The sequence below is a fragment of the Mesorhizobium sp. BR1-1-4 genome (assembly GCF_020165375.1).
GTDB lineage: Bacteria > Pseudomonadota > Alphaproteobacteria > Rhizobiales > Rhizobiaceae > Mesorhizobium > Mesorhizobium australicum.
Map to the genome: position 1 here is coordinate 1 of NZ_JAIUIB010000016.1, position 115,343 is coordinate 115,343.

Annotated in this window: 104 protein-coding genes and 1 tRNA gene (1 of these 105 running past the window's edge); 66 read left to right on the forward strand and 39 right to left on the reverse strand. The window is 64.8% G+C overall.

The features are described 5' to 3' along the window. Positions 1-317: TadE/TadG family type IV pilus assembly protein (locus LB571_RS27270; protein ID WP_224599496.1), on the reverse strand; the 317-nt coding region annotated here is incomplete at its 3' end. A gap of 207 nt (positions 318-524) precedes the next feature. Between LB571_RS27270 and lepA the strand changes: the two genes are divergently transcribed. The 4 genes from lepA (at position 525) to LB571_RS27290 (ending at position 3,531) form a co-directional block, all read left to right on the forward strand. Further along, complete coding sequence (gene lepA / locus LB571_RS27275) at positions 525-2,330, forward strand: translation elongation factor 4 (RefSeq protein ID WP_140712023.1); 1,806 nt, start codon at positions 525-527, stop codon at positions 2,328-2,330. A 128-nt stretch (positions 2,331-2,458) separates the two neighbouring features. Next, complete coding sequence (locus LB571_RS27280) at positions 2,459-2,806, forward strand: hypothetical protein (protein ID WP_224599498.1); 348 nt, start codon at positions 2,459-2,461, stop codon at positions 2,804-2,806. Positions 2,807-3,019: 213 nt separating this feature from the next. Next, positions 3,020-3,220: a hypothetical protein gene (locus LB571_RS27285; RefSeq protein ID WP_140719501.1), complete on the forward strand. Its 201-nt coding sequence runs from the start codon at positions 3,020-3,022 to the stop codon at positions 3,218-3,220. Further along, positions 3,202-3,531, forward strand: a complete 330-nt coding sequence (locus LB571_RS27290) for a hypothetical protein (protein WP_224599500.1) — start codon at positions 3,202-3,204, stop codon at positions 3,529-3,531. Before LB571_RS27285 ends, LB571_RS27290 begins: the two co-directional genes overlap by 19 nt. Positions 3,532-3,899: 368 nt before the next feature. Here the strand turns inward: LB571_RS27290 and LB571_RS27295 are convergent, their stop codons facing one another. The 3 genes from LB571_RS27295 to LB571_RS27305 form a co-directional block, all read right to left on the reverse strand. Continuing rightward, positions 3,900-5,540 carry an ABC transporter substrate-binding protein gene (locus LB571_RS27295; RefSeq protein WP_224599503.1) on the reverse strand — a complete coding sequence of 547 codons (1,641 nt, stop codon included), beginning with the start codon at positions 5,538-5,540 and terminating at the stop codon, positions 3,900-3,902. Between the two features lie 554 nt (positions 5,541-6,094). Next, on the reverse strand, positions 6,095-6,595 hold the full coding sequence (gene secB, locus LB571_RS27300; RefSeq protein ID WP_015314738.1) for a protein-export chaperone SecB: 501 nt from the start codon (positions 6,593-6,595) through the stop codon (positions 6,095-6,097). 277 nt (positions 6,596-6,872) lie between these two features. Then, positions 6,873-7,370, reverse strand: a complete 498-nt coding sequence (locus LB571_RS27305) for an FxsA family protein (protein WP_083883153.1) — start codon at positions 7,368-7,370, stop codon at positions 6,873-6,875. Positions 7,371-7,570: 200 nt separating this feature from the next. Between LB571_RS27305 and LB571_RS27310 the strand changes: the two genes are divergently transcribed. The 4 genes from LB571_RS27310 to LB571_RS27325 are packed head-to-tail and all read left to right on the forward strand — an operon-like array spanning position 7,571 to position 10,292. After that, the gene (locus LB571_RS27310; protein ID WP_015314736.1) at positions 7,571-8,278 is read left to right on the forward strand and encodes a Tim44/TimA family putative adaptor protein; all 708 of its coding nucleotides are present in this window, start codon (positions 7,571-7,573) and stop codon (positions 8,276-8,278) included. Between the two features lie 21 nt (positions 8,279-8,299). Further along, entirely contained in the window at positions 8,300-9,400 is a 1,101-nt protein-coding gene (locus tag LB571_RS27315) for a murein transglycosylase A (protein WP_224524780.1), read from the forward strand. Further along, positions 9,397-9,927, forward strand: coding sequence for a Smr/MutS family protein (locus LB571_RS27320; protein WP_224599505.1), 531 nt, complete (start codon positions 9,397-9,399; stop codon positions 9,925-9,927). Before LB571_RS27315 ends, LB571_RS27320 begins: the two co-directional genes overlap by 4 nt. Then, positions 9,924-10,292: a helix-turn-helix domain-containing protein gene (locus tag LB571_RS27325; RefSeq protein WP_015314733.1), complete on the forward strand. Its 369-nt coding sequence runs from the start codon at positions 9,924-9,926 to the stop codon at positions 10,290-10,292. The genes LB571_RS27320 and LB571_RS27325 overlap by 4 nt, the downstream gene beginning before the upstream one ends. Before the next feature lie 46 nt (positions 10,293-10,338). Here the strand turns inward: LB571_RS27325 and LB571_RS27330 are convergent, their stop codons facing one another. The 4 genes from LB571_RS27330 to LB571_RS27345 all read right to left on the reverse strand — a co-directional run bounded on the left by LB571_RS27330 (position 10,339) and on the right by LB571_RS27345 (position 13,602). Continuing rightward, on the reverse strand, positions 10,339-10,578 hold the full coding sequence (locus LB571_RS27330) for a hypothetical protein (RefSeq protein WP_140619862.1): 240 nt from the start codon (positions 10,576-10,578) through the stop codon (positions 10,339-10,341). 315 nt (positions 10,579-10,893) lie between these two features. Next, the gene (locus LB571_RS27335; protein WP_140619860.1) at positions 10,894-11,508 is read right to left on the reverse strand and encodes a transglutaminase-like cysteine peptidase; all 615 of its coding nucleotides are present in this window, start codon (positions 11,506-11,508) and stop codon (positions 10,894-10,896) included. A gap of 159 nt (positions 11,509-11,667) precedes the next feature. Further along, positions 11,668-12,945, reverse strand: a complete 1,278-nt coding sequence (locus tag LB571_RS27340) for a polyhydroxyalkanoate depolymerase (RefSeq protein ID WP_140619858.1) — start codon at positions 12,943-12,945, stop codon at positions 11,668-11,670. Between the two features lie 288 nt (positions 12,946-13,233). Beyond that, positions 13,234-13,602: a septal ring lytic transglycosylase RlpA family protein gene (locus LB571_RS27345; protein WP_015314729.1), complete on the reverse strand. Its 369-nt coding sequence runs from the start codon at positions 13,600-13,602 to the stop codon at positions 13,234-13,236. Positions 13,603-13,911: 309 nt separating this feature from the next. Between LB571_RS27345 and LB571_RS27350 the strand changes: the two genes are divergently transcribed. After that, positions 13,912-14,097, forward strand: a complete 186-nt coding sequence (locus LB571_RS27350) for a hypothetical protein (RefSeq protein ID WP_015314728.1) — start codon at positions 13,912-13,914, stop codon at positions 14,095-14,097. 51 nt (positions 14,098-14,148) lie between these two features. Here the strand turns inward: LB571_RS27350 and LB571_RS27355 are convergent, their stop codons facing one another. The 4 genes from LB571_RS27355 to tauA all read right to left on the reverse strand — a co-directional run bounded on the left by LB571_RS27355 (position 14,149) and on the right by tauA (position 17,112). Then, the gene (locus tag LB571_RS27355; RefSeq protein ID WP_224599507.1) at positions 14,149-14,337 is read right to left on the reverse strand and encodes a hypothetical protein; all 189 of its coding nucleotides are present in this window, start codon (positions 14,335-14,337) and stop codon (positions 14,149-14,151) included. A 19-nt stretch (positions 14,338-14,356) separates the two neighbouring features. After that, on the reverse strand, positions 14,357-15,217 hold the full coding sequence (locus LB571_RS27360; protein ID WP_224599517.1) for an ABC transporter permease subunit: 861 nt from the start codon (positions 15,215-15,217) through the stop codon (positions 14,357-14,359). Further along, complete coding sequence (locus LB571_RS27365; protein WP_224599518.1) at positions 15,214-15,987, reverse strand: taurine ABC transporter ATP-binding protein; 774 nt, start codon at positions 15,985-15,987, stop codon at positions 15,214-15,216. Before LB571_RS27365 ends, LB571_RS27360 begins: the two co-directional genes overlap by 4 nt. A gap of 111 nt (positions 15,988-16,098) precedes the next feature. Continuing rightward, positions 16,099-17,112 (reverse strand): taurine ABC transporter substrate-binding protein, encoded by a 1,014-nt coding sequence (tauA, locus tag LB571_RS27370; RefSeq protein ID WP_015314724.1) that lies wholly within the window; start codon positions 17,110-17,112, stop codon positions 16,099-16,101. Between the two features lie 624 nt (positions 17,113-17,736). Between tauA and LB571_RS27375 the strand changes: the two genes are divergently transcribed. The 4 genes from LB571_RS27375 to LB571_RS27390 all read left to right on the forward strand — a co-directional run bounded on the left by LB571_RS27375 (position 17,737) and on the right by LB571_RS27390 (position 23,032). Beyond that, positions 17,737-18,225 carry an RrF2 family transcriptional regulator gene (locus tag LB571_RS27375; RefSeq protein ID WP_015314723.1) on the forward strand — a complete coding sequence of 163 codons (489 nt, stop codon included), beginning with the start codon at positions 17,737-17,739 and terminating at the stop codon, positions 18,223-18,225. A 31-nt stretch (positions 18,226-18,256) separates the two neighbouring features. Next, positions 18,257-19,600, forward strand: coding sequence for an FAD/NAD(P)-binding protein (locus LB571_RS27380; RefSeq protein ID WP_015314722.1), 1,344 nt, complete (start codon positions 18,257-18,259; stop codon positions 19,598-19,600). An 826-nt stretch (positions 19,601-20,426) separates the two neighbouring features. Then, positions 20,427-21,866, forward strand: coding sequence for a pyridoxal-phosphate dependent enzyme (locus LB571_RS27385; RefSeq protein WP_224599520.1), 1,440 nt, complete (start codon positions 20,427-20,429; stop codon positions 21,864-21,866). Beyond that, positions 21,863-23,032, forward strand: coding sequence for a trans-sulfuration enzyme family protein (locus LB571_RS27390; RefSeq protein ID WP_224524798.1), 1,170 nt, complete (start codon positions 21,863-21,865; stop codon positions 23,030-23,032). Before LB571_RS27385 ends, LB571_RS27390 begins: the two co-directional genes overlap by 4 nt. Positions 23,033-23,129: 97 nt before the next feature. On the opposite strand, the gene LB571_RS27395 is transcribed toward LB571_RS27390, so the two are convergent. After that, positions 23,130-23,318, reverse strand: coding sequence for a hypothetical protein (locus tag LB571_RS27395; RefSeq protein WP_140823044.1), 189 nt, complete (start codon positions 23,316-23,318; stop codon positions 23,130-23,132). A 7-nt stretch (positions 23,319-23,325) separates the two neighbouring features. Further along, the gene (locus LB571_RS27400; protein WP_224524800.1) at positions 23,326-23,511 is read right to left on the reverse strand and encodes a hypothetical protein; all 186 of its coding nucleotides are present in this window, start codon (positions 23,509-23,511) and stop codon (positions 23,326-23,328) included. A 167-nt stretch (positions 23,512-23,678) separates the two neighbouring features. On the opposite strand from LB571_RS27400, the gene rsmI reads away from it, so the two are divergent. Then, on the forward strand, positions 23,679-24,575 hold the full coding sequence (gene rsmI, locus LB571_RS27405; protein WP_015314717.1) for a 16S rRNA (cytidine(1402)-2'-O)-methyltransferase: 897 nt from the start codon (positions 23,679-23,681) through the stop codon (positions 24,573-24,575). An 81-nt stretch (positions 24,576-24,656) separates the two neighbouring features. Further along, positions 24,657-25,034 (forward strand): YraN family protein, encoded by a 378-nt coding sequence (locus tag LB571_RS27410; protein ID WP_015314716.1) that lies wholly within the window; start codon positions 24,657-24,659, stop codon positions 25,032-25,034. Positions 25,035-25,151: 117 nt separating this feature from the next. Here LB571_RS27410 and LB571_RS27415 read toward each other — a convergent pair whose 3' ends face one another. After that, positions 25,152-25,958, reverse strand: a complete 807-nt coding sequence (locus LB571_RS27415) for an undecaprenyl-diphosphate phosphatase (RefSeq protein WP_015314715.1) — start codon at positions 25,956-25,958, stop codon at positions 25,152-25,154. 232 nt (positions 25,959-26,190) lie between these two features. On the opposite strand from LB571_RS27415, the gene LB571_RS27420 reads away from it, so the two are divergent. From LB571_RS27420 to LB571_RS27470, 11 genes are all read left to right on the forward strand, one after another. After that, positions 26,191-26,883, forward strand: a complete 693-nt coding sequence (locus LB571_RS27420; RefSeq protein ID WP_015314714.1) for a glutathione S-transferase family protein — start codon at positions 26,191-26,193, stop codon at positions 26,881-26,883. Then, complete coding sequence (gene queG / locus LB571_RS27425) at positions 26,864-28,018, forward strand: tRNA epoxyqueuosine(34) reductase QueG (protein WP_224599522.1); 1,155 nt, start codon at positions 26,864-26,866, stop codon at positions 28,016-28,018. The genes LB571_RS27420 and queG overlap by 20 nt, the downstream gene beginning before the upstream one ends. Continuing rightward, on the forward strand, positions 28,015-28,923 hold the full coding sequence (locus LB571_RS27430; RefSeq protein WP_140788852.1) for an SDR family oxidoreductase: 909 nt from the start codon (positions 28,015-28,017) through the stop codon (positions 28,921-28,923). Before queG ends, LB571_RS27430 begins: the two co-directional genes overlap by 4 nt. Before the next feature lie 64 nt (positions 28,924-28,987). After that, positions 28,988-30,073 carry a penicillin-insensitive murein endopeptidase gene (gene mepA, locus LB571_RS27435; RefSeq protein ID WP_224599524.1) on the forward strand — a complete coding sequence of 362 codons (1,086 nt, stop codon included), beginning with the start codon at positions 28,988-28,990 and terminating at the stop codon, positions 30,071-30,073. A 182-nt stretch (positions 30,074-30,255) separates the two neighbouring features. Beyond that, complete coding sequence (locus LB571_RS27440; protein ID WP_224599526.1) at positions 30,256-31,302, forward strand: glucokinase; 1,047 nt, start codon at positions 30,256-30,258, stop codon at positions 31,300-31,302. A gap of 77 nt (positions 31,303-31,379) precedes the next feature. Continuing rightward, the gene (locus tag LB571_RS27445; RefSeq protein ID WP_224599528.1) at positions 31,380-33,239 is read left to right on the forward strand and encodes an ABC transporter ATP-binding protein; all 1,860 of its coding nucleotides are present in this window, start codon (positions 31,380-31,382) and stop codon (positions 33,237-33,239) included. Beyond that, positions 33,236-34,075: a 4-hydroxy-tetrahydrodipicolinate reductase gene (gene dapB / locus LB571_RS27450; RefSeq protein ID WP_224599530.1), complete on the forward strand. Its 840-nt coding sequence runs from the start codon at positions 33,236-33,238 to the stop codon at positions 34,073-34,075. The genes LB571_RS27445 and dapB overlap by 4 nt, the downstream gene beginning before the upstream one ends. 87 nt (positions 34,076-34,162) lie before the next feature. After that, the gene (locus LB571_RS27455; protein ID WP_140619831.1) at positions 34,163-34,783 is read left to right on the forward strand and encodes a 2,3-bisphosphoglycerate-dependent phosphoglycerate mutase; all 621 of its coding nucleotides are present in this window, start codon (positions 34,163-34,165) and stop codon (positions 34,781-34,783) included. 73 nt (positions 34,784-34,856) lie between these two features. After that, a tRNA-Leu gene (locus tag LB571_RS27460) sits at positions 34,857-34,941 on the forward strand. Between the two features lie 151 nt (positions 34,942-35,092). Then, complete coding sequence (locus tag LB571_RS27465; protein WP_224599531.1) at positions 35,093-36,772, forward strand: FAD-dependent oxidoreductase; 1,680 nt, start codon at positions 35,093-35,095, stop codon at positions 36,770-36,772. Between the two features lie 70 nt (positions 36,773-36,842). Next, a complete protein-coding gene (locus LB571_RS27470) occupies positions 36,843-37,151 on the forward strand; it encodes a UBP-type zinc finger domain-containing protein (RefSeq protein WP_095773379.1) in 309 nt (102 codons plus the stop codon). Positions 37,152-37,190: 39 nt separating this feature from the next. On the opposite strand, the gene LB571_RS27475 is transcribed toward LB571_RS27470, so the two are convergent. Together LB571_RS27475 and LB571_RS27480 are read right to left on the reverse strand one after the other, a co-directional pair. After that, positions 37,191-37,367 (reverse strand): hypothetical protein, encoded by a 177-nt coding sequence (locus LB571_RS27475; protein ID WP_224599533.1) that lies wholly within the window; start codon positions 37,365-37,367, stop codon positions 37,191-37,193. A gap of 97 nt (positions 37,368-37,464) precedes the next feature. Beyond that, a complete protein-coding gene (locus LB571_RS27480; protein ID WP_224599536.1) occupies positions 37,465-39,465 on the reverse strand; it encodes a BTAD domain-containing putative transcriptional regulator in 2,001 nt (666 codons plus the stop codon). Positions 39,466-39,650: 185 nt separating this feature from the next. Between LB571_RS27480 and cysK the strand changes: the two genes are divergently transcribed. Genes cysK through LB571_RS27495 form a run of 3 tightly spaced genes read left to right on the forward strand, consistent with a single transcriptional unit; the run spans position 39,651 to position 42,645 of the window. Next, entirely contained in the window at positions 39,651-40,739 is a 1,089-nt protein-coding gene (cysK, locus tag LB571_RS27485) for a cysteine synthase A (RefSeq protein ID WP_224599538.1), read from the forward strand. Positions 40,740-40,751: 12 nt separating this feature from the next. Next, positions 40,752-42,239 carry a pyridoxal phosphate-dependent decarboxylase family protein gene (locus LB571_RS27490; protein WP_224599539.1) on the forward strand — a complete coding sequence of 496 codons (1,488 nt, stop codon included), beginning with the start codon at positions 40,752-40,754 and terminating at the stop codon, positions 42,237-42,239. 49 nt (positions 42,240-42,288) lie between these two features. Continuing rightward, entirely contained in the window at positions 42,289-42,645 is a 357-nt protein-coding gene (locus LB571_RS27495) for a hypothetical protein (protein WP_015314700.1), read from the forward strand. A gap of 32 nt (positions 42,646-42,677) precedes the next feature. Here LB571_RS27495 and LB571_RS27500 read toward each other — a convergent pair whose 3' ends face one another. Continuing rightward, a complete protein-coding gene (locus tag LB571_RS27500) occupies positions 42,678-44,198 on the reverse strand; it encodes a winged helix-turn-helix domain-containing tetratricopeptide repeat protein (RefSeq protein WP_224599541.1) in 1,521 nt (506 codons plus the stop codon). Between the two features lie 235 nt (positions 44,199-44,433). Between LB571_RS27500 and LB571_RS27505 the strand changes: the two genes are divergently transcribed. The 6 genes from LB571_RS27505 to LB571_RS27530 all read left to right on the forward strand — a co-directional run bounded on the left by LB571_RS27505 (position 44,434) and on the right by LB571_RS27530 (position 51,242). Continuing rightward, complete coding sequence (locus LB571_RS27505) at positions 44,434-44,670, forward strand: DUF1127 domain-containing protein (RefSeq protein WP_015314698.1); 237 nt, start codon at positions 44,434-44,436, stop codon at positions 44,668-44,670. 117 nt (positions 44,671-44,787) lie between these two features. Then, on the forward strand, positions 44,788-45,159 hold the full coding sequence (locus LB571_RS27510; protein WP_140824613.1) for a hypothetical protein: 372 nt from the start codon (positions 44,788-44,790) through the stop codon (positions 45,157-45,159). A 171-nt stretch (positions 45,160-45,330) separates the two neighbouring features. Beyond that, positions 45,331-45,957, forward strand: coding sequence for a CDGSH iron-sulfur domain-containing protein (locus LB571_RS27515; protein ID WP_015314696.1), 627 nt, complete (start codon positions 45,331-45,333; stop codon positions 45,955-45,957). A 124-nt stretch (positions 45,958-46,081) separates the two neighbouring features. Then, positions 46,082-48,124, forward strand: a complete 2,043-nt coding sequence (locus tag LB571_RS27520) for a hydantoinase/oxoprolinase family protein (protein WP_224599543.1) — start codon at positions 46,082-46,084, stop codon at positions 48,122-48,124. A gap of 136 nt (positions 48,125-48,260) precedes the next feature. Beyond that, positions 48,261-50,444, forward strand: a complete 2,184-nt coding sequence (locus tag LB571_RS27525) for a malate synthase G (RefSeq protein WP_224599545.1) — start codon at positions 48,261-48,263, stop codon at positions 50,442-50,444. 177 nt (positions 50,445-50,621) lie between these two features. Then, on the forward strand, positions 50,622-51,242 hold the full coding sequence (locus LB571_RS27530) for a class I SAM-dependent methyltransferase (RefSeq protein WP_140619811.1): 621 nt from the start codon (positions 50,622-50,624) through the stop codon (positions 51,240-51,242). A gap of 25 nt (positions 51,243-51,267) precedes the next feature. Here the strand turns inward: LB571_RS27530 and LB571_RS27535 are convergent, their stop codons facing one another. Together LB571_RS27535 and gshB are read right to left on the reverse strand one after the other, a co-directional pair. Further along, positions 51,268-52,800, reverse strand: coding sequence for a YifB family Mg chelatase-like AAA ATPase (locus tag LB571_RS27535; protein ID WP_224599546.1), 1,533 nt, complete (start codon positions 52,798-52,800; stop codon positions 51,268-51,270). A gap of 355 nt (positions 52,801-53,155) precedes the next feature. Then, positions 53,156-54,097: a glutathione synthase gene (gene gshB, locus LB571_RS27540; protein ID WP_015314678.1), complete on the reverse strand. Its 942-nt coding sequence runs from the start codon at positions 54,095-54,097 to the stop codon at positions 53,156-53,158. A 219-nt stretch (positions 54,098-54,316) separates the two neighbouring features. On the opposite strand from gshB, the gene LB571_RS27545 reads away from it, so the two are divergent. The 8 genes from LB571_RS27545 to LB571_RS27580 all read left to right on the forward strand — a co-directional run bounded on the left by LB571_RS27545 (position 54,317) and on the right by LB571_RS27580 (position 63,952). Continuing rightward, a complete protein-coding gene (locus LB571_RS27545) occupies positions 54,317-55,552 on the forward strand; it encodes a glycosyltransferase family 2 protein (RefSeq protein ID WP_224599548.1) in 1,236 nt (411 codons plus the stop codon). After that, complete coding sequence (locus LB571_RS27550; RefSeq protein ID WP_224599550.1) at positions 55,549-57,780, forward strand: GtrA family protein; 2,232 nt, start codon at positions 55,549-55,551, stop codon at positions 57,778-57,780. The genes LB571_RS27545 and LB571_RS27550 overlap by 4 nt, the downstream gene beginning before the upstream one ends. Positions 57,781-57,988: 208 nt before the next feature. Beyond that, positions 57,989-59,338, forward strand: coding sequence for a putative bifunctional diguanylate cyclase/phosphodiesterase (locus LB571_RS27555; protein WP_015314675.1), 1,350 nt, complete (start codon positions 57,989-57,991; stop codon positions 59,336-59,338). 169 nt (positions 59,339-59,507) lie between these two features. Continuing rightward, entirely contained in the window at positions 59,508-60,275 is a 768-nt protein-coding gene (locus tag LB571_RS27560) for an SDR family NAD(P)-dependent oxidoreductase (RefSeq protein ID WP_015314674.1), read from the forward strand. Then, positions 60,272-61,231: a 2-dehydro-3-deoxygalactonokinase gene (locus LB571_RS27565; RefSeq protein ID WP_140824622.1), complete on the forward strand. Its 960-nt coding sequence runs from the start codon at positions 60,272-60,274 to the stop codon at positions 61,229-61,231. The genes LB571_RS27560 and LB571_RS27565 overlap by 4 nt, the downstream gene beginning before the upstream one ends. Next, the gene (locus tag LB571_RS27570) at positions 61,228-61,866 is read left to right on the forward strand and encodes a 2-dehydro-3-deoxy-6-phosphogalactonate aldolase (RefSeq protein ID WP_224599552.1); all 639 of its coding nucleotides are present in this window, start codon (positions 61,228-61,230) and stop codon (positions 61,864-61,866) included. The genes LB571_RS27565 and LB571_RS27570 overlap by 4 nt, the downstream gene beginning before the upstream one ends. Continuing rightward, positions 61,866-62,747 (forward strand): SMP-30/gluconolactonase/LRE family protein, encoded by an 882-nt coding sequence (locus tag LB571_RS27575; RefSeq protein ID WP_224599554.1) that lies wholly within the window; start codon positions 61,866-61,868, stop codon positions 62,745-62,747. Before LB571_RS27570 ends, LB571_RS27575 begins: the two co-directional genes overlap by 1 nt. Positions 62,748-62,887: 140 nt before the next feature. Further along, the gene (locus LB571_RS27580) at positions 62,888-63,952 is read left to right on the forward strand and encodes a D-alanine:D-lactate ligase-like protein (RefSeq protein WP_140711949.1); all 1,065 of its coding nucleotides are present in this window, start codon (positions 62,888-62,890) and stop codon (positions 63,950-63,952) included. On the opposite strand, the gene LB571_RS27585 is transcribed toward LB571_RS27580, so the two are convergent. The 6 genes from LB571_RS27585 to dnaK all read right to left on the reverse strand — a co-directional run bounded on the left by LB571_RS27585 (position 63,949) and on the right by dnaK (position 69,743). Beyond that, complete coding sequence (locus LB571_RS27585; RefSeq protein ID WP_140824626.1) at positions 63,949-64,236, reverse strand: DUF1330 domain-containing protein; 288 nt, start codon at positions 64,234-64,236, stop codon at positions 63,949-63,951. The genes LB571_RS27580 and LB571_RS27585 overlap by 4 nt on opposite strands. A 28-nt stretch (positions 64,237-64,264) precedes the next feature. Beyond that, entirely contained in the window at positions 64,265-64,948 is a 684-nt protein-coding gene (gene pyrF, locus LB571_RS27590; RefSeq protein ID WP_263484978.1) for an orotidine-5'-phosphate decarboxylase, read from the reverse strand. A gap of 26 nt (positions 64,949-64,974) precedes the next feature. Next, positions 64,975-65,571: an NADPH-dependent FMN reductase gene (locus tag LB571_RS27595; RefSeq protein WP_140719438.1), complete on the reverse strand. Its 597-nt coding sequence runs from the start codon at positions 65,569-65,571 to the stop codon at positions 64,975-64,977. Positions 65,572-65,769: 198 nt separating this feature from the next. Further along, entirely contained in the window at positions 65,770-66,375 is a 606-nt protein-coding gene (gene pmtA / locus LB571_RS27600; protein ID WP_140619794.1) for a phospholipid N-methyltransferase PmtA, read from the reverse strand. A 104-nt stretch (positions 66,376-66,479) separates the two neighbouring features. Next, positions 66,480-67,607 (reverse strand): molecular chaperone DnaJ, encoded by a 1,128-nt coding sequence (gene dnaJ, locus LB571_RS27605; protein ID WP_015314665.1) that lies wholly within the window; start codon positions 67,605-67,607, stop codon positions 66,480-66,482. A 222-nt stretch (positions 67,608-67,829) separates the two neighbouring features. Beyond that, on the reverse strand, positions 67,830-69,743 hold the full coding sequence (gene dnaK, locus LB571_RS27610; RefSeq protein WP_224599558.1) for a molecular chaperone DnaK: 1,914 nt from the start codon (positions 69,741-69,743) through the stop codon (positions 67,830-67,832). 241 nt (positions 69,744-69,984) lie between these two features. Between dnaK and LB571_RS27615 the strand changes: the two genes are divergently transcribed. From LB571_RS27615 to LB571_RS27635, 5 genes are all read left to right on the forward strand, one after another. After that, entirely contained in the window at positions 69,985-72,198 is a 2,214-nt protein-coding gene (locus LB571_RS27615; RefSeq protein ID WP_224599560.1) for a hypothetical protein, read from the forward strand. 10 nt (positions 72,199-72,208) lie between these two features. Then, positions 72,209-76,069, forward strand: a complete 3,861-nt coding sequence (locus LB571_RS27620) for a DUF11 domain-containing protein (RefSeq protein ID WP_224599562.1) — start codon at positions 72,209-72,211, stop codon at positions 76,067-76,069. Between the two features lie 220 nt (positions 76,070-76,289). Further along, complete coding sequence (gene rpe, locus LB571_RS27625; RefSeq protein ID WP_140660281.1) at positions 76,290-76,967, forward strand: ribulose-phosphate 3-epimerase; 678 nt, start codon at positions 76,290-76,292, stop codon at positions 76,965-76,967. A gap of 369 nt (positions 76,968-77,336) precedes the next feature. Then, complete coding sequence (locus LB571_RS27630) at positions 77,337-78,074, forward strand: GntR family transcriptional regulator (RefSeq protein WP_015314660.1); 738 nt, start codon at positions 77,337-77,339, stop codon at positions 78,072-78,074. Between the two features lie 154 nt (positions 78,075-78,228). Next, positions 78,229-79,755, forward strand: coding sequence for a malonate--CoA ligase (locus LB571_RS27635; RefSeq protein WP_224599564.1), 1,527 nt, complete (start codon positions 78,229-78,231; stop codon positions 79,753-79,755). A 35-nt stretch (positions 79,756-79,790) separates the two neighbouring features. Here the strand turns inward: LB571_RS27635 and LB571_RS27640 are convergent, their stop codons facing one another. The 5 genes from LB571_RS27640 to LB571_RS27660 are packed head-to-tail and all read right to left on the reverse strand — an operon-like array spanning position 79,791 to position 84,774. Further along, positions 79,791-80,903 carry an NAD(P)/FAD-dependent oxidoreductase gene (locus LB571_RS27640; RefSeq protein ID WP_224599566.1) on the reverse strand — a complete coding sequence of 371 codons (1,113 nt, stop codon included), beginning with the start codon at positions 80,901-80,903 and terminating at the stop codon, positions 79,791-79,793. 10 nt (positions 80,904-80,913) lie between these two features. Beyond that, positions 80,914-82,086: an N-acetylglucosamine-6-phosphate deacetylase gene (gene nagA, locus LB571_RS27645; protein ID WP_224599569.1), complete on the reverse strand. Its 1,173-nt coding sequence runs from the start codon at positions 82,084-82,086 to the stop codon at positions 80,914-80,916. Next, complete coding sequence (locus tag LB571_RS27650; protein ID WP_140660278.1) at positions 82,083-83,117, reverse strand: SIS domain-containing protein; 1,035 nt, start codon at positions 83,115-83,117, stop codon at positions 82,083-82,085. Before LB571_RS27650 ends, nagA begins: the two co-directional genes overlap by 4 nt. Then, positions 83,114-83,896 (reverse strand): GntR family transcriptional regulator, encoded by a 783-nt coding sequence (locus LB571_RS27655; RefSeq protein ID WP_140619779.1) that lies wholly within the window; start codon positions 83,894-83,896, stop codon positions 83,114-83,116. The genes LB571_RS27650 and LB571_RS27655 overlap by 4 nt, the downstream gene beginning before the upstream one ends. Further along, complete coding sequence (locus tag LB571_RS27660; protein WP_140711933.1) at positions 83,893-84,774, reverse strand: N-acetylglucosamine kinase; 882 nt, start codon at positions 84,772-84,774, stop codon at positions 83,893-83,895. Before LB571_RS27660 ends, LB571_RS27655 begins: the two co-directional genes overlap by 4 nt. Before the next feature lie 199 nt (positions 84,775-84,973). On the opposite strand from LB571_RS27660, the gene LB571_RS27665 reads away from it, so the two are divergent. The 6 genes from LB571_RS27665 to LB571_RS27690 all read left to right on the forward strand — a co-directional run bounded on the left by LB571_RS27665 (position 84,974) and on the right by LB571_RS27690 (position 91,437). Further along, a complete protein-coding gene (locus LB571_RS27665; protein WP_140792345.1) occupies positions 84,974-85,882 on the forward strand; it encodes an N-acetylmuramic acid 6-phosphate etherase in 909 nt (302 codons plus the stop codon). 159 nt (positions 85,883-86,041) lie between these two features. After that, positions 86,042-87,301: an ABC transporter substrate-binding protein gene (locus LB571_RS27670; RefSeq protein WP_224586845.1), complete on the forward strand. Its 1,260-nt coding sequence runs from the start codon at positions 86,042-86,044 to the stop codon at positions 87,299-87,301. Between the two features lie 232 nt (positions 87,302-87,533). Beyond that, entirely contained in the window at positions 87,534-88,463 is a 930-nt protein-coding gene (locus LB571_RS27675) for a carbohydrate ABC transporter permease (RefSeq protein ID WP_015314651.1), read from the forward strand. Between the two features lie 10 nt (positions 88,464-88,473). Beyond that, positions 88,474-89,313, forward strand: coding sequence for a carbohydrate ABC transporter permease (locus tag LB571_RS27680; protein WP_140660275.1), 840 nt, complete (start codon positions 88,474-88,476; stop codon positions 89,311-89,313). Then, positions 89,310-90,371, forward strand: coding sequence for a Gfo/Idh/MocA family protein (locus LB571_RS27685; protein WP_224599571.1), 1,062 nt, complete (start codon positions 89,310-89,312; stop codon positions 90,369-90,371). Before LB571_RS27680 ends, LB571_RS27685 begins: the two co-directional genes overlap by 4 nt. A gap of 67 nt (positions 90,372-90,438) precedes the next feature. Continuing rightward, complete coding sequence (locus tag LB571_RS27690; protein ID WP_140719415.1) at positions 90,439-91,437, forward strand: ABC transporter ATP-binding protein; 999 nt, start codon at positions 90,439-90,441, stop codon at positions 91,435-91,437. Positions 91,438-91,709: 272 nt separating this feature from the next. Here the strand turns inward: LB571_RS27690 and LB571_RS27695 are convergent, their stop codons facing one another. The 5 genes from LB571_RS27695 to LB571_RS27715 all read right to left on the reverse strand — a co-directional run bounded on the left by LB571_RS27695 (position 91,710) and on the right by LB571_RS27715 (position 98,263). Next, positions 91,710-92,555 (reverse strand): fumarylacetoacetate hydrolase family protein, encoded by an 846-nt coding sequence (locus LB571_RS27695; protein ID WP_140719413.1) that lies wholly within the window; start codon positions 92,553-92,555, stop codon positions 91,710-91,712. Between the two features lie 164 nt (positions 92,556-92,719). Next, on the reverse strand, positions 92,720-93,451 hold the full coding sequence (locus LB571_RS27700; protein ID WP_140875984.1) for an SDR family oxidoreductase: 732 nt from the start codon (positions 93,449-93,451) through the stop codon (positions 92,720-92,722). 288 nt (positions 93,452-93,739) lie between these two features. Next, on the reverse strand, positions 93,740-96,112 hold the full coding sequence (locus LB571_RS27705; RefSeq protein ID WP_224599573.1) for an aldehyde dehydrogenase family protein: 2,373 nt from the start codon (positions 96,110-96,112) through the stop codon (positions 93,740-93,742). A gap of 68 nt (positions 96,113-96,180) precedes the next feature. Continuing rightward, the gene (deoC, locus tag LB571_RS27710; RefSeq protein WP_127871140.1) at positions 96,181-97,227 is read right to left on the reverse strand and encodes a deoxyribose-phosphate aldolase; all 1,047 of its coding nucleotides are present in this window, start codon (positions 97,225-97,227) and stop codon (positions 96,181-96,183) included. Between the two features lie 208 nt (positions 97,228-97,435). After that, on the reverse strand, positions 97,436-98,263 hold the full coding sequence (locus LB571_RS27715) for a ferredoxin--NADP reductase (protein ID WP_224599575.1): 828 nt from the start codon (positions 98,261-98,263) through the stop codon (positions 97,436-97,438). A gap of 219 nt (positions 98,264-98,482) precedes the next feature. Between LB571_RS27715 and LB571_RS27720 the strand changes: the two genes are divergently transcribed. The 4 genes from LB571_RS27720 to LB571_RS27735 all read left to right on the forward strand — a co-directional run bounded on the left by LB571_RS27720 (position 98,483) and on the right by LB571_RS27735 (position 104,347). Next, on the forward strand, positions 98,483-100,567 hold the full coding sequence (locus tag LB571_RS27720) for a hydantoinase/oxoprolinase family protein (protein WP_224599577.1): 2,085 nt from the start codon (positions 98,483-98,485) through the stop codon (positions 100,565-100,567). 1 nt (position 100,568) lies between these two features. Continuing rightward, entirely contained in the window at positions 100,569-102,278 is a 1,710-nt protein-coding gene (locus LB571_RS27725; RefSeq protein WP_224599579.1) for a hydantoinase B/oxoprolinase family protein, read from the forward strand. Positions 102,279-102,385: 107 nt separating this feature from the next. Continuing rightward, positions 102,386-103,162 carry an ABC transporter substrate-binding protein gene (locus LB571_RS27730; protein ID WP_224599581.1) on the forward strand — a complete coding sequence of 259 codons (777 nt, stop codon included), beginning with the start codon at positions 102,386-102,388 and terminating at the stop codon, positions 103,160-103,162. Between the two features lie 54 nt (positions 103,163-103,216). Beyond that, positions 103,217-104,347, forward strand: coding sequence for an aminomethyltransferase family protein (locus LB571_RS27735; protein WP_318011713.1), 1,131 nt, complete (start codon positions 103,217-103,219; stop codon positions 104,345-104,347). 103 nt (positions 104,348-104,450) lie between these two features. On the opposite strand, the gene LB571_RS27740 is transcribed toward LB571_RS27735, so the two are convergent. From LB571_RS27740 to LB571_RS27750, 3 genes are all read right to left on the reverse strand, one after another. Next, positions 104,451-105,107 (reverse strand): methionine ABC transporter permease, encoded by a 657-nt coding sequence (locus LB571_RS27740; RefSeq protein ID WP_140660263.1) that lies wholly within the window; start codon positions 105,105-105,107, stop codon positions 104,451-104,453. Continuing rightward, entirely contained in the window at positions 105,088-106,170 is a 1,083-nt protein-coding gene (locus tag LB571_RS27745; RefSeq protein WP_224599585.1) for a methionine ABC transporter ATP-binding protein, read from the reverse strand. Before LB571_RS27745 ends, LB571_RS27740 begins: the two co-directional genes overlap by 20 nt. Positions 106,171-106,252: 82 nt before the next feature. Beyond that, complete coding sequence (locus tag LB571_RS27750) at positions 106,253-107,107, reverse strand: MetQ/NlpA family lipoprotein (protein ID WP_224599587.1); 855 nt, start codon at positions 107,105-107,107, stop codon at positions 106,253-106,255. A gap of 464 nt (positions 107,108-107,571) precedes the next feature. Between LB571_RS27750 and LB571_RS27755 the strand changes: the two genes are divergently transcribed. The 8 genes from LB571_RS27755 to LB571_RS27790 form a co-directional block, all read left to right on the forward strand. Continuing rightward, complete coding sequence (locus LB571_RS27755) at positions 107,572-108,054, forward strand: hypothetical protein (protein ID WP_224599588.1); 483 nt, start codon at positions 107,572-107,574, stop codon at positions 108,052-108,054. A 195-nt stretch (positions 108,055-108,249) separates the two neighbouring features. After that, entirely contained in the window at positions 108,250-109,344 is a 1,095-nt protein-coding gene (locus LB571_RS27760) for a transporter substrate-binding protein (RefSeq protein ID WP_015314631.1), read from the forward strand. After that, entirely contained in the window at positions 109,341-109,988 is a 648-nt protein-coding gene (locus tag LB571_RS27765) for an ANTAR domain-containing response regulator (protein WP_224599589.1), read from the forward strand. The genes LB571_RS27760 and LB571_RS27765 overlap by 4 nt, the downstream gene beginning before the upstream one ends. Further along, positions 109,966-110,871 (forward strand): ABC transporter permease, encoded by a 906-nt coding sequence (locus LB571_RS27770; protein ID WP_224599590.1) that lies wholly within the window; start codon positions 109,966-109,968, stop codon positions 110,869-110,871. The genes LB571_RS27765 and LB571_RS27770 overlap by 23 nt, the downstream gene beginning before the upstream one ends. After that, complete coding sequence (locus LB571_RS27775) at positions 110,868-111,788, forward strand: ABC transporter permease (RefSeq protein ID WP_224599591.1); 921 nt, start codon at positions 110,868-110,870, stop codon at positions 111,786-111,788. The genes LB571_RS27770 and LB571_RS27775 overlap by 4 nt, the downstream gene beginning before the upstream one ends. 51 nt (positions 111,789-111,839) lie before the next feature. Beyond that, a complete protein-coding gene (locus LB571_RS27780; protein ID WP_224599592.1) occupies positions 111,840-113,483 on the forward strand; it encodes an ABC transporter substrate-binding protein in 1,644 nt (547 codons plus the stop codon). Continuing rightward, the gene (locus tag LB571_RS27785; protein ID WP_224599593.1) at positions 113,473-114,417 is read left to right on the forward strand and encodes an acetamidase/formamidase family protein; all 945 of its coding nucleotides are present in this window, start codon (positions 113,473-113,475) and stop codon (positions 114,415-114,417) included. Before LB571_RS27780 ends, LB571_RS27785 begins: the two co-directional genes overlap by 11 nt. 208 nt (positions 114,418-114,625) lie before the next feature. Further along, positions 114,626-115,343, forward strand: partial view of an ABC transporter ATP-binding protein gene (locus tag LB571_RS27790; protein ID WP_224599594.1) — the beginning only. It continues 1,046 nt past the right edge of the window; 718 of the gene's 1,764 nt are visible here — the first part of the coding sequence; the start codon lies at positions 114,626-114,628; its stop codon lies beyond the right edge, outside the window.

Here is a 115,343-nt window from a genome sequence, read left to right on the forward strand (position 1 = left end):
GTGGCCTGCGCCGTGGTGGCGGTGGTGGTGTTGCCGGCCACGAAGTTGGTCAGCGTCGCGGTGCCTTGTCCACCGTTTGCGGCGAAGGAATCCTGCAGCAGCGTCTGGCGCTGCGCCAGCGTCGACGTGATGTCCATGGTCGTGATCGTCAGGATCGCGGCATCCAGCGCCTGCTGCTGGTTGGATTTGGTCTGGACCGCGCTTGTATAGTCGACCGAGAAGCCGATGACCGCGATCAGGGGCATCAGGCTCATCAGGAAGAGCGGCATCATCGACCCGCTGCGGGAGCGGGCAAAGCCGCGCAAAATCCTGAACATTTCAAACCCCCGACAGACATTAGCGAGCGTGCAATTACCACGAGCCGGCGAACCAAGCTCTAATGTGACCCATCAAAGTTTATGCATTCTTTGCCCGTAGGCCGGTTTTTTCGATTTTTTCGCTGATCTCACCGCTTTGTGAGCGGCAAGGCAGCCCTTGGGCGCCAAGCCTTGCCGCCGCTTGCCGCCCCTGCTAAAGCGCGCGGCATGAGCACGCCCCTCGACCACATCCGGAATTTTTCCATCGTCGCCCACATCGACCATGGCAAATCCACGCTTGCCGACCGCCTGATCCAGTCCACCGGCGGGCTGGAGCTGCGCGACATGAAGGAGCAGGTGCTGGACTCGATGGACATCGAGCGCGAGCGCGGCATCACCATCAAGGCGCAGACGGTGCGGCTGAAATACCGCGCCAACAATGGCGAGGACTATATCCTCAACCTCATCGACACGCCCGGCCATGTCGACTTCGCCTATGAAGTGTCGCGCTCGCTCGCCGCCTGCGAGGGTTCGCTGCTGGTGGTCGACGCTTCGCAAGGCGTCGAGGCGCAGACGCTGGCCAATGTCTACCAGGCCATCGACAACAACCACGAGATCGTCGTGGTGCTGAACAAGGTCGACCTGCCGGCCGCCGAGCCCGAGCGCATCCGCGAGCAGGTCGAGGAGGTGATCGGCATCGACGCCTCCAACGCCGTGCTGATCTCGGCCAAGACGGGGCTTGGCATTCCCGACGTGCTGGAAGCCATCGTCCACCAATTGCCGCCGCCGCGCGAGGGCGATGCCACGGCGCCGCTCAAAGCCATGCTGGTCGACAGCTGGTACGACGCCTATCTCGGCGTCATCGTGCTGGTGCGCGTCATCGACGGCGTGCTGAAGAAGGGCCAGACCATCCGCATGATGGGCACCGGCGCCAAGTACCTGGTCGAGCGCACCGGTGTGTTCACGCCCGCCCGCATCAATGTCGACGAGCTCGGCCCCGGCGAGTTCGGTTTCTTCACCGGCTCGATCAAGGAAGTGGCCGACACGCGCGTCGGCGACACCATCACCGAGGACAAGCGCCAGACCGCGCATGCGCTGCCCGGCTTCAAGCCGGCGCAGCCGGTGGTGTTCTGCGGCCTGTTCCCGGTCGACGCCGCCGATTTCGAGGATTTGCGCGCCGCCGTCGGCAAACTGCGCCTCAACGACGCCTCCTTCTCCTATGAAATGGAAACCAGTGCAGCGCTCGGCTTCGGCTACCGCTGCGGCTTCCTGGGCCTGCTGCATCTGGAAATCATCCAGGAGCGGCTGGAGCGCGAGTTCAACCTCGACCTGATCGCCACCGCGCCCAGCGTCGTCTACCGGCTGCTCCTCAATGACGGCTCGATGAAGGAACTGCACAACCCGGCCGACATGCCCGACGTCGTGAAGATCTCTGCCATCGAGGAGCCGTGGATCCGCGCCACCATATTGACGCCCGACGACTATCTCGGCGGAATTCTAAAGCTCTGCCAGGACCGGCGCGGCATCCAGGCCGACCTCTCCTATGTCGGCAAACGCGCCATGCTGACCTACGACCTGCCGCTCAACGAAGTCGTCTTCGACTTCTACGACCGGCTGAAGTCGATCTCGAAAGGCTACGCCTCGTTCGACTATCACCTGACCGACTACCGCGAGGGCGACCTGGTGAAGATGTCGATTCTGGTCAACGAGGAGCCGGTCGACGCGCTGTCGATGCTGGTGCACCGCACGGCGGCCGAAAAGCGCGGCCGCCAGATGGTCGAGAAGCTCAAGGAGCTGATCCCGCACCACCTGTTCAAGATCCCGATCCAGGCCGCCATCGGCGGCAAGGTCATCGCCCGCGAAACCATCTCGGCGCTCCGCAAGGACGTCACCGCCAAGTGCTATGGCGGCGACGTCTCGCGCAAACGCAAGCTCTTGGACAAACAGAAAGAGGGCAAGAAGCGGATGAGGCAGTTTGGCAAGGTGGATATCCCGCAGGAGGCGTTTATCCAGGCGCTGAAGATGGGGGATTGAGGAACTTCCCGATCTTAGTGAGGCGTACAGACGAATATGTGCCTATACCTGTCATTGGATTTCGTTGGACACCGGCGCGAATTCGGCCGACCATTTTATTCCCCGGAAGATTAGCCCGAATCTGGCGTATGAGTGGAGCAATTTGCGATTCGTTTGCTCCCTTGCTAAACGCAAGGAAAGGAACAAAGACCGTTGTTGATCCTTTCGACGTGCAGCCAGAGATGTTTCGGCTCGATTTTTCAAGCTTGTTTGTATTCGTTGGTGAGGGATTTCTTGATGATCGGCTCCTGAGCGACACGATCGAAATTCTGAAATTGAACGATGATATCGTTGTCGATTCGAGAGAGGAGTACGTCTCCCTTTACGCGAGCGGGATTGTCGATTTGGAATATCTCTCTCGTAGAGCTCCATTTATTTACCTTGAGTTGCGCCGCCAGGAAATCAGCAGAGCTGATTTGCTTGGTATGAACTATTGAGCGCGGCATGACGAAAAAGTCACTTACATTCCGCTTCCCATCAAGGTCCGCGACAACACCGCCGAAGAACTCTTTCCAGTGACCGGGCGGTTCCTGATGAGGACGATCTCAGGCTTCCAAAGGGGGCTGCTGACGGCCCGCCTGTTCGTCGCGCGCCGCTTGGAGAACACCTCATCCCTGCCGTATTCTTAGGCTGCTAGCGGGAGACATCACATGCGCTCCACTCTAGACACCATCGCCGCGCTCGGCCTCGCCATCGGCGGCATCTTCGGCCTTGCCGGCACCTTCGTGGCGAGCGATGCGCTGCGCGAAACGCTGTGGGCGATCGACGGCGTGGCGCTGGTGGTGGCGGCCGCGCTGCTCACGATGAAGTATCAGCGGCTGGGCATGATTGCGTGGCGGCCGGGTTCCTGACCTTCCTCGCAGGCGAGAGCCTGCTTTTATCAGGTAATGCGGCTGGCCTGCAGGCCAGCGTGCCTTCCTATGTCGGCGGCATCTCGCTTTGGGCGGCGGCACTGATCATGGTCAGCGCGCCGGACACTTTCGCGCTGTGGATGCGGGTGACCGGGCTCGTTGCCGCCGTGCTGTTCCTGGTGTCGGTGGGCATGGTGCTGGGGGGCGCGTCCTTGCTGCCGACCTCGGCGCCGCTGCCCGCCGCCGGCTATCCCTTGCTGGTGCTGGCCTTCGCCGGCTGCATCTGGGCCCTGCTGAGGCTGGGACGGTAGACGCTGTCTGCCGTCGTCGGAATCCGCGACAGGAAGACGGACGTCGGCGCCGCCCCTCACCTGCCTGCCGGCATCCTCTCCCCGTATAGTGACGGGGAGAGGGGCGCTGTGATCGGCGGCTTCGCCAATCGCCAACGTTTGCAGAAAAGGCGCCGGCGTTGCGGCCAGCGTCTTTCTCCCCGTCTCTATACGGGGAGAAATGCCCGGCAGGGCAATGAGGGGCGGCGCCGACCTCCGAGATATGCATGCAACAGCCGGGCGCTTCTCGTTAGCCGGCTTTGACTTCGCGGAGGGCGTCCCCCGCTCCGTCCCGGCTGCGCCGAACCCCTTGCTTTCGCGGGGGCGAGGAACTCAACGCCGCGCCCGCGTCAACTCTCAATCCAAACCTTCTCAAAATGCTGTTCCAGCGCCTGATGCTGCTCGCAGCCTTCGATGCCCTTGCGGTAGGTCCGGTAGACCGAACGCCAGTAGGGCTGGATGATGATGCCTGAATCGCGCAAATTCTGCTCGATCTTGGCCATGACCTCCTTGCGGGCCTTGGGGTCGGGCATGGCGAGCGCCTTGTCGAGCAGCGCGTCGAACTCCTTCGAGGCATAGGCGCTCTCGTTCCAGGCGGCGCCCGATTTATACGCCAGCGCCAGCACCTGGACGCCGAGCGGGCGGCCGAGCCATTCGGTGCAGGAATAGGGGAACTTGCTCCAGTCGTTCCAGAAGGTGGCGGCGGGCAGCACGGTGCGCTTGATCTTGAGGCCCGCCTCGCGCATCTGCGCGGCGATGGCGTCGCCGGTGCTCTTCTGCCATTCGATGTCGACCGAGATCAGGTCGTATTCGTGGTCCGCCTTGCCGCTCTCGGCGAGCAGCGTCTTCGCTGCCTCGACATCGCGCTTGGCCGGACCGATATCGGCATATTCGGGGTGCATCGGGCCGACATGGTGGTTGTCGGCGGGCTTGCCGCGGCCATCGAGGCCGAGCTTCAGCACGGCGGAATTGTCCACGGCAAGCTGGGCGGCGCGGCGTACCTTGACGTCGTCATAGGGCGCGTTGGCGACGTTGAAGCGGGCGACGATGGTCGAGCCGGTGGCGATCTCGGAGTTCTTCAGCCCCATCTTGTCGGTCTGCGAGACGGCGTCGGAAGCGGTCTCGTGATCGGTGTCGATCTCGCCGGATTCGAAGGCCGACAGCATGGCGTTGGGGTCGGAGCCGTAGTCGATCCACTGGATGCCATCGAGGTAGAACTCGCCCTTCCACCAGGGCTTGTCCCGGCGCTTGACCTCCGCGGCCGTCTCGGCGTCCCATTTCACCAGCTCGCACGGGCCGGTGGTGATGGCGAGCGCCTTCATCGGGTCGCCGTCGCCCTCATAGGAGCGGTGCATGATCAACGCGGGATAGTCGGCCATGCCGGCGATCAGCGAAATGTCCGGCTTCGGCATGTTGAGCTTGATGGTGTAGTCGTCGACCTTCTCGATGCCGCCATCGACCACCTTCTTGGTGTCGGCATTGACCAGCGCGCCCATGCGCGCGGCGACCGAATTGCCGGCAACGCCGGCTTCGCACCAGCGGGTGAGATTGTGGACGACGTCGTCGGCGTTGAAGGCGTCGCCGTTCGACCAGGTGATGCCCTTGCGCACATGCAAGGTCAGCGTTTTGGCGTCGTCGCTCATCTCCCATTTTTCGAGCAGCCAGGGCTCGAAGGTGAAGTCGGTATTCCAGCGCACCAGATATTCGTTGCAGTGACGCGCGACGTTGGACATTTCGACACCGTCGAAGGTGCGCGGATCCTTGAAGCCCTTGACGTTCATGGCGACGCGCAGCACGCCGCCCTTCTTCGGCTCGGCGGCGCGGGCGGGCGTCGGGGCGATGCCGCCCAGCGCAAAAGCGCCGGCGGCGCTGACGCCGAGGCCGGCCATCAGCGCCAGATATTCGCGGCGGCTGATGCCGCCCGTCCTGAAATCGTCGGCGACAGGTTTGGCGCGCGGGTGAAGTTTGCGGTCGGTCAGCATGAATTTCATCGTCGTTCCCTCTTTTGTTGGTGCATGCCCAAAATTGCCCAGCGGTTTTGGGACGACGGCCTGCACGGAAACAGGCTCGCCCCGGCGGACAAGCCGACGCGGCGCGGCTGCGACCGCCGGGGCGCCATTGCCTGAGAGGGAATGATAGGGCTGGGTGACGTGGCGGAATGTTCTGGAATCCGCAGGACTTGTGCGATGCTCCGCAGGGGGTGGACGGACCTGGTCGCACCACCTCTTGTCTGCTAGCCATCTCCCCCGCAGGGGATCGGTCGGATTGCGAGCAAGAGCGATGCGTTTGCCTGCGGCTTCGCGTTTCACCAGCGGCTTCCCCCACTCCGTCTCGGCTTCGCCGAGCCACCTCTCCCCCCTCCGGAGGGAGAGGAAGGAACGCGCTTGGCGAGGTCGCGCCTTTCCTCTACCCCGTCGATCGGGGGAGAGGTGTCGAGCGAAGCTCGACGGAGTGGGGGTCGACCCATGGCGCGATCGGTCAATCCACCAGAACAAAAAACCCGGCGCGAGGCCGGGTTTTTCAAGCGATCCCTGTCAGCCGAGGATCAGCTCACCTGGGTCTTGGAGGACGCGGCCTGGTCTTCGGCCAGCTTCTGCTGGAACATCTGCGCGAAGTCGATCGGGTCCAGCATCAACGGCGGGAAGCCGCCATTGCGCGTCGCCTCGGCGATGATCTGGCGGGCGAAGGGGAACAGCAGGCGCGGACATTCGATGAACAGGATCGGCAGCATGTGCTCCTGCGGGAAGCCCGAAATGGCGAAGACGCCGCCATAGACCAGCTCGACGTTGAACAGCACTTCCTGGTCGAAGGAGGCCTTGGCGTTCAGCGTCAGATTGACGTCGAACTGCTTGTCGGAGAGCGGGTTGGCGTTGACGTTGACGTTGATGGCGATGCCGGGCGCCTTGTCGCGGCCGCGCAACGAGTTCGGCGCGCCGGGGCTTTCGAAGGACAGGTCCTTCACATACTGGGCCAGCACGTTGAGCGACGGCTGTGCCGCGTTGCCGTTGCCATTGGCGCCGACCGGCGCGTCATCATTGCTGGCCATGAGCCACTATCCTTTTCCCCTGGGCAGTCTCGCTCACCGAATTGAATCGGGGCTGACCGAATTGAAATCGGGCGTTCGCTACCATGGCCGGCATGACAAGACAAGGTTTGCCGCCGTGTGACCGGAGCGGACCCAGACTGCATCGAGATTCAGGTCAGGCCGAGGCGAAAAGGGTGGTTTCCGAGAACCGGAGCGGAGCGTACTTGAAGTACGTGAGCACCGGAAGCGCAGGAAGCCGCCCTTTGCAGACCGGCATCACCTGAATATCGATGCAGTCTCAATCGTCCTTCAGCCGCCGCCACGGCGAATTGTGGTCCGGGCCGCGCTTGAGGTCGTCCTCGCGCGAATAGTCGCCGTCGCCGAGGTCGATGACCTTGTCGCGCTGACGGCGGAAGCCGCCGGTGGAGAAATTGCTGGCCACGACGATGCGGCCCTTCAGCCTGCTCCAGGCAAGGTCGCGCACCGGCGGCAGGAACAGGAGCAGGCCGACAATGTCCGTGATGAAACCGGGAATGATCAGCAGCACCGCCGCGACCACGATCATGGCGCCATGGGCGAGCTGGCCGCTGGGGTCGCGGCCGGCGGCCATCTCGGCGCGGATGCGGGTCATGACGCCGAAACCCTGTTGACGCAGCAAGAGCACGCCGGCGAAGCTCGAGGCCAGCACCAGGCCGACCGTCGCCAGCGCGCCGACCTCACGGCCGACGACGACGAAACCGGCGATTTCCAGCAGCGGAAGCGCGAGGAGAAAGAGGGGAAGCAGCGAAATGCGCAAGTCTTTACCGATCATTCAATTGTTTTGTCCCGCTGGCGGCCAATCGCCGCTGGCACGGAGGCTGTTAGATAGGTATGCCTGCCTTTGATTTGAATGATTGCGCCTTGCGTTCTATATGCTTTGAATGGTGAACGCTATGCGACCGCGGCCTGCTGGGCTGGACGGTCCGGCCTAGAGGCAGGGATTGATTGGCGGAAAATATGGGCTTCTTCGACTTCGGCACGATTTTCTTCCTGATCGCGGCGGTGGTGATCTTCTTCCAGCTGCGCAACGTGCTGGGCCGCCGGACCGGTAGCGAGCGGCCGCCCTTTGACCCCTACACGGCGGCGCGCACCGACAAGGACGCCACGCAGAAGCCCGAGAATGTCGTTTCGCTGCCGCGCAAGCGGGCGCCCGGCGAGCCGGCGCCGGCCGACGCCTACACGGCCATCGACGCCTTCGCCAAGCCCGACACCGATCTCAACAAGGGCCTGCGCGCGATCAAGGACAACGACCCCTCCTTCGATCCCAAGGGGTTCGTCGACGGCGCCAAGATGGCTTACGAAATGATCGTCATGGCCTATGCCGACGGCGACCGCAAAACGCTGAAGAACCTTCTGTCGCGCGAGGTCTATGACGGCTTCGTCGCCGCGATCGGCGAGCGCGAGGCCAAGTCGGAAAAGATCCAGTCCTCCTTCGTCGGCATCGACAAGGCCGACATCGTCTCGGCCGAGATGAAGGGCGGCGAGGCGCATGTGACGCTGCGCATCATCAGCGAGCTGATCTCGGCGACGCGCGACCAGGCCGGTACGGTGATCGACGGCGATCCCGAGACGGTGGCCGAGGTCAAGGATGTCTGGACCTTCGCCCGCGACACACGCTCGCGCGATCCGAACTGGAAGCTCGTCGCCACCGAAGAAGAAGACTGAGTCCGGCAAAGGCAGGCTCCGGTGTCGCTGTCGCCTCTCCTTGTTGAAAGGTCTTTCGGCGACCTGCCCGGCTGGGGCGACGACGACCATCTGCCGGCCTTCGCCGCCTTTGCCCGGTCCGCCTTCCATGTGCCGGTAAAACCCTATCGCAGCGGCGCGCTGGGCGTCGACTTCGGCGCCTTCGCCGAGGCTTATGCGCAAGCGCGTGAAGCCCCCGCCGCCAGTTCGTCCGAAGCGCGCGCCTTCTTCGAGCGCCATTTTGTCCCCATGCTGGTGCGGCCCGAAACTGGCGCCGGCCTCGTCACCGGTTTCTACGAACCGCAAGTCGAGGCCTCGCCGGTGCGGACGGAGCATTTTGCCGTGCCGCTGCTGTCGCGTCCGGCCGATCTCGTCGATGTCGACGACACCAACCGGCCCGCCGGGATGGATCCTTACCTCGCCTTCGCGCGCCGGACCGTCGATGGGCTGGCCGAATATCCCGACCGTGGCGCGATCGAGCGCGGCGCGCTCGCGGGCCAGGGGCTGGAGATCGCCTGGCTGGCAGACAAGGTCGATGCCTTCTTCATCCATGTCCAAGGCGCGGCCCGGCTTGTCATGACCGACGGGCGGCTTTGCCGCGTCACCTACGCCGCCAAGTCAGGCCAGCGCTTTACGGGTCCCGGCAAAATCCTGAGCGGGCTCGGCGAAATCCCGCTGGCCGACGTGACCATGCAGTCGATCCGCGCCTGGTTCAAGGCGCATCCTGGGCGGGTCGACGAAATCCTGTGGCAAAACCGCTCCTACATCTTCTTCCGCGAGGCTGCAGTGGATGATGCCGCGCTCGGTCCGATCGCGGCCGCCAAGGTGCCGCTGACGCCGGGCCGCTCGATGGCCGTCGACCGGCTGCTGCACACATTCGGCACGCCTTTTTACATCGACGCGCCGACGCTCACCGCCTTCGACAAAAACCCGTTTCGGCGGCTGATGATCGCGCAGGACACCGGCTCGGCCATAACAGGGCCGGCGCGTGGCGACCTGTTCGCCGGCTCGGGCGATGCCGCCGGCGAGATCGCCGGCGTGGTGCGCAACGCCGCCGATTTTTATGCGCTGGTGCCGCGAGCGCTGGCCGGGGGCGCGAGATGAGCAAGCGAGGCGATAAACTCAGCGATGACGACCGGGTGCTGTGGAACCTGGTGGCGCGCACCGCCAAGCCGCTCAAGGGCCGCGCTGCGGTCGACATTCCGGACATGGCCGTCGATGCCAGGCCGGCGCCGGCGCAGCCGGTCCAGCCCGCCGCCAACGCGACGGCTGTTGCAAAACCGAAGGTCCAGCATGTCACGCACCGGCTCGACGAGCCGACGCTGGACAAGCTGCAGAAAGGCCGGCTGCCGATCGAGGGCCGCGTCGACCTGCACGGCATGACGCAGGACGAGGCCTATTCGCTGCTGTTCTCGTTCCTGCACCGGGCGCATGCCGGCGGCGTCCGCTATGTGCTGGTCATCACCGGCAAGGGGTCTTCCTCGGGCGGCGATGGCATCTTGCGGCGCGCCGTCCCGGCCTGGCTGTCGACACCCGCGTTCCGGCCGCTGGTCTCCAGCCACGACCATGCCGCCCGGAACCATGGCGGCTCGGGCGCGCTTTATATCAGGCTGCGGCGGGCGCGCTCGTGACGCCGTTCGGCGAGCGGCTGCGGGCGCTGCGGGCCGAGCGCGGCGTCAGCCAGAAGGACATGGCGGCGGCGATCGGCGTCAGCGCCGCCTATCTCTCGGCGCTCGAGCATGGCCGGCGCGGCGCGCCGACCTGGACGCTGATCCAGAAGATCATCGGTTATTTCAACATCATCTGGGACGATGCCGAGGAGCTGGCGCGGCTGGCCGAAACCTCGCATCCGCGGGTGAAACTCGATACGTCGGGCCTGTCCCCCGCCGCCACCGAACTTGCCAATCTTCTGGCCGAGACCATCGAGAAACTCGATGAAGCCGAGCTTCTGCGCATCACCGCGTCGATCCGCGCGGCGCTGGGCCGGCGATCGTAGAAGACAGCGCCCGCCGGCGAGCAGCCGGCGGGCAGCCGCGGTGCGATCAATTCTTGCCGGCCGTGCTGCCGCCATTGCCGCCACGACCATGGTCGCCATGGCCCTGGCCGCCATTTCCACCGCCCAGGCAGTCCGACGCGCCGGCCTCGCCGCAACAGCGGCCGGCCCACAAATCGTTGAGGTTGGTGTTGGCGCAGCTTGGAATGGTCTGCCCGGCCAGAGCTGATCCGGTGAGCGCCGAAACGGCGGCGGCGGCGAGAAGCGTGTTGCGCAGAAAAGCAGTCATTTGAAGTCTCCATGATTTGGGTTGGTTCGGTTCACGGCTGTGTGTCGCCGGGCGAACGGAAATGGTTCACGGAGGGATGCGGAAATTTTCTGGAGGGTCCCCAAAGGGAGCCGTGGGTCAGCAGTGCGGCAATGGCAGAGGCCCCAGAGATTGCGGAACCTCCACGGTTCATCCATCCACGGGCGGAGCGGGAGCGAAGCGGACGCGCAGCCCCGAGGATCCATGCCGCGATCTGCGAGCTTCGCAACGGTGCAGAATGTAACGGTATGGCAGCGCCGGGGTGGCGCCGCCTCAGGCAGGTGCCCCGCTATGGCCCTACTGCACCGAGCCGACCAGAACCTGCTGGCCGCCGCGGATCGAGACCCAGCGGCCGGTGTTGTCGATCGCCTGGCGCTTGAGGAAGCGGTAGCCGGTCTGGTCCCAAGACTTGACCTTGTCGGTCAGATTGTCGAGCACATAGTCGCCGCCATCGGTGCGCACCGTCAGCACGGCGTGGCCTTCGCCGTCGGGCTTGCGGACCACGGTTATCAGGAGATCGGCGAGCGACATGCCCATGCGGGACAGCTGGCGCCGCTTCTCCAGCACGTAGTCCTCGCAGTCGCCGACGCCCTTGTCGGGATAGGCCCAGACCTCGTCCTTGCCGTAGATGTCCATGTCGCTCATCGGCTTGACGGCGGCGTTGACCCTGGCGGTGACGTTGACCAGCTTGCGCATCAACCCGTCGGTCAGCACCGCCGGCGCGAGATTGGCCGGGCGGATCGAACATTCGCCTGGACGCTGCTTGCAGAAATCGTAGTGGCCGATCGGCTGCGAGGTGAGGCCCCCGGTGGCCATGGCGCCCGAAGCCCAGGCCGGTGCCATCCAGCCCCCCGTTAACGCCAGCCCTGCTGCCGCGCATACGCGCAGCCTTCGCATGGTTGAGGAATTCATTGTCCCCGCTCGCCCTGTTGTTAACGAAACGTTAAGGGCGATTTACACTCCGTGTCAATTACGACGTCGGCCTGATTTGCAGCATGGTTACCCGCGGGGAGGCAGAGCGGCACTTGTGCAACAAAATCGGACCCGCGTCCGGTTCCGTTTCAAAACCGCCTACCGCTTGGCGGTGCGGACCAGCTTCGGCTTCACCGCGACGCGGTTCTGGCGGCCATAGCTGGTGATGAAGTCGACGATGCGCGGCACGATCTCGGAGCGGAAGCGCGAGCCGTTGAAGACGCCGTAATGGCCGACTGCCGGCTGCATGTAGTGGGCCTTCTTGTCGGCGGGAATGTTGACGCACAAATCCTGCGCCGCCTTGGTCTGGCCAAGACCCGAAATGTCGTCGTTCTCGCCCTCGACCGTGAACAGGGCAACGTTGCGTATGACGGACGGATCGATCCTGGTGCCGCGATGCGTCATCTCGCCCTTGGGCAGCGCATGGCGCACGAAGACCGTGTCGACCGTCTGCAGATAGAACTCCGCCGTCAGATCCATCACCGCCAGATATTCGTCATAGAAGTCGCGGTGTTTTTCGGCATTGTCGCCATCGTGCTTCACAAGGTTCATGAAGAATTCCTTGTGGGCGATGATGTGGCGGTCGAGGTTCATGCTCATGAAGCCCGAAAGCTGCAGGAAACCGGGATAGACCTCGCGGCCGAAGCCCGGCACTGGCCAGGGCGCGCGCATGACGACGTTGTCGCGGAACCAGTCGATGCCCTTTTCCTCGGCCAGCAGATTGACGGCGGTCGGGTTGCGGCGGGTGTCGATCGGCCCGCCCATCAGGGTCATCGTCGAAGGCACGAAGGGATCGCCCTTCGCCTCCATCAGCGCCACCGCCGCAAGCACCGGCACGGAAGGCTGGCACACGGCCATCACATGCGTGTCCGGACCCAGCGTGTGCAGCATGTCGATGACGTAGTCGATATAATCGTCGAGATCGAAGCTGCCATCGGCCAGCGGCACCATGCGGGCGTCGACCCAGTCGGTGATATGGACATCGGCATAGGGCAGCATCGCCTCGACCGTGCCGCGCAGCAGCGTGGCATAATGGCCCGACATCGGCGCCACGATCAAAAGCTTCGGGTCGGCCTTGCGCCCGGCGGGAACGGCGCGCTCGAACCGGACGAGATTGCAGAACGGCTTCGACCAGACGGTCTTCTCGGTGACCGCGACGCTCTTCCAGTCGACCACCGTCTTCGCGAGGCCGAATCGCGGCTTGCCGTAGCGGCGCGTGGTGCGCTCGAACAGTTCGGCGCCGGCCGCGATGGAACGGCCCCAGGGCGTATGCGAAACCGGGTTGAGCGGGTTAGAGTAGAACAACCGGACCGCGTCGGCATAGAGCCGCGCCGGCTGCAAGGCCGCGTGGTTCATTTCGTAGAGCTGGTAGAACATACGTTACCCCGCGACCGAAGGGACGACGATCAGCGCCGAGCCCTAGATGTCTCGCGGGGAAGTTAACAACTAATTGCTGCGATGCAATACGTCACGTGGCGTGACCAATGCTTCTTTCGCCGAAGGCCTTGAAAACCGGGCACGGCCGGCCCAGCCGGCTCAATGTGCAGTGCCGAAATGTGTAGGATATGTGTCAGGCTCTCGCGCCCGCCTGACCATGATCCCGAAAGTTCCCGGTTGCTGCGCTGATCCGCGGTCGGGAAGGCTCATGGTCAGGAGAGGGTCAAATCAGACGCGCGCCATGCAGACGGAGGTCTGTCCGGAGCCGATGAAGCCGAGCTGGCCGGCGGCGCCTTTCGACAGGTCGAGCACCCGGCCCTTGATGAAGGGACCGCGATCGTTGATCCGCACGACGACGCTGCGGCCGTTGTTCTTGTTGGTGACCCGCAATTTGGTGCCGAAAGGCAGCGTGCGGTGGGCGGCGGTCATCGCCGAGGGGTTCATACGCTCGCCCGATGCGGTCCTCGAGTGCAGCGCGTACCAGGAAGCGCGGCCACACTGACCGGCGGCGGCGGTTGCCGAAGTGGCGGAGGCGCCGACCATCAGGCCAGCAGCGATCGTTACCGCGACAAGCGCGGTCTGTTTCGTGGTCTTCATATTTGGGGGATGGCTCCGTTTTTGACAGACCCAAGCCGTTAGGTGGGAAATAAGGCAGGAAATGCGGCAGTGATCTGGCGGTTCCATGGCAAGATCACACGTTTGGAGTCAGGGGGTAACAGTTTGTCAGGGATTTTCGGACCAGATTTCATCAGTTATCGATGATGTTCGTGCCGATATCCGAGATCCGTTTGACAAGATCCGGGATTAATCTCCAAGTAGAAACCGCTGGGATCGAGCCACTTCCTTTGGCTCTTTCATCGCGGCTGTGGCGCCGCTCTCGATCGACTGGGAAAGCGAGATCCGACAATGAGACTGACCAAAAATCTGCTGGCGTTGATTGTGCTGGCGATCGGTGCGTTGTGGTCGCTGCAAGGGATCGGCGTGGTCGGCGGCAGCTTCATGACCGGCCAATCGCAATGGCTCTATATCGGACTCGCCGCCATGCTGGTCGGCCTGGCCGGCCTGGTATGGGCGAACCGTGGGCATGGTTGATTTTCGAGCAAGCGCGCCCGCTGCTGAGCGCGCCGCCCGTGGCGACTGCGTTCACTGCGACCAGTACTGCCAGGCCCAGTAAAAACTCTCGTCGCGAGGTGGCAGGCGATCGCGCCCGGCGCGGAGATGGACCGGCGCCGGCGAGCGCGGGCTGTCGTCACTTGCCGCGTTCTCGTCGGAAGCAAGGCCGAGCAGCCAGGCGCTGACATGGGCAAACAACACGGCGGTGGAATGGGTCATCGTCATTCTCCTTTTCCGATCATTCCCGCCCCGCCCATGGGACCAGCACGCGCTCGATGCGGCGGATGGTGAATTCGAGCACGAAGGCGATGGCGGCGATCACCAATATGCCCATGATCACAACGTCGGTGACGAGGAACTGGGCCGCCGACTGGATCATGAAGCCAAGCCCGCGCGTTGCCGCCACCAGCTCGGCCGCGACCAGTGTCGACCAGCCGGCGCCGAGCGCGATGCGCAGGCCGGTCAGGATCGAGGGCAGGGCGCTGGGCAGGATCACGTGGCGGACCACTTGGCGTCGAGTCGCACCAAGCGAACGCGCGGCGTTGACGCGCTCCCGCGAGACGCCGCGGACGCCCGAGGCGGTCGACAGCGCGACCGGCGCCAGCATGGCGATGGCGATCACCAGGATCTTCGACGGCTCGCCGATGCCGAACCAGATGATGACCAGCGGCAGGTAGGCCAGCGGCGGGATCGGCCGCAGGAATTCGAGCAGCGGATCGAAGATGCCGCGCCCCACCGTGCTGATGCCGATGGCGAGCCCCACCGGCACGCCGACCAGGATGGCGGCGACCAGCGCGGCAAAGACGCGGCCCAGACTGGCGACGACATGCTGCGGCAGCGTCGCGTCGACGAAGCCGTCGCTGATAACCACGATGAACTTGTCCCACACGGCAAGCGGCGAGGGCAGGAACACCGGCGACACCAGTTGCAGGCGGGCCGACAGTGTCCAGAGCGCCAGCACCGCCAGGATGGTGGCGGCGCTGACCATGCGCGCCGAAACGCCTGTCCGTTTCGCCCGTGGCCTCGACCAGGGCACCGACAGGCCGTCGATTTCGTCTGTCCTTGAACCGGGCCGTTCGGTGTAGGAGGAAATGGTCATGCCGCCTCTCCCTCGAAGATCGCGTCGGTCAGTTCGCCGCGCGCCGCCGCGAAGGCCGGATCGGCCTTAATGGCGCGAATGGGCTCGCCTGCCGCGTAACGCCTGGAGAAGCGCGGCTCTAAGGTTCGCACCACGCGGCCCGGGCCGGGCGCCAGCACGACGATGCGGGTGGCGAGCACCAGCGCCTCCTCGATGCCGTGCGTCACCATCAGCACGCCGGCATGGCTTGCCGTCCAGAGGTCGAGCAGCGTCGTCTGCATGCGCTCGCGCGTCAGCGCGTCGAGCGCGCCGAGCGGCTCGTCGAGCAGCAGGAATTCGGGTTCGGCGGCGAGCGCCCGGGCAAGTCCGACACGCTGGCGCATGCCGCCGGACAGCTCCCAGATGCGTTTGTCGCCGGCTTCAGCGAGCTTGACCAGCGCCAGCAGTTCATCGGCGCGGCGCGCCCGTTCGGCTGGCCTCACACCGCGCAGCCTGAGCGCGAAGGCGACGTTCTCGCGCGCCGTGAGCCACGGAAACAGCGCATCGTTCTGGAACACCACGGCCCGGTCCGAACCGGGCCCGGTGATCGGCTTGCCATTGACCGTGGCACTGCCGCGCGCCGGTATGACCAGGCCGGCGGCGACGTTGAGCAGCGAGGTCTTGCCGCAGCCGGAGCGGCCGACAAGGACGACGAAATCGTTCTTGGCAACGCCGATCGACACGTGCTCGACGGCGGGTGCCGGCTGGCCGTCATAGTGGATGGAGATCTTGTCGAGCACGAGATGCAGCATGGGCCCTCGCCGATTGGAAGGATATCCGCCTGCCCCAAAACCGCGCCTCGTCTGCGGCTTCGGGACAGGCAACACGCGGCGTCAGGGAAGGAGAGCCGCGTGTGCGAGGCGTCAGTTCGAGGCCAGCGCCTCGGTGACGTATTTCGAAGTGACGTATTTCGAATAGTCCGGCAGCACCGCGTCGACCTTGCCTTGCTCCTTGAGGAAGGCGGATGCCGCCGCGATCGCACTGACCGTACCGCCGCCGAGGAACTTCCCGGATGCCTGCTCTTCCAGGGTGGGGAAGACATAACCCTTGAGCAGCTCCGGCACCTCTTCCAGCTTGGCGCCGGTGAGCTTGGCGATCGCGGCGGCCTGCGGCGACGACACCGACCAGGCGTCGGGCTTGGCGAGATAGTCCGCATAGGCGGTGCCCGTCACCTTGACGAAGTCGCGCACGGCTTCCGGGTTCTTCTCGGCGAAGTCGGTGCGCACGATCCAGGCGTCGAAGGTTGGCGCGCCCCAGGCGGCGACCTGCGAGGAATCCAGCACCACCTTGCCGGATGTCTTGATCTGGCCCAGCGCTGGGTCCCAGACATAGGCGGCGTCGATATCGCCGCGCGCGAAGGCGGCGGCGATTTCCGGCGGCCGCAGGTTGAGGATCTGGACCGATTTCGGATCGACATTCTCGTGCTTGAGCGCGGCAAGCAGGCTGTAATGCGTCGTCGACACGAACGGCACGGCGACCTTCTTGCCGGCGAGGTCTGCGACCTTCTCGATGCCGGCGCCGTTGCGGGCGACCAGCGCCTCGGATTGCCCGATCAGGCCGACGACGAAAATGGTCTGGATCGGCAGTTCGCGGCTGGCGGCGGCCGCCAGCGGGCTCGAGCCGACATAGCCGATATCAACCGAGCCGGAGGCGACCGCAGCGATGACATCGGCGCCGGAATCGAATTTGCGCCAGTCGATGCTGGCCTTGGTCGCCTTTTCATAGGCGCCATCGGCCTGCGGCACTTTCGAGGGTTCGACCACCGTCTGGTAGCCGATGGTGATCTTCAGGTCTTCGGCGAGCGCCGGGCTGAGGAAGGCGGCGCCGGCGAGGGCGGCCGACGACAGAAGGAGAATGCGTCGCGAAATGGTGGGCATCAAAGGGCTCCATGAAAAGGTAAAACCGGATTGCATGTCCATAGTTCTCTAATTCCATGATTCTTGTAGAGTTAAATCCTTCCAAGGAAGGAGAGCTTGTTGGAAAAAAGCCACTGGCGGCGGGCCGCCACGGCGGAAGTGACGGTTGCCGTCGTCCAAGAGCGGCGAGCCCATCAACTTTGCCCGAGGGCTCGACCTCGACCGTTGCAGATACAGACAGGTTCAAACGAGAATTCCGGGTTTTCCCTACCTCCAGCAAACTGATGCTTCGAATGGCAGAGAATTTAGAATGGAGTTCCGCGTGCCGGCACTTAAGTATAGTAATCTTATCGAATAGATTGGAGGCGCTGAATACCGGGCCGTACTCACCACATCGCTGGCGTCACCGGCTTCCGGCTGCAGGCCTTCATGCAAGCAAGCGATGTTTCCGTGTCATCGGTGTCACAAGGCGGGCCTAAAATCGCCGCAACGAGTTGAAAATCAAGCAAGATCAACCGCAATTGGCTTGTATATCATGTCACTGGAATTTATGTGTCATGGAGGCTTCGGCGCGGCGGGGAGGCACGCGAGGCGTTTCGCAACGGATGGCCTAAGGCCATCGCACGACAGAGAAACGTTCGGTTCATGCTCACCAAAAAAGGCAAGTACGGCCTCAAGGCGCTCGTCCATCTCGCGCACATGCCGGCCGGACGGCTCGCCTTCGTCGGCGATATCGCGACCGGCAACAACATCCCGAAGAAATTCCTCGACGCCATTCTGGGCGAGCTGCGCAATGCCGGCTTCGTCCAGAGCCGGAAGGGCAAGGAGGGCGGCTATCGCCTGGCCCGGCCCGCCGACGAGATCAAGGTCGGCCACGTCGTGCGCGTCCTCGACGGGCCGTTGGCTCCGATCCCCTGCGCCAGCCGCACACAGTATCAGCGCTGTGAAGACTGCAACGAGGCGACATGCCAAGTCCGACATCTGATGCTGGAAGTCCGGCAGGCGATCGCCGAGGTGCTCGACCAGCGCAGCCTCGCCGAGATGCGCGACATTGCCGACGACCTCCCGGTCGCGAGGGACGACCTGCCGGTGGCGCGGAACGACCTGTCGGTCGCGGTGAAGGTCCAGGCCTGAAGCCGGCACTTCGCATGGGGCTCGCTTGCGCATGACCGGGCGAACCAACCCGACCCGTTCCATCATCATCGTCGGCGGCGGCGCCAGCGGCGTCGTGCTGGCCGCGCATCTGCTCAAATCGCCCAATCCGGACCTGCGCGTCACGCTGATCGAAAAACGCCCGCATTTTGGCCAGGGCATTGCCTATTCGACGCTGCTGTCGGCGCATGTGCTGAATGTCAGCGCCGCAGGCATGAGCGCCTATGCCGACGATCCCGGCAATTTCTGGCGCTGGCTGCTGGAGCGGGGGCTTGCGACACCGGAACAGGCTCCGGTCTATGCGCCGCGCAGCCTCTATGCGCGTTATCTCAAGGAATTGCTCGACGACCTGGAAACGCGCGAGCGCGAGACCGGCCGGCTGCGCCTGATCCGCGAGGAGAGCCTGTCGATCACGCCGACGGCGTCCGGGGTCGAGGTGGCGCTCGCCAACGGCACCAGCGTGGTCGCCCATCTTGCCGTGCTCGCTACCGGCCATGACGAACAGCCCGCGCAGGGCCACGCGATCCGGATGGGCTCGGAAGCCGACACCGCGCTCGATCCAGATAGCCGCATCCTGGTGCTGGGCACGGGCTTGAGCATGGTCGATGCATTCCTTTCCCTGGAGCAGCGCGGCCATCGCGGCGACATCATCGCGGTGTCGCGGCGCGGCCTGCTGCCCTCGCCGCACCGCAAGGGCAATCCGATCAAGCTCGACGTCGCCGACATCCCGCTCGGCACCCAGCTCTCCTATTTCGTCGGCTGGTTCCGCGACCTCATCCGTCAGAACCAGAAGGCCGGCGTCGACTGGCGCGACGTGGTGGACGGCCTGCGCCCCTTCAACCAGAAGATCTGGCAGAACTGGCCGGCCTCGGCCAAGCGCCGCTTCGTCGAGCACACCAAGGCCTGGTGGGACATCCATCGCCACCGCATGGCACCCGAGGTCTACGCCAGGGTGACGGAGGCCGTGCAATCGGGCCGCATCCGGCCGCTCGCCGGGCGCGTCGTCGGCGTCACGCCGGGCGACGGCTTCGCGGTGGAGGTCCAGTCGCGTCACACCCAGCGCCTCGAAACATTCGGCGTCGCCCGCATCTATGATTGCTCCGGTATCGTGCGCGACATCTCGACCTCGTCGAACAGCGTGGTGCGCTCGCTGGTCGACCGCGGCCTGGCGCGGCCGGATCCGCTGCGCATCGGCCTCGACGTCTCGGCCAATTGCGAGATCATCGCCGCCGATGGCACCGTTTCGCGAAAAATTCTCGCCGTCGGCCCGCTGACGCGCGGCACCTTCTTCGAGATCGACGCCATTCCCGATATCCGAGTCCAGTGCGCCAGGCTGAGCAAGCGGTTGCTGGGGTAGACAACCCCAGGCGGCGATTGTCTTTGGCAAGTGGTGCCCGCCTTAAGCCGCGAGCGTCTTCCGTGATCGCACCATATTCGGCTGGGCCTAGTCTGGTATTCGTCCTGAGCGGCCCTATGTCGGTTTGAACAACTTCCGTTCTTAACTATAAAACGGCAGGACTAAAGTCTTGCGCGCTAGCAGGCCTTGGTCCGAGGGGTCTTCGAACGTTCCGTGCTTGTCCATTGGACGTTCCATTACTTTAGTCAATCGAGATATACGTGGCTTGATATGGACCGCGGTAATGGGGATGCGAATCGGCCTGCCAAAAGGCGCGATCTTCCTTCCGTCGAGTGACCCAATGCCTCCCCAGCCCGGTTTCGAGCCAGTGCTTTCCTATGCCCTCGGACCAAAAGAATGGCCGGTGCGGGGATGCTTGGGTTGGAAGCAGGTCGCACCGGCCATCGCGGGTTAGGCTTCGATTGGGATCGTCCCCCGCACGACCAAGCTACATATATATTAGCCATTGCTCAACTAAGACTGAAGTCCCTCCAGCTACCAGCCGGAGGGATGGCGTTCAGCCGCCCAATGCCTCACACACGGCGCGCGGTCTCGGCGCCGGAAAAATTCTGCTGGCCGGTGATCTGCCTGGACCGGATCATGCCGCCGTCCGGTCCCACGGCTTGGCGCTGTCCCGCTGGCGCTCGGTCGGCACCGCCTCGCCTCGCCTGGATGACGGGCCGTGGAATTTCATTCCCCGTCTGGCCACCGGATTGGCACGATCTATCTTCTTTCCAACTGCGATCGGCTGGAAAAGACGCTAGGGTTGACCCATGGAGGCTCCGACATGAGTGAGCATAGAAAAACCACGGCCGACAGTGGCTCCTCGGATAGGGCGCTCTCGCGCCTGCGGCCGCCCTATGCGTCGTTGCTCGATCTGATCGGGCAGACGCCCATCGTCGAGCTGACCAAGTTCGACACCGGAAAATGCCGGCTGTTCATCAAGCTCGAGAGCCAGAACCCGGGCGGCTCGATCAAGGACCGTATCGCGCTGTCGACGATCGCGGCGGCCGAAAAACAGGGCAAGCTGAAGCCCGGCGGCACCATCGTCGAGGCGACAGCCGGCAATACCGGCCTTGGCCTCGCCCAGGTCGGCATTCCCAAGGGTTACCGCATCATCCTGGTCGTGCCCGACAAGATGTCGCGCGAGAAAATCCAGCATCTGCGCGCGCTCGGCGCGGAAGTGCGCATGACGCGTTCCGATGTCGGCAAGGGCCATGCCGAATATTACCAGGACATGGCGGAAAAAATCGCCGCCGAACTGCCCGGCGCCTTCTACGCCAACCAGTTCGCTAATCCGGCCAACCCGCTGGCGCATCAGACGACCACCGGCCCGGAGATTTTCTCGCAGCTTGACGGGGATGTCGACGCGGTGGTGGTCGGCGTCGGCTCGGGCGGCACACTGACCGGACTTGGCCGCTACTTCGCCGAGGTGTCGCCGAAGACGGAGATGGTGTTGGCCGATCCGGTCGGCTCGGTGCTGGCGCCGCTGATCAAGACCGGCAAGATGGAAGAGGCGGGAAGCTGGACCGTGGAAGGTATCGGCGAGGATTTCGTGCCGCCCAATGCCGATCTGTCTTTGGTCAAGAAGGCCTATTCCATCACGGACAAGCAGAGCATGCTGGCGGTTCGGGATCTGTTGTCCCGGGAAGGCATCCTGGCCGGTTCTTCCTCCGGGACGCTGCTATCGGCGGCGTTGCGCTATTGCCGCGAGCAGACGGTGCCCAAGCGCGTCGTCACCTTCGTCTGCGACAGCGGCAACAAGTACCTGTCAAAAGTGTTCGACGATTTCTGGCTGGCGGAACAGGGACTGGCCGAACACGAACAGCATGGCGACCTGCGTGACCTCGTGATGCGCACTCACCGCACTGGCGACACCGTCTATGTCGGGCCGGACGAGAGCCTGCTCAACGCCTATGGACGCATGCGCCGCTCCGATGTCTCGCAACTGCCGGTGCTCGACAATGGCAAGCTCGTCGGCATCGTCGACGAGAGCGACATCCTTGCCCATGTCGACGGCCCCTATGACGGACGCTGGGAGCGCTTCAACGGCCCGGTGCGCACAGCCATGACCTCGAACCTGCACACGCTGCAGGCCAGCCAGACGCTGGACGCGCTGCTGCCGGTGTTCGACCGCAACGAGGTTGCCATCATCTTCGACGGCGACGAGTTCGTCGGCCTGATTACCCGCATCGACCTGATCAACCATCTGAGGCGCGCACGATGACAACATCCGGAAAGAACCGCCTGGCGTTTTCGACGCGCACCATCCATGGCGGCCAGAGCCACGATCCGCTGACCGGTGCGGTGATGGTGCCGATCTACGCCACCTCGACCTATGGCCAGCAGTCGCCCGGCGTGCACAAGGGTTTCGAATATGCCCGCAGCCAGAACCCGACGCGATTCGCCTTCGAGCGCGCCGTGGCCGATCTCGAAAGCGGCTCGGCGGCTTTCGCATTCGCTTCCGGCCTGGCGTCGATCGCCACGGTGCTCGAATTGCTCGATTCCGGCGCGCATATCGTCGCCACCGACGACATTTATGGCGGCTCGTTCCGGCTGATGGAGCGGGTGCGCAAGCGCTCGGCCAATCTGCAAATTTCTTTCGTCGATTTCACCAATCTGGCCGCGGTTGAAGCCGCGATCCGGCCGGAAACAAAAATGCTTTGGGTCGAGACGCCGACCAATCCATTGCTGCGCATCGTCGATCTCGAAGGCGTCGCGGCGTTGGCGAAGCGCAAGGGAATCTTGTCCGTCGCCGACAACACCTTCTGCAGCCCCTACATCCAGCGGCCGCTGGAGCTCGGCATCGACATCGTGGTCCATTCGACGACGAAATATCTGAACGGCCATTCCGATATGGTCGGCGGCGTCGCCGTGGTCGGCGACAACAAGGATTTGGCCGACCGGCTGAAATTCCTGCAGAACGCCGTCGGCGCCATATCAGGCCCGTTCGACAGTTTCCTGGCGCTGCGCGGTTTGAAGACCCTGGCGCTCAGGATGGAGCGCCATTCCGCCAACGGCCTGAAGATCGCGCAGTGGCTGGAAGCGCGAAAAGATGTGCGCCGCGTCATCTATCCCGGCCTCGCCAGCCATCCCCAGCACGCCATCGCGGTCCAGCAGATGCATGCCTTCGGCGGCATGATCACGGCTGTGCTCGATCGCGATCTTGCCGGCACCAAACGCTTTCTCGAACGCACGCAGCTGTTCACGCTGGCCGAAAGTCTTGGCGGGGTGGAGAGCCTGATCGAGCACCCGGCGCTGATGACGCATGGCTCCATTCCCGCCGAGAAGCGGGCGGAGATCGGCATATCGGATTCGCTGGTGCGGCTGTCGGCGGGGATCGAGGATGGCGACGATCTGATCGCCGATCTGGATCGGGCGCTGGGGGGCTGAGTGCCTTTCGGCTGACCGAGGCCCGTGTTGCTCGCGGGCATGCCCTGCGTCGCGCCTTGCTCCGCCCACGACGATGAACTCGCCGATCTGAACCAGATCAGGCGTCGTGTTTGTGGCGATGCTTTCCGCGATCCTTCTCGGCGTGGGACTCTCCGGAGCGCACCGGCTTGGCGTTGTCCTTGTCGCGGCGCCCTCGGTGCTGGTCGCCTATCGGAGATAGCGGCACGCCGTGGCGCGCGTTTTTCGTTTCGAGACGGGTGATGAAAATATCGAAGCGATTGGGCATCGTCCGGTCAGTGCTCCGTCGTGCTGTCGGGTTTGTTGTCGGAAAGCCTGACATCCGTCGGCAAGGCAATCGAGGCCTGCTTGGTCAGGCTGGTGTCGTCCCGGGCCGGCAGCCGCTTGTCCTGGCGTGCGGCAATCCGGCCGCGGCCGGCATAGTAGGGCTCGAAAGCGTCCTGTATCGTCAGGCTGTCCATCCTGTCCTCCCTTGGGAATCAGGGGCTAAATCTGCCAAAACCGGTTTCGTTCCCTACTGTGGCGAAGGAATGGCGATTGCCTTACATCGGTGTGAGTTTTGCAAGCCGGCGCCAGCCATGCCAAATGGGTTTGGCAGGCCAAGCAGGGCTGAACGGAGACGGCATCGGTGACTGGCGAGACGGGCAAGCGCAGCTATGTGGTCGGGCAGACCGAGATCGCGGCCCGTCCGCTCGATCCGGCGCTCTATCTGGTGGCGACGCCGATCGGCAACCTCGCCGACATCACGCTGCGCGCCCTGGAGACGCTGGCCGCCGCCGACATCGTCGCCTGCGAGGACACGCGCGTGTCGCGCGTGCTGCTCGACCGCTACGGCATTCGCCGCCGCACCACGGCCTATCATGAACACAATGCGGGCGAGGCCGGGCCGAAGCTGATCGCCGCACTCGAAGCCGGCCAGAGCGTGGCGCTGATCTCGGATGCCGGCACGCCGCTGGTCTCCGATCCCGGCTACCGGCTGGTCGGCGAGGCGCTCGACCACGGCATCCGCGTCGTGCCGATCCCCGGCCCCTCGGCGCCGCTTGCCGCGCTGACGGCGTCGGGCCTGCCGTCGGACGCTTTCCTGTTCGCCGGCTTCCTGCCGGTTAAATCGGGACAACGCCTGGCCCGGCTGGAGGCCCTGAGAGCCGTGCCGGCGACGCTGATCTTCTTCGAATCGCCGCGCCGGCTGGCCGAGTCGCTCGGCGCCATGGTCGAGGCGCTCGGCGGCGAGCGCAAGGCCGCCATCGGCCGCGAATTGACCAAGACGTTCGAGGAGATGCGCACCGGCACGCTGCGGGCGCTCGCCGACCACTACGCGGGGGCCGATACGCCCAGGGGCGAGATCGTCGTCTGCGTCGGCGCCGCCGAGGCCAAGGCCGACGAACCTGAAGACATCGATCGCCTGCTCTTGTCGCTCGCCGCTGAAATGCCCGCCTCCAAGGCGGCGGCGGAAGCGGCGAAAATGACCGGCGGCCAGAAGCAGGCGCTATATCGGCGGCTGCTCGAGCTCAAGGACAGACCATGATCGCGAAAAGCGGAAACCGGTTTTCTCGGACAAACGGTTCCGTTTGTCCAAAAGTCATGGCCGAGCAACGAGAAACCAGCGGTGGCTGAGCGCCCGAGCGCCAGCCGCCAAAAGGCCTACCGGCGCGGCCATCGCGGCGAATGGCTGGCGGCGGCCGCGCTGATGTTGAAGGGCTACCGGATTCTCGCGCGCCGCCACCGCACCCGCTTCGGCGAGATCGACCTGATTGCGCGGCGCGGCGACCTCGTCCTGTTCGTCGAGGTCAAGGCGCGCCGCACGCTGATAGAGGCCATGGAGGCGATCGGTCACGAATCGGAGCGCCGCATCGAGGGTGCTGCCGATATCTGGCTGTCCCGCCAGCCCGACTATGGCAGGCTGTCTATGCGCTTCGATATGGTCGCCGTGCTGCCCTGGCGGTGGCCGGTGCATGTCCCGAATGCGTTTTACGGAAGGAGTTGACAGAAATCCGTGCGAGGCAGCCCCTCATCCGGCCGCTAGGGGAGAGGTCGGGTTGCCCCGAGTTGCCCCTCTCAATTCGGTTGGCAATCCCGGTGAGGGGCCTGCAACAACGCACGTTCACCCCCAGATCATCAGAGCCACCAGCCCGACGATCCCCACCACCAGGCGCCACCAGCCGAACAGCGAGTACCCGTTGCGCGAGACGTAGTCGAGCAGGTAGCGCACCACAACCAAGGCCGTGACGAAGGCGGCAACGAAGCCGATGGCGATGATCGGCAGGTCGGCCGAGGTCAGCACGTTGCGGTTCTTGAACAGGTCGAAGGCGAAGGCGCCGACCATGGTCGGGATGGCGAGGAAGAAGGAAAATTCCGCCGCCGCCCGCTTGTCTACACCCAGAAGCAGCGCGCCTACGATGGTCGAACCCGAACGCGACGTGCCGGGGATCAGCGACAGGCACTGGAACAGGCCGATCTGCAGGTAGAGTCTGGTCGGGAACCGCTCGACGTCGCGATAGACCGGCTTGAGGTTCATGCGGTCGACGACCAGCAGCACGACGCCGCCGATGATCAGCATGATGCAGATCAACCGGGGTGATTCGAACAGCACAGTCTTGATGAAATCATGCGCCAGCGCGCCGATGATCGCCGCCGGCAGGAAGGCGATGAGGATGCCGATGACGAAATGCCGCGTCAGCCGGTCATGCGGCAGGTCGAGCAGCATCTGCCACAGGCGCCGGAAATAGACGCTGAGGATCGCCAGGATGGCGCCGAGCTGGATCAGGATCTCGAAGGCCTTGCCGGTCGACTGGAACCCGAGGAAATGGCCGGCGAGCAGGATGTGGCCGGTCGAGGACACCGGGATGAATTCGGTCAACCCCTCCAGCAGGCCAAGCAGCAGGGCTTCGACGATGGTCTGGCTTTCCATTTCTACCTCGGCATTGGCGTGACGGCTAACAGAATGGCTTGCTTGTCATGGCGCCGAAGTCCCCCTATAGGTCGCAACACCCCTGACGGCCCGATAGCCGGGCGGCCAAGACTTACCGGTGCGCCCTGCGATTCGCCAGTGTGGCAATCCGGAATTCGCCATACCTGGAACGAGCGCGACGCGCGAATTCCGGATTCTGAACGACACCAGTGCGCTTTATCATCGCGGAACCATGCTGACGCTTTTCCACCATCCCATGTTCGCTACCTGCCGCTTCGTCCGCCTCGCCTTTGGCGAGTATGGCGAGGAGCTGGCGCTGATCGAGGAAAAGCCGTGGACGCGGCGCAAGGAGTTCCTGGCGCTGAACCCGGCCGGCACACTGCCGATCCTGCTGGCCGAAGGTGACGTGCCGATCATCGGCGCGACGGTGATTTCCGAATATCTCGACGAGACGCGCGGCGTGCTCAAGCGCGACAAGCGGCTGTTCGCCGAGGACCCGATGCAGCGCGCCGAAATCCGCCGGCTGATCGACTGGTATCTCAACAAGGCCGAAAGCGAAGTGACGCGCCATCTGGTGCGCGAACGCGTGCTGAAGCCGGTGATGCCGGAAACGGCGGGCGGCGGCTCGCCCGATTCAGGCGCCATCCGCGCCGCGCGCGCCAACATCCGCCAGCACATGAAATACACCAACTGGCTGGCGGGCACCCGTCATTGGCTGGCCGGCGGCAGGGTCACCTATGCCGATCTGGCGGCCGCCGCGACGCTGTCGGTGCTCGACTATCTCGGCGAGATTGACTGGCGCGAACACCCCGCCGCGCGCGAATGGTACACGCGGGTGAAGTCGCGGCCCTCCTTCCGGCCGCTCCTGACCGACCGCGTGCGCGGCCTGTCACCGGTATCGCACTATGCGGATCTCGACTTCTGACGCGTCGAAACTGCGCGCGCTGATCGACGCGGAGGCGCGGCGCGCCGGCTTCGACGCGGTCGCCGTCACCACCCCGGATGCCATCCCGCTGGCGCCGGCGCGCCTGGCCGAATTCGTCGCCGACGGCTTTCACGGCTCGATGGACTGGATCGCCGAGACGATTGCGCGCCGCGGCGAGCCATCCACGCTGTGGCCCGACGTGCGCTCGATCATCGTGCTGGCGATGAATTACGGGCCGGACCATGATCCGCGCGACGTGCTGGCCAGGCGCGATCGCGGCGCGATCTCGGTCTACGCGAAAAACCGCGACTATCACGAGGTCATGAAGGGCCGGCTGAAGGAGATCGCCGGCAAGATCGTCGCGCGCGCCGGCGGCGACGTGAAGGTCTTCGTCGACACGGCGCCCGTGATGGAAAAGCCGTTGGCGGAAGCAGCGGGGCTGGGTTGGCAAGGCAAGCACACCAACCTGGTCAGCCGCGAGCACGGCTCCTGGCTGTTCCTTGGCACCATCTTCACCACGGCCGAACTGGAACCGGACAAGCCCGAGATCGACCATTGCGGCTCCTGCCGCGCCTGCCTCGACGCCTGCCCGACCGACGCGTTCCCCGCGCCCTACAGGCTCGATGCGCGGCGCTGCATCTCCTATCTCACCATCGAGAACAAGGGGCCGATCCCGCATGAATTTCGGGAAAAGATCGGCAACCGCATCTATGGCTGCGACGACTGCCTCGCCGCCTGTCCTTGGAACAAATTCGCCCGCACCGCGTCCGAGGCCAAGCTCGCCGCGCGCGACGATCTGCGCGAGCCGCCGCTCGCCGATCTCTTGGCCCTCGATGATGCTGGCTTCCGCGCCTTCTTCTCCGGTTCGCCGATCAAACGCATCGGCCGCGACCGTTTCGTCCGCAACGTGCTGATCGCCGCCGGCAATTCCGGCGACGGCGCGCTTGCCGGCGTCGTCCGGGACCTGCTCGGCGATGCTTCTCCCCTGGTGCGGGGCGCGGCAATATGGGCGCTGGCGCGGCTGGTGCCGGAAACCGAATATGCCGAACGGGCCGCGAACGGCTTGAACAGTGAGGACGACGCGGCGGTGCGCGAGGAATGGCGCCTGGCGCGGCCAAACAGGGCACATGCATGAGCGGAAAACAGGTCTTCATTTTCGGTGCCGGTTATTCCGGAAAGGCATTTGCCCGCGCCAATAGGGGAACCGCCAGCATCTTCGGCACGACACGCTCCGAGGAAAAATTCGAAGCGCTGCGCCAGGCCGGCATCGTCCCACTGCTGTTCGACGGCAAGTTGACGAACGAAATCGGCGCTGCGCTGGAGAAAACCACGCATCTGGTGGTTTCGGTCGGTCCGGAAGAAGCCGGCGATCCGGTGTTGAATGCCGCTCGCCAGGCAATCGCAGGGATGCCGGCGCTGGAATGGATAGGCTATCTCTCGACCGTTGGCGTCTATGGGGATCATGGCGGCGCCTGGGTCGACGAGACGGCCGCCTGCCGGCCGGTGTCGAAGCGCTCGGTCATGCGGGTCGAGGCCGAGCGGGCCTGGCAGAGGCTTGGCGAGGACATCGGGCGCCCAGTGGCGATCCTGCGGCTGTCCGGCATTTACGGTCCCGGCCGCAACGCGCTGGTCAATCTGGAGAACGGCACTGCCAGGCGGCTGGTCAAGCCGGACCAGGTGTTCAACCGCATCCATTGCGACGACATATCAGGCGCGCTGTGGCATCTGATCAGCGGCAATAGAGGCGGCATCTTCAACGTCACCGACGATGAGCCGGCGCCGCCGCAGGATGTCGTCGCCTACGCCGCACATCTGATGAGCGTTGAGCCGCCGCCCGAAATTCCCTTCGACAGCGCCCAACTTTCGCCCATGGCGCGATCCTTCTATGGCGAGAACAAGCGGGTCGCCAATGCGGCGATCAAGGCGGCGGGCTATCGGTTTCGCTTTCCCGACTATCGCGCCGCTTTCGACCATATGTGGGCAAGCGGCGACTGGCGTGACGGTGCGCCGCGCAGCCCGATGAGGGGCGTGAAGGGATAGGATGATCGAAGCGTGGCGCTTGGCGTGGTATGATTCGGCGATTGCAGGCACGGGGGTGCGGTTCATGAAATCATCGATGCGGTCGCTTTGCCCCAGAAATGCGGTATTGGCTGCAGCACTGGCTCTGGCAGGCCTGGCCGCGCAGCCGGCAGCGGCCGAGGAGCGGGCGAAAGACCTGTTCGGCGCCGAGAAGCTGCCGACGGCCACCGCCCCGCAATCCTTTGGCTTCTATTCCAAGGGCTGTTTTGCCGGCGGCGTCGCCATTCCCATGGATGGTCCGACCTGGCAGGTGATGCGGCCTTCGCGCAACCGCCGCTGGGGCCATCCGGCGATGATCGCGCTGATCGAGAGATTGTCGCGCGACGCCGTCGCCGACGGTTGGCCGGGCCTGTTGATCGGCGACATCGCGCAGCCACGCGGCGGCCCGATGCTATCAGGTCATGCCTCGCACCAGATCGGGCTCGACGCCGACATCTGGCTGACGCCGATGCCCGACCGCACCATGACCAGGGCGCAGCGCGAGACCATGAGCGCCACCTTGATGGTCGACGACAAGACGCATCTTGTGAAGGACGCGCTGTGGACGCCGGCGCACACGCGGCTTTTGAAGCGCGCGGCGAGCTATCCGGAGGTCGAGCGCATCCTGGTCAATCCCGGCATCAAGAAAAAGCTCTGCGACACGGTCAGGGGTGACCGCTCGTGGCTACGCAAGATCAGGCCGTTCTGGGGCCACGACTACCATTTCCACATGCGCATCGGCTGCCAGCCGGGCTCGCCCAATTGCAAGGCGCAGGAAGCAACGCCGGAGGATGATGGCTGCGGCAAGCCGCTGGCCTGGTGGTTCACGCAGGAGCCGTGGCGGCCGAACAAGAACCCGGATGCGCCCAAGGCACGTGACCTGATGACGATGGCCAACCTGCCCAAGGAATGCCGCGCGGTGCTCGACGTGCCGGGGCCTGCCTCGGCCGAGGCCGCGACCTATCACGGCGACGCCGTGCCGGTCGCGGTGGCGGTGCCTGAGCCGGAAGCGCCGTCGCTGCCCGCCGTCACGGCAAGCGGCACCGCCGGCCTGCCAAGCGCGGTGAACGCCTTCACCGCGACGCCCGAGGTCGGCGTACCGGTGCCGCGGCCACGGCCGCCAGCGAAGTGATTGGCGCGCCACCCGCAGGCTCAATCGGTTTAGCCCCCGTTTTCATGAAACAGTGGCCGTTTGGCCGCAGAACCTCTCCCTGCGCGCCACCAGGCCCGAAAACCGTTTCCCTTTTCAAACTCATGCGCTAGTCAACGCAGGAACGGCGAATGCCGTCGCGGGCGCCGGGGACGGACGAGAGCATGCCAAGCACGGGCGATGACGAGACTTTGCTGCGGTTTCCGATCCTGATCGGCGATATCGGCGGCACCAATGCGCGGTTTTCGATCGTGCTCGACGCCAATTCCGAGGCCGGCGAGCCGATCATCGTCCAGACCGCCAATTACAACACCATCGACGAGGCGATCCAGGCGGCGGTGCTCGACCGCTCGTCGGTCCGGCCAAATTCGGCGGTGCTGGCCGTGGCCGGCCCGGTCGACGGCGATGAGATCGAGCTCACCAACTGTCCCTGGGTGGTCAAGCCGAGGCAGATGTTCGCCAATCTTGGGCTGAGCGACATCGTCGTGCTCAACGATTTCGAGGCGCAGGCGCTGGCCGTCGTGGCGCTTGGCGAAGAGCATATGGAAAAGATCGGCGGCGGCACGCCGGAGCCCAATGCCGGCCGCGTCGTGCTTGGCCCCGGGACCGGGCTCGGTGTCGCCGGGCTGGTCCACGCGCTGCATCACTGGATCCCGGTGCCCGGCGAAGGCGGCCATATGGACATCGGACCGCGCACGCCGCGCGATTTCGAGGTCTTCCCGCATATCGAGAAGCTCGAGGGCCGCATTTCGGGCGAACAGATCCTGTGCGGGCGCGGTCTCGTCAACGTCTACCGGGCGGTGGCCAAGGCGGATGGAAAGCCGTCGCCCTTCACCACGCCGGCCGAAGTCACCGGTGCGGCGCTGGCCAAGACCGATCCGGTGGCGCAGGAAGCCCTCGAGACCTTCGTCACCTGCCTCGGCCGCACCGCCGGCGACCTGGCGCTGGTGTTCATGAGCAGGGGCGGCGTGTTCCTAACCGGCGGCATCGCGCAAAAGATCGTGCCGGCGCTGAAGCAAGGCAATTTCCGCGCCGCCTTCGAGGACAAGGCGCCGCACAGCGCGCTGATGCGCACCATGCCGGTCTATGTCATCACCCATCCGCTGGCTGCCCTTCTCGGCCTTGCCGCCTATGCCAGGAACCCCTCGCTGTTCGGCGTCCAGACATCGGGCCGGCGCTGGCGCGACGAAGTTAGTCACCCCAAGGCATAGGCAAGCCGGCTGCTTGGCGGTAATAGGGGTGCCGAATTGCCCGGCCACGGGAAGCGAAACCGACAAAGCCCTCTGATTTGACACTTCAAACTCCAAACAAGCTGAAAGCCCGGCCCGGCGAGGTCACAGCGGTGCTGCGCCGCATTCTCGCTGAGAACAGCCACGACTATCGCTGGACCTATGTGATGGTCATCACCTGCTCGCTGATCGTTTCGGGCACGACCGCCTTCACGGCCTGGATCATGGCCCCGATGGTCAACCAGATCTTCTACGAACGGCGTGGCGACGCGATCGTGTGGATATGCGCAGGCTTCATGGCGGCCTTCCTGCTGCGCGGCTTTGCCGGCTATGGCCAGGCGGTGGCGCTGGCCAAGATCGGCAACAATCTGGTGGCGCGCTACCAGAAGCGCATTTTCGATCACCTGATGAAGCTCGGCGTCGGCTTCTTCAATGATACACGCTCCGGCCGGCTGGCGGCGCAGGTCAACGAAAACGTCGGCGGCATCCGCGACCTCCTGTCGTTGACGCTGACCTCGATCACCCGCGACGCGGTGACGCTGATCGGCCTGCTCGGCGTCATGGTCTACCAGGATCCGGTCCTGTCGCTCAGTTCGCTGCTGATCGGACCGCCGCTGATCTGGGCCGTCGTCTACCTCACCCGTCGCGTGCGGCGCATTACCCGCGAATCCGTGCTGATCAATTCGCGCCTGATCGGCGCCGTGCAGGAAGCCACGCAAGGCATCGCCATCGTCAAGGCCTTCACCATGGAGGACGAACTGTCCGGCCGCATCGGCAAGCTCGCCAGCGACGCCGAACAGCGCTCGAACAAGATTGCCCGCGTCTCCGAACGGCTGTCGCCGATTTCCGACATGCTGGCCGGCTTCGCCGTCACCTCCGTCATCGCCTATTCCGGTTATCGGGCTCTGGTTCTCGGGCAGCCGCCTGGCGCGGTCTTCTCCTTCATCACGGCGCTGATCCTGGCCTATGATCCGGCGCGCCGCCTGGCACGCATGCAGGTCGGCATGGAACGGGCTCTGGTCAATGCACGCATGATCTACGAACTGCTCGACCTCGAGCCGAAGCAGGGCGACGCGCCTGGCGCCACCAAGGCAAACTTCACCACGGGCGAAGTGCGCTTCAACAACGTGTCCTTCCGCTATGTCGAGGAGACGCCTGTCCTTCAGGACCTCAGCTTTGTCGCCGCCGCCGGCAAGATGACCGCCGTCATCGGCGCCTCCGGTGCCGGCAAGACCACACTGGTGGCGCTGCTGCAGCGCTTCTACGACGTCGAGAGCGGTACGATCGAGATCGATGGCCAGGACATTTCCAAGGTCACCAAACAGTCGCTGCGCGGCTCGATAGCCTATGTCTCGCAGGCGCCCTATCTGTTCGAGGGCACCATCCGCGACAACATCCGCTATGGCCGCCCCTCGGCCACCGATGCCGAGATCGAACAGGCCGCGCGACTGGCGGCGGCCGACGAGTTCATCCGCCAGCAGCCGCAAGGGTATGACACGCCGGTCGGCGAGAATGGCGCCACGCTCTCCGGCGGCCAGCGCCAGCGCGTGTCGATTGCCCGCGCCATTGTGCGCCAGGCGCCGATCCTGCTGCTCGACGAGGCGACATCGGCGCTCGACAACGAGGCGGAAGCGCGCGTCCAGCAGGCGCTCACCAAGGTCATGGAAGGGCGCACCACCATCGTCATAGCGCACCGCCTGTCCACCGTGGTCAATGCCGACCACATCATCGTGCTGGAACAGGGCCATCTGGTCGAAGAGGGCACGCATGCCTCGCTGATGGCCGACCCGCACAGCGTCTATGCCCGTTTCCACCGGATACAGGGCGTCAAGGGCCTGGGGCTTGTCGACGACAGCGCCCCGGCCGAAACTTCGGTTCAGGAACTAGAGACCCAGGACATCGCCGGGAGCACGCCATGAGCGAGACCACATCAGGCGAGCCGGCCGGCGATATGGGCCTTGTGGTGGTCGGCGCGGCCGGCCGCATGGGCCAGACGCTGATCCGCGCCATCCACGCCATTCCGGGCGCCCGCGTCATCGGCGCGGTCGAGCGCCCGGATTCGCCTCACCTGGGCAAGGATGCGGGGGAACTCGCCGGCGTCGGCCGCATCGACGTGGCGATCGGCAGCGATCCGTTGCCGGTCTTCGCCAGGGCCGACGGCGTGCTCGATTTCACCACCCCGGCCTCGACGGTCGAGTTCGCCGGTTACGCGGCGCAGGCGCGCATCGTCCATGTCATCGGCACGACAGGCTGTTCGGCCGACGACAACGCGAAAATCGCTGCCGCCGCCCGCCACGCGACCATCGTCAAGTCTGGCAATATGAGCCTCGGCGTCAATCTGCTGGCGGTGCTGGTCGAACAGGCGGCACGCGCGCTCGGCGCCGACGATTTCGACATCGAGATCCTCGAAATGCACCACAGGCACAAGGTCGACGCGCCTTCGGGCACGGCGCTTCTGCTCGGCGAAGCGGCCGCCGCCGGGCGCGGCATCGCGCTGGCCGGCAATGATGTGCGTTCGCGCGACGGCCATACGGGTGTGCGACAAACCGGCTCGATCGGTTTTGCCACGTTGCGCGGTGGCTCGGTGGTTGGCGACCACAGCGTGATCCTGGCCGGCACCGGCGAGCGCATCACGCTGTCGCACCATGCCGAGGACCGCGCCATCTTCGCCCGCGGTGCCGTCAAGGCCGCACTTTGGGCGCATGGCCAGAAGCCGGGACTGTATTCGATGCGGGACGTGCTTGGGCTTGCCTGAAACGACCCTGAACCATCTTCGTTCTTACGCAGGACGGAAAACCACTACACACTTTTCCTGGAATGCCCGGACCCCAGAGGAGCAAAAATGTCGAGAACCCTCGTGCTCGTGCGCCACGGCCAGAGCGAATGGAATCTGAAGAACCTGTTCACCGGCTGGCGCGACGTCGACCTGACGGAGCAGGGCCATGCCGAGGCCAAGGCCGCCGGCCAAAAACTCAAGGCGCGCGGCCTGAAGTTCGATATCGCCTTCACCTCGGCGCTGATCCGGGCACAAAAAACCTGCCAGCACATTCTCGACGCGGTCGGCCAGAGCGACTTGCAGACCGTTCGCGACCAGGCGCTGAACGAGCGCGACTATGGCGACCTCTCCGGCCTCAACAAGGACGACGCGCGCCAGAAATGGGGCGAGGAGCAGGTGCATGTCTGGCGCCGCTCCTATGATGTGCCGCCGCCCGCCGGCGAAAGCCTGAAGGACACCGGCGCCCGCGTCTGGCCCTATTACCTGCACGATCTGCAGCCGCATGTGCTGCGCGGCGGCACGGTGCTGGTCGCCGCCCACGGCAATTCGCTGCGCGCGCTGATCATGGCGCTGGACGGCAAGTCGGGCGAGGAGATCGTCAAGCTGGAACTCGGCACCGGCGTGCCGGTGATCTACCAGCTCAACGCCGATTCGACCGTGGCTTCGAAGGAAGTGCTGGAAGGCTAAGCCGGCAAGCGAGCAGCGGGTTTAAAAAAGCGCGTTGACAGCAATCGCTTGCCCGCTTATTGAGCCCGCACCAGCCCAGATGGCGGAATTGGTAGACGCGCACGGTTCAGGTCCGTGTTCCGCAAGGAGTGGAGGTTCGAGTCCTCTTCTGGGCACCAAATTCCCGTTTCGAACCATTCGATCGGTTCAGGAACCCTGAGAAAAAGCCCGGTTCGTCCGGGCTTTTTTCTTGCCCGATGACCTGCCCTCCTGGCCAGTCCCCGAACAAACCGCTTCAAACCGCGCGTCCCCTTCGCTACGCTCGCAATCATGTCTCAATCCAGCACCGCGATCTTCGGCGCCCGCCGCGACCAGGCTTTTCCCGTCCTCGCCGAGGCGGACATCGAGCGCATGCGCCGGTTCGGTGAGGCCAGCGCCTATGCCGCCGGCGAGCACATTTTCGAGGCCGGCGATGTGTCCCCGGGGCTGATCGTTGTCCTGTCGGGCAAGGTCGACATCACCCAGGACGGCAAATTTGGCCGACGCGAGACGATCGTCACGCATGGCCCGGGCAGCTTCGCCGGCGAGCTGGCGCAGCTTTCGGCCCGTCCGTCGCTGGTCAATGCGCAGGCGGCCGAGCCGGTCGAGGCGTTCGTCATCCCGTCGCAGCGACTGCGCGACCTGATGGTGCAGGAGGCCAATCTCGGCGAGCGCATCATGCGGGCGCTGATCCTGCGCCGCGTCGGGTTGCTCGAGAGTGGCACGATCGGTCCCATCATCGTCGGACCTGCCGACAATGGCGACGTCCTTCGCCTGCAAGGCTTTCTCGCCCGCAGCGGCCAGCCCCACCGCGTGCTCGATTCCAAAACCGATCCTTGCGCGAAGACGCTGTTCGAGCACTTCCAGGTCGATCCCCACCACCTGCCGGTCGTGCTGTGCCCGAATGGCAGGCTGCTGCTCAATCCGGCGGAGAAAGACCTCGCCCGCTGCATTGGCCTGCTGCGGCCGGTCGACGCCAGCAAGGTCTATGACGTCGCCATAGTCGGCGCCGGACCGGCCGGTCTGGCGGCGGCGGTCTACGCGGCCTCGGAAGGGCTGTCGACCATCGTGCTCGATTGCCGTGCCTTCGGCGGCCAGGCCGGCGCCTCAGCGCGCATCGAGAACTATCTCGGCTTCCCCACCGGCATTACCGGCATGGCGCTGATGGCGCGCGCCTACAACCAGGCGCAGAAATTCGGCGTCGAGATGGTCATCCCCGACGAGGTGAAGCTGCTCGGTGCCGCCACCGACGGTGCGCGCTATCAGCTCGCGGTCGGCGACGGCGAGACGGTGCGCACGCGCTCGGTGGTCATCGCCAGCGGCGCGCGCTATCGCCGCCTCGATGTCGCCAACCTCGCCGCGTTCGAGGGCACATCAGTGCATTATTGGGCCTCGCCCATCGAAGCACGGCTTTGCGGCGGCCAGGAAGTGGCGCTGGTCGGCGCCGGCAATTCGGCCGGTCAGGCGGCCGTCTACCTGGCCAGCCAGGTCAGGAAAGTGGTGCTGCTGGCGCGTGGCGGCAGCCTCGAGGCCTCGATGTCGCGTTACCTCGTCGAGCGCATCAGGGCGCAGCCGAACATCGAGGTGCTGACCGGCGCCGAAATCGAGGCGCTGGACGGCGAGGCAGGCAATCTCGCCACGGTACGCTGGCGCGACCGCTCGAGCGGCGCCTCGACGACGCGGCCGATCCGCCATCTCTTCCTGTTTATCGGCGCCGACCCGAACACCGATTGGCTCGCACAATCCGACGTGGCGCTGGATGCCAGGGGTTTCATCCGCACCGGATCGGACATAGCATCGGCTCATGGCGTGATGGAGACCAGCCGCAGCGGCGTGTTCGCCATCGGCGACGTGCGCTCCGGCTCGGTCAAACGCGTCGCGGCGGCTGTCGGCGAGGGCGCCCAGGTGGTGGCGGCGTTGCATGCATTTCTTGCGCGGGACGCCAGCCAGGCCGACGCGCCTCAAGTATGATCCCGAAAAGTGGGAAACCGGTTTTCGGAAAAGATCATGCTTCGAATGAGAGATAGGTCGGGAGAGTGTGATGGCGGATGAATGCAGACACGCCGCTGGGATCAAGGACGTAACGCCGAGCGCGCTCGGCTGCGAGGAGTGCCTGAAGAGCGGTTCGTGGTGGGTGCATCTGCGGCTCTGCCGCACCTGCGGCCATGTCGGCTGCTGCGACGACTCCCCCAACCGCCACGCCACCAAGCATTTTCACGCCACCAGCCATCCCGTCATAGAGGGTTACGACCCGCCGGAAGGCTGGGGCTGGTGCTACGTCGACGAGGTTTTTCTGGACCTCGGCGATCGCACCACCCCGCAGAACGGCCCGATCCCGCGCTTCTATTGAGTGCTTCGAAGAGCCGGAGAAAAGCGGGTTCGGCCTGCTTTATCGCACCGATCCGGTGACCGTGCGGTCAAGGTCGGGAACGGATTTGCGATCGTTGCCGGCAAGGGCGGCGATGATCAGCAGGCTGGCAACCACCGGCACGAACAGGATGGCGACGCGGGCTTGTACATAAAAAATAGCGCGCCATTCGCTGCGCTTCTCAGGGCTGTCGCTCATCATACTCACTTTGCAATCGACCCCCCGTAGGTCACATAGCCGTGAACGGTTAAACAACTCCTTCCGACTTCGTTAACGCAGGGTTCAAGCACGAAATTCAGCCGAGCCCGATCCGCCTGCCGCCTTGCCGGAACAACGCCTCGGCATCCGGCTCGAAGCGAAACGTGGCGATGAAATCGTCGGCGCGGTAGTCCGGCAGCGTCTTGCGGATGGCGGCGGCAAAGCCGCGCGCCTCGTCGAGCCGCCCCGCCAGTGCCAGGCAATGTGCCGCGATCGCCAGGATGATGGCGTGCGCGTTCGGCCGGGCGGCTGCCTTCAGCGCCCATCCGGCCGCCTCCTCGAACTGGCCGAGCCGGACGTGCGCCATGGCCCGCGCCCCCAGCATGCCGAACAGCAGCGGATCGAAAGGGCTGAGATGGCGCGAATGGTCGGAGGAGCCGATCGCCGCCCGCGGGTCGCCCGACTGCGAATGGACGAAGGACAGCGCATAATGGCCGAGCGCGAAATTGGGGCTGAGTTTGACCGCCTGTTCCAGTTCGCCGAGCGCGCCGTCCTGTTCGCCGCGCAGCCACAGCGCCCGCCCCATCGCCCAGTGCGCGGCCGGATTGTGGTCATCGACCAGCAAGCTCTGCCCGGCACTCTCGAAGGCCAGCGCGCTTTCGCGATCGCGGTCGCCCCAGCGCTGGAAGGCGTTCTGCCAATGGGTGAAGGACAGGCCGGCATAGGCGCGGGCGAAGGTCGGATCAAGCCGCAGGGCGCTGGCAAAGAAGTGCCGTGCCGTTTCGTTCTCGGCCTGCGTGAAACGGTACATGTGCCAGAGGCCACGGTGGTAGGCCTCCCAGGCATTGAGCGAGTTGGGAGCCTTGAGCAGGGCGCGGTTGCGTTCGACCGTCTCGATCTCGGCCGAGATCGACGACACGATGCTGTCGCCAATGTCGTCGAGCACGGCGAAGATGTCGTCCGGACGGCGCTCGAAGGTCTCGGCCCAGACGATCCTGGCCGTGCGCACCTCGACGAGTTCGACGCTGACGATCAGGCGGCCGGCCATGCTGCGCACCGTTCCCGTGGCGACATAGTCGACCTTCAGCCGGCGGCCCGCCTCCTCGGGCGCGATGGCTTCCTCGGCCAACGCAAACACCGACCCGCGCGCGATGACGAAGAAATCCCGCAGCTTGGCCAGCCGGGTGATGATGTCGTGTGTGAAACCGTCGGCCGGTCCGCCGCGCGCCTCTCCGGCAAACGGCATCACCGCCAGCGAAGCGTGGCTCGGCTCGGCGGTCTCGGCGACGGTCGGCCCGGCCACCGGCTGCGACACCATGGACAAGCCGGCCGGCCGCTCGCGGATCGCTTGCCAGGCCGCGCGCAGCGGCGCGAAATCCAGTTCTTCCGACCCGAACAGCTGCTCGGCCGCCGCCAGATGTTGCTCGGCCGCGCCGACGGCGCCACGCCGCGCCAGACCGGCCAGCAGCGCCCGGTGCGCGCGCTCCTCGAACGGCGACAGTTCCAGCCATCTGTCGAGATGAGCGACCGCTTCGTCGCAATCCGCCGGCAGGGTTTCGACGAGTCTTTCCAGCACGGCCACGTGCCAGGCACCGAAGCGACGGCGTTGTGCCGTCAGCCAGCTGTTGAAAAGCGGGCTTCGCTCGAGCTCCAGGCCGTCAAGGAACTCGCCGGCGAACAATTTCGCCAGCGCCCGCAGGCGCTCGACACCAAGCGTTGCGATGCCTTCGAAGCCGGCGCGGCTGACCTCCAGCGCATCGACAGGGCAATCCTCGAGATCGAGCGCCACCGTATCGCCTTGTGTGACGACCCGACCCCGTTCCGGCCCGTCCAGAGCGGTGCGCAACTTACTCAGGCACCAGCGCAGCTCGCCACGCGGATCGTTGGGCACATCCCACAAAAGCTCGCACAGGCGGGAGCGGCCGACGGGGTGCGGCGCCAGCGCCAGATAACCCAACAGCGCCCGCAGCTTGCGCGAGCCCGGCAGGGTGGCTGGCACTTGGTCGCGTGTGATCGCCAGCGGTCCGAGCAGGCGCACGGACGGGGCCGTTGCCCTGCCGTCCCGCCTCGCCTGTGCGGTTTCCACGTCGGTTTCCACGCCTGCTCCCACGCTGGCCTGTCGGCCCCTTGTGTATCACCAAAAGCGACAAGGCGCATCCAGTGGCGGTCATTGCCGCATCGCCGGAACGTCGGTCTTAGCGCGGCAAGGTCTCGAAACCTCGCCGCCCAGGCCGCCGGTTTGTAACCGGCCCGTGAAGATGAACAGGATCGAGGAGATCAACGATGTTGAACAAACAAAAAATCAGGAGCACCGCAGGGCGCGGCCGCCTGTTCGATAGCATCCTGGACACCGTCGGCGACACGCCGGTTGTGCGCATCAACAATCTCGCACCGGCGCATGCGACCATCTACGTCAAGGCCGAGTTCTTCAACCCGGGCGCCTCGGTGAAGGATCGGCTGGCGCTCAACATCATCGAAGAGGGCGAACGCAGCGGCGCGCTGAAGCCCGGCCAGACCGTGGTCGAGGCGACCAGCGGCAACACCGGCATCGGGCTTGCCATGGTCTGCGCGCAGAAAGGCTATCCGTTGGTCGTCACCATGGCCGACAGCTTTTCCGTCGAGCGCCGCAAGCTGATGCGCATGCTGGGCGCCAAGGTGGTGCTGACGCCACGCGCCGAAAAAGGTTTTGGCATGTACAAGAAGGCGGTCGAACTGGCCGAGGCCAATGGCTGGTTCCTTGCCCGCCAGTTCGAGACGGCCGCCAATGCCGCCATCCACGAGTCGACGACCGCGCGCGAAATCATCAACGATTTCGCCGGCTCGCGGCTCGACTGCTTCGTCACCGGCTATGGCACCGGCGGCACGGTCGTCGGCGTGGCGCGGGTCTTGCGCCGCGAACGGCCCGATGTCCGCATCGTGCTCTCCGAGCCGGCCAATGCGCAACTGGTCGGCAGCGGCAAGGCGCAGCAGCGGGGGGCCGGCGGCGCCCCTGCCGCCAGCCACCCGGCCTTCGAGCCGCATCCCGTCCAGGGCTGGACGCCGGACTTCATCCCCAACGTGCTGCAGGAGGCGATCGACGCCAGCCTCTATGACGAGGTGATGCCGATCGCCGGGCCAGAAGGCATCAAATGGGCTCGGGCGCTGGCCCAGAAGGAAGGCATCTTCACCGGCATTTCCGGCGGCGCCACCTTCGCCGTGGCGCGCCAGGTCGCGGAGAAGGCGCCGCCCGGATCGGTGATCCTGTGCATGCTGCCCGACACGGGGGAGCGCTACATGTCGACACCGCTTTTCGACGGCATCGAGGTCGAGATGGACGCCGACGAAATGGCCCTGTCGCGCTCGACGCCCGGCTGCCAGTTTCCGGCGGCTTGACGGGAGGCTGTCATGGACATCGCGCAGGAAAGCCTCGGCATGGCGGCCGAGGAAACGCTTGACCCCACCGACTGGGCCGATGTGCAGGCCTTCTCGCATCGAATCATCGACGATGCGGTAGACTACCTGCGTGAGGTGCGCGAGCGCCCCGTTTGGCGGGAGATGCCCGGCGAGGTGCGGGATCTTTTCACCGCACCCCTGCCGCACTCGCCGACGCCGCTTGCCGTCGTCTATGGCGAGGTCTCCCGCACCGTGATGTCCTATCCGATGGGCAACATCCATCCACGGTTCTGGTCGTGGTATATGGGGTCCAGCAACTTCACCGGCGCGCTCGGCGATTTCCTCGCGGCGATCCAGGGCTCCAACCTCGGTGGCGGCAACCATGCCGCCGGACTGATGGACGGCCAGGTGGTGAACTGGTGCAAGCAGATGCTGGGCTTTCCAGACTCGGCCTCCGGCACGCTGGTCAGCGGCGGCTCGATGGCCAACATCATCGGGCTGACGGTGGCGCGCAACGTCAAGGCCGGCGTCGACGTGCGCGAGCACGGCGTTTCAGCCATCGAGAAGCCGCTGCGCTTCTATGGCTCGGACCAGATCCATTCCTGCCACCGCAAGGCGATGGAAGCGCTGGGCCTCGGCAATCGGGCGCTGCGCCGCATCCCGACAGATGCCGGGCTGCGGATCAATATCGACGCCTTGCGCGCGGCGATCGTCGAAGACCGGGCCGCCGGCTTCAAACCGGCCTGCGTCGTCGGCAATGCCGGCACGGTCAACACTGGGGCGATCGACGACCTGCGGGCGCTTGCCAAACTCGCTCACGAGGAAGGCCTCTGGTTCCATGTCGATGGCTGCATCGGCGCGCTGATCGCCATCGCCCCGCAAAACGCCCACCGCGTCGCCGGCATCGAATGGGCCGATTCGGTCGCGCTCGATCCCCACAAATGGCTGCATTCGCCCTTCGAGGTCGGCTGTGCCCTGGTCAGGGATGCCGCCGCGCACCGCCGGACCTTCGCGGTGACGCCGGAATATCTGGAATCGACGCCGCGCGGCCTCGCTTCCGGCGAATGGCTGCACGATTATGGTCTGCAGACGTCGCGCGGCTTTCGTGCCTTGAAAGTGTGGATGGCACTGAAGGAACATGGCGTCGAAAAATTCGGCCGCCTGATCGACCAGAACATCGCGCAGGTCTCCTATCTGGCCGGGCTGATCGAGGCCGAGCCTTCGCTGGAGCTTGCGGCGGCGCCGACCATCAACATCGTCTGCTTCCGCTATCAGCCCGGTTTGGCGGGCGAAGCGCTGAAGGCGCTCAACACCGAGATCATGTTGCGGCTGCAGGAGCAAGGCATCGCTGCACTCTCCGACACCACCGTGCATGGCGGGCACTGGCTGCGTGTGGCGATCACCAACCATCGCACCCGACGCGACGATCTCGATCTGCTGGCGCGTGAAGTGGTGAGGCTGGGACGTGAGATCACCGCGCAGGGCCACGTGTCTTCCTAGTTCCGGGCCGCCGTGCGAACCTGCCCGCGGTGATTCGGGGAGGTCGGCGGTGACGCTGTTTCGCATGCTTGCGCTGGCGGCACTGGTCCTGGCCAATTCGGCCGAGGCCGCCGACATGGCCTTTTTCGTCAAGAACCTGCGCAAGGAGGGGGTCGCGGTCGAGCTGTTCAGCCGCGATCGCGAGACCGTCTGGCCGGGCAACGACAAGGTGTTCCTTGTCGATCCGGGCTCGCAGAAATCAGTGCCGATCTCCTGCAATCAGGGCGAACGCATCTGCTATGGCGCCTGGGTCGATGGCAACGACAAGATTTCCGCCGGCGTCGGGCCAGACAACGACCAGCCTTGCGATACCTGCTGCTTCATCTGCGTGGAGCACACGACCGAAACCATCGACCTGGTGCCGTAGCGGCGCTTCGGTGCAGGAGCCACCCCGGCGCGTCAGTCGGGAAGGCCGGCCTTCCCAAAGCCATCGAGGAAGTGCTCGCGCGTCGCGTCGTCGCGGAAGGGCTCCGTCCAGACCCAATGGCGGGTCGTGAAATGCGGATTGCCGACGAGGAACAGTTCCACCTCCGTGCGCGCCTCCTCGAGCCGGCCAAGTTGCGCAAGGCTTGCCGCCAGGAAGCGGCGTGAGCTGGTGCGGTAGGTCTCGTCCCGGCGCAGCGTCTCGACGGCGCCTGCGTAGTCGCGCGCCGCATATTGCGCCTGGCCGAGTGTCAGATAGTACCAGCTCGGTGGAAACGGGTTCAGCCGGAACGCCTTGCGGATTTGCTCCAGGGCCTCCCCGACCCGCCCGGCCAGGGTCGTTATGTCGGACAATGTCGCCCAGGCATCGGCCTCGTTCGGGTCGAGTTCGAACGCCCTGGCGAATTCGGCCTCCGACTCGGCGAACTCATGCTCATAGGCAAGCAAATTGCCGAGCACCCAGTGGCACCCGGCATCGTTGGGATCGATCGCGACCGCCTTGCGCGCCAGCTCCAGGGCAATGCGGCGGTTAGGGTCGATCGGCTCGCCCCAATGCACCCATCCCATCCAGTGGTTCATGGCAAGCCAGCGATAGGCCTCGGCGTAGTGGGGATCGAGCGCAACCGCGCGCGTCAGCATCAGATGCGCTTCCCGTGCGGTCTGCGGCGAATCATCGATCAGCTTGCGCGCCCGCACGCACAGGTCGTAGGCGTCGAGATTGGTGGGCCGGTTGCGTGGCGGCGGTGCGCGCAGCCGGCCGAGCAATGCCTCCACGATCTTGGCGGTCACCTCGTCCTGGACGGCAAAGATATCGTCCAGGCCGCGGTCGAAGCGTTCCGCCCATAGATGGTCGCCGCTGGCCGCGTCGACCAGCTGCGCGTTGATGCGCACCCGCCCCGCATCGCGCCGCGCGCTGCCCTCCAGCAGATAACGAACGCCGAGTTCCCTGGCGATCTCGCGCACGTCCATTGCCTTTCCCTTGTAGGCAAAAGTCGAATTGCGCGCGATGACGAACAGGCCGGAGATCCTGGACAGGTCGGTGATCAGGTCTTCGGTCAAGCCGTCGCAGAAAGAGTCCTGCCCGGCATCGTTGCTGAAATTGACGAAGGGCAGCACCGCTATCGAAGGCTTGTCCGGCAGCGGCAAGGGTTTCGGCTTGGCGCCGGCGAGCTGTTCGACGGCCCCCGTGAAACGATAGCCGACGCGCGGAACGGTCGTGATCCATTCCCCGCCCCCTTCACCCACAATGCCAGGCGGGCCGAGCAGCTTGCGTAGCTGCGCGATCTGGACGGTGAGGTTGCCTTCCTCGACGGCCGTGCCCGGCCACGCCGCGTCCATCAGTTCGGCTTTTCCCAAGATTTCGCCGGGTTTTGCGACGAGCGCCGCAAGCAGCTTTAGCCCCCGATAGCCAACGGCAACGGGATCGTCGTTCCGAAGCAGCGTTCCCGCACCCGGATCAAGCACGAACGGACCAAAGGCGAAGCGCTCTCCCTGCATTGGCGCATCTATAGACAATTCCGGGAAAAGTGCGAAGCGGTTTCGCCAGGAAACGCGGGGCTAGCCCTCCCGAGAGTGGCGTCAAAACAAACAGTTAGCGCAAGTTTGGAACTTTTGAGAACTATTTGGGAGGGCTTAATTACGGCGCCGCTCGTATCCTGCAGAATTCAATCTCTTTCCGGGTGAGGTCCACGGTTCCCAACGGTGTGGGCCGCCAAACCCAATGGAGGTTGCCATGAACAATACAATCGCATCGGTCCAGCATCGGGCAGTGCGGCCGGGTGTGCCCGTCCAACGATCGTCGCATCCGCGCTCCCTGCGAAGCATGGTGGCAAGCTGGCGCGAGCGGACACGCTTTCGCTGGGACCTCAAGCGAATGTCCGAGGTCAGTCCGCATCTGATCGACGATATTGGCCTGACGCAATTGCAGGCCAAGGCTGAGATCGCCAAGCTGCCATTCTGGCAGCGCTAAGGCGAAATGCCGCGACGATCTGGAAACAATCGCCGGCATCATCCCTTTAGCGGCCGGCCGTGTCGTGCCATGATCCCCTATCGGCCGTGGGGGCCGATTCTACATCGGGGGTTTTCCATGTCGTTCACATTCGCGCGCCGGCTCGCCGCCGCGTTTTCGCTTGCCGTCCTGTCTGCATCGGCCGCCCAGGCCGGCGACGTCACCTTCGCTGTCAAGAACAGCCATCCCAACGCCATGCGTCTGGAACTCTATAGCCAGGACCGCGACTATGTCTGGCCTGGCAGTGGCAAGGATTTCTATCTCGACGACGGCGAGACCAAGCAGCTGCCGATTTCCTGCAACGAAGGCGAATCGATCTGCTACGGCGCCTGGGTCGATGGCGATGAGGGCACCTATTGGGGCGTCGGCCCCGGCAACAAGGAAAAATGCGAGGATTGCTGCTACACCTGCAGCGGCGGCGAAACCGAGGAGATCGATCTGGTCCCCTGACCGGTTGCCCGCTTGACGGTTTTCCTGTTCGAGCCATAGCTTGGCCATGCATGCCGCCCAAAATCGGTTCCGGTTTCGGCGCGACGACATGCACCGAAACAAGACCATACCAAGGGTACGCCGCGCCTGTGCATTCAGGCGCGGCGTACTCCAGGCAACAGGAGCACCGCGATGGCCGGCACAGTCGAGGGCGAAAAAATCGACGTCGGGTTTTCCGGCAAGCGCTGCATCCATTCGCGCAATTGCGTGCTCGGCGACCCGCATGTCTTCGTGCCCAACGCGCCGGGCCAGTGGATCCATCCCGAGGCGGCCAGCGTCGAGAAGATCGTCGCACTGGCCGAGAACTGCCCCTCGGGCGCGATCACCTATGCGCGCAAGGATGGCGGCCCGCCGGAAAAGCCGCCCGTGGTCAACACCGTGCGGCTGCGCGAAAACGGCCCGCTGGCGGTGCATGCCGAGATCGTGCTTGGCGCCGAGACGTTTTTCCGCGCCACGCTTTGCCGCTGCGGCGCCTCCCAGAACAAGCCGTTCTGCGACAACAGCCATATCAAGGCGGGCTTTGCCGCCACCGGAGAACCGGCGCTGAAGGACACGCCGGCGCTGGAGGTCCGCGACGGACCGCTGCAGGCGACGCCGACCACGAACGGCCCGCTCAAGCTCGAAGGCAATGTCGAGATCGTCACCGGCACCGGCCACACGATCGACCGCACCACAAAGGTCTTCCTGTGCCGCTGCGGCCACTCGGCCAACAAGCCGTTCTGCGATGGCAGCCACAAGAAGGTTGGGTTTGTGGGATAGATGGGTAGCCGATCTCCCCCACGAGGGGGGAGATCGCTTGTGGCCTATCTCTCCCGGCTTTATCCGCAAGCCGGTATCGGCTAAGGGCAGGCAACCAAACAATCTGCCCGGACTTTCGCCCAAAATGACCGCCAAGACCAAGTCTGCCCCTCTCTTCCTCGGCATCGACACCGGCGGCACCTACACCGATGCCGTGTTGTGGTCCGAGACCGAAGGTCCACGGGAGGGGCCGAACAAGGGCAAGGTGCTGGCCAAGGCCAAGGCGCTGACCACGCGGCATGATCTGGCCGTCGGCATTTCGGGCGCTGTCGATGCGGTGCTGGAAAAGGCGGGCACCAATCCGGCCGATATCAAACTGGTCTCGATGTCGACGACGCTCGCCACCAATGCGCTGGTCGAGGGCCAGGGCGGCCGCGTGGCGCTGGTCATGATCGGCTTTTCCGAGGCCGATCTTGCCCGCGACGGCTTGAAGACGGCACTCGGCACCGACCCGGTGGTGTTTTGTGCGGGCGGTCATGATGTGCATGGCAATGCCGCCAAGCTCGACCTGTCCGGGCTGGAGGCGATGCTGCCGGAACTCGGCATGTCGGTGTCCGGCTTTGCCGTTTGTGCCTATTTCGCCACCCGCAATCCGGCGCATGAGATCGTCGCCCGCGAGCTGATCCGCGACAGGACCGGCCTCCCGGTTACGGCGAGCCATGAGCTGTCGGCCAAGCTCGGCGGTCCGCGCCGGGCGCTCACCACGCTGCTCAATGCCAGGCTGATCTCGATGATCGATCGGCTGGTGGCGGCGACCGAGGGGTTCCTTCAGGCCCGCAACATCGCCGCTCCCTTGATGGTGGTGCGCGGCGATGGCGCGCTGGTTTCGGCGGCATTTGCCCGCCAGCGGCCGATCGAGACGATCCTCTCCGGCCCCGCCGCCAGCCTGGTTGGCGCCCGCCACATGACCGGGCTCGACAACGCGGTGGTCTCCGACATTGGCGGCACCACCACCGACGTGGCGGTCCTCGATGGCGGCCGGCCGCGGCTCGATCCGGAAGGCGCCACCGTCGGCGGTTTCCGCACCATGGTCGAGGCGGTCGCGATGCGCACTTTCGGCCTCGGCGGCGATTCCGAAGTGATGCTGGAGGATGGCGCGCTCAATCCGAAAATCCTGCTCGGGCCGCGCCGCCTGGTGCCGCTGGCGCTGTCCGGCATGGCGCATGGCGAGGCGGTGACGGCGGAACTCGAACGCCAGTTGCGCGCGCCCAACACCGGCCGCATGGATGGCCGCTTCGCGGTCCGCACCGGCGTGCCGGACAGGCTTGCCGCGGGGCTGACCGCCCCGGAGGCAAAGCTCTACGAAGCGATCGGCGCGACGCCGCTTGCCCTCGACAGGCTGCTGACCTCGAATGCCCAGAATGCCACGCTGAACCGGCTGGTCTCGCGCGGGCTGGTCCATATCTCGGGCTTCACCCCGTCGGACGCCGCGCACGTGCTTGGCAAACAGGCGAACTGGGATGCCGCCTCCGCCCGCCTTGGCGCCGAACTGTTCGCCCGCAAGCGCGACGGCCGTGGCCAGGCGATCGCGGCCTCGCCGGAAGTGATCTCTGAACGGGTGCTCTTGACCCTGACGCGCTGGTCGGCCGAATACATCCTGGAAACCGCTTTTGCCGAGGACGGGCTCGACGGCGCGGCGACGGTGGCGCACGCGCTGGTGCAGCGCGCCGTCGACGCTCACCCCGGCATCGCCCGCCTCAGCGTCGCGCTCGACCGGCCGGTCATCGGGCTCGGCGCTTCGGCGCCGTTGCACTATGCCGGCCTGGCGCCCTTGGTGGGCAATGACTGCGTCGTGCCCCGGGATACCGACGTCGCCAACGCGCTCGGCGCCGTCGTCGGCCAGGTCAGGGTTTCGGCGGAGGCCCGCGTCAGCCAACCCAAGGAAGGCCTGTTCCGGCTTGCCTCGGGTGAGATGGTGCGCGATTTCCTCGACGAGGCGGCGGCGATCGCGGCCGCCGAGGCCGATGTCCGGGCAATTGTCGCCCAGCGGGCTCTCGATGCCGGTACCGACAGCGCCGAGATCGATGTGGCGACGGAGTTCCGGGTCTCGACTGTCGAAGCGCAGCGCATGTTCATCGAAGCGCATATCGTGGCGGTGGCCTCGGGCAGGCCGAGGATCGCGGTTTGAGGAAGAAGAGCCATCTCCGCCCTCCTCGGGGAGATTGGCCAACCGCCCAAAATGCCCCACCTACACCCTAAGCTGAATTGACCCTGCACCCCTGACATGCCAAACGCCCGCAAAGCCTTTCATCTGGAGTAGCCTGATGACCGATCGCATCGAGATCGCCGGATTGCGCATTGCCCGCGAGCTGCATGACTTCGTCGTCGACCAAGCTTTGCCCGGCCTCGACATCGAAGCGGCGCGTTTCTGGGACGGGTTCTCGGTCATCGTCCATGATCTGGCACCTAAGAACCGGGCGCTGCTGGCAAAACGCGATGCCATGCAGGAAAAGCTCGATGGCTGGTATCGCGACAATGGCGCGCCCATCGACATGAACGCTTACAAGGCGTTCCTGAAGGAGATCGGTTATCTCGTGCCGGAAGGGCCGGCCTTCAGCGTCTCGACCGACAATGTCGACCCGGAAATCGCGGTCGTGGCCGGACCGCAGCTGGTGGTGCCGGTGATGAATGCGCGCTATGCGCTCAACGCCGCCAATGCACGCTGGGGCTCGCTCTATGACGCGCTCTATGGCACCGACGCCATCCCCGAAACGGATGGCGCTGAGAAGGGCAAGGGCTTCAACCCGGCGCGCGGCGCCAAGGTCATCGCCTGGGCCAAGGACTTTCTCGACCAGTCGGTGCCGCTCACCTCTGGCAAATGGGCAGGGGTCAACGGCCTGTCGATTGCCAACGCCGCCCTGAAGCTCAGCGCCGGCGCCGGCTCGACGACGCTGGCCGATCCCAGGCAATTCATCGGCTATCGCGGCGACGCCGCCAATCCGCAAGCCGTGCTCCTGGTGAAAAATGGGCTGCATGTCGAGATCGTCATCGACCGCGACAATCAGATCGGCCGCACCGATCCGGCTGGCATTGCCGACGTCATCCTGGAATCGGCGCTGACCACCATCCAGGACTGCGAAGATTCGGTCGCGGCCGTGGATGCCGAGGACAAGGTCGTCGTCTACCGCAATTGGCTCGGCCTGATGAAGGGCGACCTCACCGAAGAAATCAGCAAGGGCGGCAAGAGTTTCGTCCGCAAGCTCAACCCCGACCGCGCCTACATCGCCCCTGCCGGCGGCACGGTGACCGTGCCTGGCCGCTCGTTGATGCTGGTGCGCAATGTCGGCCACCTGATGACCAATCCGGCCATCCTGGACCGCGACGGCAACGAGGTGCCGGAAGGCATCATGGACGCGGCGATGACGGCCCTGATCGCGCTGCACGATGTCGGGCCGAAGGGACGGCGGATGAACTCTCGCGCCGGCTCGATGTATGTCGTGAAACCCAAGATGCATGGCCCGGAGGAAGTCGCCTTCGCCGTCGAGATGTTCGATCGTGTCGAAGCCCTGCTCGGCATGGCCCAGAACACCATCAAGATGGGCATCATGGACGAGGAGCGGCGCACCACAATCAACCTCAAGGAAGCGATCCGCGCCGCGAGGGAGCGCGTGGTGTTCATCAACACCGGCTTCCTCGACCGCACCGGCGACGAGATCCACACCTCGATGGAAGCCGGCCCGATGATCCGCAAGGGTGACATGAAGCAGGCCGCCTGGATTTCCGCCTATGAGGCCTGGAACGTCGACACGGGCTTGGAATGCGGGCTCGCCGGCCACGCCCAGATCGGCAAGGGCATGTGGGCGATGCCCGACTTGATGGCCGCGATGCTGGCCGAGAAGATCGCCCACCCCAAGGCCGGCGCCAACACCGCCTGGGTGCCATCGCCAACGGCGGCGACGCTGCACGCCACGCACTATCACAAGGTCGATGTCCATGCGGTCCAGGCGGCGCTGAAGAGCCGGCCCAAGGCCAAGCTCGACGACATATTGTCCGTGCCGGTGGCCGTGCGGCCGAACTGGACGCCCGACGAGATCCAGCGCGAACTCGACAACAATGCCCAAGGCATTCTGGGCTATGTCGTGCGCTGGATCGACCAGGGCGTCGGCTGCTCCAAGGTTCCCGACATCAACGATGTCGGCCTGATGGAAGACCGCGCCACGCTGCGCATTTCCTCGCAGCACATCGCCAACTGGCTGCGCCACAAGGTCTGCTCGGAAATCCAGGTAATGGATTCCTTGCGGCGCATGGCGGCAATTGTCGATCTGCAAAATGTCGGCGACCCGCTCTACCGGCCGATGGCCGCCGACTTCGACGCTTCCATCGCCTTCCAGGCCGCCTGCGACCTGGTGTTCAAGGGAACAAGCCAGCCCAACGGCTACACCGAGCCTGTGCTGCACAAGCGCAGGCTGGAGTTGAAGGCCCGTCAAGGTAGGGCGATGCCACGTTGAAAGGGTTTGGAGCGCCGACTGGATGTCGCCGGTCCGCGTAGTCGGCCATCGAGCGGCGAAGACGGCGGCGTCAGCCCCAGCGGCAATGTCGTGCCGAAGGCGGCAGGCTCTTATGGCTGGATACGGTTCCTTTGCTTTTTTCAGTTAGTGCTGGCTGGAAGGCTCGGGAGCATTGGCATGGCCAACACGATGGCGATCGAAAAGAAACTGTTGAATTCCGTCCATGACCGGGCGGTTTTCCAGCGCCGCGTGCGCATCCTGTCCGACCGGCTGGCCGACGAACTGGGCCCGGCCGGCACCGTTCTCGATCTTGGCTGCGGCGACGGCTCCATCGCCAAGGCGATCATGGAAAAAAAGCCGGGGCTGACGTTTCGCGGCATCGACGTGCTGATCAGGCCGCAAACCCATATCCCGGTAGAACTGTTCGATGGCAGCACCATTCCCGCCGCGAATGGCTCCTATGACTGGGTGACGATTGTCGATGTGCTGCATCATGCCGACCACCCGGGCCATCTCGTGCGCGAGGCGGCCCGCGTGGCGCGCAAGGGCGTTGTCATCAAGGATCACCTGCGCGAAGGCTTCGCGGCCTACCAGACGCTTCGTTTCATGGATTGGGTGGGCAACAAGGGGCACAATGTGCGCCTGCCTTACAACTATCTCTCCAAGGCCGAGTGGGACGCCATTTTTGCCGCCGCGGGTATCACACCCCGCACCTGGCGTGAGAAGCTGTCGCTCTATCCGTTCCCGGCCAGCGTGTTTTTCGACCGTCGCCTGCATTTCATCGGGACCTTGCGATAGATAACCGGAGCTGCGCGGAACGCGGCTACGCCGCCTGCGCCATACGCTCCGAACTCATGCGATAGGAAATCGCTTCGGCCAGATGGATGCGGCCGACACATTCGCTGGCGTCGAGGTCGGCGAGCGTGCGCGCCACTTTGAGCACCCGGTGGTAGGCCCGCGCCGAAAAGGCGAGTTTTTCGCTGGCATCCTTGAGCAGCGACAGGCCTGCGGCGTCCGGCATGGCGATCGTCTCGATGACGGCAGGAGAACAATGCGCGTTGGTGGTGGCGCTGTTGACGCCGAGCCGCTCGAAACGCTCGCGCTGGATGGTGCGGGCACGTGCCACGCGCGACGCCACGTCGGCGCTCTTTTCCGCTCGATCCGGCCGGATCAGGTCGCTGGCCGAGACCGCCGGCACTTCGATCCTGAGATCGATGCGGTCGAGCAGCGGACCTGAAATGCGCGCCTGGTAATCGGTGCGGCAACGATCGCCGCGCAGGCAGCGATAACCCGGTTCGCCGGCCATGCCGCAGCGGCACGGGTTCATCGCCGCCACCAGCTGGATGCGGGCCGGATAGGTGACGCGATGGTTGGCCCGTGCGATCATGCAGTCGCCGGTTTCAAGCGGCTGGCGCAGCGCATCGAGCGTCTGCGGCGTGAATTCGGGGAACTCGTCGAGGAACAGCACGCCGTGATGAGCGAGCGACACCTCGCCCGGCCGCGCGCGCAGGCCGCCCCCCACCATCGCCGCCATCGAGGCCGAATGGTGCGGGGCGCGGAACGGCCGCCGGTCGGTCAGCTTGCCTTCGCCGAGCTCGCCGGCCACCGAGGCGATCATCGAGACTTCGAGCAGTTCCTTCGGCGCCAGTGGCGGCAGGATCGACGGCAGGCGCTGCGCCAGCATCGATTTGCCTGAGCCTGGCGGACCGATCATGAGCAGATTGTGTCCGCCGGCGGCCGCCACTTCCAGCGCCCGCTTCGCCGTCTCCTGGCCCTTGATGTCGGCAAGGTCGGGCAGGTCGCGCGCCGCCGCGCGGATGCCGGCCTCCGGGCGCGACAGCACCTGTGTGCCGCGGAAATGATTGGCGATCGCAATCAGGCTGCGGGGCGCGAGAATGTCGAATTCCCGCCCCGCCCAGGCCGCTTCCGGCCCGCAAGCGAAGGGACAGATCAGCCCTTTGCCTTCGGCATTGGCGCCGATCGCCGCCGGCAAGGCACCGGCAACGGCGGTGATCGTACCGTCGAGCGACAGCTCGCCCAGCACGACATAGCCAGCCAGCATGTCGCCCGGAATGGCGCCAAGGGCTGCCATCAAGCCGAGCGCGATCGGCAGATCGTAGTGGCTGCCTTCCTTCGGCAGATCGGCGGGCGCCAGGTTGACGGTCACCTTCTTCGACGGCATCGACAGGCCCGACGCATGCAATGCCGCCTGCACCCGCTCGCGGCTTTCCGCCACCGCCTTGTCTGGCAGGCCGACGATATGCATGTTGACCTTGCCGGGCGCGATCATCACCTGCACGTCGACCGGCACCGCCTCGATGCCCTGGAAAGCGACCGTACGAACCCGCGCCACCATTGTCTGCCCCCGATGCCGGCTCGCCCTTGCCCCTTAACGGGCCGCGAGCGACGTCAACGCAAGACAACCACAGATTTCAGCCCAGGGCAAGAACATTACAGGAACAAGTGAGGTGAGCGCATGGAGCGACTACTGGCTGGTGCATTCCGAAAGCCGCCGCAACACGCCTAAGATCAAGCTGTTCCGAGATTGGGTCCCAGACGGCTGACGTCAGGGAGAGCGCGAACAGCGCCGGCTCTGAGGCGCCACTCTTGATCAAATCGGGAACATTGGCGCAACCGGTAGCCGCACAGGTTGCGCGCCGGTTGTGCCCGGCTGCAAAAGCGGAACATGGTTAACACAAACTGAAAACAAATTATGTCCGCTTCCCCTCCACCGCGTCCCAGAACAGGCTGGCGATGTCGGCGCCGCCGAAGCGCTTGACCTCGCGCACGCCGGTCGGCGAGGTGACGTTGATCTCGGTCATGTAGTCGCCGATGACGTCGATGCCGACCAGGATGAAGCCGCGCTCTTTCAGCGACGGCCCGATGCGGGCACAGATTTCGCGCTCGCGTGTCGTCAACTCGGTCTTCTCGGCGCGGCCGCCGACATGCATGTTGGAGCGGGAGTCGTGCTCGGCCGGCACCCGGTTGATGGCGCCGACCGGCTCGCCGTCGATCAGAATGATGCGTTTGTCGCCCTTGCGCACATCCTTCAGGTAACGCTGCACGATATAGGGCTCGCGAAACATCTGGCCGAACATTTCGAGCAGCGAGGCGAGATTGCGGTCGGCTTCAAGCATGTGGAAGATGCCGGCGCCGCCATTGCCGTAGAGCGGCTTGACGATGATGTCGCCGAATTCCTTGCGGAAGGCGGCGACTTCGAGCGGATCCTTGGTGATCAGCGTGTCCGGCATCAGGTCCGGGAACTCGGTGACGAAAATCTTTTCCGGGCTGTTGCGCACCCAGGCCGGGTCGTTGACGACCAGCGTCTTTGGATGGATGCGCTCGAGGATGTGGGTCGTGGTGATGTAGTTCATGTCGAAGGGCGGGTCCTGGCGCAGCAGGACGACGTCCATTTCGGACAAGTCGGTGCGCACCTTTTCGCCCAGCGAATAGTGGCTGCCCTTTTCGTCGCGCACCGTCATCTCCTCGACGCGGGCAAACACCTTGCCGTCGCGCATCGACAGCCGGTCGGGCGTGTAGTGGAACAGCTGGTGACCGCGCCGCTGCGCCTCCAGCGACAGGGCGAACGAGGTGTCGCCGGCGATCGACACGGTGGAGACATGGTCCATCTGGACGGCGATTTTCAACTTCATGGCAGGTCCCCAGCATAGTCGACGCAAGCGATATAGGCGTCGCGGCGCGTTCTGCCAATCGCGACGTTTTGAACATTGGGATCAGCAAGGCGCGCCTGCCGGTTGCAGACAAGACGAAAACTGACATCATCGCTTTCTTAAGCCTTGCCGTGCGACGGTAAGCTCCGAATGCAGCCGGCCGACCTGACGCAGCGCCGGGCACCCGATGGAACGACGATCATGAACGCGCTCACTGCCGTCCGCGCAGCCTCGACCCAGCAGCTCGAACTCACCATTCTGATGCCATGCCTCAACGAGGCCGAGACGCTCGCCGTCTGCATCGGCAAGGCCAAGGCCTTTCTCGACCAATCCGGCATAGCGGGCGAGGTGCTGATCGCAGACAATGGCAGCACCGACGGCTCGCGGGAGATCGCCGCGCAAGGCGGTGCTCGTGTCGTCCCGGTGGCGCAGAAGGGCTATGGCGCGGCCCTTCTGGGCGGCATCGCCGCCGCCAGGGGACGCTTCATCATCATGGGCGATGCCGATGACAGCTATGATTTCGGTGCACTGGAGGCATTCGTGGCGCGGCTGCGCGGCGGCGCCGACCTGGTCATGGGCAACCGCTTCCGCGGCGGCATAGAGGCTGGCGCCATGCCGGCTCTGCATCGCTATCTCGGCAATCCGGTGCTGAGCTTCGTCGGCCGCCTGTTCTTCCGCATCAAGACCGGCGACTTCCACTGCGGCCTGCGCGGCTTCAACGCCGGCAGCATCAGGAAGCTCGATCTGCAGACCACCGGGATGGAATTCGCCAGCGAAATGGTGGTGCGCAGCGCGCTTGCCGGGCTGCGCATCGAGGAAGTGCCGACCACGCTCAAGCCCGACGGCCGCAGCAGGCCGCCGCATCTCAGGACCTGGCGCGACGGCTGGCGGCATCTCAAATTCCTGCTGGTCTACAATCCGCGCTGGATGTTCTTCATTCCAGGGGCGGTGCTTTCCGGCCTCGGCACGCTGTTCGCGGCGCTGCTGGTGTTCGGCCCCTTGCGGGTGGTCGACAATCTTTCGCTCGATCTCAACACCTTCGTCGCCGCCTGTTTCATGATCGTCACCGGCATCCAGCTCATCACCTTCGGTGCCATTTCGCGATACTATGCCGAAATTACCGGCATCCTGCCGCCAAGCCGCGGGTCGGACTGGCTGACCAGGACCATCAGCACCGACCGTCTCGCCGCCAATGCCGGCATCTGCTTTGCCGCCGGCTTCCTGTTCTGCCTCTATGCCGTGGCGCGCTGGGCCCATCTCGGCTTCGGTCCGCTGAACGATTCCGAAATTCCGCGCATCGTCGTGCTGGGCTTGAGCCTGATCGTCATTTCGTTCCAGGTCTTCTTTTCGGCATTCCTGCTCGGTGTGCTGGAGATACCTGTCAAGCGGCTGAAGGCCGGGCTGTCGCGGGAAACGACGGCACGCGAGCAACAATGACCGACGTGCTGCCGGCGCTTGTCCAGGCGCGCCCGTTCCGCTTCATGGTGGTGGGCATCGGTGCGGCGGGATTGTTTTTCGCGCTCTCGTGGCTGCTGGTTTCGCTGGGCGTTCCGCCATTCGCCGGCAGTGCCATCGCTTATGCGACGGCGTTCGTCATTGCCTATCGCGCGCAACGGGGCTGGACGTTTGGTGCGGAACACGATCACAAGGTCGCGTTCCCGCGCTATCTTACCTTGCAAGCCGGATGCGCCGCTTTTGCCGGCCTCGTCTCGCAGGTGGCGGTGACGCATTTCGGCCTGTCGCCCGTCGCCATGTCGGCGCTGACGACGGTCGTGACAAGCACCATCAGTTATCTGGTCTCGAGGCTTTGGGTGTTTCCGGCGCGCGGCCACGGCTATCCCGGGAAAATGACCGCTGGCCATGCCGCGATGCCTTCCAAGGACACCGCCTGTCCCTCCTGGCGGGCGGACATGCTGGCGGCGCTGCTCGCGGCCCTGGTGCCGCTCCTGGTCTATGCCATCGCCGGATTTCCGCAACTGGCCAACCCGGCGGGCGACAATGACAGCCTGCTGCAACTGGTCGAGTTCCGCGATCTTCTGGCCGGCCAGGGCTGGTTCGACCTGCACCAGTACAGGATGGGACTGGAAGGCGGCTTCGTCATGCATTGGTCGCGGCTGCTCGACGCGCCGCTGGCCCTTGGCGTCCTTGTCATGTCGGCCCTGACGGGCAACGTCGCCTTGGCTGAACAGATCGTGCAGGTGGCCTGGCCTGCCCTGCTGTTCTGGCTGGCGGTCTTCTGCCTCATCCGCGCCGCGCGCGCTTTCGCCGGCGGCCACGCTGTCCTGCCCGCCGCCGTCGTCGGTGGCGCCGCGCTCTACTACCTCGGCATTTTCTCCCCAGGTTCGCTGGATCATCACAATGTGCAGCTGATGCTGATCCTGGCGAGCCTTGCCTTGCTGCTCGAGGCTCCCTTGCTGCGGCCGGCCGCCTTGCTCTCGGGCATCTGGGCCACGCTGAGCGTGGCCATCGGCATGGAAAGCGCTCCCTACGCCGGAACCCTTGGCGCCGCTGTCGCGCTGCTGTTCCTTGGCAATGGTGCTCGGGAAAGGCTGACCGCGAGGGACTTTGGCCTCGGCGTCGCCGCTGTTTCGGCTCTCGTCTTCGTCGCCACCGTCCCGGCATCCGCATGGACCCAGGCACAGTGCGACACATTTTCGATTGTGCAGTTCGCCGTCGCCGGACTTGCCGGCGCGGGGCTGGCGGCCATCGCCTCGTGGAAGGCCGCCAGTGCCACCGCCGCCGGCCGCCTGGCCTCGCTCGGCCTGCTTGGGCTAGCCCTTGCGGCTGTGGTTGTATTCCTGTTCCCGCAATGCCTGGCCTCGCCCTATGCCAACCTCGATCCGCGCCTGAAGGAGATGTGGCTCAGCCATATCGACGAGGCGCAGCCGCTGTTCCAGATCGTCACCAATGATCCGGCCAGAGCGGTGGCACGGTTTGCCACGCCGTTGGTGGCCATCATCCTGATGGCGCTCCGCGTCGGCCATGGCTGGCGTCGGCAGGACAGCCTTGTCGGCTCGCTGCTGGTTATGGCGTTCCTGGTCAGCGCCTGGGAAGTTCGCGGCTCGACCTTCTCCATCGCCTTCGCGGTGATCCCGCTTGCGGCATGGATCGCCTGCTGGCGGCAGCGTGCGCAAACCAGTCCGTCCAACAGCGCCGCACTCAGGATGGCCGCGGCCTGGCTGATATCGGTAAATGCAATCTGGGCAGGCGCTGCCGGGGCGGCGTCGAGTGCTTTCCAAACCGACGCGGCTGCCACCGGTGCCAAGGCCGCAGACACGGCTTGCCTCGGCAAGGCATCGTTCGCGGCGCTCGGCCGGATGCCGGCCACAACCGTGCTTTCGCTCTCGAATCTTGGCTCGCCGATACTGGCCTTTACCGGTCACCGCGTGCTGGCCGGACTCTACCACCGCAACGTCGCCGGAAATCTGGTCGCGCTCGATGCCTTGCTGGGCTCGGATGCCGATGCCAGAACCGTTGTCGAAAGGCATCATGTCGGCCTTGTCGCACTCTGCCGTGGCAATGCGGAAAGCCGCCTGCTCATGGCCAGGGCACCGGACGGTTTCCTGGCCAGGTTGATGAGCGGGGACGTGCCGGACTGGCTGGAGCCGGTGGCGGAGACCAAGGGAAGACCCCTGGAACTGTATCGCGTCAAGTCAAACGATTGAAAATCCAAGCGCTTGACGGATCCTATAGCCGGCTTCACGAAGCTATCCGGCTTACGGTTTGGGCACCGCTCGCGGCGAAAGCCGGACCCCTTTTCGGGATCATGCTCCGGCCACAAAAATCGGTCCGTGGGATACGTTTCCTAAAGGGTTTGCTGCCAGTCTGGAAAATAAATTCCGACGACAAAAGCAGGGACGAACAGGGACACCGATGCAAACTCCGTTTGGCACCGGTCAGGCAAACAGGGAAAGCACGGATCTGGCGTTCACCGATCCGTTGACCGGGCTTGGCAATCATCGCCGCTTCTTCGACAAGGTCGACCGCCTGATCAGCGACCGTTCCGACGATCCCGCACCCTTCACCGTCGGCATTCTCGACCTCGATGGTTTCAAGCCGATCAACGACCTGTTCGGCCACAAGGCCGGCGACGACATCCTGATCCAGGTGGCGATGCGGCTGCGCGCCTCGATGGACGGCCATTCGACGGTCTGCCGCATCGGCGCCGACGAATTCGCCTTCCTCTACCCGCTGGTGTTCTCGGAGGAGGCGGCGGCGGAAAAATCCCGCATGCTGATCGAGATCCTGTCGGCGCCCTACGATGTCGGCGAACGCACCGCCAGGCTCTCGGCCTCGGTCGGCTGCTCATTGTTCTATTCCGGCGACGAGACCACCGAGATCCTCATCAACAAGGCCGAAACGGCGCTCTACCATGCCAAGCGTTCCGGCCGCGGCCGCGTCGTCGTCTATACCCGTGAGATGGAGGAGGCCGCCAAGCGCGTCACCCGCATCGAGCAGGCGCTGCGCCGCGCCGTCTCGGCCGGCGAGGTGGAGCCGCATTTCCAGCCGATCGTCGATCTCACCACGCGCCGCACCATCGGCTTCGAGACTCTGGCGCGCTGGACAGACCGCGACCTCGGCGCGGTGCCGCCGACCGTCTTCATCCCCATCGCCGAGGAGCGCGGCATCATCGGCCCGTTGTCGCAGCTCGTGCTGCGCAAGGCCACCGAGGCCGCCAGGAGCTGGCCGAAAGACCTGTTCCTGTCCTTCAACCTGTCGCCCTCGCAGCTCGTCGACCAGAACACCGGCCTGCACATACTGGCGATCCTTGACCGCACCGGCTTCGATCCGCGCCGGCTGGAGATCGAGATCACCGAAACCGGCCTGATGAACGACCCGGCTTCGGCGGCGCAGATCGTCGAGGATCTGCGCCGCGTCGGCATCCGTGTCTCGCTCGACGATTTCGGCACCGGCCAGTCCTCGCTCGGCCGCCTGCGCGAATTCCATTTCGACAAGCTCAAGATCGACCGCGCCTTCGTCTCCTCCATTCTCGACGACCGGCCGTCCGAACACATCATCCGCGCCATCCTCGCCATGTGCGAAGGGCTTGGCATGGACGTGGTCGCCGAAGGCATCGAAGAGGAGGCGCAGGCCGATCGCCTGGTCCAGTTCGGTTGCGCCGGCGGGCAGGGCTATCTGTTCGGCAAGCCGGCCGATGCCGACGCGACATTGGGCTACCTCCGTGATTCCTTCCGTGGCGCCTTGCGCGCCAAGGCGATCTGAGCGGCAGGTTTCGGCCCTGCCCGCGATGCGGCGATGCCGCCTGGCGGGGTCGAGCGCGGGCGCGATCGCCTTTTTGTCAGACATAAGCCCCGAAATCGGTCTTTTCGCCCTTGCCCGCCGGACGTGTCTGGCTAGGATGCGCGCCGGTTGACCCGGGAGACGAAAAATCATGATGCCATCGGCGCGTTTTGCCGACCTCGAAGGCGCTTCGGTGCTGATCACCGGCGGCGGCTCCGGCATCGGCGCGGCATTGACCGAAGGGTTCATGCGCCAGGGCGCCAAGGTCGCCTTCATCGACATCGCCGACAAGCCCAGCATCGCACTCGCCGACCGTATCGAGGAAGAGCTCGGCCGTCGGCCGCTCTATCTCAGGACCGATCTGCGCGATATCGAAGCACTGCGGGCGTCCGCCGCGAAGGCGGCCGAAGCGCATGGCGACGTCACCGTGCTGGTCAACAACGCCGCCTGGGACGAACGCCACGCCGTCGAAGACGTGACGGTGGAGTTCTGGGACAATAACCAGGCTATCAACCTGCGGCCGCATTTCTTCACCGCGCAGGCGGTGGCGCCGGGCATGAAGCGCGCCGGCGGCGGCTCAATCATCAATTTCACCTCGACGTCCTATCTGATCAATCATCCCGACCTGCCGGCCTACACCGCCGCCAAGGCCGGCATCCTCGGCCTCACCAAGGGGTTGGCCGGCAAGCTCGGGCCCGACCGCATCCGCGTCAATGCCATCGCGCCCGGCTGGGTGATCACCGAGCGGCAGAAGCAGCTCTGGGTCACTGAACAGGCGCTTGCCGCCCATGTCGCCAAGCAGTGCATCAGGGACGTCATGCGGCCGGACGACATGGTCGGCACGGTGCTGTTCCTGGCCTCGGATGCCTCGCGCATGCTGACCGCGCAGATGCTGATCGTCGATGGAGGTTTCCTGTGAGCCCGGGGTTTGCCAGCAGCGTGCCGGCAGTCGCGGCGCTCGATTGGGGCACGACCCGGCTTCGGGCCTGGCTGATCGACGGCGGCGGCAAGGTGCTTGCCGAGCGGCGCGGCGACGATGGCCTGATCACCGCGCGCGAAAAGGGCTTCGCCAACGTTCTGGAGGGCCATCTGGCAGCGATGGGCGCGCCGGAGGAATTGCCCGTCATCATCTGCGGCATGGCCGGCTCCCGCCAGGGCTGGCTGGAGGCGCCCTATGTCGGCGTGCCGTCGCCGCTCGGAGCCATTCTCGGCGGCGCCGCTAGGGTGCCCGGGCAGAAGCGCGACATCCGCATCATTCCCGGCCTTGCCCAGCGCCTGGCCGACGCGCCCGATGTCATGCGCGGCGAGGAAACGCAGCTTGCCGGCGCCGGCCTGCCCGCCAGGGGCCGCGAACTGGTCTGCATGCCCGGCACGCATTCGAAATGGGTGCTGGTCGAGGACGGCGCCGTCGCCGGCTTCGGCACCTGGCCGACGGGCGAGCTGTTTTCAGTGCTTGCCGCGCACTCAATCCTGCGCCATTCGCTGGGTGAACATCCGAGCCCGGTTGCTCCAGACAATCCGTTCTTCCGCCGCTGGTGCGAAACAGCGCTGGCCGATGGCGGCGACGTCACCTCTCGGCTGTTTGCCATCCGCGCCGCCGGCCTGCTCCAGGACCTCCAGGCCGATAATGCCGCCGCCTGCCTGTCCGGCTTGCTGATCGGCGGCGAGATCGCGTCGGCCCGGCGCCGGCATGGCGCCGGCGCGACATCGGTCGTGCTGGTTGCCTCGGGCGCGCTGGCCGGGCTCTACCAGGCCGCCCTTGGCCTCGGCGGGCTTGGTGTGCGGACAGTCGACGCGGACGAGGCTGTACGCGCCGGTCTCGTCGAGGCCGCGCGGGAGAATGGCATGATTGCCAGAAGTGGAGCCGCCATATGACCGAGACCGCACCCTTTCCAAAACTTAAGCGCGGTCTGGTCGCCATCCTGCGCGGCCTCAAGGCAAGCGAGGCGATCGCCATCGGCCAGGCATTGTTCGATGCCGGCATCGAGGCTATCGAGGTGCCGCTCAATTCGCCCCAGCCGTTTTCGTCGATCGCCAGGCTTGTTCAAGTGCTGCCGAAGACAGCTTTGGTCGGCGCCGGCACGGTGCTGACCGCGGCCGACGTCGATAGTCTTCACGCGGCCGGCGGACAACTGCTGGTCAGCCCCAACATCGATGCCGAGGTGATGGGCCGCGCCGCGCATTACGGCATGGTCACCATGCCTGGCGTGTTCACTCCCACCGAGGCCTTCCAGGCGATCCGGCTCGGTGCCTCGGCGCTGAAATTCTTCCCCGCCAGCGTGCTCGGCGCATCGGGCATTTCCGCGATCCGGGCGGTGCTGCCGGCGCAGACGCTGGTCGGCGCGGTCGGTGGCGTTTCGGAAAAGGACTTTGCCGGCTACAAGGCGGTTGGCGTGACGGTCTTCGGGCTCGGCTCCAGCCTGTTCAAGCCAGGCATGAGCGTCGATGATGTGGCGGCGCGCGCCCACGCAGCCGTCACTGCCTGGGATGCGGTATTCGGAGAAGCATGATGAGTGAACCGATCGTTTCCGTCTTTTCCGATCATGTCTGCCAGCTCGGCGAAGGGCCAAGTTACGATCCCGGCACGGATGCGCTGTTCTGGTTCGACATCGTCAACAGCCAGCTCCTGGAAAAGCCCTTGGCCGGCGGCGCGCTGAAAATCCACGAGCTTGGCCAGATGGCAAGCGCGATCGCCATCATCGATGACAAGCGACAGCTGATCGCCACCGAAACCGGGCTTTTTGTCCGCGACGTCGCCACCGGCGGAATGACGCTGCACACCGCCATCGAGGCCGACAACCCGGTCACCCGTTCCAACGATTCCCGCGTCCATCCCTGCGGTGCCTTGTGGGTCGGTACCATGGGCAAGGGCGAGGAGAAGGGCGCGGGCTCGATCTACTGGTTTTTCAAAGGCGAACTGCGCCGCCTGTTTTCGGATATTACCGTCTCCAACTCGATCTGCTTTTCATCGGACGGCGCGCTTGCCTGCTACACCGACACCTCGACCGGATTGCTGATGCGCGTTGCCTGCGATCCGGCGACCGGCCTGCCCGTCGGCGAGCCGAAGATCTTCGTCGATCACCGCTCGGCCAAGGGCTATATCGACGGTTCGGTGCTCGACCGCGACGGCATCCTGTGGAACGCCGTCTGGGGTGGCAGCGTCATCGAGGCCTATGGGCCGGACGGCGAGCTCGTCCGCACGGTCGCCATGCCGGTGACGCAGCCATCCTGCCCGGCCTTCGTCGGCAGGAATGCCGATCGGCTGGCCGTGACCTCGGCCTGGTCGGGCAAGAATGAAAAGCAGCGTCTGCTCGACCTGCAGGGCGGCATGACCTTCCTGCTGGACATTCCTGTCAATGGCCGCCTGGAACCCCGCGTCCTGATCGCCTGACATTGCCGGACGCGAGCCCCGAGGCCTTGGTCTCAATCCTGGCGCTGTCACGCAGGCGTCCGGCGCGCGTCGATTTCGCGAAAGCCGATTGTGCGGGCCGTGCGATGGTAGGTCATCGCACCGTCGGGAACCGCCACATCATGCCAACGCACAAGCCGAAACTGGTCCTTGTCCACGAGCCCGAAAAGGCTTGTTTCGACCGCTTGCTCGCCGACGGTCATGCATCGCGGCGTGCCGCCGAAATCTCGTCCTATCTGGCGCAGTCGACCGATCTCGCTCTCGAATTCGATGCGCTGGCCGCCGCCTGCGAGGCGCGCGGCCTGTCCTTTGCGCCGGTGGTGCTCGACGATGCGGCCAAGGTGCTCAACGGTGAGGATCCGCGGACCACACTGGTCTGGACGCTGACCGACGGCGTCGCCTATTTCCGTGGCGGCGCGGCACCCGCTTTGGCAAGACTGAGCGGTTTCAACACCATCGGCGCCGACGATTCGCTGTTCGCGCTCTGCCAGGACAAGTTCCGCTCCGGCGCCGTGCTTGGCGCGCTCGGCCTTCCGGTGCCGCAGGCCGGTCTCGCCCGGGATGGCGAATGGCTGGTCGAGGCGCCGGCCTCCGCCGCCGGCTGGTTCGTCAAGCCCAACCGCCTCGGCGCCAAGATCGGCATCTGGCCGGATTCGCGCGTAACCGATCTCGCTCACGCGCTGGAGCTTAGCCGGCGTGTTTTCGCCTGTTATCGGGACGATGTCGTGGTCCAGCCCTATGTCTCCGGCCGCAACGTCCGCGCCAGCTTCCTTGGGCTGATGCCGGATACCGGGGTCGAAGCGCTCGGCGTCGCCTTTGTCGAGTCGGGAGGTGATTTCCAGACCATGGAAGACAGTTTGGCGCTCTATGGCGAGACCGGCGAGGCGGCGAAGGCTGCCGGGCAATACGCCGAACCCGAACTCGCTGCGGTCGCGGACAGCCAGCCGGTGGCCGATGCGAGGATCAGGGGGATCGCCGAACGGCTCATCACCGGGCTCGGCCTGCGCGACGTGTTTTCCATCGATCTCAGGGTGGAGGCCGACGACACGGCTCACCTCATCGAGTTCGAGGTCTGTCCTGGCCTGCCTTGCTTCGATTTTCGCGACTATTGCCGCCGGCAATGGGGGCTGAGCCTTGCCGACGCCATGGCCGAGACGGCAGCTAATCGGCTTTCCGCGCGGATCTAAATCCCTTCGACCAGCACGATCTCGCCGTCGGCGACCTTCTGGCGGATGGCCACCGCCCGCTGATATTCCGGCGAGTGGTAGCAGTCATGCGCGGCCGCAAGCGATTCGAATTCGATGATGACGTTGCGCCCGCGACCAGGCCCTTCGGCCTTTTCATGCGCACCGCCGCGCGCCAGGAATTTCCCGCCGAAACGGTCGAAGGCCAGCTTCGAAGCGGCGACATAGTCCTTGTAGCCTTCTGTGTCGCGCACATCGACGCGAGCGATCCAGTATCCCTTGGGCATGATTGTTCTCCGGTTTTAATCTGGGACCTCAGGCCGAGCGCATTTCATCGAGGATGGCCTCGGCCGCCTCGCGTTTGCTGGCCGCGGCAACGATCGGCCGGCCGACGACGAGGTGGCTGGATCCGTTGCGGATCGCTTGCCCCGGCGTTACCACCCGCTTCTGGTCGCCATGGTCGCTGCCGACAGGCCGGATGCCCGGCGTCACCACCGCCATGTCAGGGCCGACGATGCGGCGCACCGCTTCGGCTTCCGCGGCCGAGCAGACGATGCCGCCCATGCCGGCATGGAGCGCCTGTTCGGACCGCCGCAGCACCAGCGTGTGCGGGTCGTATTCATAGCCGGCATCGATCATGTCCTGCTCGTCCATCGAGGTCAGCACGCTGACGGCGAGCAGGCAAAGCTCGCTGCCGCGCGCCGCCTCCACCGCCGCCTGCATCGCCTTGGGATAGGCGTGGATGGTCAGCATGGTCATGCCCATCCTGACGATGTTCTCGACGCCCTTGGCCACCGTGTGGTCGATGTCGAGCAGCTTCATGTCGAGGAAGATTTTCGTCCCACCGCTGGCCAGCTCCCTGGCAAAGTCGAGGCCGCCGGCAAAAGCCAGCTGATAGCCGATCTTGTAGAAGGAGACGACGCCGTCGAGCTCGCGCACCGCCTGCTCGGCCTCCTTCACGGTCGGCACGTCGAGGCCGACGATCAATCGCTCCTGCATGGAATGAGGCTGCAGGGTTGCGGCGGTCACGCCTCGACCCTGGTCGACAGCATGCGCGAGGTTTCGATCAGCGTGCGGCATAGGTGCTCCATCGATTTGTGCAGTCTTTCGTCACGGAAATGGCCGTCCCCGTCGAAGGCGTCGCCACCCTCCGGCACCGAGCATTCCGGTGTCACCACTTCCATCTGGCAGCGCACCAGCACGGCACGCAAATGGTTGATGCAGCGGATGCCGGCGAAGTGCCCGTTGGAGGACGAGCAGAGGCCGGCGACCTTGCCGGCAAGCGGCCTGACCGACCGGCCGCCATCCCGTCGCACCCGGCTCACCCAGTCGATCGTGTTCTTGAGCAGCGGCGGGATCGAACCGTTATATTCCGGCGTCGCGATCAGCAGCCCGTCATGGGCTGATATCAGCCGCGCCAGCTTCTGGGCGTTTTCAGGAACGCCGTTTTCCTTTTCCAGGTCCTCGTCGAGGATCGGCAAGGGGTAATCGGCAAGCGAAATACGGGTCACCTCGGCACCTTGCACGGCAAGTTCCTTCTGCGCCACGTCGGCGGTCCTGCCGCTATAGGCGCCGCTGCGCACCGAGCCGGCGAAGACGAGGATTTTCGGGATCACTGCCATTGGCCACCCTTGTTCTGGGACACGTACAGCCAAGGTTCGATCAAATCAACGGCTGGATGGGGGGAAAGGCAGTAGGGCAGTAGGGCAGTAGGGCAGTAGGGCAGTAGGGCAGTAGGGCAGTAGGGCAGTAGGGCAGTAGGGCAGTAGGAATGGTTCCCTGGCCGATCTTTTCCCCCTACTGCCCTACTGCCTTCTCTTCTAATGCGCCTCGCGCCGGTAGATCCACAGCTGCGTCGGCGGGATGTTGCGGAAGATGAAGTCGAAATGCTTCACCGTGTAGTCGCCGCGGCCGGCCGGGATCGGCGACATCGGACCATAGGTCAGCTGCACGATCGGCCGTCCGACCGGAATGCGGTCGAGCAGGCTCTCGATATAGGCGATGCGCTGGGCGACCGGGAAATTGAGCAGCGGCACGCCGGAAACGACGCTGTCGAAGATCATCCCGCTCCTCTCGCCAAGCGTGGCGTTGAGGTTGAAGGCATCGCCCTCGATGACGTTGACGCCGGGGTAGAGCTGGCGCAGGTGGCGCACGAAATCGGTGGAATATTCGATCGCGTAGAGGTTTTCGGGCCGCACGCCCTGGGCGAGGATGGCGCGGGTGATGACACCGGTGCCGGGGCCGACCTCAAGCACCGGCAGGCCGGACTTGGGATTGACGATCGAGGCCATCTTGCGCGCGGTGATCGAGCTGGTCGGAACGATCGAGCCGACCGTCTTCGGCTTGTCGATCCAGCCCTTGAAGAATTTGAGTTCGTCGTCGAACTTCTCGGCAAACGCCTTCCGCAGTCCGTGACCACGTGCCATGCAAGCTCTCCTCAGCGCGCCCCTTGAAACTACTTAACATCTGGATGACGCAAGGCAAGGCGCGGCCTTGCCTATGGCGTGGATAAGATAGTTTTCGTCGCGTCTCAACGCTCGCCGAAAGACTCGAAAAAGTCCTTCATGCGGGCGAAAAAGCCGCTCGATTGGGGCGAATTGTCCTGCGAGGAAAGCTGTTCGAACTCTTCCAGCAATTCGCGCTGGCGACGCGACAGGTTCTGCGGCGTCTCGACCGCGGTCTGGATGTAGAGGTCGCCGACATTGGGCTGGCGCAGCACCGGCATGCCCTTGCCCTTGAGCCTGAACTGGCGTCCGTTCTGCGTACCTTCGGTCACCTTCACCTTGGTCTGCGTGCCGTCGAGCGTCGTCACCTCGAAGGAGCCGCCAAGGGCGGCGGTGGTCATCGAGATCGGCACCTTGCAATAAAGATCTGCGCCGTCGCGCTGGAAGAATTCGTGCGGCTTGACCGCCAGAAAGATATAGAGGTCGCCCGATGGCCCGCCGCGCAGCCCGGCCTCACCCTCATTGGCCAAGCGGATGCGGGTACCGTCCTCGATGCCGGCCGGGATGTTGACCGACAGCGAACGCTCCTCGGTGACACGGCCCTGGCCGGCGCATTTCGGGCAGGGATCCTTGATTGTCTGGCCACGGCCCTGGCATTGCGGGCAGGTCCGCTCGATCGAGAAAAACCCTTGCGTGGCGCGCACCTTGCCGTGGCCGTTGCACATCGAGCAGGTGACCGGCTGGGTGCCCGGCTTGGCGCCGCTGCCGGAGCATTCGGTGCAGGAGATCGAAGCCGGCACGCGGATTTGCGCGGTCTTTCCCGCGAAGGCTTCCTCCAGCGAGATTTCCATGTTGTAGCGCAGGTCTGCGCCGCGCTCGCGGCCACCGGAAGAGCGGCGCTGGCGGCCGCCCATCATGTCGCCGAAAATGTCCTCGAAGATGTCGGCGAAGCCGCCGGCGCCAAAGCCCTGCGCGCCATTCATCCCACCCTGCTCGAAGGCGGCATGGCCGAAACGGTCATAGGCCGCGCGCTTCTGCGGGTCCTTCAGCGTCTCGTAGGCTTCGTTGATTTCCTTGAACTTGTGCTCGCAGGAATGATCGCCGGGGTTGCGGTCGGGATGGAATTGCATGGCCAGCTTGCGAAAAGCGCTCTTGAGCTCCTTCTCGTCGGCGCCCTTCTGCACGCCCAGCGTTTCGTAGAAATCAGCTTTCATTTTTTCCCGCAGTCCGGATATTCAACGTCTTGATGCAATGTTGCGTCGGTTGCCGGCACGTTGTTTCGATTTAGGAGCGGTGCTGCCCGTATGCTAGGGCCGGCGCGAACTTGTCCGTGGTTTTCAGTGATTTTTTCGGCAGTGCTCGCATTTTTTCAGCGAGGGTTGCAAAAAAGCCCGGCCTTGCGCCGGGCTTTTCGCATTATCTTGCCGTCAAGCCGCTCAGGCCGACTTCTTCTTGTCATCTTCGTCGATTTCTTCGAAATCGGCGTCGACCACGTCAGAGTCCTTGGCGGCATCCGCCTTGGCGTCGGCTTCCGCCGCTTCCTTCTGCGAGGCCTCGTACATGGCCTGGCCAAGCTTCATGGAAGCTTCGGCAAGCACCTGGCTCTTGGCCTCGATGTCGGCCGGATCGTCGCCCTCGGCAGCGGCTTTCAGCGCCGCGATCGCGTCCGAAATTGCCGTGCGCTCGGTCTCCGAGACCTTGTCGCCATATTCCTTCAGCGACTTCTCCGACGAATGCACCAGCGCTTCGGCCTGATTGCGGGCCTCGACCACGGCGCGACGCTTCTTGTCGGTATCGGCATTGGCCTCGGCATCCTTGACCATCTTCTCGATGTCGGCGTCGGAAAGTCCGCCCGAAGCCTGGATGCGGATCTGGTGCTCCTTGCCGGTGCCCTTGTCCTTGGCCGACACGTTGACGATGCCGTTGGCGTCGATGTCGAACGTGACCTCGATCTGCGGCACGCCGCGCGGCGCCGGCGGAATGCCGACCAGGTCGAACTGGCCGAGCGCCTTGTTGTCGGCGGCCATTTCACGCTCGCCCTGGAAGACGCGGATGGTCACGGCGGACTGGCTGTCTTCGGCCGTCGAGAACACCTGGCTCTTCTTGGTCGGGATCGTCGTGTTGCGCTCGATCAGCCGGGTGAACACGCCGCCCAGCGTCTCGATGCCGAGCGAAAGCGGCGTCACGTCGAGCAACAGCACGTCCTTGACGTCGCCCTGCAGCACGCCGGCCTGGATGGCGGCACCGAGTGCGACGACCTCATCCGGGTTGACGCCCTTGTGCGGCTCCTTGCCGAAGAACTGCTTCACGATCTCCTGGATCTTGGGCATGCGGGTCATGCCGCCGACCAGGACCACTTCGTCGATCTCGCCAGCCTTCAAGCCGGCATCCTTGAGCGCCGCCTTGCACGGCTCGATGGTGCGCTGTACGAGGTCTTCGACCAGGCTTTCGAACTTGGCGCGCGTCAGCTTCAGCGTCAGGTGCTTCGGTCCGGTCGCGTCGGCGGTGATGAAGGGCAGGTTGATTTCGGTCTGCGTCGTCGACGACAGCTCGATCTTGGCCTTTTCAGCCGCCTCCTTGAGGCGCTGCAGGGCGAGCTTGTCGTTCTTCAGGTCGATGCCCTGTTCCTTCTTGAACTCGGCCGCCAGATACTCGACCAGGCGCATGTCGAAATCCTCGCCGCCGAGGAACGTGTCGCCATTGGTCGACTTCACCTCGAACACGCCGTCGCCGATTTCGAGCACCGAAATGTCGAACGTGCCGCCGCCAAGGTCATAGACGGCAATGGTCTTGCCTTCCTTCTTGTCGAGGCCATAGGCGAGCGCTGCCGCTGTCGGCTCGTTGATGATGCGCAGCACTTCCAGGCCGGCGATCTTGCCGGCGTCCTTGGTGGCCTGGCGCTGGGCGTCGTTGAAATAGGCCGGAACGGTGATGACCGCCTTCTCGACCTTCTCGCCGAGATAGGCCTCCGCCGTTTCCTTCATCTTCTGCAGGATCATGGCCGAGATCTGCGAGGGCGACTGCTTCTTGCCGCCGGCCTCGACCCAGGCATCGCCATTGTCGCCCTTGACGATCTTGTAGGGGACAAGCTTCTTGTCCTTCTCCGTCACCGGATCGTCATAGCGGCGGCCGATCAGGCGCTTGACCGCGAAGATGGTGTTTTCAGGATTGGTGACCGCCTGGCGCTTGGCCGGCTGGCCAACGAGACGTTCGCCGTCGCCCGAGATGGCGACGATGGAAGGCGTCGTGCGCGCGCCTTCCGCATTCTCGATTACCTTCGGCTCCTTGCCATCCATGATGGCGATGCACGAGTTGGTGGTGCCGAGATCGATACCGATTACTTTTGCCATTTTTCTAGTCTCTCCGCTAAGCAGGCTCTCAGGACCCGGTAAGGCGTTCCGACGAAAGCCCCTGTTCACAAGAAATACCGTCCACCCACCGGTTCTCCGGCGCCGCACGGCTTGGCGCGTATATAAGAACAGGCGGCATCGCGCGCAAGCATTCTGCGCAACGCTTCCATGAACCTTTCCGCGCCGGCCCGCGACTGATGTCCAGGTGCCGCATGGTGCGGCCCCGGAAAGGAAGCCCCCCATGACCAGCAACCCAGAGACTCCATGGTCTCCGGGACCAACAGGAGCTCGGCGCGACCACCGCCTTCGGGACGGGGTCGATGCGCTGGGCTTCCCGCTGATTCCGTTGACCCTGCGCGGGAGCAGGCGTATCGTCACTATGAGGAAAGCAGACAATTCGATCAGGGAAGAACGAGCCGGACCACCGCGCCTTGCCCTGATTTGCGCGGCAAGTCCGGGCGTCTCTCCCCTGGACTACGGGGGTAGTGTCATGTCTCGCATCCGCGGCGCGTTCGTGCCTTTTCTTGAGTTCGACAACCGCTTGCGCGGTGCATTGCAGGCCGCCGGCCTGCTGGCTCTGGCGCTTGCCGCCAGCCAGTGGCTGGGCGCGGCCGCCCAAGCGCAGGAAACCCAGATCATCTATCCAGGCTCGATGGCGGTCACCGGCTTTCCCGGCACCATCATCCCCAATGTCGACGAGGGGTTGCCGCCCGGCGTCGATCCGGTCGACGAGACCTTCATCGACATCTCGCGCGCCACCTTGCGCGTCTTCGACGTTTCACACCTGAGTGGTCCGGCTTCGGGCCAGCTCGTCTTCACGCCGCCGCCTTTCGAGGTGACAGCAGGCCAGATCGGTGAGGTGTTCGGCCTCACCTATGATGACGGCGTGCGCGACGGTGTGCCGTCTGGCGTTCCCAACCTCTATGCCGCCGCCACCTCGCTGCATGGCATTGAGATCGTCACGCCGGACGCAGACAAGGACGGCAGGCCGGAGCGGCAGCGCCGCGGCACGGCGGGCGCCACCTTCATGGAGGGCCAGTTCGGCACCGAAAACGGCGGCGGGCCGGGCACCATCTGGAAGATCGACGGCATCACCGGCCAGGTCGCCAAATTCGCCGACATCGACACCAACAGCGGACCTGGCATCGGCAATATCACCTTCGATCCCGCCCACCGCCAGTTCTTTGCCTCCGATCTCGACACCGGCCTGATCCATCGCATCGACGCCGACGGCAGACTGGTCGACACGTTCGACCATGGCGGCGCCGGCCGGCCGGCGCATGGGCTGGCCCCGGTCGCCGACGATGGCGCGGTGATGGACGTACAGGGCGCGGCCTTCGATACCGAGGACCCCGACAGCTGGGGCTACACCCAGGACGAGCGCCGCGTCTGGGCCGTCTCCTATCATGGCGGCCGGCTCTATTATTCGGTTGGCGAAAAGTCGGAAATCTGGTCGGTGGGCATTGCCCGCGACGGCACCTTCGCCGGCGATCCCCGCTGGGAACTGACTGTGAGGGCCGACAAGGACTACGCCGTCACCGACATCGCCTTCGACAACAGCGGCTTCATGTATCTCGCCCAGCGCGGCCCGATCGAAAACCGCTATGATTACAGCCGCTTCGCCGATTCCGGCAAAGGCGAGGTCATCCGCTACTTCAGGGAAAATCCCGACGATCCCTCGACGGAATCGGTCTGGGTGGAAGCGCCGCAGGAATATGCGGTCGGCTTCCCGCAAGGCAACAGGCAGTCGGCCGGCGGCGTCGACCTGCAATATGGCTACGATGCCGACGGCAATCTCGACACCTCGGTCTGCACCCAGACCTTGGTCAACACAGGCGACAAATTGCGCGACAACCCCGAGTTCGCCGAAAAGCTCGCCGCGGGCGGGCCGCTTGCCGTGCACGGCGTGCAGATCACGCCCAAGGAGCTGGTCAAGCCGGCCAACGTGCCGCCCTTCGGCTCCTGGTTCGTCGATTTCGACGGCTATTTCGAGGATCCCGAAGTGGAAGGCCATGTCGGCGACGTCGCCGTCTGGCATCCCTGCGAGGGCCGTGCCGGCTATTATCAGGAAATACCGGGCGGTTATGAGCCCCCCTTCTACCCGCCGGATTTCCCGCCGCCGGGCAATCTGCCTCCCTGTCTCGATGTCGAGAACGTGCAGTATTACTGCACGCCGCGCGGTCTCGAGGCCGATCTCTATCTCCATGACCATGCCGGCTTCGGCGGTGATTCGATCAAGGCCCAATCCAGGACGCCAGGCGTCGCGGTGACCTCACCTATGTCACATGCGCCGGGCAAGCCTTACACGATCGACATCACCGGCCACTATCCGGGCGACAGAGTGGATGTTGGACTCTGCTTCTACAGGAAGTCCGACAAGGACAAGGGTGGCTACTACCCTTGCTGCAAGATGACCTTGCCGCTCCGGACCCCAGCCGTCAGCTGCGAACGTTGAGGAGGCAAAGATGAACAGTCTTGCCCCATCCCCGCTCGCGGCCAAATCCCCAAAAACCGTCATGGAGACGATCATGAAACCCCTGTCACTCGCCAGGCGCGGCGCGCGCTGGCTGATGGCGGCCGGGATCGCGGTCGCCCTTGCGCCCGCACTGCCGGCATCCGCCGCCCAGGCCGTCCAGGCTGTCACCAGCCAGGATGTGCAGCCGCTGCAGCTCGACAATCCGCGCATCATCAACCCGGAATCCGGACGTGTCGTGCCGTTCTTCACCAAGACCGGTGGCCAGCGCAGTTGCGACTATGTCTTCTATACCTTGACCTTCGGACTGCGCGGCAATCCGCAAGGCTTTGCCAATCCTGCCCTCGAGGCGGCGCTGAAGAAAGCCAAGCTCGACTTCAAGGACCAGCTTCCGCACGGTCTTTCGATCGTCAATGTGACAGTCTCCGGCGACGGCACCGATGCATCGGGTGGGGCCTTGCCGGGCGCTGTCGTAAGCAATTCGGCCGGCCCCAACGACACGGCAACGGTTTCCGATTTCCGGATTTCCGCCAGCGATCTCGATGGCTCGGGCGCACTGAACGAAAGCGTCATCACCTTCCGCATCACCGCCAAGATCGACCACGCCGCGTTTCCAGCGCCGGTCAACGTCGACAACCAGGGCATGATCAAGGTCACCGGCGGCACCGGCACGGGCACCATCATCCCGTCGCAGGATCCGGGCAAGCCGGACGACGGCAACATCGCGACCGGGGAAAAGACCTCGATCCGGATCGACCTCACCAAATGCGACAAGCAACCTCCACCTCCAACCGACCATGAGTGTTTCAAGGTCGAACGCGGCACGGTCGACTGCGTGCCCGGCGGTGGCGCCTTCATCTACCACATGCCTGTCGGCCCCGAGATGGGCGGCAAATGGGTGCAGGTGTCGACGACCTCGCCAGGCATCAGCATCATCCCCGACACCCAGAAGGTGCCGGCGGGCGGCGGCGTGCTCAACTGGAAGATCGTCGGCGCGTCACCCGGCGACGTCATCCACCTCATCGTCACCGGTATCGAGACCTATGCCGGACCGAAGGAGGGCTGGGGCCTGTGCTGCACGCAAACCATCGACATCGTCATCCCGCGTGACCAGAGGTGCCCACCCAGGGATAAGGAACCGGACCTCAAGGTCGAAAAGCATGCCGACGTCACACGCTGCACGATGGGCGGCGGCTGCGACTTCACCATCCGGGTCACCAATGTCGGCACAGCGCCTTACAACGGTAAGATCGTGCTCGACGAGGTGACGCTGCCGGCCGGCTCGACGCTGAGTTCAGGGCCCAATCCGCCCTGGGTCTGCGCGCCGGGAACCACCCCGATGACGTGCACCTACCCGGTGACCACGCTCGCTCCGGGAGCCTTTGTCGACCTCAAGCTCGGCTTCAAGCCGGCCGGAGGCTGGCAAGGCAGCGTGCTGCGCAACTGCGCCACCTACAATTACGGCGCCAGCGGCAAGCCGCTGTTCGGCAGCCAGGCCAATGACCGGGGCTGCGCGTCGATCCCGATCTGCCGGCGCGGCGATCGCAATCCGGATTGCCAGCCGCCGGTCGAGAAGAAGGTCGACCTGATTCTCAAGAAGCGTGCCCGCACCGAAGTCTGCACCGCCGACGGCGTCTGCACCTTCATCATCGACATCATCAACAACGGCACATCGACCTACAATGGGCCGCTGACGGTGATCGACAACTACCCCGGCGGCGCGCCGGCGTCCTCCACCTTCGGCCCGAGCCCGCCCTGGACATGCGGCCCCAACGGCCCCGGCCAGTTCCGCTGCGACAATGCCGGCATCTCGCTGCCCGCGGGCGCCTCGACACCGATCTTCGTCAAGGCGGTCATGCCGGCCGGCTACCGGTCCGACACGGTCGAGAACTGCGCCGAGGTGAAGGCCATCCCCGGTGAGGTCGATCTCACCAACAACAAGGCCTGCGCCAAGGAACGCATCCGCCGTCCCAACAGCGTCCAGCCGGCCTTGCGCATCACCAAGGTGTGCAACGGTTCGCTGGCCGGCGCGGCGCTGGTGTCCTGCCGCATCACCGTCGCCAATGTCGGCACGGCTGCCCCCACCGGTCCGGTGCGGGTCAACGATGCCGCCACGCTGGTGTCGGGCGGAGCGCCTGTCCAGATCCAGACCGTAACCCCTGACGGCGCGGAATGGGCATGCGGACCGGTTCCGGCCAATGCGTTGTCGTGCCAGATACCGGGCGCCGTCATGACGCCCGGAACCTCCAGGCACTTCGACGTGACGGTTTCGGCCAATGGCGAATTCGAGAACTGCGCGCGCGGCTCCTATGGGCCGGCGCAGGGCGACGACGTCGTCTATCCGATCGGCCAAGCCTGCGCCAGGGGCGGCGGCTCCTCGACCATCCGTGTCGAGAAGACCGGCGACCGCGAATGCAGGCTGGGCCAGCCCTGCTCGTTCGACATTACCATCACCAATGACGGAACGAGCCCCTTCTCGGGCCCGGTCCGCATCGGCGATGCGATCGGCGTCGATGGGCTTGGCCGGCTGGAAGGCGTCGCGATCACTTCGATCGAGCCGCCCTTCGGCTGTTCGCCGGAACCGACGACCTTGCCGGCCTCCTGCATCGCCAACCTGACGCTCGGCGCCGGCGAAAGCCGCTCGCACCGTGTGACCGTGGTCATCCCCGACGATGGGCGTCTTGCCAACCTGCAGGGCAACGTCAACGGCCGGAACTGCGTTGGCGTGCTCTCTCCCGACACACGGGTGCAGGGCGGCGGCGACGTGCTGTCCAACGACGCGACCAACGTGCAGGGCGATCGCGGCAGGGCCTATGCGTGCCATCCCTTCATCATCACGCATGAGGTGAAGAACCAGTGCTCGCCGGGCTTCGTCATGAACGATGCCGGCCGCTGCGTCTGCCCGGAAGGCACCACCTTCCGCAACGGGCAATGCACCGGCGGCGGCACCAACCTTCTGCCGCTGCCACCGCCGCCGCGCTGCGTGCTGCTCGAAGGCCAGATCCGTACCGAGGACGGACGTTGCGTCTGCCCGCGCGGCACGGAGCTGCAGAACGGAAAATGCGTCGGGACCGACAAGCCCGAGCAGTGCACCATCCGTGGTCAGGTCCACAATGCGGACGGGGACTGTGTCTGCCCGCAAGGCACCGAGGTGCGAGACCGGGCCTGCCGCCAGATCCGGCCAAAGCCGCAGCAGTGCCGCATTCCTGGCCAGGTCCGCAATGCCGATGGCGATTGCGTCTGCCCGCAAGGCACCGAGATGCGCAATGGCGCCTGCCGTCCGGTCCGGCCGAAGCCCGAGCAGTGCACCATCCGTGGCCAGGTCCACAATGCGGACGGGGACTGCGTCTGCCCGCAAGGCACCGAGGTGCGAGACCGGGCCTGCCGGCCGATCAGGCCGAAGCCTGACCAATGCACCATCCGTGGCCAGGTCCATGACTCCGACGGCAATTGCGTTTGTCCGAGGGGTACCGAGGTGCAAGGCAATGCCTGCCGGCGCAAGCAGCCGCAGTTAGAGCAGTGCGACATACGCGGCCAGGTCCACAACAAGCGCGGCGAATGCGTCTGCCCGCGTGGGACCGAGGTGATCGACGGCGCATGCCGCAAGCCCAGGCAAGAGAGCGAATGCGCGCCGGGCTCGCAGATGGTCAACGGCCAGTGCCAGCCGATCTTCACGCGGCACTGTCCGGAAGACATGGTCGGGCGGTATCCGAACTGCCGGCCGATGCGCGGGCAGCCATCGCTGGAAATCGATCCGGGGCAGTTGCTGCAATTGCTGCCGCGGCGCAGGCAGCCGATCGACCAGCAGCAGGACCCGGTGCCAAACAGGGTGCTGAAGCTCCAGCAGCAATAGGCACCCGCGCGACGCCAAACGAAAACCCGCTGGAGCAATCCGGCGGGTTTTTCTTCATGATCCAGGCAGCGAAGGTTCGCGGCGACAGGATCGGGAACGCCGCGACGTTACCCCCTCCCTGTGGAACCGCTGTACTGGCGCCCTCGACAAGTCCGCGGGAGCGCTTTAGGCAGTCGGTACGCAGCGATCGTATCAAAAGGGCGCCCGGAAAGGCCGCGAGATGAGCAAAAAAACCTTGATCGCACCGTCGGTGCTGGCATCGGATTTCTCGAAGCTCGGTGACGAGGTCGAGGCGGTGGTGGCGGCCGGTGCCGACTGGATTCATCTCGATGTGATGGATGGGCATTTCGTGCCAAACATCACCTTCGGCCCGCCTGTCATCAAGGCGATCCGCAATCGCACCAAGGCCTTTTTCGACTGCCACCTGATGATCGCGCCAGCCGATCCCTACCTCGCCGCCTTTGCCGAAGCCGGCTGTGACGGCATGACGGTGCATGCCGAGGCCGGGCCGCATCTCGACCGCTCGTTGCAGACAATCAGGAACCTCGGCAAGAAGGCGGGCGTGTCGCTCAATCCGGCGACGCCGGAAACGGCGATCGAATATGTGCTCGACCGGCTCGACCTGATTCTGATCATGACCGTCAATCCGGGTTTCGGCGGGCAGGCCTTCATCCCGGCGATGGTCGACAAGGTGAGAAGGATCAAGGCGCTGATCGGTGACCGGCCGATCCGTATCGAGATCGACGGGGGCGTCTCGCCGGAAACCGCCCCCTTGGTCACCGCTGCCGGCGCCGACGTGCTGGTGGCCGGTGCTGCCATCTTCAGGGGTGGCAGTGTCGAGGCCTACCGCGCCAATATCGAAGCGATCAGGGCGGCGGCCGACAAGGCCGCCGGCTGACACAGCGCGGTCATTCCAGCACCAATTGCTACGGATCGGCGTCGTTGTACATCCGAATCAGGTTGCGCGACGATCTGATTCGGGCAGTCGTCCGCTGTCTTTGCGCGCGACAGAAAAGATGCTCGCATGGGAGCACAAGAAACAGATGATCCTGCGTGCATACAAAACACGTTAAACTTCTGCTGGTTGTAGAAATATTCGAATTCTCGCGATCGGCCCCGCGGATTGGGTATATTCCATTGTCCTAAAGTACAATAGCGCGATCTTCTGCTTGAGTGCCGGAAGCGTCACGCTATATGGTACGCGTACGGAGAGAGAATCTCGGACTCGAATTGCCCAGGACGACAGTAAGGGGACAAGGAGTCGCTTTTGACATACGGAGCTGCCAATCTGAACGACGACGGCACAGGAGCCAAGAGCACGCTTGCCAGCACGGTCTATCACCAATTGCGTGATGATCTTCTCAGCGGCGCTCTTGAAACCGAAAGCAAGCTGCGCGTCGAGTGGGTCGTTTCCAAGTATGGCGCAGGTGCCTCCCCTGTTCGTGAAGCCCTCAATCGCCTTGCCTCCGAAGGTCTCCTTGGCCGCCATGACCAGCGTGGCTTTTTCATCATGCCGGTCAGCGCGACGGAACTCGAGGAACTGACGCGCACGCGCTGCTGGCTCGAGGAGCGGGCGCTGCGCGAATCCATTGCCCACCGCACCGCCGAATGGGAAGAACAATTGGTGCTGGCGCTGCATCGCCTGGGGCGGGCCTCACGGCTTTCGCCGCAAAGTAGCTCGTCGCTCAATCCGGAGTGGGAGAAAGTGCATCGCACTTTTCATCGGGTGCTGATCTCGGCGTGCCGGTCGCACTGGCTGGTTGGTTTCTGCGACCAGCTTTCCGATCACGCCTACCGCTACAGGCAAATGGCCAATGACGGGGAGAGCATCCAGCGCGACGATTTCGCCGAACACCGGCTGATTGCTGAAAATGCGCTGGACGGCAATGCGGATGGTGCCGTCCAGGCCCTGATCGATCACTACCAGCTGACCGCCGCCATGTGCATGGAACGCTTCAGGCAAGGCGAGGCACCCGCCGGTCCGGGTAAGCGCGCCCAGCGTTGACGGCTGTTTGGTCGGCGCCCTCTGCCGTCCCATCCCTCGGACCTTTTCGGTGGACGCCGGGCAGCCGGCTGCGGCCTTGACGGGGGGCTGGGAAACGCGAACTCTTCGTCGCGTGCCGCCCAAGATCGCGGCCGGCGTCACCTGGGAAGATTTCATGAGCAATCATCTGTTCGATGCGTTCCGGTCCCGGATGCCGGCGCTTGGGCGTCTGTTGATGGAAACCGATGATGGATGCTCGTTCACCTATGGCGACATGCTGGCACGGTCGGCGCAGCTTGCGCATGCGCTCCTGCAAATGGATGTCGCGCCCGGCGACCGGGTTGCCGTGCAGGTCGAGAAGAGCCCGGAGATGGTTTTGCTCTATCTCGCCTGCGTGCGCGCCGGCGCCGTCTTCCTGCCGCTCAACACCGCCTATACGCTGGCCGAGCTCGGCTATTTCTTTGGGGATGCCGCACCTCGGGTGATCGTCTGCGATCCGGCACGGTCGGCGGACATCCGTGGGATGGTCGAGCCGTCCGGTGCCGTCGTGGTCACGCTCGACCGCGGTGGCCAGGGATCCCTCGCGGACCAGGCATCGCGTCAGTCTTCCGAGTTCCACGATGTGGAGCGCGGCGCCGACGACCTTGCGGCGATCCTCTACACGTCGGGAACGACCGGCCGTTCGAAAGGCGCCATGCTCAGCCATGAGAATCTCGCCTCGAACGCGCGGGTGCTGGTCGAGCAATGGCGTTTCACCAGGGATGACGTGCTGATCCACGCGCTGCCGATTTTCCACACGCACGGCCTGTTCGTCGCCACCAACGTCACCCTGATGGCCGGCGCCTCGATGCTGTTCGAGCAGAAATTCGACGCGAGCCGCATCGTCTCGCTGCTGCCGCGCGCCACCGCGCTGATGGGCGTGCCGACCTTCTATACCAGGCTGCTGCAGCAGGACGGGCTGGATCGCGAGGCGGCGAAAAACATCCGGCTGTTCGTGTCTGGTTCGGCGCCGCTGCTGGCCGAAACGCACAACGCCTGGCGCGAGCGCACCGGCCACGCCATCCTCGAGCGCTATGGCATGACCGAGACCAACATGAACACCTCCAACCCCTATGAGGGCGAGCGGCGCGCCGGCACGGTTGGCTTCCCCTTGCCCGGCGTGTCGCTGCGCATCGCCGATCCCGATTCCGGCAAGCCGCTCGCCCAGGGCGAGGTCGGCATGATCGAGGTCAAGGGTCCGAACGTGTTCGGCGGCTACTGGCGCATGCCGGAAAAGACCAAGGCGGAATTCCGCGCCGACGGCTTCTTCATCACCGGCGACCTCGGCATGATCGACGCCGACGGCTATGTCCACATTGTCGGTCGCGGCAAGGACCTGATCATCTCAGGCGGCTACAACGTCTATCCGAAGGAGCTCGAAAGCGAGATCGACGCGCTCGACGGCGTCCTGGAAAGCGCCGTCATCGGCCTTGCCCATCCGGACTTCGGCGAAGGCGTCACCGCGGTCGTCGTGCGCTCGCCCGCGTCGCGGATCAGCGCGGCCGAGATTCTCGACGCCATCACCGGCCGCATGGCGAAGTACAAGCATCCCAAACGGGTGATCTTCGTCGACGACCTGCCGCGCAACACGATGGGCAAGGTACAGAAGAACCTTTTGCGCGACAGCTACAAGGATCTCTACGTCTCAAATAAAGCCGGCTAAGCAGATGCCGCGCTCCGGCGCGCGCGAACGCTGGCTCAGGTCGGGTACAACAGTTCGGCGACATGGTCGGCGATGGCCAGGCTCGCCGTCAGGCCGGGGCTCTCGATGCCGAATAGATTGACGATCCGGCCCGCGCCATGATCGGCCGGTCCCTGAATCACGAAGTCCGCCGCTGGCTGCCCGGGGCCCGAAAGCTTCGGCCGGATGCCGGCATAGGCCGGCTGCAGCGCGCCATTGGCCAGGTCGGGCCAATAGCGGCGGATCGCCTCGTAGAAGACGGCGCTTCGGCCGGGGTCGACGGTGTAATCCACGCCGTCGATCCATTCGACGTCGGGGCCAAAGCGCGCCTTGCCGGCCAGATCGAGCGTCAGATGGACGCCAAGACCCCCTTCGACCGGAACCGGATAGATCAGCCGCGAAAACGGCGACCGCCCCGGAAGCGCGAAATAATTGCCGCGCGCTAGCCACTGCCGGGGGATGAGATCCCTTGGGAAACCCTCGATCCGACTGGCCAGGGCCTGCGCATCGAGGCCGGCTGCATTGACGAAAGCGCTGGCCTCCACGGCGAAGGTCTCGCCATTGGCGTCGCGCGTGTCGATCCGGATCCCATCGGCTTCGATCGTCGCCCCGGCAACGCAGGTGAGGAAAGCGAAGGACACGCCTGCGGCTTCAGCGTCACCGCGCAGCGACAGCATCAGCGCGTGGCTGTCGACAATGCCGGTTGATGGCGACAGCAGCGCGCCGGCGCATCTCAGCGCCGGCTCCAGGCTTTCGGCCTCGGCGCGTGTCAAAAGCGCGAGATCGTCGACCCCGCAGCGTTTCGCATTGGCCTCGATCGCCCGCAGCCCGTCCGTCTGGCCGGGTTCGCTGGCGACGATCAGCTTGCCGGCGCGGCGATGGCCGATAGTGTGTTCGGCGCAGTATGCATAGAGCTGCCGGCGCCCTTCGACGCACAGCCGGGCCTTCAGGCTGCCGGGCACATAATAGAGCCCGGCATGGATGACTTCGGAATTGCGCGAGCTGGTGACGGTGCCGATCGCGTCGGCCTTTTCGATCACCACCACCTCGCGGCCCGACAAGGCAAGCGCCCTGGCGACGGCAAGCCCGACGACGCCTGCTCCGGCGACGACACAATCGATTGTCTGCATGGCCTCGCTCTCAGCGCGGAGCGGCAGCCTCGAACACCTTGTCGCCGCCGATCCAGACGCTTCCTATGTCAAGATTGTCCGACAGCGCAACGATGTCCGCCGCCGTGCCATTGGCGAAGCGGCCAAGCCGGTGCGACTGGCCGATCGCCTGGGCCGGGTAGAGCGAGGCCATGCGCAAGACTTCGGAAAGCTCGAGCCCGACAGTGCGGTGCATGAACCGGATGGCCGAGATCATGTCGAGGTCGGCACCGGCCAGCGTCCCGTCGGCAAGCCTGAGGCTGCCATCCCTGCGGTAGATGGTGCGGCCGTTGAGCGTGAACGAACTCATCTCGGTGCCGATCGTCGCCATCGCGTCGGTGACCAGCACGATCCTGCCCGGTCCCTGCTTGGCGTCGAGCGCGATCCTGATCGTGGCGGGGTGGACATGGATACCGTCGGCGATCAGCCCCGCCGACAAGGCGCCGATGTCGATCGCGGCGCCCGCCAGCCCGGGCTCGCGGTTGCCGATCTGGCTCATCGCGTTGAACAGGTGCGTGACGACGCTGGCGCCGGCCTCGGCAAAGGCTTTAGCCGTGGCATGGCCAGTGTCGGAATGGCCGAGGCTGACGATGACCCCGGCCTTGGCCAAGGCCTTGACGCGGGCAGGATTGACGGATTCGGGCGCGATCGTGGTGAGCAGCACCGGCAGCTTCTGGCGCGCCGCGATCAGCATGGCCTGGTCGGCGTCCGTCATCGGCCGGATCAGCGCCGGATCATGCGCACCCTTGCGGGCAATCGACAGATGCGGACCTTCCAGGTGCAGGCCGAGGAAACCCGGCACTTTTTGCAGCGCTGCCGCTTCGCCGGCGGCAATCGCGGCGGCGGTGATTGCGGGCGTGTCGGTGATCAGCGTCGGCAGCAGCGCCGTCGTGCCGAATGGCGCGTGCGCGCGGCAGATGGTTTCGATCGAGGCGACATCGGGATGATCGTTGAGCATCACGCCGCCGCCGCCATTGACCTGGATGTCGACGAAGCCCGGCACCAGCATGCCGCCGCCGGTGTCGACGGCACGGATATCCCCGGGCAGCGCGCCTTGCGGCAGCATGGCCTCGACGAGGCCGTCGCGCACGACAAGGGCCGCGCCTTCGTGCCAGTCGTCGCCGTCGAAGATGCGGGCGCCGGTCAGGGCAAAACGGTCGCTCATACGGTCTCCGTCACCTTGCGAAGGTTGCGCGGCGCGTCCGGATCGAGGCCGCGATGGCGGGCAAAGGCCTCGACGAACATGTAGAAGGAGACGATCAGCGTCAGCGGATCGGTCAGCGGGTGACCGGTGGCGACGTGCGGCAGGCGCGTGGCGCGGTTGGCGAGCGCCGAGGTGACGAAAACCGGCGCGCCCTTGGCCGCCAGGCTGTCGGCGGCGTCGGCGACCGAGGGCTCGGACGCGTCGCGAGCGGCCAGCGCCAGCACCGGAAAGTCGGGGCCGATCAGCGCCAGCGGGCCATGCATGACTTCGGCCGCGCTATAGGCCTCGGCATGCATGCCGCAGGTCTCCTTGAACTTCAGCGCCGCCTCGTTTGCCATCGCCGCCGACGGACCGCGGCCGAGAATGAACAGGGACTTCTGCTTCTCGATCGTCTCGGCCAGCACGCTCATCCAGTCGCAGGCGATCGCCTTGCCGAAATGCTCGGGCAGGCGGGCCAGGGCCGCGAGAAGCGCGTCGTCGCCGGTCGAATGCGCCATCAGGGCAAGACCGGCAACGGCGGAATTGATGAAGGTCTTGGTTGCCGCGACGCTGCGCTCCGGCCCGGCAAGTATGTCTATCGCATAGTCCGAGGCGCGCGCGAGCGGCGAATCGGCGGTGTTGGTGACGGCAATGGTCAGCGCGCCGCCGGCTCGTGCGGTTTCGGCCATCGCGACAATGTCGGGGCTCTTGCCCGACTGCGAGATCGCCAGGCAGGCCGAGCCGTCAAGCCGGAGCTTGCGGCCATAGATCGAGGCGATCGACGGTCCGACCGAGGCGACGGCAAGGCCCGCGGTCAATTCGACGGCATATTTCATGAAGGTGGCGGCATGATCGGACGAGCCTCGCGCCACGGTGACGACGAAATGCGGGTCGCGCTCCTTAATGCCGCGCCCTGCTTCGGCCAGCACGGCTCCGGAGCCGTCGAGCAGGCGGGCGACGGCTTGCGGGATCTCCTCGATCTCGCGCTGCATATGCGTGGTGTTGGCAATCATGATCGGCCCTCTTCACTCGGCCCTGTCAGCCGCAGTTCGGCGACGAAATCATAGGCGTCGCCCCGGTAGATGGAGCGGGTGAACTCGATCACCTTGCCGCTCGCCAGGTAGGAAATACGCTCGATATGCAGGCCGGCAATGCCCGGCGGCACTTCGAGCAGGCGCGCATCGCCCTCGCCGAGATTGGCGGCGGAGATGCGCTGCACCGCGCGCACCGGCCTGTTGCCGGTCAATTCCAGCGCCGCGTAGAGCGAGGAGCCAATTCCAGCCGGGTCCGGCAGCACGCTGGCCGACAGCGAAGCGCGTTCGATCGCCAGCGGCGTGTCGTTGGCGATGCGCAGGCGCGCCACGCGCGCCACCAGTTCGCTCGACGACAGGCCAAGCACCATCATCTCGTCGGGCGAGGGCGCGTAGAGGCCACGGTCGAGCCAGGCCGAACGCACCGCCATGCCGCGCCGCGCCATGTCCTCGGTGAAGGAGGTCAGCCGCGACAGCGACTGCTCGACGCGCTCCATGCGCGGCGCCACGAAGGTGCCCGAGCCATGGCGCTGCACCAATATGCCGCCCTTGACCAGGTCTTGCACCGCCTTGCGCACGGTGACGCGCGAAATGTCGGCCTTGGTGGCGATGTCGCGCTCGGAAGGCAGCGCGTCGCCCGGGCCGATCAGGCCGCGATTGACGGCGTCCTCGATGCTTTTCCTGAGCTGCAGGTAAAGCGGCGCGCCGCTTTGCGAGGATTGTTTGAGCGTGGCGAAGATCTGGTCGGCGGCATCGCTCATCGCGCAGCCTCCGCGCGCCCAGCGAAAAGGCGTGCCGCCATCTGCACGGCACCGCCTAGCGCATCGTCGAGCGGTTCCTTCAGCAGGGCGCGGTAGCGCGCCGACAGGCGCGGCGCATAGAGCGGCGCCAGCCCGCCGAGCAGGCAGAGCGGTGCTCCGGCGGCGAGGTCGAGCGCGCCAAGCGAGGCCTCGACATCGGCGACCGCCTTGTCGAGGATCCAGTTGGCGACAATGTCGCCTTTTTGCGCGTGCTCGAACACTTTCGGCGCGAAGCCGCCAAAATCGCCGGGCTTGGCGTTGGTGGTGAACTCGACGACGTCCTCGGGATTGTTGCGGAAAACGGCCATCATGCTGTCGGTCAGCGGCGAGGCCTGGCGCACGCCATCATGCGCGAGCAGGGTCTGCTCCAGCAGGTCGCGGCCGATGCGGGCGCCGCTGCCCTGGTCGCCGACCTGGAATCCCCAGCCGCCGATGGCGCGCGATTTGCCATCCCTGCGCGCCATATAGGCGGTGCCGGTGCCCAGGATCGCCATCGCGCCGTCACCGGAACCGACCGCGCCTTCGAGCGCGATCTCCGCATCGGTCTCCACGCGGCTGGTGCTGAACGGCAGGATCGCCTCGAGCTGCTGCCGGTAAGTGCCGACATTGGCGCCGGCAAGGCCGAGGATGGCGGGTGTTTGCGGGATCAGGTCCGGATCTTGCCCGGCGGCGATGAAAGCCTGCCGCGCCGCATCGACGATGTTCGAGCGGGCGCCGGTGAGATCGGTGCGGATGTTGGCGGCGCCGCTTTTGGCGCGGCCGACAACAGCGCCGTCCGCCGTTGCCAGTGCGGCCCTGCAGCTGGTGCCGCCGCCATCGATACCGAGCACGAATTTCACGCGATTTCTCCTCCGGCAGGATAATACCAATAAAATACCAATAGCCAAGAGTTAATTTCCGTTTCAAAAAGATTAAGCCGTATTTTATTGAAAAGCTTCCGCAATTCGTCGGCTTAGCGATTTCCTGACTGCGAATTCGTTAATGCATGTGGACAAGTGGTATTTTTTTGGTATTGTTTTGTGGATCGGAGGAACTGGGATGGCCGAAACGCGCACCGAAGCGCTGCATGGGAATGCCGAGGGGCTGGATATCCAGGCTCCCGAAGTCATCCTTGCTTCGCTGGCCGATGCGCAGGTCGAGGCCGCCAAAGCGGTCCGCAACGCCATTCCCTCCATCGCCAGGGCAGCCGAGATCATTGCCGGCCGCCTGAGCGGCGGCGGCAAGCTTGCCTATGCCGCGGCCGGCAGCTCCGGCCTGATGGCGCTGGCCGATGCGCTGGAATTGCCGGGCACGTTCGGCATCCAGCGCGACCGCATCGCCATCCTGATCGCCGGCGGCGACGACGCCTTGAGGACACTGGCCGGCGGGCCCGAGGACGACGCCGAGGAGGCCACGACGGCGGTTGCCAATGCGGGTGTCGGCGTGGGCGATTGCCTGATCGCCCTCTCCGCCAGCGGCACGACGCCCTATGCGGTGGGCGCCATCGAGGAGGCGCGGCGCCGGGGAGCCGCCACCATCGGCATCGCCAACAACAGGGGTTCGGCTCTGCTCCAGCAGGCCGACACCGCCATCCTGCTCGAGACACCGCCGGAAGTGATCGCCGGCTCGACCCGCATGGGCGCCGGAACGGCGCAGAAGATCGCGCTCAACATGCTGTCGACGCTGACCGCCGTTCATCTTGGCCATGTCCATGACGGTTACATGGTCAACCTCATGGCCGATAACATGAAGCTGCGCGACCGGGCGGCGCGCATCGTCGCCGCCGTCAGCGGCCGCGGCCAGGAAGAGGCCGCCAGCCTGCTCGAAAAGAGCGGCGGCGCGGTCAAGACAGCCATTCTGCTCGCCGCCGGCGCCGACAGCGCCGATGCGGCGCGCAAGATACTGGAACGGACAGGCCAGAAGCTGCGGCCAGCCCTTTCCGTGCTGGGGCATGATCCCGAAAAGTGAAAACCGCTTTTCGGAAAAGATCATGCTCGAACAAGGAAATAGGCCAGTTTCATTCCCGATTCCCATCGGGGTGAAACGGGCTTGCGAGGGGAACAAGGGCTCCAAAGCCTAGGTTCTCATCAAAACCGAACCTGAAAAAGGTCAACAGGGAGACTGAGCATGACAACGAAACTACTGACGGCACTGCTTCTGGGCACCAGCATTCTCGGCTCGGCCGGATTGGCTCACGCCGAGGACGTAACGCTCAACATCGAAAGCTGGCGCGGCGACGACCTTGCCATCTGGAAGGATAAGCTGATCCCGGCCTTCGAAGCCAAGAACCCCGGCATCAAGGTGGTGTTCGCCCCATCGGCCCCGACCGAATATGACGCCGCCCTCGGCGCCAAGCTCGCCGCCGGTTCGGCGGGCGACCTGATCACCTGCCGCCCGTTCGACAAGTCGCTTGAACTCTACAAGAAGGGCAACCTTGCCGACCTGTCGGCGCTGCCCGGCATGGAAAACTTCTCGCCGGTCGCAAAGTCCGCCTGGCAGACCGATGACGGCAAGGCGAGCTTCTGCGTGCCGATGGCATCCGTCATCCATGGCTTCATCTACAACAAGGACGCCTTCGACAAGCTTGGCATCAAGGTGCCTCAGACCCGAGACGAATTCTTCGCCGCGCTCGACAAGATCAAGGCCGACGGCACCTATATCCCGATGGCGATGGGCACCAAGGACCTCTGGGAAGCCGCGACCATGGGCTACCAGAACATCGGCCCCAACTACTGGAAGGGCGAGGACGGCCGCAAGGCGCTGATCAAGGGCGATCAGAAGCTGACCGACAAGGACTGGGTCGCGCCGTATGAGGAACTGGCCAAGTGGAAGCCTTACCTGGGCGACGGCTTCGAGGCCCAGACCTATCCGGACAGCCAGAACCTGTTCACGCTCGGCCGCGCCGCCATCTACCCGGCCGGCTCGTGGGAAATCGGCCTGTTCAACACCCAGGCACAGTTCAAGATGGGCGCCTTCCCGCCGCCGGTCGAGAAGGCCGGCGACACCTGCTACATCTCCGACCATACCGATATCGGCATGGGCCTGAACGCAGCCTCCAAGCACGCGGACGCGGCCAAGACCTTCCTGTCCTGGGTGGCTTCGCCTGACTTCGCCACCATCTACGCCAACGCGCTGCCGGGCTTCTTCAGCCTGAACTCCTCGCCGGTGAAGATGGAAGACCCGCTGGCGCAGGAATTCGTCTCCTGGCGCGGCAAGTGCAAGTCGACGATCCGCTCGACCTACCAGATCCTGTCGCGCGGTACGCCGAACCTCGAAAACGAGACCTGGGTTGAATCGGCCAACGTCATCAACGGCACCGATACGCCCGAAGCCGCGGCCAAGAAGCTGCAGACCGGTCTCGACAGCTGGTATAAGCCGGCCAAGTAAGAGCTCAGGCAGCGGAGCCGGCTGGGCGCATGCCCGGCCGGTTCCGGATTACCCTGTCTTCATATTGCGATTGTCGGCTCTGCCTCACGGCCTTACCCTTGCTGTTGTTGGGGAAGGCTGGCTGATCAGTCGCAGGCCTTTGTCTTGCCGCACCGGGCAAGGTTGGGCCATGCATCGAGGCATCATCTAGCATCACATCGTCTGGAACCGAGAGACGGCGGGGACCGAACTCATGGCCGCACAAACACGACCCAAAAGACCATTCCGCTGGCATATCGCCGTCTTCCTGGCGCCGGCGGTGCTCGTCTACACGGCGATCATGATCCTGCCGCTCGCCGGCACGCTGCAGCTCTCGCTGTTCCGCAATGTCGACCAGTCCCAGATCTTCGTCGGCCTGGATAATTTCCGCACCCTGTTCGGCGACCCCAACTGGTCGGTGAATTTCTGGAATGCGCTGCGTAACAATGTCTGGTTCTTCATCATCCACATGCTGGTGCAGAACCCCGTCGGCGTGCTGTTGGCAGCAATTCTCTCCAGCCCCAGGCTGCGGTTCGCCGCCTTCTACCGCACCGCGATCTTCGTGCCGACCATCCTGTCCTTCGTCATCGTCGGCTTTGCCTGGAAGCTGATCCTGTCGCCGCTATGGGGCGTGGCGCCGCATCTGCTCGACTTCGTCGGCCTGAAAAGCCTGTTCACGCCCTGGCTCGGCAAGGAGCAGTACGCGCTGACCGCGCTCAGCCTGATCTCGGTGTGGCAGTTCATCGGCATTCCGATGATGCTGATCTATGCCGCGCTGCTGTCGATCCCCGAAGAGGTGATCGAGGCGGCCGAATGCGATGGCATCACCGGCCTGTCGCAGTTCTGGAAGATCAAGCTGCCGCTGATCCTGCCGTCGATCGGCATCATCTCGATCCTCACCTTCGTCGGCAATTTCAACGCCTTCGACCTGATCTACACCGCGCAAGGCGCGCTCGCCGGGCCGAACTATTCGACCGATATTCTCGGCACCTTCCTCTACCGCGCCTTCTTCGGCTTCCAGCTGCAGGTCGGCGATCCCAACATGGGCGCGACCATCGCCACGATCATGTTCCTGATCATCCTGGGCGGTGTCTGCGTCTACCTCTTCCTCATCCAGACGCGCCTGCGTCGCTACCAGTTCTGAGGGGACGGAGATGAGCATCGCCACCCGTTCACTGCCCCGCACCATCGGCGCTCACGCGATCCTGCTGACCTACACGGCGATCGCGCTGTTTCCGGTGATCCTGGTCATCATGAATTCGTTCAAGTCCCGTGCCGGCATCTTCGGCGCGCCGCTGACGCCGCCGACGCCAAAGACCTTCGACCTGATCGGCTACACCACGGTGATCGGCCAGGGCGACTTCATCCACTATTTCCAGAACAGTCTCGTCGTCACCGTCGGCTCGCTGTTCTTCGTGCTTCTGTTCGGCGCCATGGCTGCGTTCGCGCTGTCGGAATATCGCTTCCGCGGCAACACGATGATGGGGCTGTATTTGGCGCTCGGCATCATGATCCCGATCCGGCTCGCCACCGTCGCCATTCTGCAGTTGATGGTGGCGAGCGGGCTGGTCAACACGCTGACGGCGCTGATCCTGGTCTACACCGCGCAAGGCCTGCCGCTCGCCGTCTTCATCCTGTCCGAATTCATGAAGCAGGTGTCCGACGATCTGAAGAACGCCGGCCGCATCGACGGCCTGTCGGAATACACCATCTTCTTCCGCCTGGTCGTGCCGCTGGTGCGGCCGTCGATGGCAACCGTCGCCGTCTTCACCATGATCCCGATCTGGAACGATCTGTGGTTCCCGCTGATCCTGGCGCCGTCGGAAGAGACCAAGACGGTGACGCTCGGCGCCCAGCTTTTCCTCGGCCAGTTCGTCACCAACTGGAACGCCATTCTGGCAGCACTGTCGCTGGCGATCCTGCCGGTGCTGATCCTCTACGTCATCTTCTCGCGGCAACTGATCCGCGGCATTACTTCCGGAGCCGTCAAGTGAGTTCAGAAAGACCCCTTCGCGTTGTCGTCGCCGGCCTAGGCAATATGGGCCGCAGCCATGCGCTGGCCTATCACACCAATCCAGGTTTTCAGATCGCCGCGCTGGTCAACCGCTCCGACGTGCCTTTGCCTGGGGGGCTGTCCGGCTATGGCATCAGGCGTTCGTTCGATGACGCCCTGCGCGACGAAAAGCCCGACGTCGCCTGCGTCGCCACCTATTCCGACAGCCATGCCGATTATGCGGTGAAAGCGTTCGAGGCCGGCTGCCATGTCTTCGTCGAAAAGCCGCTGGCAACGACGGTGGCCGACGCCAGGCGTGTCGTCGCGGCAGCCAAGGCCAACGGCCGAAAGCTGGTGATCGGCTATATCCTGCGCCACCACCCGTCCTGGATCCGGTTGATCGCCGAAGCGCGCAAGCTCGGCGGTCCCTACGTGTTCCGCATGAACCTCAACCAGCAATCCTCGGGCCATACCTGGGAGACGCACAAGCAGCTGATGCAGACGACATCGCCGATCGTCGATTGCGGCGTGCATTATCTCGACGTCATGCTGCAGATCACCGATGCCAAGCCGGTCGAGGTGCGCGGCATGGGCGTGCGGCTGACCGAGGAAGTCGCGCCTTCCATGTACAATTACGGCCATCTGCAGGTGCTGTTCGATGACGGTTCGGTCGGCTGGTACGAGGCCGGCTGGGGCCCGATGATTTCGGAAACCGCCTTCTTCGTGAAGGACGTGATTTCGCCCAAGGGCTGCGTGTCGATCGTCATGAAGGAGGGCGTTAAGTCCGACGACATCGACACCCACACCAAGACCTCGACCATCCGCCTGCACAGCGCGGCGACCGGCGCGGACGGCAAGTTCCTAAAGGCGGACGAGATGCTGTCGATGGAAGGCGAACCCGGCCATCAGGATCTCTGCGATCTCGAACAGGCTTTTGTCCTCAAGGCGATCCGCGAGGATATCGATCTCACCAGACATATGGACGACGCGGTGCGGTCGCTTGCCGTCTGCCTTGCCGCCGACGAGAGCGTGCGCGGCGGGAAGGCGGTGCGACTGTGATCAGGCTGTCGTCGTCCGCGCCCTACGGCGCCCGCTTGGCGCCCACTCATCAATTTGGAGGACTGCCGTGGGCTCGCTGAAAATCGAGAACGTGAAAAAGGCCTTTGGGCCGGTCGAGGTGCTGAAGGGCATCGACCTCGAAGTGACGGATGGCGAGTTCGTCGTCTTTGTCGGCCCTTCGGGTTGCGGCAAGTCGACATTGCTCCGGGTCATCGCCGGTCTGGAGGATTCGACCTCGGGCCGGGTGCTGATCGATGGCGAGGATGTCTCGGTCACCCCGCCGGCGAAACGCGGCATCGCCATGGTGTTCCAGACCTATGCGCTCTATCCGCATCTGACGGTGAAGAACAATATGGGCCTCGGCCTCAAGCAGGCGAACACGCCGGCGCCGGAAATCGATCGCCGCATCGGCATCGCCTCGTCCATGCTGTCGCTGGAGCCCTATCTCGAAAGACGACCTGCGGAACTTTCCGGCGGCCAGCGCCAGCGCGTCGCCATCGGCCGCGCCGTGGTGCGCGAGCCGAAACTGTTCCTGTTCGACGAGCCGCTGTCGAACCTCGACGCGGCGCTGCGCGTCAACACGCGGCTGGAGATCGCGCAGCTGCATCGCCGGCTGAAGGCGACGATGATCTACGTCACCCACGACCAGGTCGAGGCGATGACGCTGGCCGACAAGATCGTGGTGCTCAATGCCGGAAAAATCGAGCAGATCGGCGGCCCGATGGAGCTCTACAATTCGCCGGCAAACGAGTTCGTCGCCGGCTTCATCGGCTCGCCGAAGATGAATTTCGTCGACGGCGCCCGGCTCGGTGAGACAGCCAGGACCATCGGCGTGCGGCCGGAGCACCTGACCGTCGATCCGAAATCCGGCGCCTGGAAGGGCACGGTCGTGCATGCCGAACATCTCGGCGCCGACACCAATCTCTATCTGGATTGCGAGAAGGCCGGCCTGATCACCGTGCGGATTTTCGGCGTGTACGACGCGGAGCCGGGCGCCACGCTCTATGCGACGCCCGATGCGGCGAAGACCTATCGGTTCGGCGCTGATGGGACGACGATAAAGTAGATACGTCGGCGCGTCTTCTTTCCTCTCCCTCCGGAGGGGGGAGAGGTGGCGCCGCGAAGCGGCGACGGAGTGGGGGAAAGCGCTTCTTCCAAGCGCGGTCGCTGAAAAGCAGGCGCAACCCCAGCGAGTGCTTAGTCTCTCGCCGAGCAGTCGACCCCCCACTCCGTCGAGCTTCGCTCGACACCTCTCCCCCGATCGACGGGGGAGAGGAAAGGCGCGAAACCGTCTTCTCTCCTTCCGGAGCACCACAAGGAGGGAACGAGAAGTTACGCTTACAAATCGGCCTTGAACGTCTGCTTCTGCTGCCCCAATCCCTCGATCCCCAGCTCCACGACATCGCCGGCCTTCAAGAACACCGGCGGCTTCATGCCGAGGCCGACGCCGGGCGGGGTGCCGGTCGAAATAATGTCGCCGGGGTGCAGCGACATGAACTGGCTGAGGTAGGAAACGAGATAGGCAACGCCATAGACCATGGTCTTGGTCGAGCCGTTCTGCATCGTCTTGCCGTTGACCGTCAGCCACATCTTCAGGTTCTGCGGGTCTGATACTTCGTCCTTGGTCACCAGCCACGGTCCGGTCGGGCCGAACGTGTCGCAGCTCTTGCCCTTGGTCCACTGGCCCTGGCGCTCGGCCTGGAAGGCGCGTTCGGACACGTCATGGGAGACGCAATAGCCGGCGACATGGTCGAGCGCGTCGGCTTCGCTGACATATTTGGCGGTTTTGCCGATAACCACGCCGAGCTCGACTTCCCAGTCGGTCTTCTCGGAGCCGCGCGGGATCAGCACGTCGTCGTCCGGGCCGACGATGGCCGAGCTTGCCTTCATGAAGATGATCGGCTCCGGCGGCACGGTGGCCCCGGTCTCGGCGGCATGGTCGGAATAGTTGAGGCCGATGCAAATGAACTTGCCGGTGCCGGCGACGCAGGCGCCGAGGCGCGGCTTGCCGGAAACCGCCGGCAGCGACTTCGCATCGAGCTTCGAAAGCATGTCCAGCGAGGCCGGATGAAGTGTCGTGCCGGCAATATCGGCGACATGGGCGGAGAGATCGCGGATCGTTCCATCCGCATCGAGCAGGCCGGGCCGTTCGCTTCCCACCTCGCCATAGCGCAGCAGTTTCATGCATCTTCTCCTGATTGCGGCCTCGTGGCCGTTCTACAAACTCTCCGCCGGGGCGGCCGTCTCTGGAACCGGGCGGACCCTAGCCATCGGCCTGCTTCACGACAAGCGCGAACAGCCTGTATTGGCGGCCGGCGATCCGATGTCCGGTTGTCTCAAGGCAGCGCTCAGATCGACCAGCCGCCGTCGATATTATAGGCCTGCCCGGACGTGTAGGTGGCGCCGGCCAGGTAGACGGCGAGATCGGCGATCTCCTCGGGCGTGCCGAGCCGGCCCATCGGCTGGCGGGCGATGAAGGCGGCGCGGGCGGCGTCATAATCGCCCTGGGCGTGCATGCGGTCCTGCAGCGACGGGCTCTCGACCGTGCCGGGGCAGATGGCGTTGCAGCGTATGCCCTTGCCGACATAGTCGGCCGCGACCGCCTTGGTCAGCCCGATGACGGCGGCCTTGGTGACGCCATAGGCGAAGCGGTTCGGCACGCCCTTGGTCGAACTGGCCAGCGAAGCCATGTTGATGATCGACCCGTCGCCACGCTCCAGCATGCCAGGCAGCACCGCCCGGATGGTTCGGATCATGGCGCGCACGTTGAGATTGAAAGCGAAATCGAGATCGGCGTCCTTCATCTCCAGGATCGAGCCCGAATGGACGAAACCGGCGCAATTGAACAGCACGTCGACGGCGCCGATCTCTGCAAAGGCGGCATTGACCGCCTCGTCGTTGAGCACGTCGACCTTGCGGGTCTTGATCCCTGATGTGTTGGCGAGTTCCGCCAGCAGCGTCTCGTTGATGTCGGTGGCATGGACGGTGGCCCCAGCCTTGGCGAAGGCCAGCGCGCTCGCCTTGCCGATGCCTTGCGCCGCTGCCGTGATGACAACGACCTTGCCTGTCAGATCCGCCATGCTTTTTCCTCGCCTGCTTGGGTCAATTGCCTTTATCGGCGGCCGGCGAAAACGTCATGTGCCAGTCAGGCGCGATTGTGCGGCCTGTGCCAGTTCACTGATAAAGATGTTTTTTCTCGTTAAAGAACATATGGCCAGGCGTCAAGCCCGATCGCGATCCCTGTGTGACATGCCCTAGAGCCGGATGATTTCAGGTCGAGTCGACCTGAAAGCTGAATCCGTCTCTAAATCAAAAGGATAGAGCATGATGTCGTCCGAAAACCGCTTCACACTTTTCGGCATCATGCTCTAGTCGCCGTAAGGCACCCAGACATTCTTCACCTCGATGGCACGGCGCAGAAAAACGTCGCCGGCGGCTTCTTCCGAGGCCCAGTCGAGGCTGCGGCCGTTGCCGCTCCAGACGCGTTTGAGGTTGCCGATGGACTCGGCTTCCGCCTTGGCGCAGGTATCCGCGTCGGCGACCAGCCACAGTCCGTCGACGTCGTCGTGCTTGGCCAGCACGCCGGCAAGCTCCGCAGTGCGTCCGGTGACGATGTTGATGGCGCCGGCCGGCACATCGGAATATTCGATGACCTGATAGAGATCGGTGGCCAGCAACGGATACCGTTCCGAAGGCACGGCGACCACCGTGTTGCCCATGGCCAGTGCCGGCGCGACCAGCGAGATGAAGCCGAGCAGGGGCTGATTGTCCGGCGCGACGATGCCGACGACGCCGACCGGCTCATGCAGCGCCAGCGTCACGGCACGCGCCGGCGGCTGGTGCACGCGTCCCTCGAACTTGTCGGCGAGGCCGGCATGGAAAAACAGCCGTTCGACCGAGAGCTCCACCTCGTCCCGCGCGGCCTTGGTGTTGGCTCCGGTCAGTTCGGTGAGCCGGGCGGCAAATTCTTCCGCGCGCCCGGAAAGGTTCTCGGCCAGGTAATAAAGCACCTGCGACCTGTTATAAGCGGTCGCCTCCGGCCAGCTTTTGCAGGCGCGGGCAGCCGAAACCGCATCGCGGATATCCTTGCGGCTGCCGAGCCCGACTTCGCCGGCGAGCTTGCCCTTGGCGGTGGCGACGGCAAGCGAGTAATTGCCGTCCGGCCGCACCTGCTTGCCGCCGATGAACAGCTTCGCGGTGCGATCGATAGCGACGCCGTCCGCCTGTTCCACGGGCTGCGCCGACGATGGCGCCTGCTTGATGACCGGGCCGAGCGGCAGTTTCGCCGCCAGATATTCGAACATGCCCTCGCGCCCGCCCTCGCGCCCGAAACCGCTCTCGCGATAGCCGCCGAAGCCGCAGGCGGCGTCGAACATGTTGGTGCCGTTGACCCAGACCACGCCAGCCTTCAGTTGCGGCGCGACATGGAGCGCCAGGTTGACGTTCTCGCTCCACACCGAGGCTGCGAGGCCATAGCGCGTGTTGTTGGCGAGTTCGATCGCTTCCTCGGTGTTGCGGAAGGTCATGGTGGCGAGCACTGGCCCGAACACCTCTTCCTGCGCCAGAATATTAGCCGGCGAAACACCGGTGGCGAGCGTCGGCAGGTGATAGTAGCCGGAAGACGGCAGCGTTGCATCCGGCTGCCAGCAGACGGCGCCCTGGCGGGCACCTTCGGCGATCAGTCCCTTGACCCGGTCGAGCTGGGTCAGGTCGACCAGCGGACCGATATCGGTGTTCTTGTCGAGCGGGCTGCCGACACGCAGCCGGCTCATCCGTGTCTTGACCTTGGCGATCAAGGCATCGGCGATGCCTTCCTGCACCAAAAGCCGCGAACCGGCGCAGCAGACCTGGCCCTGGTTGAACCAGATGCCGTCGACCAGGCCCTCGACAGCGCTGTCGAGATCGGCGTCCTCGAAGACGATGAAGGCCGACTTGCCGCCAAGTTCCAGCGACAGCTTTTTCCCTGAGCCCGCAGTGGCCTTGCGGATGATCTTGCCGACTTCCGAGGAGCCGGTGAAGGCGATTTTCTGGATGCCGGGGTGGTTGACGATCGCCGCGCCCGCTTCCGGACCGCCCTGCACGATGTTGACGACGCCTTTCGGCACGCCGGCGCGCTCGCAGATCTCGGCGAACAGAATGGCGGTGAGCGGCGTGAACTCGGCCGGCTTCAGCACCACGGTACAGCCCGCCGCAAGCGCCGGCGCGATCTTCCAGGCCAGCATCAACAGGGGAAAATTCCACGGGATGATCTGGCCGACGACGCCGACACCCTTTTGGCCGGGAAAATCCCTGTCCAGCGCCTGCGCCCAGCCGGCATGGTGAATGAAATGGCGGATCGCCAGCGGCACGTCGATGTCGCGGCTTTCGCGGATCGGCTTGCCGTTGTCGATCGTCTCAAGCACCGCGAACAGCCGCTGGTGGCGCTGCATGGCGCGGCCGATGGCGTAGAGCACTTTCGCGCGCTGGTATCCGGAACTGGCGCTCCATTTCGGCAGCGCCTTTGCGGCGGCCGCAACCGCCGCCTCAATGTCGGCGGCATTGGCATCGGACACCTTGGCCAACAGCTTGCCGGAAGACGGCTCGCTGGTGTCGAAGGTCTTGCCGCCTCCGGCCGCTTTCCAGTCGCCACCGATGAACAGCGCTTTGGAGAAATCGCGCCCGGCCAGCCAGGCATCGGCCTCGTTGCGAGCCTCCGGCGCCGGGCCGTATTCCATGGCGTGATAGCGTTCAAGGACGTTCATCAGGTTCCTCCTTCACCCTCCCCCTTGTGGGGAGGGTCGATCGGCAAAGCCGATCGGGGTGGGGGTGCTCAAGCCATTGCGTGGCGATGATTGGCCGAATAATGCCCGGTCAGATGATGCTCGAGCTGACGTTCGATATCGGTCAGCAGGCTCGAGGCGCCAAAGCGGAACAACTCGGGCTCCAGCCATGGACGGCCGAGCTCTTCCTTCATCAGCACCAGCCAGTCGAGCGAGACTTTCGCGGTCGAAATGCCGCCGGCCGGCTTGAAGCCGATGAGATAGCCTGTCTCCTCGAAATAGGCCCTGATGGCGCGCACCATGGCGAGGCCGACAGGCAGTGTGGCATTGACGCTTTCCTTGCCGGTCGACGTCTTGATGAAATCGGCGCCAGCCATCATCGCCACCATCGAGGCCAGCATGACGTTGCGCAGCGTTGCGAGGTCGCCGGTGCCCAGAATGACCTTGAGATGCGCGTCACCGCAGGCGGCCCGCATCGAGACGATTTCATTATAAAGCTCGCGCCACTTGGCGCCGAACACCAGGCCGCGCGGGATGACGACATCGATCTCGTCGGCGCCGTCCTTCACCGAGGCCTCGATCTCCTGCAACCGGGTCGACAGCGGGGCCAGCCCATGCGGGAAGGCGGTGGAGACCGCGGCGACATGGATGCCGGTGCCGCGCACCGCGTCCACGGCCGTGGCGACGAAGGGATGGTAGACGCAGACGGCGGCGGGCCGGATGGTTTCGCCCGCAATGCCGAGGCCTTCCATGATGTCGCGGCGCAGCGGGTTGATCGCCTTGGCGCAGAGCCGGCGCACGCGCTCCTCGGTGTCGTTGGAGTTGAGCGTCGTCAGGTCCATGCAGGCGATCGCCCGCAGCAGCCAGGCGGCCTGGTTGTCGGCCTTGATCGAGCGCCGCTTGGTCAGGCTGGCGACGCGGCGTTCCAGCGCGGAGCGGTTGACGCTGCGTACCGATTCGAGAAAACCGAGGTCGAGTTTCAGGCCAGGATTGCGCGCGATGTGATGGTCCAGCGGCACCGGCGTGTTGGCGGCGGCGCGCGCGGGCAGCGGCGTCACCTTGGTGCCAAGATCGGCTTCGCGGATTGTGCTGCTCATCTCTGCCCTTTCCTTCAGCGGCGTGCGCTTGAGATCGCGCGCATCGTTCTCCCAAAGCCGTCGACAGTTTTGGGTGACACGCACGAAGATAGCCCGCGAAGTCGCGCTTCACGAGTCCTCAAGCGAGGGATAGCTGAAAAAGGCCGCGAAAGCAGCTGATTTTTGACCGGAAGGTCAAAACCAGCTTTCTGGGAGACGCGAACTGGCCTCAGCCGACGAAGGCGCGTTCGACGACGAAGCTCGAGGGATGGCTGAGCGAACCTTCCTGGAAGCCGAGGCTTTCGGCCAGCTCCTTGACGTCCTTCAGCATGTGCATCGAGCCGCAGATCATGATGCGGTCGGTTTCGGGATTGAGCTGTTCGATGCCGAGGTCGCTGTAGAACTTGCCGGAGCCGATCAGTGCGGTGATGCGGCCCATGCGCGCCGACTCTTCGCGGGTCGTCGAATTGTAGAGCGTGACGCGCCCAGTGGTCAGCTCGCCGATCAGCGGGTCGCTTTCGAGCGCCGCCACCAGCTCCTGGCCGTAGATCAGCTCGGCATTGTCGCGACAGGTGTGGGTCAGGATCAGCTGGTCGAACTTCTCGTAAGTGTCGGGATCGCGCAGCAGGCTGGCAAAGGGCGCGATGCCGGTGCCGGTCGAGATCATGAACAGGCGCTTGGCGGGGGTCAGCGCGTCGACGACCAGCGTGCCGGTCGATTTCTGGCGCATGATGACGGTGTCGCCGACCTGGATCTTCTGCAATTCGGAGGTCAGCGGGCCATCCGGCACCTTGATCGAGAAGAATTCCAGCTCTTCGTCCCAGGCCGGGCTGGCGACGGAGTAGGCGCGATACACCGGCTTCTCGGCATTGGGCAGGCCGATCATGACGAATTCGCCCGAGCGGAAGCGCAGCGACTGCGGCCGGGTGATGCGGAACGAGAACAGCCGGTCGGTATAGTGTTTCACCGAGACGACGGTCTCGGCATAGACATTGGCCGGAATCGGAAACTGCAGCGGACGGGCTTCAGCGGTGTTGAACGCGGGCGTGGTGTTCATCGATTCCAACCTTCTCGCCCAATGAGAGACGCGGGCGCCAAACTTTCCCGTGCGCGCCCGAACCATTCAGGTTCCGGCATGCCATGCACACTACCGAAGCGGTAAGCTCTTGTGTCCGGAATTTATTAGTATACAAACGATATTTGCGTCAAGATGCCGTCGTAAAACACCTTTCCAAACTGCGGCATATCCGTAGTCCCAGCATTTCGGGTTTCGACAATGAAAGAGAATTTTTCGGTGCAGCCGCCGGATTCCCTGGGCAGCGTCGTCGCCGGCATCGATGTCGGCGGAACCTTCACCGACCTGCTCCTGATCGACGGCAAGGACGGTGGCAAGGTGTATCTGGCCAAGACCCCGACCACTGTCGACAACCAGGCCTTTGGCGTGGTTGCGGCGCTTGGCGCCACCGGTTTTCCGATCGACGGCATCGACCTCATCGTGCATGGCACGACCACCACCACCAATGCGGTGCTGGAGCGCCGGCTGGCCAAGACCGGCATGATCACCACGCGCGGTTTTCGCGACGTGATCGAACTCGGCCGGCGGACGCGGCCGCAACCCTATGGCATGACCGGAACCTTCGTCCCAATCATTCCGCGCAACCTGCGCCTCGAAGTGTCGGAGCGCGTCGAGGCGTCGGGTGCGGTGCGCACGCCGCTCGATGAAGCCGAGATGCGCGAGGCGGTACAGGCGCTCATCGCGGCCGGCTGCGAATCCCTCGTCATCCATTTCCTCCACTCTTACGCCAATCCCACGCATGAGCGGCGCGCCGCCGAGATCGCCGCCGAAGCCTGGCCGAACGGCTACATCACGTCAGGCCATGCGCTGCTGTCGGAGGCGCGCGAATTCGAGCGCGGGGTGACGGCCTCGGTCAACGCCTCGGTGCAGCCGATCCTGGAGCGCTACGTCGAGCGGCTGCGCAAGGAATTGGCCGACAAGGGCTATGCCCGCGACTTCCTGATCATGAACGGCAATGGCGGCATGATCTCGGCCCGTTTCGTCACACGTGAATCGGCCAAGACGGTCATGTCGGGCCCCGCCTCCGGCGTCATCGCCGCCGCCTATACCGGCAAGCGCGCAGGCTTCGAAAACCTTGTCACCTACGACATGGGCGGCACCTCGACCGACGTGGCGCTGATCCGCAACGCCGAACCGGCTGTCTCGAACGAGATCGAGATCGAATATGCCATGCCCATCCATGTGCCGATGGTGGCGGTGCATACGGTGGGCGCCGGCGGCGGCTCGATCGCCCGCGTCGATGCGGCCGGCCTGATCCAGATCGGCCCGGAAAGTGCCGGCGCCAATCCCGGCCCGATCTGCTATGGGCGCGGCGGCACCGAGCCGACGATCACCGACGCCAACCTCGTGCTCGGCCGGCTGGCGCCGAAGAAGCTGCTCGCCGTCGAAAACCCGGTCACATCGGAGCGCGTCACCAGGATTTTCGAAGACAGGATCGGCAAGGCAACCGGCCTGTCGGGTGTCGAGGCGGCGGGCGCTGTCCTCAGGCTCGGCAACATGAAGATGGCCGGCGCCATCCGCATGGTGTCGGTGTCGCGCGGCCATGATCCCCGCGATTTCGCGCTGTTCGCCTTCGGCGGCGCCGGGCCGCTGCATGCGACGGCGCTCGCGCGCGAACTCGGCCTGCCCAAAGTGCTGGTGCCGGCGCGGCCCGGCATCACCAACGCGCTCGGCTGCGTCGTCGCCGATCTGCGCCATGACTTCGTCAACACCATCAACCAGCCCGTGGCCGTGCTGGACGAAAGCCAGCTTCACCAAGTACTGGAACGGCACCGGAACGAAGGCGAAGAGCTGATCGCCAAGGAAGCGGTGAAGCCGGAAACGATCCGCGTCACCCACTCCGCCGACATGCAGTTCGTCGGCCAGACCCACATCATCAACGTGCCGCTTCCGTCCGCGTCGGTGAACCGGAGCCAATTGCAGGCGTTGTTCGAGAAAGCCTATTTCGCCCGCTTCAAGGTGGATCTGCCGGAAATCCGCGCCAACCTCGTCAACCTCAACACCTCGGTCACCGGCGTGCGACCGGCGATCGACCTGTCGCGGCTGATCGACCCGGCCGGGCGGGCAAGGACGCTCGACGGGGCGCGGCGCGAGATCCGACCGGTCTGGTACGCCGGGCGCTGGCACGACACGTCGGTTTACAGCAGGGAAAAGCTGCCGCTCGATGCAGTCATCGAAGGGCCGGCGATCCTCGAACAGATGGATGCGACCACCGTGCTCGAACCCGGCGACCGCGCGCGCTCGGATGCCGACGGCAACATTATCATCGACATTGGCGAGGCCTGACATGTCAGTGGATAGCGCAAAGCTCGACGCCATCACGCTTTCGGTGCTCCAGGCCGCTTTGCAGCAGGTCTGCGACGAGATGGACCTGACCTTTTCCCGCGCCGCCTTTTCGCCTGTGATCGCCGAGGCCAATGACCGCTCGGACGGCATCTATTCCGCCGTCGACGGCTCGCTGATCGCGCAAGGCAGTCAGGGCCTGCCGGTGTTTGTCGGCGTCATGCAATATTCGACCAGGACGGTGATCGAGATGATCGCCGACGGCCGCTGCCTGGCCCCGGAGCCGGGCGACATCTACATCGTCAACGATCCCTATCTCGGCGGCACGCATCTGATGGATGTGCGCTTCGCCATGCCGGTCTATCGCGGTGAAAAGATCTTCTGCTGGTTGTCGAACACCGGCCATTGGCCCGACATCGGCGGCTCCGTGCCCGGCGGCTTCTCCGCGTCCGCGACCGCTGTCGAGCAGGAGGGTCTGCGGCTGCCGCCGGTAAAACTGTTCAAGAAGGGCGTGCTCGACCCTGAAATCTACGCCATCATCTGCTCCAACATCAGGGTCGCCGACCAGCGCATCGGCGACATCCGGGCGCAGGCCGCCGCGCTGTTGATCGGCCAGGACAGGCTCAATGGAATCCTGGATCGTTACGGAGACGAAACCGTTGTCGAGGCGATCGCCGAGCTACGCCGCCGCGCCGCCGAGCAGATGCGCGCCAATATAGCGGCCATTCCCGATGGCACCTACCGCTCCAAGGCTTTTGTCGATTCCGACGGGGTGGTCAACGAACCGCTGACCATAGCGCTCGCAGTCGACAAGAAGGGCGACACGCTGACCTTCGACTTTTCAGGATCGTCAAAGCCTTGTGCGGGACCGATGAACAGCGTGCTGGCGACGACCCTGTCCTCGGTTTATCTCGCCATGCGCCACATCTTTCCGGACGTGCCGATCAGCGCCGGCGCCTTCGAGCCGCTCGAGGTCAAGCGGCCGGAAGGCACTTTCCTCGACGCCAAATATCCCCGCCCCGTGTCTGGCTGTGCGGCCGAAGTCTCGCAGCGCATCGCCGAGGCGGTGTTCGCGGCGATGGTGCAGGCGCTGCCCGACAGGGTGACGGCGGCCCCAGCCGGCTCCAGCGGCAATTTCGCGCTCGGCGGCAATGATCCGGCGCGCGGCCGCGACTACGTCATGTACCAGATATCCGGTGGCGGCTATGGCGGCAATTCGGGGCATGACGGCCTGACCAATGGCTGCTCGACCATCGGCATTTCCAAGTCGCCGCCGGTCGAGATCATGGAGCAGGCCTTTCCGGTGCTCTATCGCCACTATGCCTTGCGCGAAGGCTCGGGCGGCGCCGGCAAGCATCGTGGTGGTTTTGGCCTCGCCTATGAGGTCGAGATCCTGCGTGGCGAGGCGCGCGCCTCCTTTGTCATGGACCATGGCCGTTTCGGTCCGCAGGGCGCCCTTGGCGGTCGGGATGGCGAGCCCAACAGCGTGACCGTGTTCCGCAACGGCGAGGAGCATGTGCCGCCGCACCTCTCCAAGGAGCAGGACATCCCGCTGAAGGCCGGCGACCGCGTGCGCGTCGGCACTCCGGGTGGCGGCGGCTATGGCGATCCGCGTGAGCGCGATCCGGAACTGGTCGCACGGGACGTCCAGCTTGGTTATTATACGACGGAGCAAGCCAGGGATCTGTTCGGGGCCGACGCACAAGGAACCTGACCGGACGCGGACTGCCCCGCGCCGTGATCGCCGCGGCACATGTCGTTTCCGTCTCCGCCGGGAGCATGAAAGCCCGTAGACTTCGCCGGTCAATGGAGATCTGGACCATGCGTCTTTTCGGTCGTTTCGTGCTTGCCGCTTCCGTAGCTTTTGCGCTCGCAACCGGTGCTGCTTCCGCCCAGGAGAAAAAGCTGAGGCTCGGTACCGAGGGTGCCTACCCGCCCTTCAACCACGCCAATGCCGACGGCACGCTGGGCGGTTTCGACATCGATCTCGGCCAGGCGCTGTGCGCGCAGATGAAGGTCGAATGCGAGTTCACCGTACAGGATTTCGACGGCTCTATTCCGGCGCTGCAGGCCGGCAAGTTCGATGCCATCATCAACATCACCATCACGCCCGAGCGGGCTGAAAAGGTCGAGTTCACCCACAAATACTACCAGACGCCGCCGGCCATCGCGGTGCCGAAGGACTCGACCATCGCGGGCACCTCGCCGGACGATCTGAAAGGCAAGGTGCTGGGCGTGCAGAGCGCCACCATCCACCAGAATTTCGCCGAGCAGAAATATTCGGGCTCGACCGTCAAGGCCTACCCGACCGGCGACGACGCCCGCACCGACATGGTCAATGGCCGCCTCGACGCGATGATGGACGGCTCGATCATCCTCACCGAATGGCTGAAGAAGCCCGACGGCGCCTGCTGCAAGCTGCTCGGCACGCTGACGGCCGATCCGGCCATTCACGGCCCGGGGGTCGGCATTGCGCTGCAGAAGGGCAACAAGGAACTGGCCGGCAAGTTCAACGCGGCAATCGACGCGCTGCGCGCCAACGGAAAGTACAAGGAAATCAACGACAAGTATTTTTCATTCGATGTCTACGGGAGTTGATCCCGGTACCAATCGAGCTCGGCGGCGCCACCCGGCGCTGCCGATTTTTTATGAATGATGGAGATTTTCTTGGCTGAGCGTCGCTCCCCTTTCTACAGCAGCATCGTTGGGCTGGGGGCGACCATGGGTCGGGTCGGCGGCGATTTCATCTCGGCCAAACATTATTCCGGCATCGCCGACGAACATTTGAATACGCGTAAAAATGTCGGCGTGCAGGACCTCAGCACCATGGGCAAGATGGACATCAAGGGTGCCGGCGCGGAGGCGCTGGTCAACCATGTCATTGTCAATGACGCCGCGGCGATGAGGCCGGGCCAAGTACGCTATTCCACCGTCTGTCGGGAGGACGGCGGCATCATGGACGACCTCACCGTGTTCCGGCTGGGCGCGGAGCATTTCATGCTGGTCACCGGTTCGGTCAACCGCCTCAAGATGCTGCCCTGGCTCCAGCATCATGCGCAAGGGCGCAGGGCCTATGTCACCGACATCACGGCCGCCGTCGCCTTCCCCACCATCCAGGGCCCGCGCTCGCGCGATCTCTTGAAGGCGATGATTTCGGACGCCGATCTCGACGGATTGAAGCGCTGGGCCTTCACATCAGGCCATATCAACGGAACGCGGGTCCTGATCTCCCGTACAGGCGTGACCGGCGAACTCGGCTTCGAGCTGTTCGTGCCGGCCGACGAGGCGACCTCGGTTTGGGACGCACTGATGCGCACTGGCCAAGCTTTCGGCTTGAAACCCTATGGCGTGCTGGCAATGTTCACGCTCGGCCTGGAAAAGGCCTATCCGGCGCACGGCATCGACATGGACGAGACGCGCACGCCGTTCCATGTCGGCCTCGACCGCTGGATCAAGTTCGATAAGGGCGATTTCATCGGCCGGGACGCGTTGCTCGAGGTGCGCGACGAGAGCCTCGACGAGCGCTGGACCGGGCTGATCCTCGACGGCGACAAGCCGTCCGCGACGGATGCACGGGTGATGGCCGACGGCGAGGACGCCGGCGTGGTCACCTACAGCGACCACGGCTATTCCCTGGGCAAGGTGCTGGCGACAGCGCATTTGCGATTGCCCTTCACGGCCATAGGCACGGAACTTAGCATCGATATTGACGGCAAGCCGACCCGCGCGGTGGTGGTGCCGATGCCGTTCTTCGACCCGGAAGGGGCGAGGCTGAGGGGCTAGCGCGGCTTGGCTGGAAATCGTTGTGGTTCTCAAATTACTTATGGTGACCATCGCCGACGCTCCATGAGAAGCTCATGGTCGGCCCTGAATACCAGCCGGCTCACTATCCCCGCCGATCCAGCCTCGCCACCAGCCGGTCACCCACCCACTGGATGCCGCAGACCAGGATGATCAGCACGATCACCACGGCGACCATCACCGACGTCTCGAAGCGCTGGTAGCCGTAACGGATGGCAAGGTCGCCGAGGCCGCCGGCACCGATGGCTCCTGCCATCGCCGAGGCGCCGACCAGCGTCACCAGCGTCACGGTGAAGCCGGCAACGATGCCGGGGAGCGCCTCGGGCACCAGCACTTCGCGGATGATGGTCCAGCGATTGCCGCCCATGGCGCGCGCCGCCTCGATCAGTCCGTGGTCGACTTCGCGCAATGACACTTCGGCGATCCGCGCATAGTAGGGCGTGGCGGCGATCGACAGCGGCACGATGGCCGCCCATGTGCCAATCGAGGTGCCGACGATCAGCCGCGTCACCGGGATCAGCGCCACCAGAAGGATGATGAACGGCACCGAGCGGAAGCCGTTGATCACGGCGCCGAGCACGCGGTTCACCCAAGGGTTTTCGGCGATGCCGCCGCGTTCGGTGGCAATCAGGGCCAGCCCGAGCGGCAGGCCGAACACCAGCGAGATCAGGCCGGAGGCGGCCGTCATCAGCACCGTCTCCCAGATCGATCGCAACAGAAGCTCAAACAGGACCGGCGACATGGCCAAGCACCTCCACCCGCGCCTGGCGGGATTTCAGGAATGTGATGATTTCTGCGAGATGGTTCGCATCGCTGCCGGGAACGGAAATGAACAGCGTTCCGACCGGCTGCTGCTGGATGTGGTCGATGCCGCCATGGACGAGGCGGAAGGGACCGGGCACGGCGGCCGCAAGGTCGGACAGCAGCGGCTCGCGCGCCGCCTCGCCCGCCACGTCGACGCGCAAGACCGTTTCGGTGCCGGCTCCCGGCAGCAGCCGCGCCGCCAGCTCCGGCGGAAGTTGCGGCCGGATGGTCCCGAGCAGGCGTCTTGTAATGTCCGATTGCGGATCGGCAAATACCGACCAGACCGGCCCTTCCTCGACGATGCGCCCGGCGTCGATCACCGCCACGCGGTCAGCGATCGAGCGGATCACCTCCATCTCGTGGGTGATCAAAAGGATGGTCAGGCCAAGCTGGCGGTTGATATCCTTCAGCAGGGCGAGAATGGAGCGCGTCGTCTCCGGGTCGAGCGCCGAGGTCGCCTCGTCCGACAGAAGCAGCGCCGGCCGCGCGGCAAGCGCTCGGGCAATGCCGACGCGCTGTTTCTGGCCGCCGGACAGCGACGCCGGGTAGGCTTTTGCCTTCTCCGACAGGCCGACGAGATCGAGCAGCTCCGCCGCCCGCTTCAGCCGCTCCGTCTTCGGCCGGCCCTCGATCTTGAGCGGCAGCGCCACATTGTCCTCGACGATCTTGGCCGACAGCAGGTTGAAATGCTGGAAGATCATGCCGATGCGCCGCCGCAACGGCTGCAACTCGCGCTCGCCAAGTCGGCTGATCTCGCGACCTTCGATGAACACCTCGCCGGTGTCAGGCCGCTCCAGTCCGTTCAGGCAGCGGATCAGGGTGGACTTGCCAGCACCGCTGCGGCCGATGATGCCGAGAACCTCGCCCTTGCGCACCGTCAAGGTAATGCCGTCGAGCGCCGCCGTTTGGCCGAAGCGGCGCTTCAGGTCGACAAGGCGCACCACGTCCTGCGTGGCGGCCTGATCCGCGGCCTCGGTGGTTGCGATAAAATGCTGGTTCATAGGCAGGTCCCGAAATGCGATCGCAGCCCGCGCATCGCGCGGACCGCTTAAGCTGTCAAAGGCACGTCGGTGCCCGCATAACTCAATAGGCGCTGAGGCCGGTGCCCTTATAGACCTTGTCGAACTCGGCCTTCACAGCCTCGTTCTGGTAGGACGCGACCAGCGTCTTCACCCAGGCCTCGTTTTCATTGCCGACCTTGACCGCGATGAAGTTGCGGTACGGATTGTCCGCGATCGGCTCCTGAGCGATGCGGTTCTCCGGCGTCAGGCCGCTCTTCAGCGCCCAGTCGGTGTTGACCACGGCGGCGTCGAGATCCTCGACCGAGCGGCCGACGATGCCGGCATCCAACTCCTTGATCTCGACCTTTTTCGCATTTTCGGCGATGTCGGCGGTGGTGGCGAGAATGCCGGTGTCATCCCTGAGCTTGATCACGCCCTCATTCTGCAGCACGCGCAGCGCCCGGCCTTCGTTGGACGGGTCGTTCGGCACGCCGATCACCGCGCCCTCCGGCAGATCGGCAACCTTGGTGTACTTCTTGGAGTAGAGGCCGATCGGCCACACGCCGGTATAGCCGACACGCACGATGTGGTAGCCCTGCGTCTTGATCTGGTTGTCGAGATAGGGCTGGTGCTGAAAGGCGTTGGCGTCGATCTCGCCGCGCTCCAGCGCCTCGTTGGGCTGGGTGTAGTCGTTGAACACCACGGTCTCGATGCTGAGGCCCTTTTCGGCTGCTTGCGCGACGACGACACGCCAGACATCCTCGTCCTCGCCGCTGATGATGCCGACCTTGATCGCCTTCTTGTCCTCAGCCAAGGACGCATGCGGCGCCATCAGGCTGCCGATCGCGACGGCCGACGCGAACAGCAGAGCAAGGCCGCTGCGGCGGGTGAGGGGTGACCATGGGGAAGAGGGCAAAGTGTTGTTGGGATCGGACATGATTGATCTCTGCGGTTGTGAAGTCATGGCAGCAAGGCGGATTGCCGAGGCTTGTTCACATCGTCAGAAATTCTACTGATTTTATCAAAGAACGTGTTTCGCCGTTCTCGGCAAAGCCGGGAATATTCTCTCAAAAAACTCAGGGATGTGAGCACAGGACGCCGCCGGGTCGACCATGACGGCGCCGCGCCATCCGGGGATGTCGGGAAGGCAGTCAAGTTTTCAACGAGCCCGCCTCTGCCGGCCGGCTGCGCAAATATCTCATGCGGTTCGATTTGAGCTTCGAGGATATCGCCCGGAAATGATGGACGGCCCTCGTTGGCTGCCGGCGGGTTCATCCATGGAAGTCAAAAAGCTTTACGGCTTGCACAGCCACTTTTTCGTGAAGCTGTGCGGGTTGATCCGACCGCCGGCTTGCCTAGGTAGAGAGGGCGGCCGGGCGCCACGCGATCTCAATAATCGGTATGACATTTTCCTGCATTCGAAAGCTTGCCCTTTCCGGCCTCATCGTCGTCATCCAGTCCTCCTGCGTCGTTCCCGACGACACGTCGCGCATCGCCAAGGTCGATCCCACGGCGGCTGCGGCACGCAAGGAGATGGTCGGCCTCAGCGAAGCCGATGTTCGAATGTGCGCGGGATTTCCGACCGCCACCGCGGATGTCGGCCAGTCCGGGCAGATCTGGACCTATAAGCGCGTCGTCCAGCGCGGCAATCTCAGCGTCGTCGTTCCTGCCTTGGCCGTGGGGGCGATCCCGACGGTCGGCGGTTCCGTCAATGTCGCTCCCGGCGGTTACTGCGACACGCAGGTTCGCATGGTCGGCGGCCGTGTCGCCGAAGTTGCCTACGCCGGCGACAACAACCTGCCGAACAAGCGCGACGCGCTTTGTGTCAGCACCGTGGATGCCTGCGTGGCCTATGCCCGCCAACACAGGCCGGCGGCCAGATAGCGGCAGCGGATTTCGCGGGACCAGCGATGGCCGGACACTCGGTGTTTGACGCGGATGGCGTTGAGGGCTTGACTGACCCGCCGGACCGAATACGCTAGGGCAAAATACCGGCTCTGATCGCCGGGCGGCAAACATGCCTCGTATGCCTCGCCTTTCCGGCGCTGGCTGCGGGGCATTGTCATTTTGGGGATCGGTTTGAAACGGCGCATCGAGATCGGCATCCTCTATTCCCGCTCGGGAAGCTATCAGCTCGTCTCCGACGCGTGCCGGATGGGCGCCATGCGCGCCATCGCCGACATCAACGCCGACAGGAGCTCAGGCATCGAACTGGTGCCGGTCGAGCGCGACCCGCAAAGCAACGCCGACCGTTACGCGACGCTGTGCGAAGACATCTTCAGGACCAGCAGTGCACGCCATGTCGTCGGCTGCGTCACCTCCTGGAGCCGCAAGGAGACAATCCCTGTGCTGGAGAAGGCGGGCGGCATGCTCTGGTATGCCTGCCCCTATGAGGGCTTCGAGGCCAACGAGCATGTCGTCTACATGCACGCTTGTCCCAATCAGCATCTGGTGCCGCTTATGGCCCATGTCGTGCCGCGCTTCGGCGCCAACGGTTTCCTGCTCGGGTCGAACTACATCTGGGGCTGGGAGATGAACCGCGTTGCGCGCGACCTCATCGCCGATGCCGGCGGCAAGGTGCTGGGCGAGCGCTATCTGCGCATCGGCGAGACCGACGTGTCGCGGCTGATCGCCGAGATACGCGCGACGCGACCGAACTTCATCCTCAACAACCTGATCGGCACCTCGTCCTATGCCTTCCTTGCGGCCTATCGCGATCTGGCGGGCGAGGATGCGGCTTTCAGTCCTGAATCTTGCCCGGTGATCTCCTGCAACCTGACCGAAGGCGAACTGCCGGCGATCGGCGAAACAGGCAAGGGTCACCTGTCGGTCGGACCGTATTTCGCGCCGCGGCCGGCCGCCTTCGCGTCGTCCTTCGAAGCCTCCGCTTATGCCTCGGTGCAGGTAATGGCCGACGTGCTGTCGCGCGATCCAGATGCCGGCCCGGCGGAATTTTCCAAGGCCTTCGCCGAGCGGCGCTTCTCCACGCGGCTTGGCCCGATCGCCATCGACGCCCATTCCCAGCACGCCACGCTGCCTGTCATCATAGGCCGGATCGCGGACGGCTACTTCGAAGTCGTCAGCCGGCAGCACGAGGTCGCGCCGGACCCGTACCTGTCGCGCTACGACCCCGCAAAGACATTCGGCCGGCCGCGCTTGCGGGTGGTGTCGTGACCAGAACCCCGCGCATCCCCAATCTCGGCGGCGCCAGGGCCTTTGTCCTGCATCGCCCGCACCCGACGACGCAAGCGATCACCAGGCAGTTGTCGGCCATCGGCCTTGTCACCGTGGATTGCTGGCCGGAACTGGCGCCGGAGGCGCTGGCCGCCGACTTCGTCTTCTTCGACGCCGATCTCGGCTTCGACGAACAATTTCCCTGGAAGCCGGGCGAGGCGCCGATGCCGCTGGTGGCGCTGATCGGTTCCGAGGCGCCGGGCCGCATCGAATGGGCGCTGTCGCACAAGGCCGACGCCCAGCTCCTGAAGCCGGTCGGCAATGCCGGCGTCTACAGCGCGCTGCTGATCGCGCGCCAGAGTTTCGAGGCGAGAAAACATTTAGCCGGCGAAATTGCCACATTGCGCCAGCGGGTCGCCGAACGCCAGACCATCGTGCGGGCTGTCTCGGCTTTGTCGAAAGGCGGCGACGACGACCGCGCCTATGCGCAGCTGCGCTCGCTGGCGATGAGCTGGCAGATCAGCGTCGAGGACGCCGCGCGGCGTATCGTGGCGATGATGGAGGAAGCCAAGACCGGGGAAGCCAGGACCGGGGAAGGCCAGATCGGGGAAGAGAGCGGCGATGACCAGCCCCATCGCGCCTGATCTCACGGCAGGGCGCATGCCGGCCAAGCCGCGCGCCGGCGTCTGGCGCCGGCTGGTCAAGCGCCGCCTGGCGCTGCTCGGCCTGGTCATCGTCGCCATTGTCGTCGCCGGTGCAATCCTGGCGCCATGGTTGACCGGCTATGATCCCAACGAACAGATGTTCGACGGTCTGACCATCGAAGGCTCGCCTCTGCCGCCGAGTGCGAAATTCTGGCTGGGCACCGACCTGCTCGGGCGTGACCTGTTGACCCGCATCCTCTACGGCGCGCGCACCTCGCTGATCATCGGCATCGTCGCCAACGGCGTGGCGCTCTTCATCGGCACGCTGGTCGGCGTCACCGCCGGCTATTTCCGCGGCTGGATCGGCGGCGCGCTGATGCGCTTCACCGATTTGATGATGGCGTTTCCGGCGCTGCTGCTCGCCATCTGCCTGGCGGCGGTGTTCCAGCCGAGCCTATGGATCGTCGCCATGGTCATCGCGCTGGTCAACTGGGTGCAGACCGCTCGCGTCGTCTACACCGAGACCTCGTCGCTCGCCGAGCGCGAGTTCATCGATGCCGAACGCACCATCGGGGCCGGCGCGCCGCGCATCCTGTTTCGCCACATCCTGCCGCATCTCCTGCCGACCATCATCGTCTGGGGCACGCTCGGCATCTCGACCACGGTGCTGCTCGAGGCGACGCTCTCCTTCCTCGGCATCGGCGTGCAGCCGCCGACGGCGTCATGGGGCAATATCATCTTCGAGAACCAGACCTATTTCCAGGCGGCACCCTGGCTGGTGTTCTTCCCCGGCGCCGCGATCCTGGCCCTGGCGCTGGCCTTCAACCTGATCGGCGACGCGCTGCGCGACATTCTCGATCCGACGCAAAGGGGCCGGGCATGATCGCCTATCTCGGCCGCCGGCTGATCCAGTCGCTGCTCATCCTGCTCGGCGTCTCGCTGATCACCTTCGCGCTGCTCTATCTCCTGCCCGCCGATCCGGTGCGCCAGATCGCAGGCCGCAGCGCCACGCCGCAGACGGTCGAGAACATCCGCCAGCAGCTCGGCCTCGACCAGCCCTTCGTCGTCCAATACTGGCACTATCTGACGAAGCTCGTCAGCGGCGATCTCGGCCGCTCCTACATCCAGCGCTCGGAGGTGACCGAACTCATCGTCTCGCGGCTGCCGGCGAGCCTGCTGCTGATGGTCGGGGCCATCCTGTGCGAGCTGCTGATCGGCCTCTCGATGGGCCTGATCGCCGCCGTCAAGCGCGGCACCGCGACCGACCAGACCTTGATGGTCGCGTCCTTCGTCGGCGTTTCGGCGCCGCAATTCGTCGTCGGCCTGTTGCTGCTCTACGTCTTTGCCGTGCGGCTGAGCTGGTTTCCGATCGGTGGCTATGGCACCTGGCGTCATCTCGTGCTGCCCTCGCTCACCATGGGCATCCTCGGCGCCGGCTGGTATGCGCGCATGATGCGCTCGTCGATGATCGACGTGCTGCGCCAGGATTACGTCCGCACCGCGCGTGCCAAGGGCCTGGCTCGGGGCGCCATCATCTTCCGCCATGCGCTGCCCAACGCCATCCTGCCGGTCGTCGCCATGATCGGCATCGACATCGGCATCTTCATGGGCGGCATCGTCGTGGTCGAAAGCGTGTTCGGCTGGCCCGGCATCGGCCAACTCGCCTGGCAAGCCATCCAGCGCGTCGACATCCCGATCATCATGGGCGTCACGCTGGTCTCGGCCTTCGCCATCGTGCTCGGCAATCTCCTGGCCGACATCATCGCGCCCTTCATCGACCCCCGTATCAAACTGCGATGAGCATCGAACTCAGATGAAACCAGAAAACAAACAGAGAAAGGGAACAGGACAATGAAGAAGTTTCTCGCATCGACCGTCGCGGCATCGGCGCTGGCGCTGATGCTCGGCATGACAAGCGCCCGCGCCGAGGACGCCGTCGACCCGAACGCCAAGCAGGGCGGCGCCATCACCATCACCTACAAGGACGACGTCGCGACCCTCGACCCGGCCATCGGCTATGACTGGCAGAACTGGTCGATGATCAAGAGCCTGTTCGACGGCTTGGTGGACTACGAGCCCGGCACCACCAACCTCAAGCCCGACCTCGCCGAAAGCTACGAGATTTCGCCCGACGGCAAGACCTTCACCTTCAAGCTGCGCCATGGCGTGAAGTTCCACAATGGCCGCGAGATGACCGCCGAAGACGTGAAATATTCGCTCGACCGCGTCACCAATCCGAAGACGCAGAGCCCCGGCGCCGGCTTCTTCGGCTCGATCAAGGGCTATGACGATGTCGCCGCCGGCAAGGCCGAGACGCTTTCCGGCGTCACCGTCGTCGACCCCTACACTGTCAACTTCGAGCTGACCCGCCCGGACGCCACCTTCCTGCATGTCATGGCCATCAACTTTTCCCATGTCGTGCCGAAGGAAGAGGTCGAGAAATACGGCGCCGATTTCGGCAAGCATCCGGTCGGGACCGGCGCCTTCAAGCTGGCGGAATGGACCCTTGGCCAGCGCATCGTCTTCGAATGCAACGCGGACTATTGGCACAAGGGCCTGCCGCATCTCGACAAGATCACCTTCGAGATCGGCCAGGAGCCGATCGTGGCGCTGCTGCGCCTGCAGAAGGGCGAGATCGACGTGCCTGGCGACGGCATTCCGCCGGCAAAATTCCAGGAGGTGATGGCCGATCCCGAGCAGAAGGCGCGCGTCGTCGAAGGCGGCCAGCTGCACACCGGCTATGTCACCATGAACACAACCATGGCGCCGTTCGACAATGTGAAGGTGCGACAGGCCGTCAACATGGCGCTCAACAAGGCGCGCATCATCCAGATCATCAACGGCCGCGCCGTGCCGGCCAACCAGCCGCTGCCGCCGTCGATGCCCGGCTACGACAAGGCGTACAAGGGCTACCCCTATGACGTTGCCAAGGCCAAGGCGCTGCTTGCCGAGGCCGGTCATCCCGATGGTTTCGACACGCAATTGTTCGCCATGAACACCGACCCCAATCCGCGCATCGCCCAGGCGATCCAGCAGGACCTTGCGGCGATCGGCATCAAGGCCAGCATCCAGTCTCTCGCCCAGGCCAACGTCATCGCCGCCGGCGGCGACAAGGCCGGGGCGCCGATGATCTGGTCGGGTGGCATGGCCTGGATCGCCGACTTCCCGGATCCGTCCAACTTCTACGGCCCTATCCTCGGCTGTGCCGGTGCGGTGCCGGGCGGCTGGAACTGGTCGTGGTATTGCAACAAGGATCTCGATGCCAAGGCGGCCGAGGCCGATTCGGTGGTCGACCCGGCCAAGGCCGCCGAGCGCGACAAGATGTGGAGCGCCATCTACGACAAGGTGATGGAGGACGCCCCCTGGGCGCCGGTCTTCAACGAACAGCGCTTCACCATGAAGTCGGCCCGCATGGGCGGCGCCGACAACCTCTATGTCGACCCGGTCCATATCCCGATCAACTATGACAATGTGTACGTAAAAGATGTGCAATAACTGCGACTACACCATCCACGGGCGCCATCACCATTTCGGCTGGGACAATTCCTTTGTCCCGGCCGAGCGGGTGGCGCCAGGCTCGACCATCGAGTTCCAGTGCCTCGATTCCTCGGGCGGCCAGTTGCAGCCCGACAGCACCGCCGCCGACATCGCCAAGCTCGACTTTGGCCAGATCAATCCGGTCACTGGGCCGATCTTCGTCGAAGGCGCCGAGCCGGGTGACGCGCTGAAGGTGACGATCGAGATGTTCAAGCCGTCCGGCTTCGGCTGGACGGCGAACATTCCCGGTTTCGGCCTGCTCGCCGACGATTTCCAGGAGCCGGCGCTCAACATCTGGAAATACGATGCCGCCTCGCTGGAGCCGGCATTGTTCGGCAAAAATGCTCGCGTGCCGCTAAAACCATTCGCCGGCACCATCGGCAACGCGCCGGCCGAAATGGGCCATCACTCGGTGGTGCCGCCGCGCCGCGTCGGCGGCAATCTCGACATCCGCGACCTTGCCGCCGGCACCACCCTCTACCTGCCGGTGGAGGTGGCGGGCGCGCTGTTCTCGGTCGGCGACACGCACGCCGCGCAAGGCGACGGCGAGGTCTGCGGCACGGCGATCGAAAGCCCGATGAACGTGGTGCTGAAACTCGACCTGGTGAAAGATGCGCGGCTGAAAACGCCGCGCTTCACCACGCCGGGTCCCGTGACACGCCATCTCGACGCCAAGGGCTACGAGGTGACGACCGGCATCGGGCCGGACCTGATGAGTGGCGCAAAAGAGGCCGTGGCGCAGATGGTCGACCTGCTCGCCGGCCGCTACCAGATCGACCCGGTCGAAGCCTACATGCTGGCCTCGGTCTGCGGCGATCTCCGCATCAGCGAGATCGTCGACATGCCCAACTGGGTGGTGTCGTTCTACTTCCCGCGCTGCGTGTTTGAATGACAGGTCAGCGTCTAGACACCCCCCTCTGGCCTGCCGGCCATCTCCCCCGCAAGGGGGGAGATCGGATCGCGCTTGGGCTTTCGCCAATCGTCACCGCTGGAAGAGAGGCGGGGCGTGGGAACTGCCAATCTCCCCCCTTGCGGGGGAGATGCCCGGCAGGGCAGAGGGGGGTGTGCCGGAGTAAATCCCTTTCCGGGCTGCCTTCCCAATGACCTCAACTCCCGAAACCGTCCTCACCATCGCCAACCTCTGCGTCTCCGTACGCGGCGATGAGGGCTCCCGCGAGGTCGTCTCCAACCTGTCCCTGACGCTCAAGCGTGGCGAGACGCTCTGCATCGCCGGCGAATCCGGCTCCGGCAAATCGATGACCGCGCTGGCCATCATGCAGCTCCTGCCGCAGCCCGCCGCGCGCATCTCCGCCGGCACGATCCACCTTGGCGCCACCGAGCTGACCGCCCTCGACGAACGCCGCATGCGCCATATCCGCGGCGACCGCATCGCCATGATCTTCCAGGAACCGATGACCTCGCTCAACCCGGTGCTGTCGATCGGCCGGCAATTGACCGAATCCATCGAGGCGCACACCAGCCTGTCGCGGGACGAGGCCCGCCAGCGCGCCATCGAGGCGTTGAAGGCGGTGCGTATTTCGGAGGCCGAAAGCCGGCTAAGGCAATTTCCGCACGAGCTCTCCGGCGGCATGCGCCAGCGGGTGATGATCGCCATGGCGCTGGCGCTGGAACCGGACGTGCTGATCGCCGACGAGCCGACCACCGCGCTCGATGTCACTGTGCAGGGCGAGGTGCTGGAGCTGCTGCGCGACCTGCAGCAGAAGCACGGCACCAGCGTCATCCTGATCACCCACGACATGGGCGTTGTCGCCGAAATGGCCGATCGCGTCATCATCATGCGGCATGGGCGAATGGTCG

Bases quoted from the DNA above. Each gene is read 5' to 3' on its own strand.
- lepA (WP_140712023.1), top strand. From the start codon at position 525: ATGAGCACGCCCCTCGACCACATCCGGAATTTTTCCATCGTCGCCCAC.
- LB571_RS27280 (WP_224599498.1), top strand. From the start codon at position 2,459: ATGAGTGGAGCAATTTGCGATTCGTTTGCTCCCTTGCTAAACGCAAGG.
- LB571_RS27285 (WP_140719501.1), top strand. From the start codon at position 3,020: ATGCGCTCCACTCTAGACACCATCGCCGCGCTCGGCCTCGCCATCGGC.
- LB571_RS27295 (WP_224599503.1), bottom strand. From the start codon at position 5,540: ATGAAATTCATGCTGACCGACCGCAAACTTCACCCGCGCGCCAAACCT.
- secB (WP_015314738.1), bottom strand. From the start codon at position 6,595: ATGGCCAGCAATGATGACGCGCCGGTCGGCGCCAATGGCAACGGCAAC.
- LB571_RS27310 (WP_015314736.1), top strand. From the start codon at position 7,571: ATGGGCTTCTTCGACTTCGGCACGATTTTCTTCCTGATCGCGGCGGTG.
- LB571_RS27320 (WP_224599505.1), top strand. From the start codon at position 9,397: ATGAGCAAGCGAGGCGATAAACTCAGCGATGACGACCGGGTGCTGTGG.
- LB571_RS27330 (WP_140619862.1), bottom strand. From the start codon at position 10,578: ATGACTGCTTTTCTGCGCAACACGCTTCTCGCCGCCGCCGCCGTTTCG.
- LB571_RS27335 (WP_140619860.1), bottom strand. From the start codon at position 11,508: ATGAATTCCTCAACCATGCGAAGGCTGCGCGTATGCGCGGCAGCAGGG.
- LB571_RS27340 (WP_140619858.1), bottom strand. From the start codon at position 12,945: ATGTTCTACCAGCTCTACGAAATGAACCACGCGGCCTTGCAGCCGGCG.
- LB571_RS27345 (WP_015314729.1), bottom strand. From the start codon at position 13,602: ATGAAGACCACGAAACAGACCGCGCTTGTCGCGGTAACGATCGCTGCT.
- LB571_RS27350 (WP_015314728.1), top strand. From the start codon at position 13,912: ATGAGACTGACCAAAAATCTGCTGGCGTTGATTGTGCTGGCGATCGGT.
- LB571_RS27355 (WP_224599507.1), bottom strand. From the start codon at position 14,337: ATGACCCATTCCACCGCCGTGTTGTTTGCCCATGTCAGCGCCTGGCTG.
- LB571_RS27360 (WP_224599517.1), bottom strand. From the start codon at position 15,217: ATGACCATTTCCTCCTACACCGAACGGCCCGGTTCAAGGACAGACGAA.
- LB571_RS27365 (WP_224599518.1), bottom strand. From the start codon at position 15,987: ATGCTGCATCTCGTGCTCGACAAGATCTCCATCCACTATGACGGCCAG.
- tauA (WP_015314724.1), bottom strand. From the start codon at position 17,112: ATGCCCACCATTTCGCGACGCATTCTCCTTCTGTCGTCGGCCGCCCTC.
- LB571_RS27375 (WP_015314723.1), top strand. From the start codon at position 17,737: ATGCTCACCAAAAAAGGCAAGTACGGCCTCAAGGCGCTCGTCCATCTC.
- LB571_RS27380 (WP_015314722.1), top strand. From the start codon at position 18,257: ATGACCGGGCGAACCAACCCGACCCGTTCCATCATCATCGTCGGCGGC.
- LB571_RS27385 (WP_224599520.1), top strand. From the start codon at position 20,427: ATGAGTGAGCATAGAAAAACCACGGCCGACAGTGGCTCCTCGGATAGG.
- LB571_RS27390 (WP_224524798.1), top strand. From the start codon at position 21,863: ATGACAACATCCGGAAAGAACCGCCTGGCGTTTTCGACGCGCACCATC.
- LB571_RS27395 (WP_140823044.1), bottom strand. From the start codon at position 23,318: ATGCCCAATCGCTTCGATATTTTCATCACCCGTCTCGAAACGAAAAAC.
- LB571_RS27400 (WP_224524800.1), bottom strand. From the start codon at position 23,511: ATGGACAGCCTGACGATACAGGACGCTTTCGAGCCCTACTATGCCGGC.
- LB571_RS27415 (WP_015314715.1), bottom strand. From the start codon at position 25,958: ATGGAAAGCCAGACCATCGTCGAAGCCCTGCTGCTTGGCCTGCTGGAG.
- LB571_RS27420 (WP_015314714.1), top strand. From the start codon at position 26,191: ATGCTGACGCTTTTCCACCATCCCATGTTCGCTACCTGCCGCTTCGTC.
- queG (WP_224599522.1), top strand. From the start codon at position 26,864: ATGCGGATCTCGACTTCTGACGCGTCGAAACTGCGCGCGCTGATCGAC.
- LB571_RS27430 (WP_140788852.1), top strand. From the start codon at position 28,015: ATGAGCGGAAAACAGGTCTTCATTTTCGGTGCCGGTTATTCCGGAAAG.
- mepA (WP_224599524.1), top strand. From the start codon at position 28,988: ATGAAATCATCGATGCGGTCGCTTTGCCCCAGAAATGCGGTATTGGCT.
- LB571_RS27440 (WP_224599526.1), top strand. From the start codon at position 30,256: ATGCCAAGCACGGGCGATGACGAGACTTTGCTGCGGTTTCCGATCCTG.
- dapB (WP_224599530.1), top strand. From the start codon at position 33,236: ATGAGCGAGACCACATCAGGCGAGCCGGCCGGCGATATGGGCCTTGTG.
- LB571_RS27455 (WP_140619831.1), top strand. From the start codon at position 34,163: ATGTCGAGAACCCTCGTGCTCGTGCGCCACGGCCAGAGCGAATGGAAT.
- LB571_RS27465 (WP_224599531.1), top strand. From the start codon at position 35,093: ATGTCTCAATCCAGCACCGCGATCTTCGGCGCCCGCCGCGACCAGGCT.
- LB571_RS27470 (WP_095773379.1), top strand. From the start codon at position 36,843: ATGGCGGATGAATGCAGACACGCCGCTGGGATCAAGGACGTAACGCCG.
- LB571_RS27475 (WP_224599533.1), bottom strand. From the start codon at position 37,367: ATGAGCGACAGCCCTGAGAAGCGCAGCGAATGGCGCGCTATTTTTTAT.
- cysK (WP_224599538.1), top strand. From the start codon at position 39,651: ATGTTGAACAAACAAAAAATCAGGAGCACCGCAGGGCGCGGCCGCCTG.
- LB571_RS27490 (WP_224599539.1), top strand. From the start codon at position 40,752: ATGGACATCGCGCAGGAAAGCCTCGGCATGGCGGCCGAGGAAACGCTT.
- LB571_RS27500 (WP_224599541.1), bottom strand. From the start codon at position 44,198: ATGCAGGGAGAGCGCTTCGCCTTTGGTCCGTTCGTGCTTGATCCGGGT.
- LB571_RS27505 (WP_015314698.1), top strand. From the start codon at position 44,434: ATGAACAATACAATCGCATCGGTCCAGCATCGGGCAGTGCGGCCGGGT.
- LB571_RS27510 (WP_140824613.1), top strand. From the start codon at position 44,788: ATGTCGTTCACATTCGCGCGCCGGCTCGCCGCCGCGTTTTCGCTTGCC.
- LB571_RS27515 (WP_015314696.1), top strand. From the start codon at position 45,331: ATGGCCGGCACAGTCGAGGGCGAAAAAATCGACGTCGGGTTTTCCGGC.
- LB571_RS27520 (WP_224599543.1), top strand. From the start codon at position 46,082: ATGACCGCCAAGACCAAGTCTGCCCCTCTCTTCCTCGGCATCGACACC.
- LB571_RS27525 (WP_224599545.1), top strand. From the start codon at position 48,261: ATGACCGATCGCATCGAGATCGCCGGATTGCGCATTGCCCGCGAGCTG.
- LB571_RS27530 (WP_140619811.1), top strand. From the start codon at position 50,622: ATGGCCAACACGATGGCGATCGAAAAGAAACTGTTGAATTCCGTCCAT.
- LB571_RS27535 (WP_224599546.1), bottom strand. From the start codon at position 52,800: ATGGTGGCGCGGGTTCGTACGGTCGCTTTCCAGGGCATCGAGGCGGTG.
- gshB (WP_015314678.1), bottom strand. From the start codon at position 54,097: ATGAAGTTGAAAATCGCCGTCCAGATGGACCATGTCTCCACCGTGTCG.
- LB571_RS27545 (WP_224599548.1), top strand. From the start codon at position 54,317: ATGAACGCGCTCACTGCCGTCCGCGCAGCCTCGACCCAGCAGCTCGAA.
- LB571_RS27550 (WP_224599550.1), top strand. From the start codon at position 55,549: ATGACCGACGTGCTGCCGGCGCTTGTCCAGGCGCGCCCGTTCCGCTTC.
- LB571_RS27555 (WP_015314675.1), top strand. From the start codon at position 57,989: ATGCAAACTCCGTTTGGCACCGGTCAGGCAAACAGGGAAAGCACGGAT.
- LB571_RS27560 (WP_015314674.1), top strand. From the start codon at position 59,508: ATGATGCCATCGGCGCGTTTTGCCGACCTCGAAGGCGCTTCGGTGCTG.
- LB571_RS27570 (WP_224599552.1), top strand. From the start codon at position 61,228: ATGACCGAGACCGCACCCTTTCCAAAACTTAAGCGCGGTCTGGTCGCC.
- LB571_RS27575 (WP_224599554.1), top strand. From the start codon at position 61,866: ATGAGTGAACCGATCGTTTCCGTCTTTTCCGATCATGTCTGCCAGCTC.
- LB571_RS27580 (WP_140711949.1), top strand. From the start codon at position 62,888: ATGCCAACGCACAAGCCGAAACTGGTCCTTGTCCACGAGCCCGAAAAG.
- LB571_RS27585 (WP_140824626.1), bottom strand. From the start codon at position 64,236: ATGCCCAAGGGATACTGGATCGCTCGCGTCGATGTGCGCGACACAGAA.
- pyrF (WP_263484978.1), bottom strand. From the start codon at position 64,948: ATGCAGGAGCGATTGATCGTCGGCCTCGACGTGCCGACCGTGAAGGAG.
- LB571_RS27595 (WP_140719438.1), bottom strand. From the start codon at position 65,571: ATGGCAGTGATCCCGAAAATCCTCGTCTTCGCCGGCTCGGTGCGCAGC.
- pmtA (WP_140619794.1), bottom strand. From the start codon at position 66,375: ATGGCACGTGGTCACGGACTGCGGAAGGCGTTTGCCGAGAAGTTCGAC.
- dnaJ (WP_015314665.1), bottom strand. From the start codon at position 67,607: ATGAAAGCTGATTTCTACGAAACGCTGGGCGTGCAGAAGGGCGCCGAC.
- dnaK (WP_224599558.1), bottom strand. From the start codon at position 69,743: ATGGCAAAAGTAATCGGTATCGATCTCGGCACCACCAACTCGTGCATC.
- LB571_RS27615 (WP_224599560.1), top strand. From the start codon at position 69,985: ATGACCAGCAACCCAGAGACTCCATGGTCTCCGGGACCAACAGGAGCT.
- LB571_RS27620 (WP_224599562.1), top strand. From the start codon at position 72,209: ATGAACAGTCTTGCCCCATCCCCGCTCGCGGCCAAATCCCCAAAAACC.
- rpe (WP_140660281.1), top strand. From the start codon at position 76,290: ATGAGCAAAAAAACCTTGATCGCACCGTCGGTGCTGGCATCGGATTTC.
- LB571_RS27635 (WP_224599564.1), top strand. From the start codon at position 78,229: ATGAGCAATCATCTGTTCGATGCGTTCCGGTCCCGGATGCCGGCGCTT.
- LB571_RS27640 (WP_224599566.1), bottom strand. From the start codon at position 80,903: ATGCAGACAATCGATTGTGTCGTCGCCGGAGCAGGCGTCGTCGGGCTT.
- nagA (WP_224599569.1), bottom strand. From the start codon at position 82,086: ATGAGCGACCGTTTTGCCCTGACCGGCGCCCGCATCTTCGACGGCGAC.
- LB571_RS27650 (WP_140660278.1), bottom strand. From the start codon at position 83,117: ATGATTGCCAACACCACGCATATGCAGCGCGAGATCGAGGAGATCCCG.
- LB571_RS27655 (WP_140619779.1), bottom strand. From the start codon at position 83,896: ATGAGCGATGCCGCCGACCAGATCTTCGCCACGCTCAAACAATCCTCG.
- LB571_RS27665 (WP_140792345.1), top strand. From the start codon at position 84,974: ATGGCCGAAACGCGCACCGAAGCGCTGCATGGGAATGCCGAGGGGCTG.
- LB571_RS27670 (WP_224586845.1), top strand. From the start codon at position 86,042: ATGACAACGAAACTACTGACGGCACTGCTTCTGGGCACCAGCATTCTC.
- LB571_RS27675 (WP_015314651.1), top strand. From the start codon at position 87,534: ATGGCCGCACAAACACGACCCAAAAGACCATTCCGCTGGCATATCGCC.
- LB571_RS27680 (WP_140660275.1), top strand. From the start codon at position 88,474: ATGAGCATCGCCACCCGTTCACTGCCCCGCACCATCGGCGCTCACGCG.
- LB571_RS27695 (WP_140719413.1), bottom strand. From the start codon at position 92,555: ATGAAACTGCTGCGCTATGGCGAGGTGGGAAGCGAACGGCCCGGCCTG.
- LB571_RS27700 (WP_140875984.1), bottom strand. From the start codon at position 93,451: ATGGCGGATCTGACAGGCAAGGTCGTTGTCATCACGGCAGCGGCGCAA.
- LB571_RS27705 (WP_224599573.1), bottom strand. From the start codon at position 96,112: ATGAACGTCCTTGAACGCTATCACGCCATGGAATACGGCCCGGCGCCG.
- deoC (WP_127871140.1), bottom strand. From the start codon at position 97,227: ATGAGCAGCACAATCCGCGAAGCCGATCTTGGCACCAAGGTGACGCCG.
- LB571_RS27715 (WP_224599575.1), bottom strand. From the start codon at position 98,263: ATGAACACCACGCCCGCGTTCAACACCGCTGAAGCCCGTCCGCTGCAG.
- LB571_RS27720 (WP_224599577.1), top strand. From the start codon at position 98,483: ATGAAAGAGAATTTTTCGGTGCAGCCGCCGGATTCCCTGGGCAGCGTC.
- LB571_RS27725 (WP_224599579.1), top strand. From the start codon at position 100,569: ATGTCAGTGGATAGCGCAAAGCTCGACGCCATCACGCTTTCGGTGCTC.
- LB571_RS27730 (WP_224599581.1), top strand. From the start codon at position 102,386: ATGCGTCTTTTCGGTCGTTTCGTGCTTGCCGCTTCCGTAGCTTTTGCG.
- LB571_RS27735 (WP_318011713.1), top strand. From the start codon at position 103,217: ATGATGGAGATTTTCTTGGCTGAGCGTCGCTCCCCTTTCTACAGCAGC.
- LB571_RS27740 (WP_140660263.1), bottom strand. From the start codon at position 105,107: ATGTCGCCGGTCCTGTTTGAGCTTCTGTTGCGATCGATCTGGGAGACG.
- LB571_RS27745 (WP_224599585.1), bottom strand. From the start codon at position 106,170: ATGAACCAGCATTTTATCGCAACCACCGAGGCCGCGGATCAGGCCGCC.
- LB571_RS27750 (WP_224599587.1), bottom strand. From the start codon at position 107,107: ATGTCCGATCCCAACAACACTTTGCCCTCTTCCCCATGGTCACCCCTC.
- LB571_RS27755 (WP_224599588.1), top strand. From the start codon at position 107,572: ATGACATTTTCCTGCATTCGAAAGCTTGCCCTTTCCGGCCTCATCGTC.
- LB571_RS27770 (WP_224599590.1), top strand. From the start codon at position 109,966: ATGACCAGCCCCATCGCGCCTGATCTCACGGCAGGGCGCATGCCGGCC.
- LB571_RS27775 (WP_224599591.1), top strand. From the start codon at position 110,868: ATGATCGCCTATCTCGGCCGCCGGCTGATCCAGTCGCTGCTCATCCTG.
- LB571_RS27780 (WP_224599592.1), top strand. From the start codon at position 111,840: ATGAAGAAGTTTCTCGCATCGACCGTCGCGGCATCGGCGCTGGCGCTG.
- LB571_RS27785 (WP_224599593.1), top strand. From the start codon at position 113,473: ATGTGCAATAACTGCGACTACACCATCCACGGGCGCCATCACCATTTC.